This is a genomic window from Acidovorax sp. GW823-FHT01C06, assembly GCF_058798375.1.
Genome location: NZ_JBXAKN010000004.1, coordinates 111,050 through 226,392, shown reverse-complemented (window position 1 = coordinate 226,392; position 115,343 = coordinate 111,050). Strand labels below are relative to the sequence as shown.

The following is a 115,343-nucleotide window of genomic DNA, read 5'->3' as shown; positions in this document are numbered from 1 at the left end:
GCGCCAGCGCCACCAGACGCCGGCACACCGTTGACGGCGGCCCGCGGCAGCGCCCGCACGCGGCGGCGGCGGGCATGCGGCCGGCCCCACTGGCACCGCTTCGGGCATGCCTTTCACCCGCTGTTTCAGAAGCCTCTGGCGCAGGCGGGTCTTCACATTTGCGGGGTGTGCCGCAGTCGCACCTAAAATTGCGCACCTTCCCTTCAATGGGGGGAGGCACACTGCAACTCTGAAGCAAAGAAGAATCATCATCATGGCAACTGCAAAGAAAACCCCAGCGCCCGCAAAGAAGACCGTCAAGGCGGCAGCTCCAGCTGCTGCGAAGAAGGCAGCACCCGCCGCCAAGAAGGCAGCGGCACCCGCGAAGAAAGCCGCCGCTCCAGCAGCGAAGAAGGCCGCCGCCCCCGTGGCCAAGCCGGTCGCCGTGGGCATCAAGCCGATCAAGACGGCCTTCAACAAGACCACGCTGATCGCCCACCTGGCCGAGCAGGCTGGCGTGGAACCCAAGGCCACCAAGGCCGTGCTGGCCGCGCTGGAAGCGACCATCCTGGGCTCCGTGCACAAGAAGGGTTCCGGCGAATTCACGCTGCCCGGCCTCATGAAGATCGGCCTGCAGCAGATTCCCGCCAAGAAGAAGCGCTTCGGCAAGGACCCTTTCACCGGTGAAGAGCGCTGGTTCCCCGCCAAGCCCGCCGCGGTGAAGATCAAGACCCGCGCACTGAAGAAGCTCAAGGACGCAACGGCCTGATAAATCAGCCCGCGCTCCCCAGCGACAAGGACCAGATGCCTCCGGGCGTCTGGTCCTTTTTCTTTGGGCGGCTCAATTGCGCTCCGGTGGACTCAGTTGGGCTGGCAATGCCCCGTGGCGCCGTCGCAGCCCAGGCAGTCCACCTGCAGCACCAGGCCCGCCACCAGCGGCCGCAGGCCCACCTCGGCCGCGCGCAGCTCCAGCTCGTTGCGCAGCTGTGCGCCGGGCAGCGTGGCCGAGCGCTTGCACCGGCGGCAGGCAATGCGCACGTCGGCCGACGGCGGCGGTGCAAAGGGCCGCAGGCGATACACCGTGTGGCGCCGGTCGCTGCGGTCGTGCAGCAGCACGCCCAGGGCCTGCAGCTCGTGGATGATGCGGTACACCGTGCTGGTGCTCACGTGCGTGCCGCGCAGCAGCATCTGGTGAAAAGCCTCGTCCGCACCCATGCCCGCGCTGCCCGCGGAGTGGATCGCCTGCAGCACGCCGATGCGCGCCGTGGTGGGGCGCAGGCCCGCCGTGCGCAGGCGCTGCAGCATGGTCACGGGCTCATTGATGCTTGCGTTCATGGCTGCGCCATGACGGCCACGCGGCGCACGCCAGCGTCGGCATCGGGCTGCCAGCCCCCGCCCAGCGCGCGGTACAGCGCCACCTGCGCCTGCCATTCGGCCTGGTGCAGCTGGGCCGCCATGTCCTGCGCGGCATACAGGGTGCGCTGCGCATCCAGCAGCGTGAGCAGCGTCTCGGCCCCGGCGCGGTAGCGCGACTGCGCCAGGGTAGCCGCCTGCTGCGCCTGCTGCACCACCTGTGCCTGCGCCATGCGCTGGGCCTGCGTGCCCGCCACGGCCTGCAGGGCTTGCTCCACGTCGCTCACGGCCGCCACGATGCTGGCGCGGTACTGCGCCAGCAGCTCGGCCTGCCGTGCCTGGGCCGCATCGCGGTCGGCGGCCAGGCGCCCGCCGTTGAAGATGGGCGCCGCCAACGCGGCGGCCAGGCTGTAGAGCGGGTTGTCGAACACGCGCGGCAGGTTGCTACCCCCGGTGCCCAGGCTGGCGCTCAGGCTGATGCGCGGCAGCAGCGCCGCGCGGGCCGCGGCCACGTCGGCGTGGGCGGCCTGAAGCCGCGCCTCGGCCCGCGCGATGTCGGGCCGCCGCACCAGCAGGTCGGCGGGCGACCCGGCAGCGGGCACCAGCGCCTGCGTGGCGGGCAATGCGCTGGCCTGCACCACCGGCCACTGCGCCTGGCCCAGCAGCGCGGCCAGCGCCGTGTGCGCGCCCGACACCTGCTGGCGCCGTGCCTCCAGCACCTGCCGCTGCGTGGCCACCAGGCCGCGCTGCTGCGCCTGCTCGAGCTGCGTGGCGGCCCCGGCGCGCGCGCGCGACTCGACCACGGCCAGCACGCGCTCGGCGCTGTGCAGGTTCAGCTCGGCAATCGCCAGGCGCTCGCGCCCGCCCACCAGTTGCAGCCAGGCCTGTGCCACCGCCGCTGTCAGCGTGATCTGCACCGCGCCGCGATCGTGCACGCTGGCCGTGCGCAAGGCCTGGGCACTGGCGCGCTCAGCACCCAGACGGCCCCAGGCATCGAGCTCGTAGCTTGCGACCAGCGCGGCACCGATCTGGTTGCCGGCCACCTCGGCCTGCCCGCCGGCACGGGCTTGGCGGCGGGCGTCGAGCGTGCCGGTCACGGCGGGCAGCAGGCTGGCGCCGGCGGCCCGCGCCACGGCATCGGCCTGCTGCACCCGCGCGATGGCGGCGGCGAGGTCCGGGCTCTGCGCGTGGGCGGCGTGGATGAGCGCGTCGAGCTCTGCGACGCCGAGCACGGAGACACCCGTCGCCACCCCCTGCGCGGGCGGCACCGGGCTGGCCCAGTGCACGGGCAAGGCGGGTGCGGCTGCGGCGTCTTCGGGCAGCGGCTGCACCACGGCACAGCCGCCGAGCAGCAGCACACCAGCGGCAAGACAGGACACAGAGGCAATACAAGTGCGCATACCAACCATCACAATCATTCGGAAGCCAGGGCCACCACGGGGTCGAGCCCGGCGGCGCGGCGGGCGGGCATGTAGCCGAACACCAGGCCCGTGGCCACGGCGCAGGCAAAGGCACCGCCCATGGCGGTGAGCGAGAAGATCACGGGCACGCCCGACACGATGAGCACCGCGCCCACGGCCAGGCCGATGGCCAGGCCCGCCGCGCCGCCCACCAGCGTGACGAGCACGGCCTCGGTGAGGAACTGGCGCAGGATGTCGCCCTGCCGCGCGCCGGTGGCCATGCGGATGCCGATCTCGCGCGTGCGCTCGCGCACCGTCATCAGCATCACGTTCATCACGCCGATGCCGCCCACCACCAGCGACACGGCCGCGATCAGGCCCAGCATCATGGTCATGGCGTTGCGCGTCTGCGCCTCGGCCTGCAGCTTGGCCGCCGCGTTGCCGATGCGAAAGTCCTCGCGCCCGTGGCGCGACAGCAGCAGGGCGTGCATGGCCTTCTCGGCCGCCTGCACCTGCTCCACCGACGCGGCAGCGACCACGGTGTAGTCGGGCTGGGTCTGCACGCGGTACACGCGGGCGCGGCCCGACTGGTACGGAATGAACACCATGTCGTCGTAGTTCTGCGCGCCCGAGTCGGCGCCGCGCTCGGCCATCACGCCGATCACCTCGAACGGCGCGTTGCCGATCAGCAGGTGGCGGCCCAGCGGGTTCGGATGGTCCGGAAAGAACTGCGCGCTGGCCTTGTGCCCCAGCACCACCAGCGGCGCCAGGTCGCGGTCTTCGGCCGCGGTGTAGTAGCGGCCCTGCGCCACCTTCCAGTGGTGCACGCGGGGCATGTCCTCGCTGGCGGCGAACACGTAGATCTGCCGCTCGACATTGCCATGGCGCACGGGGATGGGGTCGCCGATGACGGGCATCACGTGGCCGATCTCGGGCAGGCGGGCGATGGCCTCCAGGTCCTCTGCGGTGATCTCGCCCTGCGGCCCGCCCTCGCGCGGGTGGCTGGCGCCCAGGTACATGATGGTGGTGCCCATGGAGCCCATCTGCTCCACCACGCGCTGCTTGGCGCCCTCGCCCACGCCCATCATCACGATGACCGACGCCACGCCGATCACGATGCCCAGCAGCGTGAGCCCGGTGCGCGCGCGGTTGATGCGCATGCCGCGCCAGGCCGAGCGGGCGGCCTCGGCCAATTCGGCCCAGAAAGCGCGGCCGGAACGCTTGCTACTATTTTTATAGCTTCTTGCGCTTGCTGGTTGCGCGGTAGAGGCATTTTTTGCTTCAAACGCCCCTGCCACGGCCGCACCGCTGTCCGCCACGATCTCGCCGTCGCGGATCTCGATCACGCGGCGCGCCTGGGCGGCCACTTCGCGGTCGTGGGTGATGAGCACGATGGTGTGGCCCGCGTCGGCCAGCTCGTGCAGCAGCGCCATCACCTCGGCGCCGCTGTGGGTGTCCAGCGCGCCGGTGGGCTCGTCGGCCAGGATGATGCGGCCGCCGTTCATCAGTGCCCGGGCAATCGACACGCGCTGCTGCTGCCCGCCCGACAGCTGCGTGGGCCGGTGGTGCAGCTTGTCGGCCAGGCCCAGGCGCGACAGCAGTGCGGCTGCGCGGCGGGTGCGCTCCTCGCGCGGGGTGCCGGCGTAGATGGCGGGCACCTCGACGTTCTCGCACGCCGACTCGGCGCGGATCAGGTGGTAGCCCTGAAAGACGAAGCCGAAGGCCTCGCGCCGCAGCCAGGCCAGCTGGTCGGCGTCGAACCCCGCCACGTCTTCGCCCTGGAAGCGGTAGCTGCCGCTGCTGGGCTTGTCCAGGCAGCCGAGCAGGTTCATGAGCGTGGACTTGCCCGAGCCCGACGCGCCCACGATGGCGACGAACTCGCCCGCATGGATCGACAGCGAGATGCCACGCAGCACCTCCACCTCGGGCTGCTCGCCACCGCCGTAGCGGCGGCGCACGCCGCGCAGCTCGATCAGCGGCACACCAGGGGCGTCATGCAAGACGCCGTGCAGGGTGTCGTGTTGGATGCCGGTGCCTGCGGTCACAGCTTGAACCTTTGCGGTCCGCTGCGCGCAGGGCGCTCGCCGGTCACCAGCTGCTCGCCCTCCTGCAGGCCCGAGCGCACCTCGGCCAGGTGGCGGCTTTTCACGGCCACGACGACGGCGCGCTGCTCCACCACGCCATCGGCGCGCAGCACGCGGGCGCTGTGGGTGGCTGCTGCGGCCTTCGCGCCAGCGCCGGCACCAGCGCTGTCACCGTCACCCTCCGCATCAGATGCCTTGCCACCAGCCGCCTTGGCGCCGGCCGGGCTGGCAGGGATTGCCAGGGCCGACAGCGGCACGGCGATCACGCCCTGCGCCTGCGCGGTGACGAAGCTGGTCTGCGCGGTCATCTGCGGCATCAGCTCGCCGTCGGCGTTGTCCACGTCGAACAGTACGGTGTACGACACGGCCTTGCTCGCGGCGGCCTGCGCGTTGGCGCCGCCCGCAGCCTTGGCCTCGGGCGTGGGCGGCGCGGGCAGCACCTGGCGCACGGTGCTGCGCCAGCGGCGCGCGGCGGCGTCGGCCTGCCCGCCCAGCGTGGTGAAGTACACCGGCAGGCCGGCCCGCACGCGGCGGATGTCGGCCTCGGAGACTTCGGTCCACACCGTCATGGTCGACAGGTCGGCCACGCGCAGGATATTGGGCGTCTGGTAGGTGGCGTTCAGGGTCTGGCCCTCGCGCGCTTCCAGCGCCACCACGGTGCCGGCCATGGGCGCGTAGATGCGGGTGTAACCCAGGCGCGCCTCATCGGCCTTCAGGCTCGCCTGGGTCTGGTCGATCTGCGCCTTGAGGTGGTCGATGCGCGCCGCCGCCGATGCCAGCGCGGCCTCGGCCGTCTGCAAATCTTCGAGGCGCGTGGCGCCTTCGCGCTCCATCTGCTGCTGGCGGGCCTGCTGCTGCTGGGCCAGGCGGTACTGGGCCTGCTGCTCGGCCAGCTGCGCCCGCAGGCCGGCGAGTGCGGCGCGGGCGCCGTCCACGGTGGCCTGCTGCACGCTGGGGTCTATCTCGACCAGCAGCTGGCCTTTCTTGACCTCGGTGCCGGGCTGCACATGCAGGCGCGTTATCTGCCCCGACACCTGCGCGCCCACGTCCACATAGCGGCGCGGCTGCAGCGTGCCGATGGCGCTGACCGTGGCCTCGATGTCGCCGCGCGCCACGGGCACGGTGTCGTAGACCATGGCGGGCTGCCGCGTCCACCACCAGGCGCCGGCGGCGATGGCACCCGCCAGCACCACCAGGGCGCCCACGCTCAGGGTTGTGCGTGCGGTGCGTGTATTGGGTGGGGTCGGGGCCATCAGCGGGGCACCTCGAAGCTGAGCGTGGCGGTGTGGCGCACGTCGTCGTATTTCTTGCCGTCCACGGTGACGGAGCCGTTGACCTTGGCGCTCACCTCCAGCACGTAGAGGCCGGGGAACGGCGTCTCCAGTTGCACCGTTCCATCGGCCGCCGGGGCCAGCGTGCGGCGCCAGCCGGCGCTGGTGTCCACGTTCACCTGCGACGCTGCCACGGTCTGCCCCTTCCACACCAGCTTGAAGGTGTTGCCGCCGGGCGTGGTGGGCACCAGCTCCAGGTCGTTGGTGGCGCGGGTCTCGCTGCGGCCGGCGCGGGCCTGGTAGTAGGTGACCGCGCCGTGGCCGGTGACGTGCAAGGTGCTCAGGCGCAGATCGTCCCCGCCCGGTGCGGTGATGTCGATGTGGCCGGCCTGCGGCGCCACGGGCAGGTCCTTGCCGTCGGCCAGGTAGGCGCGTGGGGCCTGGAGGGGCGGCAGCGCCGCGCTGCGGCGGGGCAGCTCGCCGGCGTAGGCGCGGGCCTGGGCCCCGTCGCGCTGCAGCCACACGTAGTCGGCATGGGCGTGGCCCGCCCAGGCGCAGGCGGCCAGCGCAAGGATGGCACCGGCGGCGGAAGGTGAGGCAAAGAGTGAAGACATGGCTGGGTCGAAAAACGAAGATGAAAAAAACGCAGGCCGCCAACGGCGCAGGCTGCTGGGCCGCGCACTGCACCTACTGCCTATGACCAACGAGACGGAAAAAAGGGCACGCTGTTCGGGACTTTTTTTGCCAACGCCCCCCAAAGCGGCGCCGCCGGTGCCTACAGCCCGCCAGCGGACCCCACAAGGCACACGCCCGCCACCAGCACCGTGGCCGCCGACACCCGCACCGCCAGGTGCGGCGCGTAGGTCAGCAGCACGCCCACCAGCAGGCCGCCCGCCGTGAGGAGGCCGCACCAGGCGGTCAGCCCCACGGTGGTGCCCCAGGCCCCGATGCAGGCGGCCAGGGACAGCGCCAGCAGCAGGCTGCCCGCCCAGCGCAGCACCCGGCGCCGCGTGCGCGGCACCTCGCTGCGGCCGGTGACCTGTTCGTGGTGGCGGTCCATGGCCAGCGCCAGGCCCGCCATGCCGCTGAACGACAGCGTGAGCGCGGCCAGCGGTGCGGCCCAGATCGCCGCCGTCATGCACCCACCTTCAGCGCCCAGAGCGCAGCGGCCAGCACGGCCGACGGCACGGCGATTCCGGCCCAGGCGCGCAGTGCACTGCGTGCGCTGAAGGCCCACACCACGGCCGCCGCGTACACCGCAAAGCTGAGCAGGGTGGCCGTGAGCAGCGCGCTGGCGCGGCTGGTGTCCGACACGCGGGGCAGCCCCACGGCCAGCACCGCGGTGAACAGCGACGCCAGCGCATAGCCGCCCAGGGCCGCCGCCAGGGCGCGGCTGGCCACCATGCAGCGGTAGCGCGCGGCAGAGCCTGCGTGTGCGGTGGCCATGGCGGCTTACTGCGCGACGAAGGTCAGCGTGGTGGTGTAGCCCAGCTTGGCCACCTTCTGGCCGGCAATGACCACATCGCCCACGGCAGGTGCCTCGTGGGTGCTGACGAGCACGTAGCGGCCCTTGCCGTTCACCGGCACGTCGACGCGGCCGGCCGCATCGGTCTTGAAGCCCTTGGTCCACTTGTCGGGCGTGATCACCGTGACGGTCTTGTTCGCCACGGGCTGCCCCTTGAACACCAGCGTGAAGGTGTTGCCACCCGCCGTGACGGGCACCAGCTCGTAGTCGAGCACGGCCTGCGTCTCGCTGCGGCCGGCGCGCGCGTTGAACACGGCGGCCTGGAAGCTGCCGTCCTTGGCCTTCCAGGGCTTCCAGACCTGGTCGTTGGACAGGCGCACGTCGCCGGCAGCGGCCACGTCGGCCTCCAGAAACTCTTCCTTGGCGTTGAGCTTGGCGGTTTGCTGGCGGTTGGTGGTGAAGACCTGGGTGGTGGCGGCCAGCTTGGCCACTTCGGCGCCCTTGTCGTGCTCGCTGTCGGCGTCGCCCACGTACACGCGCACCGGGCCGGTGGCGTCACGCTCCAGCCACAGTTGGTGGGCGGTGGCGGACAGGGCAATGCCAGACAGAGCGACGGCGAGCAGGGTTTTCTTGAACATGGAGACTCCTTTGAAAATCGAGAAGAAGAAAGAAAAAAACGGGAAAGAAGCACTGCGGCGCGCTAGAGGGCGGCACCGGCGACCACGGCACCACGGGCGCGCGCGGGCGCCACCGCAGCGCGCTGCCGGCGGTGCACGCGGCGGGCCGCGACCGCAAGGCAGGCGCCCAGCGCCAGCATGGTCAGGTCGAACCCGGCCAGCACCCAGTCGCCCGCAGGCAGGGTGACGCCCAGGTGGCGGTCGGTGGTCAGTGCGTTGAGCAGGGGCAGCAGCGCGAAGGCGGCGGCGGCCAGCCACAGCGATTCGAGCCACGCGCGCAGCGGCGTGCGCAAGGCCGGGTACAGCAGCAGCACGCCCCAGGTGATGAAGAGCACGTGTGCCTCCCACTCGCGGCGGGTGGCGAAGTCCGCCGGGATCAGGCGGTTGGCCCAGAAGTACGCGGCCACGGCCACGGGCAGGCCGGCCACGGTGCCGATGTTCAGGCACTCCATCAGCCGAAAGCCGAACTCGGGCTTGCCGCCCGCCTTGGCTCGCTTGTCCTGTTGGGCGCGGCGCTTGGCCGTCCAGAGCACGAGGCCGGTGGCGATCATCGCGCAGCCCAAGAGGCCACTCGCAAAGTACAGCCAGCGCAGCACGGGCCCTGCAAAGCGGCCTTCGTGCAGGGCCAGCAGGACGTCTTGCGTCTCGCGGGCCGCGCCGTCCTCGGCCTTGGGCGGCAGGGCCTCGCCCGTGCGGGCATGAAAGCGCAGCCGGTCGCTGCCGGCAATCTGCCCGCCCGCCACGCGCACCAGCTGCACGTCGGCATCGGCGCGCCCGGGCTGCTGCACGCCCACGCGCGCCACCTGGCCCGCGCCCCACTGCGCCTCGGCCTGGGCCACCAGCGGCGCCAAAGCGGTGAGCGGCTGCGCGGAAACAGTGGCATTCACGGTGGCCGGTCGCTGCAGCAGGTCGTCGTAGAACACCTGCGCATTGCCCGCATAGTGGCTGGCCGCCAGGCCCGCCGGCATGTACTGGAACAGGAAGAACACCAGCCCGCTGTACGTGATCATCAGAAAAAACGGCAGCGCCGTCACGCTGATGATGTTGTGCGCGTCCAGCCACGAGCGCTGCCCCTTGCCCGGCCGGAAGGTGAAGAAGTCCACGAAGATCTTCTTGTGGGTGATGACCCCGGTCACCACGGCCATGAGCATCAGCATGGTGCACACGCCCACCAGCCGGATCGCCACGTCGTACGGCACGTAGTGCAGCATGTAGTGCATGCGGTACAGCAGGTGGCCGCCGCCGGTTTTGCGCACCACGGGCTCGGCGGCTGCCTGGCCGGTGTCCGGGTCGAGCGTTCGGCGCACGAAGCGCCCGCGCGCGCCGGGCTTGCCATCGGCGGGCGGCTCGCGCCAGCTCACGCTCAGTGCGCTGCTGCCGCGCTGGCCGGGCAGCTGCACCGACCAGTCCTGCGACTGTGGCGGCGCGTTGGCCTGCAGGTATGCCTGCGCCAGCGCCACCGCCCGGTGCGGGTCCACCGTCGCGGCAGCGGTGTCCAAGGGCAGCTCGGGGCGCATCCACCGGTCGATCTCGTGCGCGAAGTAGCCGGCCGTGCCCGTCACGAACACGAAGAACAGCACCCAGCCCACCACCAGCCCGACCCAGGTGTGCAGCCAGGCCATGCACTGGCGAAAGCCTTCTTTCATGGCAGATCACTCCGGTTGCAGAGATGCGATGGCATGCGTCACTCCCTGCCGGTAAAACTGGCGCAACACAGGCCAGGGCTCCCGCGCAAGGGCCGCCCCGCCGCGCTGGGAGCGGCCCCCTTCCAGGGGGACGGCGCAAAGCGACTCAGGGGGCGCATCAGAACCGCACGTCCAGCGCCACCTGCAGGCTGCGCGGCGCACCGTAGTACGAGTTGCCGACCGAGGTGTAGTACACCTTGTCGAGGGCGTTGCGCAGGTTGGCCGTGACGGCCACCGTGTCGGTGATGGCGTAGCGCACCATGAGGTCGACCACCGCATACGCGGGCTGCGTGAACCGCACGCGCGCGGCGCCCTGGTTGTCGCGGTAGATCTGGTTTTGCCAGCGCAGGCCGCCCCCCACGGTCAGGCCTTTGCCGATGCCGGCGATGCGGTAGCTGGTGAACAGCTTGGCCGTGTTCTGCGGCACGTCGGTGAGCAGGCGGGTGCGCAGGCGGTCCTGCGTGAGGTTGCGCGAGAAGCCTGCCGCGACCTGCCAGCCCGGGCGCACCTCGCCCGTGGCCTCGACCTCGAAGCCGCGCGTGCTGGTGCCCGAGACGGCCTCGTAGGCCTGGCTGCCGTCCGGGGCGAACACGTTGGGAATGGCCACGCCCAGGTTGTCCTGCCGCGCCTTGTAGATGGCGCCCGAGACGTTGAGGCGGTCGTTCAGGAACGCGCCCTTCACGCCCAGCTCGAAGCTGTCGCCCGTCTGCGGGTCCATGTAGTCGCCGTTGGCCAGGCGCAGGCTCTGCGGCGTGAAGATGGTGGTGAAGCTGGTATAGGCCGACCAGTTGCGGTCGATGTCGTAGACCAGGCCCAGGTACGGGGTCACCTCGCCGCTTTCGTAGCGGTTGTTGGCGGTGCGGGCGCCGGTGGAAAAGCGGGTGCTGGTCTGCGCGCGGCTCCAGTCCACCACGCGCGCGCCGGCCAGCACGGCCAGCGCGTCCGTGGGCTTGAAGCGCACGGTGGCATAGGCGCTGTTCAGGCGTTCGTCCGAGGTGTTGCGGCCGATGCTGGGGTTGGGCGGCGCGGCGGGCGAAGTGCCGTCCCAGGTGAAGATGTTGCCGATGGCACTGCTCCAGCCCGCGTGCGTCCAGTTGGTGTACGACGGCGCGTCGTAGCTGGTGCGCGACATCTGCGCACCGAAGGCCACGTCGTGCTTGCGCCCCAGCAGGTCGAAGCGGCCCGTGGTCTGCACGTCCAGGCTGTCCTGGCGCGGCGTGGCGCTCCAGCGGCCCGCCCACAGCGTGACACCCGCGCCCGTCGCGCGCACCGGCGCGCCGCCGCTGGCGTAGCCGATCAGCTCGTCGTAGAAGTTGTTGGTGCGGGTGGCCGTGGCCCTGACCTTCCAGTCGTCGCTGAAGCGGTGCTCCAGCGCCGCGAACACCGAGGTGTAGTGGCGCTTGGAATACGCCCAGGGCGGTGCGGCCGAAGCCGAGCGGCTCCACTGCGTGCGCGTGCCGTCGGCGTAGTAGGCCGGCAGGCCGCCGCGCGCGTGGCCCGTGGCGTCGTGGTGCTGCACCGACGCGCCGGCGAACAGCTGCGTCTGCGCCGTGAGGTCGGCCTCGACCGCGCCGTAGAGCAGCTTCTTGCGCTCTTTGAGGCGGTCGATGTAGGAGTCGTTGTCCTGCGCGGCGGCCACCAGGCGGCCCCGCACGCTGCCCGACGCGTTGATGGGCCCGGCGATGTCCGCCTCGGTCCGCACATGGTTCCACGAGCCCGCCTCGGCCCGCACGGAGGCCTGGAAGTCGGCCGTGGGCCGCTTGCGGATCATGTTGATGGCCGCGCCCGGCGTGCCGATGCCGTTCATCAGGCCGGAGGCGCCGCGCACCACTTCCACGCGGTCGAACATCGCCATGTCGTTGGTCTGGAAGATGCTCGAGTAGTTGGAGTCCGTCTGGCGGACGCCGTCGATCATGTAGGTATTGACCGAGAAGCCGCGCGAGTAGATGGGCGAGCTGTCCGAGCCCTGGTTGCCGCTCTGGCTGAAGACCAGCCCGGGCGTCTGCGCGACCACGTCGGACAGCTGCGTCAGCCCCTGGTCTTCCATGCGCTGGCGCGTGATGACGCTGACCGACTGGGGCGTCTCGCGCAGCGACAGGCCCAGCGGCGTGGACGTGCCCGCCTGGCGCGTGGTGTAGGAGCCGCTGTGCTCGGTGAGCGCGCTGGGCTCGGCCTGGGCCTGCACCCGCACTTCGGCCAGGCTGGTCTCGCCCGCTGCACCCGCAGCACCCGATGACGCCGCCGCGGGCGGCCTGCGCACCACGATGCTGGTGCCTTCGATCACGCCCACCAGGCCCGAGCCCGCGAGCAGCCGGTCCAGCGCCTCGCGCACCGTGAGCGACCCGTTCACGGCCTGGGCCGAGCGCCCCGCCACCAACGCGGGCTGGACCATGAGCTCCATGCGTGACTGGCGCGCCAGGTCGTTGAGCGCCTGGGCCAGTGGCTGCGCGGCAATGCTGAGCGCCACGGCGGGCTGCCCGGCGGCGGGCGCCACCTGGGCGCTGGCGCCCATGGCCGCCAGGCTGAGTGCGGCGGCCAGGGCCAGCGGGGCGGGCCGGAATCGGGTGCGGGGCATGTGAGAGATCTCCCTGGAAACGGATGTTGGAATGAATATTTGAATAAGACGCCTTCTCATGTAGACGCAGGCCGAAGCCATCCCCCTAGGTCGGTGGGCCAAGTTTTTTGAAAAAAGATGCGGGGCCCTGTGCAGGGCAGGCGGGGCGCGCGGGGCCCACAGGCGCGCAGACCCATCCGCCGGCGGCGGACGGCCAGCAACGGCCTGCTGCCGGCCGCTACCGGGGGTGGCTACTGAGGCTGAGGGTGGGGAGCGGCCACGATCTCGGTGACCGCGCCGTGCGCGCGCAGTTGCACGGGCAGCACGCTGGGCAGGGACCGGGTGAAGTTATCGAGCCGCCGCGGGTCGAACGTGCCGGTCAGGCGCAGCGCGCCCACGCCGGGGTCGCGCACCACCAGCTGCGTGGAGCCGTACCGGGCGAACTCGGCCAGCGCCTGCGACAACGGCGTGTCGTCAAAGCTCACCCGCCCATCGCGCCAGGGTGCAATGCCCGCAGCGGGCACCGCGGCGACGGCGGTCAGGCGGCCATCCGCAGCGCTGCGCACCTGCTGGCCTGCGGTCAACTCCACCACCTCGGGCCCAGCGTCGGCAGCGCGGGCCACGCGCACGCGGCCCTCTTCCACCGCCACGCGCACACCGGCGTCGCCCGGCACGCCGGGCGTGTAGCGCACCGAAAACCGGGTGCCCACCACCGTGATGCGCAGGGACCCCGCCAGCACGTCGAACGGCCGCGCGGCATCGCCCTGCACCTTGAACACGGCCTGGCCTTCGGGCAGTACCACCTCGCGGCGCTGGCGGCGAAAGGTGACGTCCAGGCGGGTGTTCGTGTCCAGGCGCACGGTGCTGCCGTCGGGCAGGTGCACCTCGGACTGCTGGCCCAGGCCGGTCGCGAGGGCCTGCTCATACACGGGCTGCTGCTGCCAGTGGTGGTAGCCCATGGCAGTGGCGGCAGCCACCAGGCAGACCGATGCGACCGTGGCGGCGCCCTGCCCCCAACCCCAACCCCAACCCCAACCCCAGCTCCAACTCCAACTCCAACTCCAACTCCAACTCCAACCTCGCGCGCGTGGGCGGTCCGGTGCGCCGGCACGATCCTTGTCCTGCAGCAAGCCGGCCCGCAGGTGCTGGACCGCCGTTGCGGGCAGTGCATCGAGCGCACGCCACTCCTGCTGCCAGCGCGCCAGCGCCGCCGCATGCCGCGGGTCGGCGTCGCGCCACGAATGCAGGGCCTGCAGCGTGGCGGCGTCCGGTGCGCCCTGGCTGCGCACGAGCCAGTCCAAGGCCTCACCGTCGATGTGGTCGTTGGCTTCGTCCGGCATTGGCATGGGGGGCTGCGCATTCATGGCTGGTCCTCCCCCTGCGCGGTGGCGCGGCACGCGCGGCAGGCCACCATGGCGCGCTTTATGTGCTGCTCCACCATCTTGCGCGAGATGCCCATCTGCGCGGCCACCTCGGCCTGCGACAGCCCGTCGAATTTGTGCAGGATGAACGCCTCGCGGCAACGCAGCGGCAGCGATTCGATGGTGGCGATCATCGAAGCCACACCTTGCGCGGAGATGAAAGCAGCCTCGGGTTCGCACACGGCGGGCGCGGGCAATTCGGACACATCGGGCAGGCTGTCGTCGGCCTCCGAAGGCACCGTGCCCCGCACCACATGGCGGCGGTGCTGGTCAATGAGCAGGTTGCGCGCGGTGCGGTACAGCAGCGCGCGCGGCTGGGCGACGGCCTCGCCGCTGCGCTGCAGCGCCAGCACGCGCGCGTAGGCCTCGTGCACCAGGTCTGCCGCCGAGTCGCGACTGCGCACCATGCGGGCAAAGTAGTTCAGCAGTTCTTGGTAATAGTGGGCAACCACGGCGCACGCAGCCTGACAAAGGACGGCCCGAACGCGGCAGGTTCGGGACCGGGACGGCTGAGGGCGCAGTGTGGTCAGGCCCGTGGCTAATAAGAATGATTCTCATATTGTAAGGACTTGAACCTGCCCTGGTTCGTAAAGCCCTAGGCGGTGATGACCTGCTCGTCCATGGGGCTGGCCTGCAGCCGCGCCACATCGGCGGCCCGGCGCGTCAGCACCGCGCCCTGGTTGATGTAGCCCTTGTCGGTGATCTCGCCGCTGTCCGCATCGGGCGGCTGCGCCAGCACCAGGGCGCGTGTGGGGCACTGCGATGAGCCCGCGCCAGCGTCGCGCCGGGCCCGTATCACGCCCTGCAGGGCGGCGGTGAGCTTCGCGGGGTCGGCCGCGCCCGCTGCCGACGGGAACACCAGCATGCCCACTTCGTCGTGGTTGTGGCCGGTGAGCACGATGTCCTGCACCAGCGGCGCGAGCTGCGAGATCAGCTCCACGCGCAGCGTGCCCACCGACACCCAGCTGCCGCTGGAGAGCTTGAAGTCCTCGGCCACGCGCCCGTTGAAGACCACGCCCCGCTCGGGCCGCTCGGGGTCCACCAGGTAGCCGGCGTCGCCGATGCGGTAGAAGCCCTCGCTGTCGAACGCGGCCGCCGTCTCGGCCGGTGCGTTGCGGTAGCCCGGAAACACCGACACGCCCTTGACCCGCATCTCGAGCTTGCTGCCATTGGGCACGAGCTTGAGCGCCAGCCCGGGCAGCGGCGCGCCGATGCAGCCGGCCTTGTCCAGCCGCCAGTGCGCGCTGGTGACGGCGGGCGACGTCTCGGTGGAGCCCCAGGAGGTGGTCAGCCACAGCGGCTGCGCGGGCCGCACGCGCAGGGCCAGCGCTTCGAGCCGCTGCCAGGTGGACGGCGCGAGCGCCGCCGCCGCATAGAAGGCCAGCCGCATGCGCGACAGGACCTCGGCGGCCAGCTCTTCGTCCGCTTCGAGGAAGGGCAGCAGCATGTCGAAGCCGCGCGGCACGTTGAACAGCATCGTCGGCTTCACGTCGCGCAGGTTGCGCACCGTTTTCTCGATGAGCCCGGGCACGGGCCGCCCTTCGTCGATGTAGAGCGTGCCGCCGTGGCACAGCACCATGTTCAGGTTGTGGTTGCCGCCGAAAGTGTGGCTCCACGGCAGCCAGTCCACCAGCACGGGTTTTTCGTGGGTCAGAAAGGGCCAGGTCTGGGCCATCATCTGCTGGTTGGCGCAGAGCATGCGGTGGGTGTTGATGACCACCTTGGGCCGCCCGGTGGAGCCCGACGTCAGCAGGTACTTGGCGTGGCCATCGGGCGCGATGGCGTCGAACGCCTGGCGGACGGCCGGCGTCTCCACCCCCTGCAGCAGCCGCGCAAAGGGCAGCGCGCCCGACACCTCGTCGGCGTGGCGGCTGAACACCTGCAGCGCGTCCGATGCGTACCCCGCCAGGGCCGGCGCGTACGCCCGGGCGTCGGACGCGTAGACCAGCGACGGCCCGAGGGCCGCGAGCATGCTGTGCAGCCGCGCCGGGTCCCTGGAGCGCGCGTAGGCGCTGGACAGCGAGCACGAGGCTAGGCCCACATGCATGGCCGCGAGCATGAGCACCGCATGGTCCACCGCGTTGTCCGACAGGATCGCCACGGGGCGGTCGGCCGGCAGCTTCAGGTCCAGCAGCGACTGCGCCAAGGCGCCCACGGCACGGCGCAACTCGCCGTACGTCAGGCGGCGCCAGTGCTCGCCCTCGTCATCGCGCTCGGCCAGGGCCGGCGCGTCGGGCGTCTCGCGCGACCAGTGCTCCAGCCACTCGCCGATGCAGCGCGCATAGTCGCCCAGCGGCACGGGGGACTGCAGCGTGATCGAGCCGTCGTCCGCACGGGTCTGGGTGGTCAATGCCAGCGCGATCTGGGTGTCGTCGTCAAGGAATCCGGGGTGCATGGCGTGGTGTCTCTCTCTCGGTGTCGTGGTGAGGCTGGTGATGGGGAGCGCCGGGCCCATCAGGTCGGCGTGTCCAGCCCGGGGGATGCGCTCTTGGCACGCAGCAGGCCGATGAGCAGGGCATCGCGCACCTGCGCCAGCTCTGCCTGGGTGCGCCCGCCGAGCGCCTGGTCCACGCCCTCGACCACGCGGCGCTGCAGTTCGGGCGTCATGCGCGGCGCGCCCAGGTCGTCCCACCAGCCTTCGATGGGGCCGCCCAGGTGGGCCAGCAGATGGGCCATGCCGCCGTCGCCGCCGGACAGGTGCAGGTTCATGAAAGGCCCCATCAGCGCCCACCGCAGGCCGGGGCCCTGGGCGATGGCGGTGTCGATGTCGGCCACGCTGGCCACGCCCTCGTTCACCAGGTGGAAGGCTTCGCGCCACAGTGCGGCCTGCAGGCGGTTGGCGATGTGGCCCTTGACTTCGCGGCGCACATGGATGGGGCGCTTGCCGATGGCGGTGTAGAAGGCCATCGCGGCGGCGATGGCCTCGGGTGACGTCTTCTCGCCGCCGCCCACCTCGACCAGCGGGATCATGTGCGGCGGGTTGAACGGGTGCCCGAGCACGATGCGTTCCGGCCGGGCGCACCGGGCCTGCATGGCCGACACCGACAGGCCCGACGAGCTGGAGGCCACGATGGCGTGCGCCGGCGCGGCCGCGTCGATGCGGCGCATCAGGTCGGCCTTGAAGTCCACCCGCTCCGGCCCGTTCTCCTGCACGAAGTCCGCCTGCGCCAGCGCATCTTCCAGCCGCGGGTGAAAGCGCAGCCGCTCGAGGCTGGCATCGGGTGCCAGACCCTGCTGCTCCAGAGCGGGCCAGTGCCGGGCCACCGCATCGCGCAGCCGCTGCTCGGCGCCCTCCGCGGGGTCGGTCGCATCCACATCCAGCCCCTGCGCCAGAAAGTAGGCAGCCCAACTGGCGCCGATGACGCCGGTGGCCACCACCGCCACACGCTTCACAGTCGAATCCATCGAAGAATTTCCTTGTGGTTGTTGCAAAAATCATGCATCGCACGCGGCTGCCGATACCGGCGCGCCGCAGGGCCAGCGCCCCCGCGCAAGGGCCGTCAAGCTGCACCGGCAGCGCTTCGCTCGCGTGCGCCGGGGGCGCCCCCTCAGGGGGAAGACGCGCAGCGGCTCAGGGGGAGTCAAGACTCCGCGGTGAACCCGATCTTCTTGACCAGCGGGCCCCAACGCTCGAATTCCGCCTGCTGCGACGCCGCCATCTCGGCCTGCGTCGACCCCTTGGCGATCAGGCCCACGACGGCCAGGCTGTCGATCACGGCCTTTTCCTTGATGGCCTGGTTGATGGCCGCATTGGCGGCGGCCACCACGCTGGCGGGCGTGCGGGCGGGGGCGTAGAAGCCGAACCATTCCTCGGTCGTGAGCTCCGGGAAGCCCTGCTCCGCGAAGGTCGCCACTTCGGGCGAGAACGGCGAGCGCGCCTGGCCGGACGTGGCGATGAGCCGCAGCTTGCCCGCCTTGTGGTTGGGAATGAAGTCGCCGCTGGGGGTGACCATGGACGCGATCTGCCCACCCACCACATCGGTCACGCCGGGGATGGACCCACGGTACGGCACGTGTTTCAGGTCCACCCCGTGGTTCAGGCCCAGCAGCGCGCCGATGAAGTGCGGCGTGGAGCCCGCCGCCGGCGAGCCATAGTTGGCCTGGCCCGGGTTGGCCTTGGCCCAGGCCAGGAAGTCCTTCACGTTCTTCACGGACGCGGGCACCATCGGCCCCACGGCCAGCCCGTGGTGCATCACGGCGCCGATGGACACCGGCACGAAATCCTTGACGGGGTCGTAGCTGAGCTTGCTGTAGATGTGCGGATAGATCGACGTGCACGAGAACGGCGACAGCGTGAGCACGCTGCCATCCGCGGGCGCGCCCTTGAGCGACTCCAGCGCGATGCGGCCCCCCGCGCCGGGCTTGTTCTCCACCACGGCCGGATTGCGTGTGTAGGCCGAGCCCGCCAGCTTCTCGCCCACGCGCCGCGCGACGCTGTCGCCCGCGCTGCCAGCCGGAAAGCCATAGAAAATCTTGATCTGCTCCAGTGTCTGCGCCATGGCGCTCCAGGGCGCCAGGGCCCCGAGCGCGGTGGCAGCGCCCACATGGTGCATGAATTGGCGGCGTGTTGGCATCATCATTTCTTGTCTCCTTTTTCTTTCTGGTTGCATGAACAGGGCTGTGGCGGAACGTATGCAGTGGCTCAGTGCGGCGCGAACTCGGGGCGGGGGCCGCCCACGCGCGGCAGGCCCATCAGCGCGCGGGCCTCGGCGGGCGTGGCGGGCTCCATGTCCAGCTCGCGGATCACGCGCACGATGCGCTCGGTGAGCTGCACGTTGGTGGCCAGCTCGCCGTGGCGAAAGTACAGGTTGTCCTCCAGCCCCACGCGCGCATGGCCGCCCAGCAGCAGCGCCGCGACATTGGCTTCGAGCTGCGAGGGGCCGATGCCGCTCACGCAGAACAGGCTGTTTTTGGGCAGCGTGTCCACCATCATCTGCAGGTGGCGCGGCGAGTACGGCATGGCGTTCTGGAAGGCGCGGTGCACGTTCATCACCAGGTTGATGAAATGCGGGCCGTCGTCGTGCCCCTCTTCGATGAGGGTGGTGGTGTCCTGCAGGATGTGGGTGGGGCTGAAGACCTCCCACTCGGGCTTGATGCCGCGCGCCTTCATGCCGGCGGCCAGCTCGCGGCCGCGGCTGAGCGGTGTGTCCATCAGGATCTCGCGGCCGTCGAAGCTCAGGTTGAGCGTGGTGGCATCCAGCGTGCACATCTCGGCGCCTGCGTCCATGCCCTTGATGCGCTCTTCCCAGGCGATCTCCCAGCGGTTGCCGGGCAGCGGCTTGACCATGTCGCCGTGCACGCCGCCGCCGGTGGAGTTGTTGATGACGATGTCGCAGCCCTTGGCGCGGATGCGGGTGTTGATGTCGCGGTAGATGTCGGCGTTGCAGGTGGCGCCGTCATCGGGCCTGCGCGCGTGGATGGCCACCACGCTGGCCCCGGCGTTCCAGCAGCGCTGCACGTCGTCGGCGATCTCGGCCGGCTGGGTGGGCAGGTGCGGGTTCTGAGACTTGTGCGCCATGCCCCCCGTGGGGGCGATGGTGACGATGACTTTGCGCTTTGTCATGGCGTGGACTGGTGGAAAATGCTAGTGCACGCATTATTTTTTTGGGCGCTTGCATACTCAGTCATTGCGATGACATTTGGACTCAGGGTATACGAGGAACCGTGCGGCCCTGCCCGTTGGAGAACGCTTCACCATGCTGGTCAAAAAGGCGCCGCCCACGGTGGCCGACCTCCTCGCCGACTCGGCCTGGTTCCCGGTGCTGGACGCCCCGGCCCAGCAGCGCGTGCTCGATGAACTGCGCGAAGTGGATGTGCCGCAAGGCAGCGCGCTGTGCCGGCGCGGCGACGTGCCCCGGCACTGGTACGGCGCGATCGAAGGTCTGCTCAAGTGGACGGTCACGTCCGACAACGGCCGCTCCGTCACGCTGGGCGGGCTGTCGGCGGGCAGCTGGTTTGGCGAGGGCACGCTGCTGCGCGGCGTGGCGCGCACGGCAGACATCATTGCGCTGCGCCCCAGCCGGGTGGCGCTGCTGCCGGTGGAGACCTTCGAATGGCTGCACGCCACACAGCGCAGCTTCGACCACTTCCTGCTGCGCCAGATCAACGAGCGCATGCACTGGTTTCTGGGCAACTTCACGGCCCACCACCTCATGGACACCGACAGCCAGGTGGCACGCGCTCTGGCCGGGCTGTTCCACCCTTTTCTGCACCCCGGCAGCGACCCGCACCTGCAGGTCTCGCAGGAGGAGATCGCCAACCTGTCGGGCGTGTCGCGCCAGCGCTGCAACGCCGCCCTGAAGCGCCTGGAGGCCGAGGGCGTGCTGCAGATCGAATACGGCGGCATCACCGTGGTGGACCTCGGCAGCCTGCGCCGGCGGCTCGACTAGCCGTCCGCGCGCATCACACGCCCAGCAGCTGCTCCAGCGCCGCGGGCGCTGCCCGCAGGTCGGCCGACGGCGCGGCCAGCACGATGCGGCCCTTCTCCATCACCAGGGCCTGGTCGGTGTGCGAGAGCACCCGCCGCCAGTCGCGGTCCACGATCAGCGTGGCGATGCCGGTGGCCCGGATCTCGGAGATCACGCGCCAGATCTCGGTCACGATGAGCGGGGCCAGGCCCTCGGTGGCTTCGTCCAGGATCAACAGGCGCGGGTTGGTCATCAGCGCGCGGCCGATGGACAGCATCTGCTGCTCGCCGCCGGACAGTTGCTGCCCGCCGTGCGAGAGCCGCTCCGACAACCGAGGGAAGGTGGCCATCACGCGGTCGAAGGTCCAGGCGCGGCTGCCGTCCAGGCCCGCCCGCTGGCTCATGACCAGGTTCTCGCGCACCGACAGGTTGGGGAAGATGCCGCGCCCCTCGGGCACGTAGCCAATGCCCAGGCGCGCCATCTTTTCGGGGGGCCAGCCGGTGACGGTGCGGCCGTCCATCTGCACCTGGCCTTCGGGCGGGCGCAGGTAGCCCATCAGGGAGCGGATGAGCGTGGTCTTGCCCATGCCGTTGCGCCCCAGCAGGCCCACCGACGTGGCGGCGGGCACCTGCGCATCCACGCCGCGCAGCACATGGCTGTCGCCATAGCGGGCGTGCAGCCCGACCACATTCAGCATGGTGCGTTCCTTGTCATGGGGGTGGTCATCACATCAATGCCCTTCTCCGAGGTAGGCGGTGCGCACCTCGGGGTTGTTGCGGATCTCTGCCGGGCCGCCGCTGGCGATGACCGTGCCGTTGACCATGACGGTGATGCGGTCGGCGATACGGAACACGGCGTCCATGTCGTGCTCGACCAGCAGGATCGCGTGGTGCGGTTTCAGGTCGGCCAGCAGCGCCAGCATGCGCTCGGTCTCCTCCGCGCCCATGCCGGCCAGCGGCTCGTCCAGCAGCAGCACGCGCGGCCGGGTGGCGATGCACATGGCCACCTCGAGCTGGCGCTTGGCGCCGTGGCTCAGCGCACCGGCGGTGCGCCGTGCGTCTGCCGCAAGCCCGGCCGCCTGCAGCGCCGCCGCGGCGGTGGCATTGCTGTCGGCGCAGTGGCGCGCCGCCTGCCACAAGGCCCAGGGCCGGGGCGTGGCGGCCTGCGCGGCCAGGCGGCAGTTCTCGTGCACGGTGAACTCCGGGAAGATGGTGGTGCGCTGGTAGCTGCGCCCGACGCCCGCCAGCGCGCGGCGCACCTGCGACTGGCGGGTGATGTCCTGCCCGCCCAGGGTGATGCGCCCCCCGGACGCTTCGATCTCGCCCGACAGCATGTTGATCAGGGTGGACTTGCCCGCGCCGTTGGTGCCGATGACCGCGTGGACCTCGCCCTGGCGCAGGTCGAGCGTGACGGCATTCACCGCCACCAGGCCACCGAACCGGCGCGTGAGCCCTTGCACGGACAGCAGGGGTTGAGCGCTCATGCCTTTCCGCCCTTTCCGATGGGTTGTCCCAAACGCTGCGCCAGGCCCACCAGCCCCTGCGGCAGCACCGCGACGAACACGATGATGGTCAGGCCCAGGGTGAGCTGCCAGTGGTCTGCCAACGGCCCCATGAGGGCGTGGGTGGACAGCAGCTCCTTGAGCAGCGTGAACACCACCGCCCCGATCACCGCGCCGCGCAGATGCCCCATGCCCCCGAGGATGACCATGAGCAGCACGTCGCCCGAGGTGTGCCAGGACAGCAGCTCCGGGTTCACCACGCCATCGCGCACGGCCAGCAGGGAGCCCGCGAGCCCCGCCAGCGCCCCTGCCATCACGAAGGCCGCCAGCTTGTAGCCATAGGTGGCGAACCCCGCGGCGCGCATGCGCTGCTCGTTCACCCGGATGCCCGCCAGCGCCGCGCCAAAGCGCGATCTGCGCACCAGCGCTAGCAGGCCGTAGGTGCCCGCCAATGCCGCCAGCACCAGGTAGAAAAGAGCGTGGCGCGACTCCAGGCTGAGGCCGCCAAGCGTGGGCCGCACGTCCAGGTAGATGCCGTCGCTGCCGCCGCCCACCTTGGTGTCGTGGAACACGAAGAACGCCATCTGCGCAAAGGCCAGGGTGACCATGATGAAGTACACCCCGCGGGTGCGCAGGCTCAGGGCGCCCACGCACAGCGCGTACAGCGCAGCCGCCCCCATGGCGCCCAGCATCAGCACGATGAGGTTGCCGCCCTCCGCCCCCGAGCCCAGCACGGTGGCATAGGCGCCGATGCCGTAGAAGGCAGCATGCCCCAGGCTCACCAGCCCCGTCATGCCCACCAGCAGTTCCAGGCTGAGCGCGAAGATCGACAGGATCATGACCTTGACCAGCAGGTCGGCCCAGTAGGGGCCCAGCAGCGGCCCGGCGATGGCGGCGGCCATGGCCACGGTGGCGGGCAGCAGTGCGCGCATGCGCCAGCCGCCGCGCGGCGCAGTGGCGGTGTCCGCAGGCGCGGCGGCGGTGGTGGGGTGCACGGCGCTCATGCCTTGCGCCCCATCAGGCCTTCCGGCCGCCAGATCAGGATGCCGGCCATCAGCAGGTACACGCCGATGCCGCTGATTTCCGCGAAGAACACCTTGCCGAAGGTATCGACAAACCCCACCAGCAGCGACGCCACCAGCGCCCCGGTGATGGAGCCGATGCCCCCGATGACCACCACCACGAAGCAGATGATGAGCACGCTGGCGCCCATGTTGGGGTACACCGAGGACATGGGCGCGGCGATCATCCCGGCCAGCGCGGCCAGCGCCACGCCCGCCGCGAAGACGATGCGGTACAGCCGCCGGATGTCGATGCCCAGGCCGCGCACCATGTCGCGGTTGCTGGCGCCGGCGCGCACCATCATGCCCAGGCGGGTGCGGTTGACCACCCAGTACAGCCCCACGGCCAGCACGATGCAGGCCGCCGACGCGAAGAGGCGGTACCACGGGTAGCTCATGAGTTCGCCCAGCGCGAAGCTGCCATCGAGCCACGCAGGCGCCTTGACGCCGTGCACGTCGTTGCCCACCAGCAGCGAGCGCAGTTCCTCGAACACGAGGATGAGCCCGTAGGTCATCAGCACCTGCTGCAGGTGGTCGCGCTGGTACAGGTAGCTGAAGAACGCCCACTCCAGCAGGTAGCCCAGCACCGCCGCGAGCGCGATGCCCGCGAGCAGCATGACGAGGAACTGGTCGCCGAACAGCGGCGACAGCGCGAACGCCATGTAGGCGCCGATCATGTAGAAGCTGCCGTGCGCGAGGTTGATCACGCCCATGATGCCGAAGATCAGCGTCAGCCCGGATGCCACCAGAAACAGCAGCAGCCCGTACTGGACCGAGTTCAGGCACTGGACCAGGAAGGTACCGATGTCCATGGAAGGTGTGTCCTGTGTTGACGGAGACGGTCAGCCAGCCGTTTACAGCTTGCAGCCGCGCGCGGGGTCGGCCAGCGCCTTGGCGGCCACGCCGACGACCTTGTTCTCCTTGCCGTCCACCTTGCGCAGGTAGATGTCCTGCACGGGGTTGTGGGCGCGGCTCATGGTGAAGGGGCCGCGCGGGCTGTCGATGGTGGCTTTCTGCACCGCGGCGGCGAACTCGGCCTTCTTCGCGATGTCGCCCTTCACGGCCTTCAGGCCCGTGGCCAGGATCTGGGCGGCGTCGTAGCCCTGCACCGCGTACACGTCGGGCTGCAGTTTGAAGGACTTGGCGTAGGCGGTGCGGAACGCGTTGTCGCGCGGGGTGTTCAGGCCGTCGGCGTAGTGCAGCGTGGTGAGCAGGCCCTGCGCGGCATCGCCCTGCGCCTCCAGCGTGCCGTCGGTCAGAAAGCCCGAGCCGTACAGCGGCGTGACCTTGTTCAGCCCGGCGGCCGCGTAGTCCTTGACGAACTTGACCGCGCCGCCGCCCGCGAAGAATGCGAACACCACGTCGGGCTTGGTGGCCGCGATCTCGGTGAGCAGCGCCTGGAACTCCACGTTCGGGAACGGCACGGTGAGCTGCTTGACGACCTTGCCGCCTTCCTTTTCAAAGCCTTCCTTGAAGGCCTCGGTCATCTCGTCGCCGGCGGCGTACTTCCAGGTGATGGTGACGGCGGTCTTTTTCTTCTCCTGCTTCGCGGCCACGGTGCCCATGCCGTAGGACGACTGCCAGTTGGAGAACGACGAGCGGAAGATGTTCTGCGCGCACAGCGCGCCCGTGACCGCGTCCGCACCCGCGTTGGGCACGATGAGCAGGGTGCCACTTTGCTTGGCGGCGCGCGCCATCGCCGTGGCGACACCCGAATGCACGGTGCCGACGATCACATCCACGCCGTCGCGCTTGATGAGCTTGTTGACGTTGTCGGTGGCCTTGGCCGGGTCGGACTCGTCATCGACCTTGAAGAACTCGATCTCGCGGCCCGCGAGCTTGCCGCCCTGCTCGGCCACGTGCAGCCGAAAGCCGTTCTCGATGGCCACGCCCAGCGCGCTGAAGGTGCCGCTGAACGGCAGCATGAGCCCGACCTTGAGCTTGTCGGTGGTCTGGGCCGTGCCCGCGGTGGCGCCGCAGGCCAGTGCCAGCGCTGCGAATGCCGTGCGTGCGTAGCGAGATGTCATGGTTGTCTCCTGGATGTTGTCGTGATGAACGCCACCGTCTCGGCGATCACGTCGCCGGGCCGGTCACGGTGGGGGGAATGCGCGCAGGCGGGCAGCTCCAGCAGCCGGGTGCCCGGCACGCGCTCAGCAATGCCGCGGATCTGCGCCAGCGTTCCGTATTCGTCGTCAAGACCCTGCACGGCCAGCACGGGCGCGCGCACGGCGGCGATGTCGGCCACGATGCTCCAGCCGCGAAAGGCGGGGTCGAGCCAGATGCGGTTCCAGCCCCAGAAGGCCGAATCGGGGTCGTCGTGGTAGCGGGCCAGCTTGCCCGGCAGGTCGGTGGTCTCGTAGGCGGCACGCGCCTGTTCGATGTTGGCGATGGTCACGTCCTCGACGAAGATGTGCGGCGCCAGCAGCACCAGGCCCGCCACGCGCTCCGGAAAGCGGGCGGCGTACAGCAGCGCGATGGAGGCGCCGTCGCTGTGGCCGAACAGCCAGGGCGCTTCGCTCACGCCCAGCGCCTGCAGCAGCGCGGGCAACACCTCCTCGGCCTGCCGGTGCATGAAGTCCACGCCCCAGCGTTCATCGGCCGCGCGCGGCGTGGAACGGCCGTAGCCGGGGCGGGAGAACACCAGGCCCCGAAAGCCGCCGTCCGCGCACAGCCGCTGCGGGAAGTCCTTCCACATCGCCAGCGAGCCCAGCCCTTCGTGCAGAAAGACCACCAGCGGCGCCTGCGTGCGCTCGGGCGCTATCCACTGGTACTCGACCTGCACGGCCTGCCCCCGCCAGGAGATGCTGGCCAAAGACACCGGGCCGCCGGAGCTGGCCGTGGCGCTCATGCCCGGGCCTCCTGCTCGCGCAGGCGAAAGCGCTGGATCTTGCCGGTGGCGGTCTTGGGCAGCTCGGGCACGAACTCGATGAAGCGCGGGTACTTGTAGGGCGCCAGGCGGTCCTTGACGAAAGCCTTGAGCTCCTCTTCCGTCGCGCCCTGGCCGTCTTTGAGCACGACGAAGGCCTTGGTCTTGGTCAGGCCGTCGCCATCCTGCTTGCCGATCACGGCCACCTCCAGCACGGCGGCGTGCTGCATCAGCGTGGCCTCGACCTCGAAGGGCGACACGTAGATGCCGCTGACCTTGAGCATGTCGTCGCTGCGCCCGGCGTAGGTGTAGTAGCCGTCCGCATCGCGCACGTACTTGTCGCCGCTCTTGGTCCAGCCGCCCTGGAAGGTGTCGCGCGTCTTGTCGCGGTTGTTCCAGTACATCAGCGCGGCGCTGGGGCCCTGGATGTAGAGGTCGCCCACCTCGCCGTCCGCCACGGGGCTGCCGTCCTCGCCGCGCAGCTCGACCTCGTAGCCCGGCACGGGCTTGCCCGTGGTGCCGTAGCGGATGTCGCCCGGGCGGTTGGACAGGAAGATGTGCAGCATCTCGGTGGAGCCGATGCCGTCGATGATGTCGCAGCCGAAATGCGCCTTGAAGCGCTGGGCGATCTCGGCGGGCAGCGCCTCGCCGGCGGACGAGCACATGCGCAGCGCCACCTGGGCGCGCGCCGGCAGCTGGGGCGACGCGAGCATGCCCGCAAAGCCGGTGGGCGCACCGAAGAACACGGTGGGCCGGTGGTCCACCCAGCGCTGAAAGGTGGCATCGGGCGTGGGCCGCTCGGCCATCAGCACCACCGTGGCGCCCACCGACAGCGGGAACGTCAGCGCATTGCCCAGCCCGTAGGCGAAGTAGAGCTTGGCCGCCGAGAAACACACATCGTCGCGCGTGAGGCCCAGCACGGGCTTGCCGTACAGCTCGGCCGTCCACCAGAGGTTGCCGTGGGTATGCACCGTGCCCTTGGGCTTGCCGGTGGAGCCCGACGAATACAGCCAGAAGCCCGGGTCGTCGGGCCCGGTGGCTGCGGGCGCTGGCAGGCACTGGGCGCTGGCAATGGCCTCGTCCAGGCCCACGGCGCCGGCTGGGAGTGCCTGCGTGGGCTGCGACACCCACAGCGCCGACACCTCATGGCCACCGCGCGCCATCGCGTCTTGCAGGACGGGCAGCAGCGCGCCCGAGACCAGCACGGCCTGCGCGCGGCTGTGGCCCAGCATGTAGGCGTAGTCGTCCGCCGTGAGCAGCGTGTTCACCGCCACGGGCACCACGCCGGCGTACAGGCAGCCCAGAAAGCACACGGGCCAGTCACTGGTGTCGTGCATGAGCATCAGCACCCGCTCTTCGCGCCGCAGGCTGGCATCCACCAGCACACCGGCCAGGCGCCGGGCGCGGTCCTGCAGGTCGCCGTAGCTCAGCGTGCCGCGGTCGTCGATGTAGGCCGTGCGCTGCGCGTGGTCGCGGTTCAGGTCGAACAGGTGCTGTGCAAAGTTGAAACGCTCTGGCAGGGTGGTCATGGCGATGTCTCCGTGGTTCGCTGGCGTTTTTCTGGTGGTGCGTGCTGGCTGGCGGCTGCTGTGGTCTGCGCCTGGGCGGTCAGAGGCCGAGCGCGGCCAGCACACCGGGGCTGGCCTGCACGGCGCTGCGCTGGTGGTAGAAGCCCAGCGCCCGCAGGCCTCCCAGCTCCGCCCCGCCGCCCGCACGCCCCGGGCCGCCGTGCAGCGACATGGGCATCACGTTGCCGTGGCCGGTGTGGGCCTGGGCGACGTCGGGCGTCACCACGTGCACGCGGCCATGGCTGGCTGCGAGCTGCACGGCGGCATGCCCCAGCGCGGCCTCGTCGGCCCCGTACAGCGATGCCACCAGCGACCCCTGGCCGCGCTGTGCGAGCGCCACAGCGTGGTCCACATCGCGGTAGGGCACCAGCGTGGCCACGGGGCCGAACACCTCGACCTCGTGCACCACGGCCGCCGCATCGGCGTCGTGCACACCCAGCAGCACCGGGCCGATGCAGGCGGCCACGGCGGGGTCAGCATCCACCAGCGGCTGGTGGCGGCCGTCGTGCAGGATGTCGGCGTGGGCGCACAGCTGCGCAAGCCCTTCGCGCACGGCGTGCAGTTGGGCAGTGCTGACGAGCGAGCCCATGCGCACGCCGTCGTTGCGGGGGTTGCCCACCGTCACGCCCGCGAGCTTGGCGCCGATGGCCTCGGCCGCAGCGCCGTACACGCCTGCCGGCACCAGGATGCGGCGGATGGCGGTGCATTTCTGGCCCGACTTGACGGTCATCTCGCGCACCACTTCGCGCACCAGCAGGTTGAAGGCGTCGCTGCCGGGCGCCGCATCGGGCAGCAGCAGCGCACTGTTGAGGCTGTCGGCCTCGATGTTGGCGCGCACCGAGCGCCCGGCCACCGCAGGGTGCGCGCGGATGATGCCGGCCGTGTCCGCCGAGCCGGTGAACGAGACCACATCGAACGGCCCGAGCTGGTCCATGAGCCCGGCCGAGCTGCCTGCGATGACCGACAGCGCGCCCGCCGGCAGCACGCCCGCATCGACCACATCGCGCACCATGCGCTGCGTGAGCCAGGCCGTGGACGTGGCGGGCTTGACGATCACCGGCAGGCCGGAGAGCAGCGCGGGCGCCGCCTTCTCCCACAGGCCCCAGCCCGGGAAGTTGAAGGCATTGATGAACAACGCCACGCCGCGCGTGGGCACCTGCAGGTGCTGCGACAGGAACACGGGCTCCTTGCCGAGCCGGGCGGCATCGCCATCGCGCAGCACGCGCACGTCGCCCAGCGCGTCGCCCCATTTGGCGTACTGGCCCAGCGTGAAGATGCCGCCGTCGATGTCCACGGCGGAGTCGTTCTTCACCGTGCCGGCGTTGGCCGTGGCGATCTCGTAGTACGCATCGCGGTGGGTTTGCAGTACCTTGACCACGGCGCCCAGGAGAGCGGCGCGCTGCCGGTAGGTCAACGCACGCAAGGCCGAGCCGCCCTGCTCGCGGGCGAACCGGAAGGCCTCGGGCAGGTCGAGCCCGGTGGCATCCACGCGCACCAGGTCATGGCCCAGCACCGGGTCCTTGAGCACGGCGCCCGGGCCCTGGCCGGTTTGCCAGCGTCCGGCGGCGTAGTTGGGGAGCAGTTCGGTCATACAGATAGAGAGATAGGCAGAAAAAAAGCGGGTTATCGGTCATCAGCGCGCGGCGCACGAAATGGGCATGGTCCCGGCCAGCGTCGCCGTGCGAGGGCCGCCATGCCGCGCAGGCGGCATTCCGCTTGCGTGCACCGGGGGCGTCCCCCTACCAGATTGCGGAGCAATATGAGAGAGGGGGAAGGCGCGAAGCGACTCAGGGGGGTGTTTCACTTGCTGAACTGGATTTGCCCTTCGGGCAGCAGGTAGAGCACCAGCGAGCGGCCCTGCGCCACGGTGGGGCGGTGGGCACTGCCGGGCGGGTACACGCACCAGCCGGCGGGATGCCCGTCGAAGGTGGCGTCGCCCTCCAGCGGCATGATCAGGTCGATCTCGCCCAGCGGATGGGTATGGTGCGGGCCGGCGATGTCCTGCATGTCCACCACATCCACCGAGAAGCGGTGCAGCGCGTCGTCTGCCTTGAAGACGCGGCCGTAGCGGATGCCGCCGCCCTCGCGCTCGCAGAGCCAGCCCTGCGCCACGCCGGCCAGGCACCCCGCCTTGAGCTGCTGGTAGGCCGCGCTGGCGGGCCCGTGGGTCTGGTTGAGCCAGGCCTGCAGGTCGCCGTCCAGGGCACGGCCCGCGATCTGGCCCGTCAATGCGGACAGGGCTTCATGAAATGCTGCTTTATCGGACATGGCGACTCGTGGGTGGCTGGGACAATGGAGTGCAGCGTGCACAAGGCTTGATATGTGTTCTTGTGGGATGGAGCAATGTGCAGTATCTTGCCTGCACACGAACAATAGTTAATGCTTGATGCAGTGTCAAGCACTATAGTGCATGTATGGTGTTTTCCCCTAGCGGCGGCCGAACGCCTTCAAAAGCGTTTGAAGCCCGGGGCACGCACCGCAAAATGCCACGCCGCAGCCGACGTGAACGAGGATGGACATGAACGAACAAGAAGACACAGTCACCCTGCCACCTTTCGCTGGCGGCGGCACGGCTGCGCCCACCGAAGAGGCCCGCAACCCCCTGCTCGCCGCCCTCGGCGAACGCGTGCGCAACCTGCGGGCGCAGCGCGGGCTCACGCGCAAGGCGGTGGCCATGGCGGCCGATGTGTCGGAGCGGCACCTTGCCAACCTGGAGTACGGCACGGGCAACGCGTCCATCCTGGTGCTGCAGCAGGTGGCGGGCGCGCTGCATTGCTCGCTGGCCGAGCTGGTGGGCGACTTCACCACCCGTTCGCCCGAATGGCTGCTGATCCGCGAACTGCTGGAGCACCGCAGCGAACCCGAGCTGCGCCGCGCGCGGCTGGCGCTGCATGAGCTGCTGAGCAGCGGCGCGAGCGACACGGCGCGCCACCGGCGCATCGCGCTCGTGGGGCTGCGGGGCGCGGGCAAGTCCACGCTGGGGCCTTTGCTGGCACGCGACCTGGACGTGCCGTTCATCGAGCTGAGCCGCGAGATCGAAACCCTGGCGGGCTGCAGCGTGCGCGAGATCCACGACCTGTACGGCACCACCGCCTACCGCCGCTACGAGCGCCGCGCGCTCGAAGAGATCGTGCAGATCCACAGCGAGGTGGTGATCGCCACCCCCGGCGGCATCGTCTCGGACCCCGCCACCTTCAACGAACTGCTCGCGCACTGCACCACCGTGTGGCTGCGCGCCGCCCCCGAGGAGCACATGGGCCGCGTGCTGGCCCAGGGCGACATGCGCCCCATGGCCGCGAGCAAGGAAGCCATGGACGACCTGCGCCGCATCCTGGAAGGCCGGGCCGCCTTCTATTCCAAGGCCGATCTCACCATCGACACCTCGGGGCAGAACCTCGAGGAAAGCCTGCGGCAGCTGCGCGCCGGGGTGCGCAAGCTGATGACCCACCCGCCGCACTGACACCCCGGCGCCCCCGCGCGCCATAAATCCAGCAAAAAACCGCGGCATGCATTGACTCGCTCGCAAACATGCATCATGATGCACATCAGTTGATGGATTTATGCATTATTATTCCTGTTCGCAGTTTTTGACGGAGACGCCCCATGACCGCCCAGACCACCGCACCCTCCCGCGTTGACTACCGCACCGATCCCACGCAGTACCGCCATTGGAAACTGGCGGTCGAGGGTCCGTTGGCCCGCCTGTCGCTCGACATCGCCGAAGACGGCGGCATCCGCCCCGGCTACAAGCTCAAGCTCAACAGCTACGACCTGGGCGTGGACATCGAGCTCAACGACGCGCTCAACCGCGTGCGCTTCGAGCACCCGGGCGTGCGCACCGTCATCGTCACCAGCGGCAAGGACCGCATCTTCTGCTCCGGCGCCAACATCTTCATGCTGGGCGTCTCCAGCCACGCCTGGAAGGTGAACTTCTGCAAGTTCACCAACGAGACGCGCAACGGCATCGAGGATTCGTCGAAGCACTCCGGCCTGAAGTTCCTCGCCGCGGTCAACGGTGCCTGCGCGGGCGGCGGCTACGAACTGGCCCTGGCGTGCGACGAGATCCTGCTGGTGGACGACCGCTCCTCCTCGGTGTCGCTGCCCGAAGTGCCGTTGCTGGGCGTCCTGCCCGGCACCGGGGGCCTGACCCGCGTGACCGACAAGCGCCATGTGCGCCACGACCTGGCGGACATCTTCTGCACCAGCGTCGAAGGCGTGCGCGGCCAGCGCGCGGTGGACTGGCGCCTGGTGGATGCGGTGGCCAAACCTGCCCAGTTCGCCGCCGCCGTGCAGGCGCGCGCCACCGAGCTGGCCGCCGGCAGCGACCGCCCGGTCGGCGCCCAGGGCGTGGCCCTGACCCGCCTGGAGCGCGAGGACGGCGCGGACAGCCTGCGCTATTCGCATGTCGAGGTGCAGATCGACCGCGCCAGGCGCACGGCCACCCTCACGCTGAAGGCGCCCACCGGCGCACAGCCCGCCGACATCGCGGCCATCGAGGCCACTGGGGCCGCCTGGTGGCCGCTGGCCCTGGCGCGCGAGCTCGACGACGCCATCCTCAACCTGCGCACCAACGAGCTCGACATCGGCACCTGGCTGCTCAAGACCGAGGGCGACGCGCAGGCCGTGCTCGCCTCCGACGCGGTGATGCTGGCCCACAAGGACCACTGGCTGGTGCGCGAGACCATCGGTGCGCTGCGCCGCGCGCTGGCACGGCTGGACGTGTCCTCGCGCACCCTGTTCGCGGTGGTGCAGGAGGGCTCGTGCTTCGCCGGCACGCTGGCCGAGCTGGCCTTCGCGGCCGACCGCACCTACATGCTGGCCCTGCCCGACGACGCCGGGCGCGCGCCGAAGCTCGTGCTCAACGAATTCAACTTCGGCTTCTTCCCCATGGTGAACGACCAGAGCCGCCTGCAGCGCCGCTTCTATGAAGAGGCCGCGCCGCTCGACGCCGCGCGCGCCGCGGCTGGCAAGCCGCTCGACGCCGACGAGGCCCTGGCCCTGGGCCTGGTCACCGCCGCGCCCGACGACATCGACTGGGACGACGAACTGCGCATGGCCATCGAGGAGCGCGCCGCCATGTCGCCCGACGCGCTGACCGGGCTGGAGGCCAACCTGCGCTTTGCCAGCAAGGAGAACATGGCCACGCGCATCTTCGGCCGGCTCACGGCCTGGCAGAACTGGATCTTCAACCGCCCCAACGCCGTCGGCGAAAAGGGCGCGCTGAAGGTCTACGGCACCGGCGAAAAGGCCGGCTTCGACTTGAACCGCGTTTGAATCCGCAGCCCTCCGCACAACCCAAGGAACAACGATGAGCACGATCAACTACAGCGAGAAGATCCCCAACAACGTCAACCTCGGCGAAGACCGCACGCTGCAGCGCGCGCTCGAAGGCTGGCAGCCCAACTTCATCAACTGGTGGGACGACGTGGGCCCCGAAGGCTCGACCAACCACGAGGTCTACCTGCGCACCGCCGTGAGCGTGGACCCGCAGGGCTGGGCCCAGTTCGGCCACGTGAAGATGCGCGACTACCGCTGGGGCATCTTCCTGAACCCCGGCGACGCCAACCGCGAGATCCACTTCGGCGACCACAAGGGCGAGAAGGCCTGGCAGGACGTGCCCGGCGAGCACCGCGCCAACCTGCGCCGCATCATCGTCACGCAGGGCGATACCGAGCCAGCGAGCGTGGAGCAGCAGCGCCACCTGGGCCTGACGGCGCCTTCGATGTACGACCTGCGCAACCTGTTCCAGATCAATGTGGAAGAGGGCCGCCACCTCTGGGCCATGGTCTACCTGCTGCACAAGCACTTCGGCCGCGACGGCCGCGAGGAGGCCGAGGCACTGCTGCAGCGCACCTCGGGCGACGTGGACAACCCGCGCATCCTGGGCGCCTTCAACGAGAAGACGCCCGACTGGCTGGCGTTCTTCATGTTCACCTACTTCACCGACCGCGACGGCAAGTTCCAGCTCTCGGCCCTGGCCGAAAGCGCCTTCGACCCGCTGGCACGCACCACCAAGTTCATGCTGACCGAAGAGGCCCACCACATGTTCGTGGGCGAATCCGGCGTCTCGCGCGTGCTGGCGCGCACCGCGCAGGTGATGAACGAACTGAAAACCGACGACCCGGCCAAGGTGCGCGCCGCCGGTGCCATCGACCTGGGCACGGTGCAGCGCTACCTGAACTTCCACTACAGCGTGACCATCGACCTGTTCGGCGCCGACCAGTCGAGCAACGCGGCCATCTTCTACAGCTCGGGCCTCAAGGGCCGCTACGAAGAAGGCAAGCGCACGGACGACCACATCCTCAAGGGCCAGACCTACAAGGTGCTGGAGGTCAAGGACGGCCAGCTGCTGGAGAAGGACGTGCCCATGCTCAACGCCTTGAACGAGGTGCTGCGCGACGACTTCATCAAGGACTCGATGGCGGGCGTGGGCCGCTGGAACAAGGTGCTGGAAAAGGCCGGGATTCCCACGCGCCTGTCGGTGCCGCACAAGGCGTTCAACCGCCAGATCGGTGCGCTGGCCGGCATCAAGATGTCGCCCGACGGCCGCGTGGTGAACGAGGTCGAATGGGCCGCGAAGCGCGATGAATGGCTGCCGAGCGCCGAAGACTTCGCTTTCGTGGCATCGTTGATGGGCCGCGTGGTCGAGCCGGGCAAGTTCGCCGGCTGGATCGCGCCCCCGGTGATGGGCATCAACCGCCAGCCCATCGATTTCGAGTACGTCCGGTTCAATTGAGTCCCTGAGCCGCTGCCGGGAGACTTGCTGGAAGAAAAATATGGACACCACCACGCTGATCGACAACGGCATCTTGAAGCAGCACCTGATCGACCCCGAGATCTGCATCCGCTGCAACACCTGCGAGGCGACCTGCCCGGTGGGCGCCATCACGCACGACGACAACAATTACGTCGTGCGGGCCGACGTGTGCAACGGCTGCATGGCCTGCATCTCGCCCTGCCCCACGGGTTCCATCGACAACTGGCGCACCATGCCGGTGGCGCGCGCGTACACGATCGAAGAACAGCTCACCTGGGAGGCGCTGCCGCCAGAACTGGCGCCCGATGTGCTGGCCGCCGAAGGCGCAGCGCCCTCGGCCATGGACACCGCACTGGCGCCTGCACCGGCCGCGCCCGTGGAGCCCGGCACGCAGGCCTTCCGTTCCGCCCAGTACGGCGCCACCGTGCCGCCCTGGTCGGCCGCGCACCCCTACACCAACCTGTTCCCGCCCAAGAGCCCCACCACGGCAACGGTGGTGGGCAACTTCAACTGCACCGAAGCAGGCTTTGAAAGCGAGACGCACCACGTCGTGCTCGACTTCGGCAGCATGCCGTTCCCGGTGCTGGAGGGGCAGTCCATCGGCATCGTCCCGCCGGGCACCGACGTGCTGGGCAAGGCGCACCATGCGCGCCAATACTCCATCGCCAGCCCGCGCAACGGCGAGCGGCCCGGCTACAACAACCTGGCGCTCACCGTGAAGCGCGTGACCACCGACCACGACGGCAACGCCGTGCGCGGCGTGGCCTCCAACTACGTGTGCGACCTGAAGGTGGGCGACACGGTGCAGGTGGTGGGGCCGTTCGGCAGCTCGTTCCTGATGCCCAACCACCCCCATTCGCACATCGTGATGATCTGCACCGGCACGGGCAGCGCGCCCATGCGCGCGATGACCGAATGGCGCCGCCGCCTGCGCAGCAGCGGCAAGTTCGAGGGCGGCAAGCTGCTGCTGTTCTTCGGCGCGCGCACCCAGCAGGAGCTGCCCTACTTCGGCCCTCTGCAAAGCCTGCCCAAGGACTTCATCGACATCAACCTCGCGTTCTCGCGCACGGCCGGGCAGCCCCGGCGCTACGTACAGGACCTGATGCGCGAGCGCGCCGCCGACCTGGCCGCGCTGCTGCGCGACGGGAACACCCACTTCTACGTCTGCGGCCTCAAGAGCATGGAAGAAGGCGTGGTGATGGCGCTGCGCGACATCGCCCGCGACAGCGGCCTGGAGTGGGAACAGGTGGGCGCAGTGCTCCAGCGCGAAGGGCGGCTGCACCTGGAAACCTATTGACGGCAGGCCTGGCGCAGTCCCCTGCGGAGCGGGGGCCGCCGCCGAGTTTTCATTGAAAACGGGCTTCAGCGCTTGATAAACAAGCGCCATAAGCTATATATTTAATAGCAATCCATCTATTGTCGGCGCTCCGCACGCCCCTAGGCCCGCTGGCCGCACTCGCCCCCTGCGGCCGTGCAGCGGCCGCTCGGCCCCGCGCCAGCCGCGTCCCCGCCACCCGCTCGCCTGCGCGCTGCCAGATGCGCGGGGCCTGACGCCGCCGCATGGAAAAAAACCGACCCGCCTATAGGACGGAACCTACAGAAATCGCTGCCGCAGATTTTCAAAATGAATTCACACACGGCCTTCGTGTGCATTTTTTTTGATCATCAGGAGATATTCCATGCCCAACAACAACCCCCAAGGCCACAACCAATACACCGACGACAGCGACTCCCAGCGCAAGAGTTCGGGCAACCGCCAGGCGGAGCAGAGCACCGGCGCTTCCGGCAGCCGCCAGCAGGGGCAGAACGAGCGCCCGGGCTCCGGCGGCAACCAGGGAAGCCGCGAGCAGCAAGGCGATTCTTCCCGCCGCTCTTCCCAGAACCAGCGCTGAGCCGGCCTTGTAGGCACCGGCAGGCATTTCCTCGCAACCCTGGCTGACCAGCCAGCAACCATGAACGGACCAACACACCAGGAGAATTGAAAATGGGTTATCGAGACAGTGATGACAGCGGCTTTTCCCGCCATGGCATGGGTCGGGACCACGACGAAGGGCGGTATGCCGAACGCGCCCACCGCGGCAGCATGGACCGCGATGACCAGCGCCCGGGCTACGCCCCCGAGCTGGATGACCGGTACGGCCAGTACGGCATGGTGCGCAACGACTACCGTGGCAACGCTGGCCTGGGCCTGCCGCCGCGCGAGGGCCGTGACCGTTTTTCCTCGCCGGACCGGTTCCAGGGAGGCGGCGGCTACCGCAACGATGGCCGGGAGATGTACCACCCGCCGAACAGCCGCTTCGACAGCGACTACCGGGACTACCAGGACCAGGACCGCGCGGGCTATGCCCGAGGGGGTGGGCGCTGGGGCAGCGACGATGAGCTGCGCGGGCCCTCCCAGGGCCGCCAGGGTCACCACGACCCCGACTACCAGCAATGGCGGCAGGAACAGCTGCGCCTGCTGGACGAGGACTACCAGTCGTGGCGCAAGGAGCGCTACGAGAAGTTTTCCGACGACTTCAATACCTGGCGCACTTCGCGCAACCAGCAGTCCCCCTCCAAGAGCCAGGCCGGTGCCACGGGCAGCAGCACCAGCAATCCCGGCGCCACATCCGGCAAATCCAAGGACGCAGGCTGACGGCGGCGCCGCTCCTTGAGGAAGGCCGGCGGGCGCACGTTCGCCGGTGACCCGGCCCGTGGCGCGGCGCCCCTGCCTCCCTGGCCGCCCCTCCCCCGCGCGGGAGTGGGCGGCTTATTCCTGCCCGCGTGGAACGGGTCGGGCTTCCCCTGGCGTTCCCGGCTGGCGCGCTCCGCGCCGCAGTTGCTCATTCGTCCTACAAAAGGCCCGGCGGTCCAAAAATACGATGGCGGCATCCCCCTGGCGATGGCGCCGCCGGCCCCTCTCGCCGTTTCCGAGAGCAAAGGAATCCGCATGACCGCCTTGTCCGCATACGGTGACGCTCTCCGCCCCTCGCCCTCCAGATCATCCGCCCAGACAGAAATCGTCATGCCGTTCACGCAGGGCATCAAGGGGCACTCGAGCGTGCACGAACACGTGACGCGCGAGCAGATCGCCCGCCATGTCGCCGCGCTCAAGGGCTGCCCCTTCATGGAAGAGGTGCCCCAGCCCTTGTGGACCCGCCGCACCTACCTCGTGCCCAGCGACACCCTCGTGGCGTCCACGGCGCAGCGCCTGGGCCTGTTGGGAGAAGACGACCTGTTCGGCGGCGTGGTGCCCCATGCCTTCGTCGCCACGAAGGCCATCACCCATCCCCTGGTGTCGGCCACGGCCGCGGCCCCGCAAGGCTGGAGCGAGGCGTTTTCCCGCCGGGTCGGTGCCGCCGTGCTGCCGGGCTACACCGCGTTCTCCAGCCGGGATGCGCAGGAGGCCGGTGAACAACTGCTGGCGCTGGGTCCCGTGCGGGTCAAGCCCGTGGGCGAGACCGGAGGGCGTGGCCAGACGGTGGTGCCCGACGCCCGCGCGCTCTCCGCCTGCCTGGCGGCATTGGGCAAGGCGGCCCTGGTCGAGCAGGGCATCGTGCTGGAGCACAACCTCTCCCAGGTGGACACGCTGAGCGTGGGCCAGGTGCGCGTGGCGGGCATCCTGGCCTCGTACCACGGCAGGCAGCGCCTCACGCAGAACAACACCGGCGCGATGGCCTACGGCGGCTCCGACCTGACCGTGGTGCGGGGCGATTTCCACGCGCTCCTGTCCACGCTCCCGCCCGGCCCCGTCCGCAAGGCGGTCGATCAGGCCCTGGCGTACGACGCCGCGGTGCGGGAATGCTTTCCGGGGTTTTTCGCCTCGCGCATCAATTACGACGTCGCGCAGGGCATCGCGGCCGACGGCCGGTGGTGCTCGGGGGTGCTGGAGCAATCCTGGAGGATCGGCGGCGCCACCGGCGCCGAAGTGGCCGCGCTCGAAGCCTTTCACGCCGACCGCTCCCTGCGCTCGGTGCAGGCCAGCTGCGTGGAGACGTATGGCCGCTTCGAGCCCCTTCCGGCAGCGGCGACCGAGTACTTCCGGGGAGAGGATCCCGAAGTGGGCCTGCTGACCAAATACGCCCTGGTGCATCGCGATGGCCACGCGGCATAGGGCGATCCAGATTCCCTCGGGGGACCGCACGATCGCGGGCACGCTGGTCGCGCCCGACACCGTGGTGCCCGGCGTCATGCTGGTGCACGGCTGGGACGGCAGCCAGGAGCAGTACCTTGCGCGCGCCCATGCCATCGCCGCCCTGGGGTGCATCTGCCTGACCTTCGACCTGCGGGGCCATGCCAGCGACAAGGCCCACCGCGACACGGTCACCCGGGAAGACAACCTCAACGACATGCTCGCCGCCTACGACCTTCTCACGGGCCACCCCGCGGTGGACGCCAACTCCGTGGCGGTGGTGGGCAGCAGCTACGGCGGCTACCTGGCCACCGTGCTCAGCGCGCTGCGGCCCCTGCGGTGGATGGCGCTGCGCGCTCCCGCGCTCTACAAGGACGAGGACTGGCTGGTGTCCAAGCAGAACCTCGACCGCCAGGAGATATCCCGCTACCGCGCCATGAAACTCGCCTCCGACAGCAACCGCGCCCTGGCGGCCAGCGCGGTCTTCGAAGGGGATGTGCTGCTGGTCGAATCCGAACTCGACCACATCGTCCCGCACCCGGTCATCGAGAACTACCGCGCCGCGTTCCTGCGCACCCACTCCATGACCTACCGGGTGATCAAGCAGGCAGACCACAGCCTGTCCAAACCCGAATGGAGCGAGGCCTACACCGCGATGCTGGTGACCTGGATGTCGGAAATGCTGGGGCTGGCCAAGAACGGACAGCCCTCCGGCAAGAAGTGACGTAGGCCGGCGGGCGCCGGAGGCGCCACGCCACCCACCGGGCCTTCGCCGCATCCATCCGATGGGCACAGTCAAAACTGTCCGACACGGCCGCCGCGCGCGCGGAGGGCTAATGGAGCTTCTTCCCTGCCGCCCTGGAGAACACCATGTCCAAGACACACCGCTCCGGTTCCGATCCCCACCTCAAGCCCCGCGAACTCAAGCGCATGCGCCAGTGGGAAGCCATGGCCCGGCCCCGCCAGGTGCCGCTGCGGTTTCCCGAGCCCGAGCCCCCGCTATGGAAGCCGCTGGGCTGACCGCGATTGCACACCACGCGCCGGCCCGACGCCGCCCGTTTCCCATCCACCGCATGTGAAGAAGCCTTGCCATGAAGCCATCATCCAAGACAGCCCCGTCCACCCCGGCCGCACGGGCCACGGCCACGGCCGCTAAGCAAAAGAAGATCCAGGCAGCGCAGGACCGCCGCGACGAGCGCGCCCGCCCGGCCAAGGCAGCGCCCGCTTCGGCCCGGGGCAAGGCCCCCGCGCCCGGCCCCGGGCGCTCGGAACCCGCCCCCCCGCTGCCGGCCCAGCACCTTGCCAAACCCGGCAGCGAGGCCGAGATGCAGCTCAAGCCGAGGTTCGAGGCACCCCACTACCGGGGCAGCGGCAAGCTCACGGGGTTCTCCACCCTCATTACCGGGGGCGACTCCGGGATAGGCCGTGCGGTGGCGGTGCTGTTTGCCCGCGAGGGCGCGGATGTCGCCATCGCCTACCTGGCCGAACACGAGGATGCCCAGCGGACGCGCGAGCTGGTGGAGGCCGAGGGTGGCCGGTGCATCCTGATACCCGGCGACGTCAAGGACGCGGCATTCTGCGCCGGCGCCGTGCGGCAGGTGGTCAAGGCGTTTGGCAAACTTAACGTGCTGGTCAACAACGCCGCGTTCCAGGAGCACGCGGACTCCCTCGAAGCGCTGACGGCGGAGCGTTTCGACGAGACGTTCCAGACCAACATCTATGGCTACTTCCACATGGCCAAGGCAGCCCTGCCCCACTTGCACCGGGGCGATTCGATCATCAACACCGGCTCGGTCACCGGCCTGCGCGGCAGCAAGGAACTGCTGGACTATTCCGCCACCAAAGGCGCCATCCATGCCTTCACCAAGGCCCTGGCCCACAACCTGGCCGAGCGGGGCATCCGCGTGAACGCGGTGGCCCCGGGGCCCGTGTGGACGCCCCTCAACCCCGCGGACAAGGCGCCCGGGGACATTGCCAGGTTTGGCGAAAAGACGCACATGGGCCGCCCTGCACAGCCCGAGGAGATTTCTCCCGCCTATGTGTTCCTGGCGGCCCCCTGCTGCTCCAGCTACATCACCGGCACCGTGCTGCCCATCACGGGCAACGCGGGAGACGGCGCGTGAAGAAAGCGGCGTGCGGCATCACGCCAGATCCTGGCTGACCCGTGGTTCGATCTCGGCCCACTCCCCGTCGGTGAACAGGCGCGAGCGGGTGTGGAACGCCTTGCCCGTGCTGCCTTCCAGCGAAAACGTGCCGCCGTGCCCGTCGATCACATCCAGGATGAGCTGCGTGTGTTTCCAGTACTCGTACTGGGATTTGCCGATGTAGAACGGCGCGCCGCCCACATCGCCCAGCAGCACATCGCTGGCTCCAATCGTGAGATCGGTGGGCAGATAGCAGTTGGCCGCACTGTTGTCGCAGCAGCCACCCGACTGGTGGAACAACACGCTGCCATGCTGCGCCTGCAGCTGCGCGATCAGCGCCAGGGCTGCCTCGGTGGCAATGACTCTCTCGACCATGGTGATCTCCTGATGTGCCGACAAAAACCGCTGCTGTGCTGAAAGTAATTTCGCAGCAGCGTCACGGTGGTTCACAGAGCGTCGATGGCCAGGCGCGTCGTCGCAGGCAGCGGCAGCGCCAGGGCAAGACGGCGCAACGACGCCAGCGGCGCCCTGTGGGCCACAACCCACCAAATCAGAAGAAGCCGAGTTTGTTTTCTGAGTAGCTCACCAGCAGGTTCTTGGTCTGCTGGTAGTGGTCGAGCATCATCTTGTGCGTCTCGCGCCCGATGCCCGACTCCTTGTAGCCGCCGAACGCCGCGTGCGCGGGATAGGCGTGGTAGCAGTTGGTCCATACGCGGCCGGCCTTGATGGCGCGCCCCATGCGATAGGCCACGTTGCCGTTGCGGCTCCACACGCCGGCGCCCAGGCCGTACAGCGTGTCGTTGGCGATGGCCAGCGCCTCGGCCTCGTCCTTGAAGGTGGTCACGGCCAGCACGGGGCCGAAGATTTCTTCCTGGAAGATGCGCATCTTGTTGTGGCCCTTGAACAGCGTGGGCTGCACGTAGTAGCCGCCTTCCAGGTCGCCGCCCAGGTGGGCCTGGCCGCCCCCGGCCAGCACTTCGGCGCCTTCCTGCTTGCCCAGGTCCAGGTACGACAGGATCTTGGTGAGCTGCTCCTTGCTGGCCTGCGCGCCCATCATGCTGTCGGTATCGAGCGGGTTGGCGTGCTGGATGGCGGCCACGCGCTTCAAGACGCGTTCCATGAACTTGTCGTAGATCGACTCCTGGATCAGCGCCCGGCTGGGGCAGGTGCAGACCTCGCCCTGGTTGAAGGCAAACAGCACCAGGCCTTCGACTGCCTTGTCCAGGAAGGCGTCGTCCTTGTCCATGATGTCGGCAAAGAACACATTGGGGCTCTTGCCACCCAGCTCCAGCGTGGCGGGGATGAGGTTGTTGGCGGCGGCCTGCGCGATCACGCGGCCGGTGCTGGTCGATCCTGTGAAGGCGATCTTGGCAATGCGCTTGCTGGTGGCCAGAGGCATACCCGCCTCGCGGCCGAAGCCGTTGACGATGTTGAGCACGCCGGGCGGCAGCAGGTCGGCGATCAACTCGGCCAGGATCAGGATGGAGATAGGCGTGGACTCTGCAGGCTTGAGCACCACGCAGTTGCCCGCACCAATCGCAGGCGCCAGCTTCCAGGCGGCCATCAGGATCGGGAAGTTCCACGGAATGATCTGGCCCACCACACCGAGCGGCTCCTGGATGTGGTACGCCACGGTGTTCTCGTCGATGTTGGACAGCGCGCCTTCCTGCGCCCGCACGCAGCCCGCGAAGTAGCGGAAATGGTCCACGGTGAGCGGGATGTCGGCGTTCAGCGTTTCGCGGATGGCCTTGCCGTTGTCCACGGTTTCGGCATAGGCCAGCAGCTCCAGGTTCTGCTCGATGCGGTCGGCAATCTTGAGCAGGATGTTGCCGCGCGTGGCGGCGTCGGTCTTGCCCCAGGCGTCGGCGGCGGCGTGGGCGGCGTCCAGCGCCAGTTCGATGTCTTCGGCGGTGGAGCGGGCGGCCTGGGTGTAGACCTTGCCGTTCACGGGCGAGATGACGTCGAAATACTGGCCCTTGGCCGGGGCCACGAACCGGCCGCCGATGAAGTTGTTGTACTGGGGCTTGTAGGCGATCTTGGCGCCAGGGGCGCCGGGGGCTGCGTAAACGGTCATGTTGTCTTGTCTCCGGTGGATTTGTGGACATCTGCTCGGCACCTCGCGCCGCCAGATAGAGGACATGACTCAAAACCCGTGCCAACCTGCTCCATCTGCCAAGTGCTTGATTTTTATGGCTTTGTTTGCGCGTCCGCAAGAAGGTGCGGCCCATCGGGCGTCAAGGTGTCCGCTCCAGAACGCGACACCTGTCACGAAATGGAACAGTTGAAGCCGCCCACCGGCCATCGCTATTGCCCTGGCCCCCGGCGGCCGCCATACTGGCTCGTACACAGGGCGCGTTGATGACGCCCAGGCAGGAGACACACACCATGCGATCCACATCCACATCCACCTCGGTGGCACTGCGGCAGGCCCGCCAGCACCTGCTGGAATCAGGCCAATGCCCCAGCGGGCTTGTGGACGAGCGCCTGGCACGGTCGTGGCAGCGCAGCATGGACAGCGGCCTGCGGCCGACCGGGCGGGTGGGCAGCCCCGACAACCTGGAACAGCAAGCCCTGCGGCAGCTGCGCGGCCACCACCAGGAGTTGCTGGCGCATTCGCGCCCCGTCATGGAGTACCTGTTCGAGCAGGTGCGCGACAGCCAGAGCGTGGTGGTGCTGGCCAGCCCCTGCGGAACGCTGGTGGACACCTGTGGCGACGCCTACTTCCTGGGCAAGGCCGAACGGGTGGCTCTCACCAGCGGCGCCTCGTGGCACGAAAAGCAGCGCGGCACCAACGCCATCGGCACCGCGCTGGCCGAAATGGCGCCCGTGGAAGTGCATGGCGCGGAGCATTTCCTGGAGCGCAACGGTTTCCTGACCTGCGCGGCGGCCCCCATCCTGTCTGCCACGGGGCAGCTGCTGGGCATTCTGGACATCTCCAGCGAGCACAGCCGGGGCAACCCGCACACGCTGGGGCTGGTGAGCACCGCCGCCCACATGATCGAAAACCGGCTGCTCGTGTCCGCAAGCCAGCGCCACATCCGCCTGCACCTGCACCCCCACCCGGAGGGCATTGGCACCGTGGCCGAAGGCATCGCGCTGGTGTCGGAAGACGGCTGGGTGGTCGGCGGCAACCGCAGCGCGCTGGCGCTGCTACGCCTTTCCATCGCGCAGCTGGGCTGCGTCTCGCTGGACCAGATCCTCCATCCAGGCCTAGAGGATCTGTTGTCCCGCCACCAGCGCCGCCCCGACGCGCCGCTTTCCCTGCGCAGGCACGATGGCTCCCAGCTCTTCGGGCAACTGGTGCCCGACAAGCGCACCGTGCGCCCCCTCGCCCCCGCCGCGCCCTCCAGCGCTCCCCCGGATGCCCTGGCGCGCCTGGACACCGGCGATGCGCGCTGGCGCATGGCGGCAGCCAAGACACGGCGCATCCTCGACAAGCCCATCCCCCTGCTGCTGCAGGGCGAATCGGGCGTGGGCAAGGAATGGTTCGCGCGGGGCGCGCACCAGAGCGGACCGCGCCGCGACGGCCCCTTCATCGCCATCAACTGCGCGGCCATGCCGGAGGCGCTGATCGAGTCGGAGCTGTTCGGCTACGCACCCGGCACGTTCACCGGCGGGCGCCGCGAAGGACGCCTGGGCCTGCTGCGCGAGGCCCAGGGCGGCACGCTGTTCCTCGACGAGATCGGCGACATGCCGGCGGCCCTGCAGACGCGGTTGCTCCGGGTGCTGCAGGAGCGGCAGGTGGTCCCCCTGGGCAGCGGCCACCCGGTGGCCGTGGACTTCGCCCTCATCTGCGCCTCCAACCGCAAGCTGCGCGAGGAGGCGGAGCAGGGGCGCTTTCGCGCCGACCTGTACTACCGGATCAATGGCCTCGCGGTCGAGCTTCCACCCTTGCGTGAACGCACCGATTTCGAAGCGCTGAGCGCGAGGATGCTGGAGGACATCGAGCCCTCCCGCGCCCTGCGGCTGGCGCCGTCGCTGATGGCGATGCTGGAACAGTACCCCTGGCCCGGCAATCTGCGGCAATGCGCCAGCGTGCTGCGGACCACCTGCGCGATGCTGGAGCCGCACGAGGAGGTGCTCGAATGGCACCACCTGCCGGACGACTTCCAGGACGAACTCCGGCGGGCCGACCGGTTCTGCGCGCCAAAGGAAGCCCCGCACCCGCCGCAGAACCTGGACGAACTGTCTCAATCCGCCATTCAGCAGGCCCTGGAGAGCTGCCGTGGCAACGTGAGCCACGCGGCACGCACCCTGGGCATCAGTCGCCAGACGCTTTACCGCAAGCTGGCAACGCGCAGGGAGAGGCTCGCCCACCCGCCCGGGTGACCAGGCCCCTGCCGCGCCACGGCGCTGGCGCTGCCGCCGCCCGCGCGCGGGGATCGCGGGGCCTTACGGTTGCCGGTCTCCCTTGGCGTATTCCTTGAGCGCATCGATGGCCTCTTCGCGCGTGGCCCAGGAGGCATCGCGGACCGGCACATTGTGTCCGTCTATCAGAAGGCTCTGCACCGTGTAGCGCCCCTGCGGCGTCCTGCAGAGCACCGCGGAGTAGGAGCTTGCATCCGCCGTGCCAAAAACGTTCTCTTCCTCGAGTTCACCGGGCATGGAAACCTCCTCATCCGTTCGCCACGTTGGACCTTTGATTGTCGGCAGCGGAGTCCGCCAACGGTGTAGGCCAATGGCCCCTTGCGCCTTCTTCGGAGGCCGCGGCGCGCCGCTTTCCTACAGACATCGCAGGGCCGCCGCGAAACGATCGAATCCAACGGCCCCGCGGCGCATCCCGCGCTGCGCGATGCCCCGTTAGAAAGTGCGTACATGGCTACCAGCAACCGGGTGCTCTGGAAGGGCGCCATCTCCTTCGGCCTTGTCCATATTCCCGTGGGCCTGCACACCGCCACCACGGAGCAAGGCATTGACTTCGATTGGCTGGACAAGCGGTCGATGGACCCCGTGGGCTACAAGCGGATCAACAAGCGCACCGGCAAGGAAATCGACAAGGCCCACATCGTCAAGGGCGTCGAGTACGAGAACGGGCAGTACGTTGTTCTTTCCCCGGAGGAAATCGAAGGCGCCTTCCCGCGCACCACCCAGACCATCGAGATCGAGCGCTTTGTGAACGCCCAGGAAATCCCGTTCGTCTACTTGGAGCGCCCGTACTACGTGAGCCCCATCAACAAGGGGCACAAGGTGTATGCCCTGCTGCGCGAAGCCCTCGCCAGGACCGGGAAGATCGCGCTGGCAAAGGTCGTGATCCAGACCAAGCAGCACCTGGCGCTGCTGGCGCCCTCGGGACCCGCGCTCGTCCTCAACCTACTCAGATGGGGCGACGAGGTCAAGGGCTTCGAGGGACTGGATCTCCCCGCCCTGAGCGCCACCGCCATCAAGCCCAGCGAGATGAAGATGGCGACGCAGCTCATCGCCGAAATGACCGGCCACTGGAAGCCGGAAGATTTCAAGGACGAATTCCGCCAGCAGGTCATGGACCTGGTGGCCGCCAAGGTCCAGCAGGGCGATACCCGCACGGTCACGCAGCCCGCGCAGGCCGCCACGGGCAGCGCGGAAATCATCGACCTCACAGAGCTGCTGCAGCGCAGCCTCAAGCCCGGAAACCGCCGCCCTGCCGCCAGGCCGGCGGCCAAGGAGGGCGGCACGGCGCCGCGCAAAACCGCGCGCAAGCGTGCCGCCGCCAAGGCGCCTTCCGCGCAGCGCAAGAAGGCGGCCTGATGAAGCGCGCGGACGCGGCACACGCACCACAGGCCCCGGCGACGCGATCGCCCCGCGCCAGGAAACGCGCCAGATCGCCACAGCCCGGACCGCGCATCTCCCACGGCGAGCGCGTGATCGATCCGTCCACGGGGTTCACCAAGATGGACATGGTGCGGTACTACGCCAAGGTCGGCCCCTTGATGCTGCAGCACCTGAAAGCACGGCCCGTGGCCCTGGTGAGGGCCCCCGGGGGCGTGCCGGGAGAACTCTTCTTTCAGAAGCACCAGGAGGCCGAGGCGCTGCCCGGCATGCGGAGCCTGGGCCCGGCGCTGGACGAGGGGCATGCGCCCTTGCTGGAAGTGGTCTCCCCACAGGGCTTGCGCAGCGGGTCGCAGATGAACGTCATTGAATACCACACCTGGAACGCGCTGAAAGACAGGATGGAGCGCCCCGACCGGATGACCTTCGACCTGGACCCGGGCGAAGGCGTGGCATGGGCGGATGTGCGTGAAGGCACGCGGCTGCTGCGCGTGCTGCTGCAGGAACTGGGGCTTCCCGCCTTTTTGAAAACCAGTGGGGGCAAGGGCCTTCACGTGGTGGTTCCGCTCAAGCGCCTGCGCGACTGGGACACGGTCAAGGATTTTTCCAGGGCCATCGTGCTGCACCTGGCCGAGACGATCCCGCAGCGCTTCGTGGCCAAGAGCGGTCCGCGCAACCGGGTGGGCAGGATCTTTGTGGACTACCTGCGCAACGGCCGCGGTGCGACGACCGTGAGCGCATGGTCGGCACGCGCACGGCCGGGAATGGGCGTTTCCGTGCCCGTCGGTTGGGAAGAACTGGATGCGCTGACCAGCGCCGCGCACTGGAACGTCCGGAACATCGACGCGAGGCTTGGCGTGGGCAATGGCCCCTGGCAGGCCTACGAAGGGGCCGCGGTGAGTTTGACACCCGCGATGAAAGCGCTCGGATTCCGGCCCGGCTGACGCGTGCCCGCGCTCCCGGCGCCGGCACGGGGCCGCACAGGATCAATCGGGCACGGCGGCCGGGCTCAGGCCAGCATCAAGGCCGGGCCGGGCTGGCCCGAGGCTTCCAGCTGCAGCGCGGAACTGGACAGCTTGAACGTCGCGACCGTTTCGACCAGCCTTCGGGACTGGATGCTCAGGCTGGAGGCGGCCGCGGACATTTCCTCCACGAGCGCCGCATTTTGCTGGGTGGCCTGGTCCATCTGATTGACGGCCACGTTGACCTGGCTCACGCCCTGGCTCTGCTCGGTTCCGGCCGCGCTGATCTGCGCCACCGTCTCGGTCACCCGCTCGATGGACGAAACCACTTCCTTCATCGTCTGCCCCGCGGCGCCCACCAGCACGGTCCCGGCCTCCACGCGCTCCACGCTGGTGGCGATGAGGGCCTTGATCTCCTTGGCCGCCGCCGCGGAGCGTGCCGCCAGGCTGCGCACTTCCGAGGCCACGACCGCGAATCCACGCCCCTGCTCGCCAGCCCGGGCGGCCTCCACGGCGGCATTGAGGGCGAGGATATTGGTCTGGAAGGCGATGCCGTCGATGACGCCGATGATTTCGGAGATCTTCTTGGAGCTTTCGTTGATGCCGCTCATGGTGTCCACCACCTTGGACACGACGTCGCCCCCCTGCTTCGCGACCGTGGAGGCGCTCTGCGCGAGCACGTTCGCCTGCAGCGCATTCTGCGCATTCGTCTGCACGGTGGAATTGAGTTCCTCCATGGCCGCCGCCGTCTCCTCCAGGGCGCTCGCCTGGTGCTCCGTCCTGGTGGACAGGTCGCCATTGCCCGTGGATATCTGCGCACTGGCCGCCGCCACGGTCTCCGAGCCGCTGCGGACCTGGCTGACGATCCGGGTCAGCGAGTCCTGCATCACGGCCAGCGCCGCGAGCAGGGGACTGAATTCATCACGCGAGCCGTCCGTGACCGGGGTGGTCAGGTCGCCGTCCCTCACGCGATTGGCCACGGCCTGCGACGCGGCCACCCTGCGCCGCAAGGTGGCGCCGATGTGCCAGGAGAACAGCAGCAGCCCGATCGCCACCGCCGCCACGGCACTGACCAGCGCGCGAAGGGTCAGCTTCACGTCCCGTTCGATCTCGGCGAGGCTGGCTTTCAGCAGCCCGGCCTGGTGCTCCTTTTCCTTGGCGAGGACGGCAAGCACCGCATTGCGCGTGGGGATCGTGGAGGCCACCAGATAGTCAAACGCCGGCTCCTTCTTTCCATCCTTGATCAACTGAAGGTTCTGCTCGGCCACGTTCCAGAACGCCTGCAGCCCTTTGGACAGCTCGGCGTTCAAACCCCTCTCGGCGGCGGTGTCCGCGGCCTGCACGAAGCTGGCGAGGTCCGTGTCGATCAAGCGCTTCTTGTCGGCGATGTCCGCCAGCGTGGCCGCCAGCTCTTGCGGCGTGCGCACCAGCATCGCATGGCGCATCTGGAGCGAAGACCGCGTGACGTTCAGCTCCATCGCGCTGGCCTGGAGCTGGCGCGGCACCTCTTTGCCGGCCACGAGTTCTGTCTGGCGCGTGACCTCCCCCAGGTAGAGCCAGGCCAGGAGCACGATCCCCGCGAGCCCCGCGATCAAGAGGAAGGAAATGGCATGAAGGCGTCTGGCGATGCTCATGGTCTTATCTCTTTGAATGGCCCCGGCCTGACCGGCGCACTGAAATGACTGAAAGCAACTGCAGCAATGGCGACAATTTGCAACCGGACTGCGGTACGGCGGATTGAACGCGCTTATGGGACAAGGGTCAAGAGGATCCGCCCGCGGGCGCCAGCGATGGACCGGGCGGTTGTCGGGCTATGCTGGAGACATGGACAAGCGCAAGACCTTGGTGATCGTCTATCACTCCATGACGGATGGCTCGCGCCAGATGGCCGAGGCTGCGCGCGAGGGCGCAGCCTCCGATGCGGCGGTCGCGGTGCGGCTGCTGCACGCCGCGCAAGCGGGGCCCGCGGACGTGCTGGCCGCGGACGGGCTGATTTTCGCCACGCCCGAGAACCTGGCAGCCATCAGCGGTCAGCTCAAGGATTTCTTCGACCGCAGCTATTACGCCGTGCTCGACCACGTCAACGGCCGGCCCTATGCCAGCCTGGTCTGCGCGGGCAGCGACGGACACAGCGCGGCAAGGCAAATAGAGCGCATCGCCACCGGCTGGCGCCTGCGGCCCATCGGGGATCCCCTCATCGTTTGCACCCATGCCCAGACCCCCGAGGCCATCCTCGCCGTCAAGCACATCGGCGATGAAGATCTGCTGCGCTGCCGCACCCTGGGCGAAGCGATGGCTGCGGGGCTGGCGCTGGGTGTGTTCTAGAAGAACGAACGGAGCCCACCTTCCCGGAACAATCGGGTTTAATGACGCTTTGCACGAGACCGCAAATGACCCCCCTCCTGATCGTGGCTGTGTTGGCATCCTCGGCGGCCGCGGCCGAGGCGCCCTCATGGCTCACCGTGGTGGGAGACCCCGCCAATGCCTTCGTGGACACGCTGGAGGTGGATGCCACCAGCGCCATCGCATTTGAATCCATGCGCCTCGTCAAGCTCAGGGTGAACCGCGCCAGGCCACGCACGGGCTTTGATGACCAGCCCTACCACTCCTACTACTCCACGGCCGTGGTGGACTGTACCGGGCTGAAGGCGTGGCACCGCTCCATCGCCCTGTTCAGCAAGCCGCTGTGGCACGGAAAGATGCGCGTGGTGGAGTATGCCGAGAGCGACGGCCGCAACCTGGCCTTCGCGGAGATGGCGCCCAACCCCAGGGACCGACTGATCAAGGCCGCCTGCGCCATCGCGCTGCAGAGCCCCTGAAACCCTGGAGTTTTCTGCCGCGCCACTCTCCGCCCGGCCGTGCCAATTTGCTCGCCTCCCCATTGGCTGGCGGCTGGCAGCCCCGCCGAATTCTGCCGGCGTGGCCCGGGCGCATCAGCGCCGCATGCACAAGGCCGTCTGGCCCGGCATGCCGAAATCCGCCGGGCGCTTTCCGGTCTCTGACCCGGTCCTTTGGCGGGCTCCTACACCGGCCGCTGCCGCAGGATTCGACGATGGGGGTGTTTTCACTCCGGCGGCGGCAGGAACACTCTTCAGCTCCTCCCGCCTGCGCAACCAGGATGCGTGCACAGTGCGTGACCCCATTGCTACCACCACGGCCCCGATCGCCGCAATGCCGCCGACCGGCATCAAAGGCACTTCCCACCGGGTTGCCCCCCTGGGAAACCCGCCGGTTGTAGGCGGGACCGTGATGGCGGCCACCCCTGCATTCGGCAAGGCCGAAATCCAGGCGGCCGCGTTGAAGCCGAGCGCCACCGCGCTGGTGCTTGTCGATTTCATCAATCCGATGCGGTTTCCCGGCGCGAACGCCTTGCTGCGCGGCGCCCTGGAGGCGGCGCATGCCACGGCGCGGCTCAAGCGCCGGCTCTCGGCCCAGGGGGCGGTGGCCATCTATGCCAACGACAACTATGGGATCTGGAGGTCTGACTTCAAGGATCTGGTGAAGGCGTGCCAGGCCTTGCCTGGTGCGCGGGGCGAGATCGCCACCCTTCTGGCGCCGGGCGATGGCGACCTGACGGTCCTGAAACCCCTGCATTCCGCTTTTCACTCGACGCCGCTGGACCATCTGCTCAGGCAGATGCAAACGCAGCAATTGATCGTTGTCGGCCTGGCGGCGGACATGTGCGTGCACCTGACGGCGATGGATGCCTACATGCGGGGGTTCAAGGTATGGGTGCCCGCCAATTGCACGGCGGCCGAGCACGAACCGCACAAGCAGGCCGCGCTGCACCAGATGTCGCGGGTTCTCAAATGCTCCATCCGCAAGGCATGACGTTCTTCGCGGCCGTGCTCGCCCTGAGCGGCCATGAGGGCCACCAGAACGCCACCTGTAGGACGCGCCCAGCCGGCAAGCCGGCATTCCTCTGACGCCCGCTTCGCGGGCCGCTCGGATAGTCTAGCGATCACCGGCGCACCGGAAGGATGTCGATGCCGGTCGGTTTCACGGGTGCAGATCAAGACGGGTAAGCCTATGGACGTTTTTCAGCTGGGCGGTGCGTGGTGGGAGATGCCATTGCGGGCCGCCATCATCTATGCGGTGCTTCTCCTGCTGGTACGGATTTCAGGCAAGCGGACGGTGGGCCAGTTCACCCCCTTCGATCTTCTGGTGGTGATGCTGCTGAGCGAGTCGGTGTCCGCAGGTCTGAACGGTGACGAGAAGTCCGTCACGGCAGGACTGCTTTCCGCAACGACGCTGATTGCGCTGAATGTCGCCGTCGCGGTCATCACCTCCCGCAGCGAACGGGTTCAGCAGTGGGTGGAAGGCCGTCCGGTCCTGATCGGCAGCAACGGGGAAATCTTCACGGATGTGTTGCGCAAGCACCATGTACCGCTGTGCGACGCGCAGCGTGCGCTGCGTGAAGCGGACTGCGACCCGAAAGACATGCAATTTGCGTTTCTTGAAGCAGACGGGCACATCAGCATCCTGCAGAAATCCGGGAAGAATGCGTGAGGCAACCGCACCGGCGGGAGCTACCCACGCACCTTGCATGCCGCAGAGATCATTCCCTTGTAAGGCTCTCCCGGCACATCCTTGAACAGCACGGGGGCCTTGCCTTCGGCGTACTCCTCGCGGCCCACGGCGTCGCCCTTCCAGGCCGGCAGCCCATAGTAGGTGAGCCACACATACCACGCCGTTCGGGAAGGGCAATGGACCACCACCCTGGCATAGTACGAGCGGTACTTCTGCCCCTTGAAGGAAGTCCGGGTCCTGTCTCTTGAAACGCGCAGATCGAGTACCACGCGGTGGTCCAGGCCCACGGGCTCGGGGCGCACCTCGATCAGGTTCTTTTCACCCTCCTGGCGGTCGCCATGCAACGTGAACCAGACGTCCTCGGCCTGCGCCGGAGACGACATGGCGGCTATGCACAGGAAAGTGGCGCAGATCATTGGGAGAACCCCGCTCTGGGACAAGGCCGTGTGGGAGGGTGGCAGGCAAGAGGCCCCCGCGCGCCCTCAATGGCGCCAATGCGGCCTCGGCAGCAGTTTATCGGTGCTTGCCGCCACGTGGAGACCACCCACAAAAAAAGGCCCCGATGGGGCCCGTTGTACTGCCTTGCGCTGCGGTGAAAACACTTCCCATGGCAGCGGCACCCGCGAAGTGCCGCCACCATGGAAAGGCCCGCAACTGCGTCAATTCAATTACATGGCGCTGAATTCGCCGTGAGGGATCTGGCCGGTGCGCACGGCTTCGGCTGCCTGGGCGCGCACGGCGCTGCGGTCGGCCGTGGATTGGTAGGTCACCACGCGGGAGCCTGCTGGCTCCATGTTGTGGGTGCGAGCTTCGACAACGGCTTCCGCCTTCACTTCGGCACGGGTGCGGTTCGTATCGAACTGCAGGGCGAACTGCGAGGAGTCGGCTTCGTCGGCGTGGGCGCCAAAAGAGGCGAAAGCGGCAACAGCGGCGATGGAGAGGAAACGGGCGGTGGTGTTCATGATAGAAATCCTTAAAGAAAAGCGTCTCAAAAAAAGCCGGAACAAAGCGCGAAGAGCCATGCTCACGACTGCTTCAAACCGGGTTCGGTGAGTCGCCTTGCGGGTTCGGCTCATCGATGGGTTGAACTGTACGCCGGTGGCGTGCACAGAAAAACCATCTGGTCGCGAACTAACCGTTCCAGTATCGGAAACAATCTCCGGGAACCAAATCCAAGGCCGGGTTTCCGGCCGCACTGGTGAAGGCTACCCAGCCTCGGCGTCCTTCGGACGGCCCTCCTTCGCCGCGTGCGCCACCAGGTCAAGCGGCCCGCAGCTGGCTCTTGCGCTCGATGATCCGCGACACCAGTCCGTACTCGACCGCTTCCTCGGCCGACAGCCACCGGTCCCGCTCGATGTCCGCCAGCACCACGTCCAGCGGCTTGCCGGTTTCCCGCGCGATCGTGCGCGCGATGCGCTCCCGGGCCTTGACGATCTCGCGGGCCTGGATGGCGATGTCGCTGGCCGGCCCGCCGGAGCCGCCGCTGGGCTGGTGGATCAGAAAGCGTGTGTTGGGCAGGCAGTAGCGCCGCTCGCGTGGGGCCGCCAGGTACAGATGAGTGGCCGCGCTGCCGACCCAGCCAGTGCCGATCATGTTCACCGGTGCTGCGATGAAGCGCACCATGTCGTGGATGGCGTCGCCCGATTCCAGGTGTCCGCCGGGCGAGCTCACCAGCACGTCGATGGGTTCGGCGCTGTCGGCGTCCAATGCGATAAGCCGGCGCGCCACGTCGGCGGCCACCAGGTCGGTGACGGTGCCGAAGATCAGCAGGGTGCGCGACTTGAACGCCTTTTCCTCCAGATAGGAAGTGCGCGGCTCGGTGGCGCTGGGCGTCGTGGCGGTGTCTGGGGTGTTCATGGGCGGGATTCCTCGGGATGGTGGAACTGCCTTGACGAACGAAGCGCGGATTTCGTGACACGCGGGCCCCGGCACGGCTGTGGCAAGATTTGCAGATGCATGACGAACGCCAGCCGGCCCTGATCGACGCTGACCGCCGCCGCCTGGTGCGCGCGGCCTCCCGCCTGCTGGGCCCCTCGGATGCCGAGGATGCCGTGCAGGACGCCTATGTCCGCGCGCTGGAGGCCGACGCGCTGGAACTCAACGCGGCCCAGGCCTGGCTGCTCACCGTGGTGCGCAATCTGGCCGTCGACCGCCTGCGCCGGCGCCACTGGATGCAGCAATGGCTGGCGCAAGCTGTCGCCAGCCACCCCGTGCATGCGTCGCCATCGGCCGAGATGGATGCGGCGCTGGCGGAGGATGCCTCCCGCGCGCTGCGCCTGCTCGCCGCCCACCTGGCGCCAGCGGACGGGGCCGTGGTGCTGCTGCACGAAGTGTTCGAGCTCGGCCATGCCGAGATCGCCCAGGCCAGTGGCCGGTCCGAAACCGCCAGCCGGCAACAGCTGCGGCGGGCACTGTTGCGGCTCCGGCGCGCGGGCAGCGGGTTGGAGCCTCGGCCATCGCCCGAACGCGAATCGAGCGAAGAGGTGGTTTTCCGCATGTTCCTGCAATCGCTCCGGCTGCGTGATCCGCAAATACTGTGGGCGATGCTCGGCCAGCCGCCAGTCAGTGCGTCTGCGCGGGCATGCTTGGCCGCCGCCGAAGCCATCTCCGCGCCGGCCGCGACCTCCTGTGGCGTGGTGCAGATGGGCGGGCAGCTTGGCCTGGTGCTCACGCTGGACGGCGTCAGGCTGTGTGTGCTGCCGCTGGGCGTGCGGACTGAGCACGAGCCGGAAACCGTGGCGCTCTAGCGGCCGCCGCCAGGCCCGCCCCGCGCACGATGGCCAGGTTCAGGGCCATAGGCGGCACCTGGCCCGGGTAGCCCGTGACATCCGCGCTATCTGGCAAGAAGCATGGGGCCTTTGGCCGCCAAAGGGGTGCACCTTGCGTACACTGGGCCCATGACCGCCACCTTCCCTCGAACCGCCGCCGCCCTGACCGCACCGCTTCGCGCGGCGGCATGCGCCTGCGCGGCGGCAAGGAAGGCGCACCGTCAGCCAGCGCCAGCACATTCCTGAGCCCGGCGGCACCTTTTCCCCCTTTCAGCGCAGACATCCACCGCCGGGCACCCGCCTTGCGCGGTAGCGGCCGCCTTTTGCCCACAGGGCAACGGCCGGACTCGATGGAGTGCTTTTCATGCATACAGCGGATCACGGCGGGCGCACGCTCACCGAACCTGATTTCCCTCGCCGGTCGCGGCTGAGAGTCGCGCAGCTTCCCGCATTCCTTGCGGACCTGCCCCACACCGCAGAGATCTTCCGCTCCCGCGCCCTGCATGCCGAGGTGGCCGCCACACATGGCGAAACGCGCGCAGCCACGGCCGCGAGCGTCCGCCACCCGCCCGAGGCCTGGGGCGACTACGCCAGGTAGCCCCGCGGCAAGCAGCCACCGCGGCCCGCGGCGCGCCAGATGCACGTCCCCTCGCCGATCTCCATGCCCGCCCTGGTCTCGCCGCGCATTGGCGCCGCCGGCCGGCGCCGCTCTTTCAGAAAGCAGTTTTCCCCATGATCCCTCGCTCCATCCTTGCCGTCACCGATTTCTCCCAGCAGGGAGGCCACGCACTGGCCCGGGCTGCGCTGTGCTGCGCCGAGCACGGTGCGACGCTGAAAATCTCCTACCTTGCCGACCCCGGCGAGGAGCCGCCTCCGGACACGGACGTGCGGCTGGCACATCACGCGGTGCAGCTGGGGCAGCGCCACGACATCGCGGTGCAGGCGGCAACGCAGGCCGCAGGCGATGCCGAACAGGTCGCACGCTGGGCGGCTGGCGCCGATCTGGTCGTGTGGGGCACGGCACCCGTGCGAGGCCTGCGCGCCTGGTTCACCACCCATCCGGCCCTCAGGATGCTGCGCGCTTGCCCACGCCCCGTCATCGTCGTGCGCAATCCGGCCCACCAGCCGTACCAGGGTCTGATGGTGGCCGTGGACTTCTCGCGGATGTCTCACGGCCTGGTCGACCTGGGCCTTGCGCTCCATCCCTCGGCACGGGTCGAGCTCTTTCACGCCATCAGCACCGCCGACGAAGGAAAGCTGCGGTATGCCGAAGTGTCGGAGCGCGCCATCCAGCTCTACCGCGAACAGTGCCGGCGCTCCGCGCAGGACAGGATGGTCACATTGACGGATTCGCATGATGCACGGCGCAATCGGCTGTCGTCCTCCATCGGGCGGGGAGACCCCGTTCGCCAGATTCTGGTGCAGCAGCAACACAGCGCGGCGGACCTTGTCGTCGTCGGCAAACACCCGGCGTCGATGGTGTCCGACCTCCTGTTCGAGAGCGTTGCACAACGCCTGCTCAGGGAGGCACGCGTGGACGTGCTGGTGGTGCCACACGGCTTTCGACCCGCGTCCCGCACCTCTGCCGTGGAGCGGCTCGCGCCCGACCTTCCCGTGCGCCGCGTCAGGGCGGGCGCCCCACTGCGGCCGCACGCACCCGGCGCGTCGCCTCGACGCCAGAGCCCCTGACACGCCCGCCCAGAGGCGGGTCTCCACCAGGCAAGAATGCTGTGGCCGGTCACCAGAGACGGCGGGAACGCAAGGGGCGCGCCCCGCCCCCGACGATGCACGGTGGATGAACACCCACAGTTCGCTCCAGGGCGAACCGTGCTCTCGCGCCAGCGGGCAGCATCGGTGGTCCTGCGGTCTTCACCGCGCCTGCCACTCTTGTCCGCATGTCTTCCACCCGCCGCCCCGTCTTCTATGGCGACACCGTAGTCCGCGCAGCCTTCGTCATTGCACTGCTGGGATGGGGCGCAGGCTTCTACGGCCCGCCAGTCTTCCTGCACGCGGTCATGGCGCGCACCGGCTGGTCCCTGTCCCTGGTGTCTGCTGCGGTCACCTTTCACTTCCTGGTGGGTGCAGGGGTCGTGATCTGCCTGCCAGGATGGCATCGCCGTTTCGGCATTCCCGCGGCGACACAGGGGGGCGCCGTCGTGCTCGCGCTCGGAGTCGCTGGATGGGCCGCCGCGGCACAGCCCTGGCAGCTTTTTGTCGCGGCGGCATTGACCGGCGGTGGCTGGGTTCCCCTGGGGGCAGCAGGCATCAACGCGATCATCTCGCCCTGGTTCGTGGCGCGGCGGCCTCTCGCGCTGGGCAGGGCATACAACGGCGCGAGCGTGGGGGGCATGGTGTTCTCCCCCCTGTGGGCGGCCATGATCGAACGCTACGGATTCCCCGTGGCAGCGCTTTGCGTGGGCACCGTGCTGGTGGGGATGGTCGCACTCATCGCGCACACGGTGCTGCCGAAGTCACCCTCCACACAATCGCAGGTGGCGGATGGAGCCGACGGCAGCCATACGGAAGCAGGCGCGCCCCCTCCAGCACGGGACGGTACTCTTCGATGGTCGGACCGGGGCTTCCTGACCCTGGCGGCGGCCATGTCGCTGGGATTGTTTGCCCAGATCGGACTGATTGCCCAGCTCTTCTCGCTCATGGTGCCGGGGTTGGGAAGGCAGCAGGCCGGCGCCATCATGGCGTTGGCCACGGGGTGCGGAATGGGCGGGCGCCTGGTGATGGCCCGCGTGGTGGGGCCACGGGCCAACCGCAGGCTTGCCGCGGCATGCAGCTACGGCGTGCAGGCCGTGGGGACTGCACTGATGCTGCTTGCGGGCGCGCACCATGCAGGCATCCTGGTTCTGGGCATCATTCTGTTCGGCCTGGGCATCGGGAATGCGACCTCGATGCCACCGCTCATCGCGCAATCAGAATTCGCCCCCCCGGAGGTACCACGGGTCGTTGCGCGCTGCGTGGCGGTGGCCCAGGCCCTCTACGCGTTCGCCCCCATGGTTTTTGCGGCGGTACTCAGCCACGGGGCAGCGGGTGCCCCACTGCTGGGCACCAACACCGGGCCTTTTTTTGCCATGGTGCTCTTGCTCCAGGTTCTTGCCGCCGCCTGTGTCCTGGCGGGTGGGACGGCCGCGGCGCGCCGCAGGTGAAAGCGTGGCGTCGGACTCCGGTTCATTGCGGCTTGCGGCATACCGGCCCTGGCGCGGCGGCCATCATGCAAGCTTGCCCATCCGGCGTTCCGTGCGCAGGCGGAAGGACTCGGAAAACTCGTAGGAGGACACAGGGCGGCTGAACAGGTAGCCCTGCCCTTCCTGGCAGCCGCAATCCTTCAGGTAGTCGCGCTGCATTTCGGTCTCCACGCCTTCCGCCACGGTTTCAAGATCGAAGCTCCGGGCCATGTCCAGAATGGCGCGGACCACCGCGGTATCCCGCTCTGACTCGGGCGTGCTCTGGACGAAGGAACGGTCGATTTTCAAACGCGTCACCGGGTACTTCTTGAGGAGGCTGAGCGACGCATAACCGGTGCCAAAGTCGTCAAAGGCGATGCCGACGCCCATGCCCTTGATTTTCTCCAGCACGCCCAGCACCAGATCGTCGTCATCGAGAACGATGTTCTCGGTCACTTCCAGCTCCAGGGCATGCGGGGGCAAGCCATGCCTCTGCAAGGTGGCAGCCACCTCCGCCGCCATGTCGTTCACCCGGAACTGGGCGCCAAACAGGTTCACGCCGATGCGGAAATCGGTGGCGCCGCAGCGGCGCCAATGCGCTGCCTGCGCACAGGCTTCGTCGAGCACCCAGAAGCCCACCACCGATGCCAGGGGCCCGTTTTCCAGTGCGGGCAGGAATGCAGCGGGCGAGAGCAACCCGCGTTGTGGGTGCTGCCAGCGAATCAGGGCCTCCGCACCGCGCAGGGAGCCATCGCTGAGCCTGATCTGGGGCTGATAGAACAGCACGAACTCGCCCTCGCTGACGGCGCGGTGCAGCTCGATGCTGTACAGCCTCCGGGCCGTCGCCTCCATGCGCAGAGTCGCGGCATACGCGAAGACCTGCCCTCGCCCATAGCTCTTGGCCTTGAACAGGGCGAGGTCCGCGTTGCTGAAAAGCTCCAGTGCTTCCTGCGCATCGCCCGGCGCCGCGGCCAGTCCGCAGCTCGCGGTGATGCGGATTTCGTGCACGTTCACGCTGATGGGCTCGGCAAGGCTGTCGACGATGCTCCGGGCCGCCGCCATCGATTCCCGATGGCTGGTGCAGCCGGGGATGAGAACCGCGAATTCATCGCCGCCGGTGCGCGCCACGGTGGCCAGCAAAGGCACGCACTCGACCAGGCGCTGGGCCGCTTCGCGCAAGACACCGTCGCCCACGCCATGTCCCAGGGTGTCGTTCACGTCCTTGAAGCCGTCGATGTCGACAAGCAGCAGGCATGCCCCGGCGGATCCCGCCAGTGCTTCTTCCATGCGCCGGTACAAGCTCGCGCGGTTGGCCAATCCCGTGAGGAGGTCGGTCGTGGACAGCCGCCGGAGCTCCGCGGACTGCCCTGGGTGGCTCGACAGGTCCTGCAGATGGGCGTGGAAGGTCAGCTTGCCTTTGTCGCGCCAGCAAAAAAGCGCCACGCCCAGCGGGAATTCCGAGCCGTCCTTGCGCACCCCGGCCAGGCCGTCGGGAACCACCAGCCCGTCCGCCGTGCCGGCGGCGGCGGCCTGCGCAATGAGGCATCCCACCGCGGCGCGGTGGCGCTCCGCCAGGAAATCCACGACCAGGCGGCCCGGACCGTCCGCCGGAACATGGCCGAAGATGGACGCGGCGGCCTTGTTCCATGCCATGACACGCAAGCTCTCATCGAACCAGACCACCGCCGTGGGCGAGGTTTGCGCATCGTCCTCGAAGGGCCGCCGGGCGCGTTCGGTGGAGTGTTCCAGCCTGCGCAATTCCAGACGGTCGCAGGCCATCTGCGCGAGATCCGCGAGCCGCGCACGGTCGTCGTCCGAGAAGTCGAAATGGGGAACACTGTCGATCACGCACAGCGCGCCCAGCGCCAGCCCGCCAGGGGAGTACAGCGGCACTCCCGCATAGAACCGCACGCCGGCGAATCCGGTGACCAGCGGGTTGTCATAGAAACGCGCATCCCGGCTCGCGTCCGGCACCACCATGACCTCATTCCTGGCGATGGCGTGCGCACAGAACGATACGTCCCGCCGCATGTCCACGCGCTGGCCTTCGAACCCTGTGCTGGCCGCGAAGAACACATGGTCGTCGCCAATGAGGTTCACGGCCGCAACGGGCATGCCGAAGATCCTGGCCGCGATCTGGACAACCGAATCAAGGCTTGGCAAAGGGCGATCACCATCAAGTCCGTAGTCGGAAAGCGCCTGAAGGCGGGCTGCTTCCGACTCGAGAATGGGGGGACACTTCAATGCAACATCCTCCAAAAAGACGCCGCCCGCCGCTACGCGCAACGGTGCTTGCCAGTGGCTTGCCGGCGGGAACGGCACCTCAATATCGTCAAATCTCCACCTGGCCGCAAGTTTTTTTGGCACCCCGGGTCCGGCGGGCCAAGGGTTGCGAGCACCGCGCAGGGATGGGGCTTTCGCCGCGGCCTGCGGGCGGGCCTAGGACACGAACCGCTTGAGCGCCTCTTCAAACGCGGGCACGTCCGCCCCCACATGCGTGGTGTTGTACTCGGCCTTGTGCATCACCAGGCCCGGCAGGCTCTGCGAGGCCATCTGATTGAAGAGGGGGATGCTGACCAGCGGGTGATTGCCGCCGCTCGCACCCGCCAGGAACAGCGTTGTGGGCAGGGGCTTGCCGTCGATCTGCTTTTCAAACGCCAGCACGCCGGCGGGGCTGGTGTGCTCGCCCACGCTGCATTCGGTCGAAAGGTAGTGTGAAAAGCTGGGCGCCACGCCTGCGCGGGCCTCCAGTATGAGTGCCGCCACCACAAAGTAGCCCCCATGGGACAAGCCTGAGAGGGCCCTGCGCCTGGGGTCGGCGCGGTACTGGCGCTCCACGGCGGGCACCAGTTCCTTCACGATGAAGTCGAGGTACCTGGCCGCACCGGGCATGAGGAAGTCGATGCCCCGCCATGCAGTGCCCCCAATGCCCACCAGGATGGCCTGCGTACCCAGCCGCTGCATCACCGCCTTGAACGTGTCAAAGCGCGAGATATTGGGCCCTCCGTACTGCGCATCGCCCTCGGTCGCATAGATGACGGGCAGCGTGGCTGTGCCCGTGGCATAGGCCTGCGGCAAAAAGACCTGGATGGGGTACGTGCTGCCATTGAAGGCCGACTTCATGGTCGAGTTGATCACCTGCCCCACCTCTGGCGGCGCCTCGCCGTCGCCCGAGCCTCCACCGCATGCCGCCAACGTGGCCGCGACCGCAATGAGCGCCGCGCGGCGCGTCTGCTGGAATTCTGTGTGCACGTTCTGTCTCCTCCTGTCGAGGCATTGTGACATCCGGGTTCGCGGCGCGCAGGGGCTGTACCGGAGGCGGAATGATTGTTCTCAATACTGGAACAGTTAGTTCGCGACCAGGTGGTTTTTCTTTGGATACCCCAGGCGTACAGTTCAACCCATCGATGAGCCGAACCCGCAAGGCGACTCACCGAACCCGGTTCAGAAATGGTTTTTGTCCCGGCTTTTTTGAGACGCTTTCTTAACTTCAAGGATTTTCATCATGAACACGACCGCACGTTTCCTCTCCATCGCCGCTGTGGCTGCTTTCGCTTCTTTCGGTGCCCAGGCCGATGAAGCCGATGCTTCGCAGTTCGCCACCAAGTTCGAGACGAACCGCACGCGCGCCGAAGTGCAAGCCGAAGCCGCCACCGTGGCACAGACCCGCTCCATCGAGCCCGCAGGTTCGCGTGTGGTGACCTACAAGTCCACGGCCGACCGTGCCGCCGTGCGTGCCCAAGCTGCCGAAGCCGTGCGCACCGGCCAGATCCCTTCGGGCGAATTCAGCGCCATGTAATGGGCAGACCAACTGCTTGAGTTGGATTGAAGCAGTTGCGGGACTTCCCATGGTGGTGGCACTTTGCATTTGCGGTTGCTGCTGCCATGGGGAGTGTTAACTGAACCGCAGGGGCGGGCAGGCAGATCGGGCTCCCTTTGGGAGCCCTTTTTGTTGGCACCAGGAGAAAGCGCGAGATAACGAAGGCCACGCGTTTTTCCCGGCATGGGGGAGACCCTGGAGATCCAGCGCTGGGGCGGCGGCCTTGCAAGCCACCACCGCCGGCTTAAACTGCCAGCCTCGCACAGCCGCCATCCGTTGCCGTCAATCCCATGCAGCAAACGCCCGACCTTCCCCAGCGCCTGCGAATTTCCTCTCGCGACTACACGGGGCGCGACAAGGCCGAGGCGCTGCGCGAGCTGTTTGGCCGCGCGCTGATGCGCGTGGACCTGTGGCCCTGCGAAGGTGCCGCCCCGCTGGACTTCACCGTCACCCTGATGCCCCTCGGGGCAGGGGCCGCCTATGCGCACAGCGCGCACACGCCTGCGCATTTCGAACACAAGCCCGCGCACCTGGGGGCCGGGGCGGACGACCTCTTGCTCACCACCACCCAGGACGGCTGCGCCATCCGCACCACAGGCGGCGACCTGGAGATACCGGCGGGTGGCTTCGTCCTGCACTCGAAGGCCCGCGCGCACGAGTTCATCCATCTCTGGGGCGGGCAGACCGCCAGCCTCCAGCTGCCCCGGGCCGCCCTGGCGCAGCAGGTGGCGCGGCTCGAAGAAGCACCGCTGCGGCTGCTGCGTTCCGACATGCCCGAGCCAGCCCTGGTCATGGGCTATGCGCAACTGCTGGCCGGCAGCCCCGCGCTCTCCGAACCGCTGCTGCAATCGGCCCGCTCGCACTTGCAGGAGCTGATGGCCAGCATGCTCACGCCTGCAGGGCAAGGCACGCAGCCTCCCGGGAGCGACGCGGTGGACGTGCCGCGCCTGGCGCTCATCCAGCGCGACATCCTGGCGCGCATCGCCCAGCCCGAACTGAGCCTGGCGCAGATCGCCCGCCTGCACCACCTCACGCCACGCCAGGTGCAGCGCCTGTTCGCGCGCGAGGGCACCTGCTTTTCGGACTTCGTGCGCGGCGCCCGGCTGGAGCGCGTGCGCGCCGCGCTGGCCGACCCCGGCCAGCGCCACCGCCGCGTGCTGCAGATCGTGCTGGACAACGGCTTCGACGACTTCTCCGCCTTCAGCCGGGCCTTCCGGCGGCGCTTCGGCATGACGCCCACCGACGTGCGCGCAACGGCCTGACACGGCGTGCGCCACGGGCGCGCACATGTCGTTTTGAACAAGGCGATTGTCGTTGCCGGCAACGACGCGGCGCGGCGCATTCCCAAGAATCGCCGGCATGACCGCTTTCATACCTGCCCGGCTCCTCGCCACCCTCGCCCTGCTCGCCGCCACCAGCGCGCAGGCCGCCATTCCTCCATCGCAGCGCCAGTACCTGATGGACTTCTACTTCGCCACCAATGGCCCCAATTGGCTCAACAACAGTGGCTGGGGCGGTGTGCCGGGCACCGAGTGCAACTGGGCGGGCATCGCCTGCGACGCGGGCGAGACCACGGTCACCGGCATGACATTCGTCTCCAACGCCATGTCCAGCACCCCACCCGGCACGCCGCTGCCTGACTGGGCGGCGCTGCCGGACCTCACGTCCATCAGCCTCACCGGCGGCGGCCTGACCGGCCCCGTGCCGCCCATCGCGGGGCTGACCCAGCTGGCGTTCTTCAACGTGGGAAACAACCAGTTCACGGGCCCGCTGCCCGACCCCTCGGGCCTGCAGCACCTCACGCGCTACATCACCGTGATGAATGCCTTCACCGGCCCGCTGCCACCGCTCACCGGCCTGCCCGCCCTGGAATGGTTCCTCGTGCGCGACAACCAGCTCACCGGCGCCATCCCGCCGCTCGCCGGCATGCCTGCGCTGCAAATCCTGTCCGTGCAGAAGAACCAGCTCACCGGGCCCATCCCCGCACTGCCTCCCGGCCTGCAGGTCCTGGTGGTGGACCAGAACCAGCTCACCGGCCCCCTGCCCACGGCGCCCAACTCGCTGCTCACGGGCCAGTCCATCCTGTGCCCCAATCCACTCCCCCCGTCGGCCAGCACCGACTGGGACGCCGCCACCGGAGAGACACCCTGGCACGCGCAGTGCAACGGCGCGCCCCCGGGGCCGGCCACCCCCGTGCCCACGCTGGGCCAATGGGCGCTGGCGCTGCTGTCGCTGGCCGCCGCCACGCTGGGTCTGCGGGCATTGCGGCGCAGGCAGGTTTGAGGCTTTTTGGCCTCCAGCGCTTTCCACACAAGCGCAAGCAGCTATAAAAATTGAAGCATCACCGCTGGCGCCGCGGGCCATCACACCCGCCCGCCATCCAGCCCGAGGAACCTCCATGCGCCATCTCCGCAACCACCGCAGCAGGCTCGCCACCGCCTTCCTGGCCTGCGCCATCGGCCTCCCGGGCGCCGCCCAGGCCGCGCCCTTCGCCACGACCTACACCGGGACCATCTCGACCACCGACTTCCCCGAGATCATCAGCGGCCAGAGCTACAGCGTCACCTTCGTGTTCGACAACGGCGGCAACTCCGCCTCCAACCAGGCATGGACCGGGGCGCACCTGAGGTGCACCTTCTGGCGCATGAACGACGCGCGCAACGTGGGCTTCGTGCAGGACCTTGCCATCTCCGCGCCCACGCTGGCCTTGGGCAGCGCCACCACCGATGGCGCCGGCGTGCTGACCGGCATGTTCACCGAGATCAATGGCGACCCGGCGGGCGCATCGTTCAGCAGCACGGGCATCACGCACACCGTGCCGGCGCACTGGTTCGCCAACGGCATCAACAACGTGTTCTCCGATGCCGCCCAGAACCGCAGCGTGCACGACGCTTCGGGGGGCGTGCAGACGCAGCAGCTTTCACGCTGGAGCCCGCCACAGCCCTTCAGCAGCCCCTGCACGCCGGCCCTTCTGGCGCCCAGCGCCACGCCGGTGCCCGCGCTGGGCAGCACGGGGTGGGTGCTGCTGTCCGCGTTGCTGGCGGGCCTGGGTGGTGGGGTGCGCCAGCGTGGGCGCATGAATGCTCGCGTGATCGATCGACGCATGCGACCGGCATTTCTGGGAGAGACAGAGATTTGGCCCCTGGGTACGCCAGGAACACTGCGCGGCACACCACCGGGCCGAGGAAAGTAAGCAATTGAAAAACTCTCCGGCACGTTAGTTCGGTTTCATCTTCCTCTGATAGAACACCTGAGCAGTCAGACGACTGCTCACAACCTAAAGGAAGAACACCATGTGCTTGAGGAGAAATTTGGCGATGGCATCAGCCATCTTGGTGGCATTTGCCGGTATGTCATCCGCCGCCTATGCAGACGACATGACCATTACCTTCCAGGGCACGATAGACCCGATGTTTGGCATCGCAGGGAACTATCACTATGGGCTGATGACTGTGTGCGGATACAAGCACATCAGCGAGCAGTGCAATGGTGCTCCAGCCTCGGGGCCGTCCTATGGCGCATGGCTTGACGGCCCCATCAATCCCTACAAATTCGGTTCCGAGACTTACTTCCAGATTCCGCACTCACAGAACTACCGAATCAAGGTGACGGGAAACAATTGGGGGGCACGCCATCTCTGGCAAATGGAGCCGAACAACACGGTTCATGGTGCGACCATCACTCCAGGGGATTCGGACCTAGAACAATCCCACTATCAAATGCGGAATTGGATTTTTTCACCTTATGTCCAGTATCCGAACATCTACGGTCTCACACACCACGAGTGGTACTCGTTGCCGGTGAATTACGTGAATGGCATTCCATTCTTGGCCCCGGGTGGCACCACCGTCTGGGGACTGGGCTGGATCAGCTCTGCCGATGGCGGCAACACCTGGGCGATGAATCCCATCAACTACAGCGCACCCAGCAATTCCAACAGAATGGTGTTGATTCCTGAACCATGGAGCGCGACTCTTCCGCCGTTCTACGGTTTCGCACACCCCTCCAACATCGTCAAAGAAGGTATTTACTACTACGCGTTCCTGACGAACTCCAGCCAGAAGGCCAATGGACAAAATGCTGTGGGTGTCAGCTTGATCCGGACATCCAACCTGGCTTCTTCCATCGGCTGGCAGTACTGGAATGGCTCTGGATGGACCACCGTGAATCACGGTACGTACCAGGGTAATAGCGGGCTCCAACAACCCTATATTTTTTGGGAGTCCGGGGGCTGCTCGGGTCTATACGCCCACAATGTCAGACAGCATGCCAGCAGCGGAAAATGGATCGTATTGGGTGCGGACTACTGCGCGGGCTTTGACGAACAAGGCAACATTGCCGGCAAAGCTGTCTACACCTGGATCGATTCGCTGGCCAATCCAATCTATCTGGATAAAACCCCCGCCAATCAGCCCCGGCCACCCAAGGTCATTCCGCGGGTCGGCAATTACATCCCTTTCAATGCGTACTACAGCTTCTTCGACATCAGCGGGAGCCAGAACGTAGGGGATAACTTCGAGGTGGTGAACAACACGCCTTTGTTCACCGCCATCAATCCTGAGAAGAACACGATTCTTCATCAGTTCTTGAACATTTCGTACACGCCGTAACGGGGATCGCCCGTAGCATTGCCCGGCGCGGCTCCACACACCAGACGCGTGGGGCATGCTGGGCTAAGGCCGCATTTAAATTGCTCGCGGGGTAAAACTCTTGCGCATCGAACTGCCATTGCGCTGGCTACTGACCCAACGCGCAATGGGGTATAGGGCGATCTGATATGCACCTCCGGGTGCGCCATTGAAGCAATGCTGTTTGCCACCCGACCGAGCGCATCACCTTATTTGGGCTCGTCGCCCCGCTGTCTCCTCATCCCTGATGAGTTGGCCGGCCTCAACCTCGGGAAAACTGCGGAGTGCAACGCTTGGTCATCGCGCGGTGGATTGCAGCGCACGGGGTAGCTCTAGAGCGCAAGAAACTCGCTCGTGGCCCGACTTCCTGCCTTGGCAGAAGCGTCACGCCCTTCATCATTCGAAACCCTTGAAAACGTTAGAGAATCTGCCGCTCTGCCACCACGAAGGCCGCGATTTCAGACAGAAAGGTTCTTGCATGGGCCATGGTCTCCTTGCCAACCGTTGCCCTAACGACCGCGTCGCCTTCCACGATAAGTTTCTTGACAGGAGCGTTCAGCCAGACGGGAATGTTGAGGTGCATGCCTGCCTTGATAGCCTGGGCATCCAGACCGTCCTGGTCACCGGGGACAACAAGGGAAGCGCAGGCGCGGTGGCCCGCGCCTTGGGCATCGATCAGGTTCGCGCCGATGTGCTGCCGGAAGGCAAGGCGGATATCGTGGCCCAACTCAAGGCCGGTGGCAGACAGGTGGCGATGGTGGGTGACGGGATCAACGACGCGCCCGCTCTGGCGGCTGCAAACGTGGGAATTGCCATGTCCACGGGCACGGACGTGGCCATGCATGCGGCGGGGATCACGCTCATGCGCGGAGACCCTGCGCTGATCGCGGATGCCATCGATATCTCCCGGCGTACCTACGCAAAGATCCGTCAGAACCTGTTCTGGGCATTCGCGTACAACGTGGTCGGGATTCCCCTGGCGGCATTGGGACTGCTGAATCCCATGGTGGCCGGAGCTGCCATGGCCCTGAGCAGCGTGAGTGTGGTGACCAACGCTCTCATGCTACGGTCCTGGAAGAAGTGAGGAACGACCACGGCAGAAAAAGAACCGCAGGCGCTGAGCCACCCCACCCTCGGTGCCTGTCCATCAAATATCGATCTGCTTCGCCAACGGTAGCTCGACCCGGTAGCTGCTCCCCATCGCGTTACCACAGGGACTCCGTGCAGTGAAGACGAAGAAGGAGACAGATGATGCATTGCTCATTCTCCTGTGCGCCGCCACACCAGCCCCAGCGCCTTGACTTTCTGCCAGGCACTGGCGCGTTCGTCCGAAAGCACGTCCAGAAAGTCCGACAGGCGTTTGGACTTGACCATGGTGTAAACCGTCAGCAAGGTGGTCAAGGCAAACACGACGGCAAAAATCCCCAGCTTGCGGCCCGGGGGAGCATCGGCCTCGGCCAGCAAATTCATGCCCAGGAAGCCCGTGGTCACGGTGCCGATCAGGCCAAAGATGGTCACGACCGTCAGCCTGACGACGGTGTTGGCCTGGCGGCGCAGGCTGTCCGCGTCCAGGTACTGGTTCATTTCGCCAATGCGCTCCTTGACCTCCGTGTACAGCGGGTCCAGCCCGAGGTGGTTGGCGCACATGCGGAACAGGGCACGCACCTGGGCCTGTTCGGACACTTCGTGGAACCAGTAGCGGTGCGTGAAGCGCAGAAAGCCGGCAAAGCTGTCACGGATCGTGCGCTTGAAGCGGCGCACGCTGGCGGCGTCGGCAATGTCCAGGTTTTTCAGTGCCTCGGCCAGCCGGTCCGAGAACATCAGCAGCGCCGCTTTCTGGAAATGCGCGATCAGGAACAACAAGAAATGCTGGTGCCGGAACTGCGCCAGCACCCCCCGGTCGCGGCAGACAAAAAACGGGCTGTGGGCATCGCCCAGCACCAGCAGCGAATGGCCGCTGCAAAGATACCGCGTGTTGGGAGCCGCGCCACTGTGGCTCCAGAATCGGTCGTAACAAAACCGCTTTTCGAAGTCGGCCAGATGCTCTTCGGCATAGGGCAGGCTGGCGTCGTCGCTGGAGGTGGCCGCCCCGGTCACCAGGCCGAGGCGAACGAAGTCGCTGCGGCTCAGTGCGCGCGGGTCGTCCAACGCCAGAAAGGCCAGTTGCGGCATGCGGTAGTACTCGATCTGGCGGTAGCGCAGAGGCCCACTGCGCTCGGAATGGTCGCTCACCAGGGGCTCCAGCAGCCAGGCCCAGTGGGCCGCGATGCGCGGAGCACGGTGGCTGCTGACGTGGGCCATGAAGAGGTCACGCTGGTTGGCATCGGACTGGGCCAGCACCTGCCCCGCGGCGTCCAGCCACTCGGCGCTGTACAGGCAGTGCTGCGCATGGCCCTTCGCATCCCAGCTGGCGGGGTAGCCGCGGCCAAAGCGGTACAGCAGTTCCTGCGCCTGGGCCAGCGCCAGGTCGCTGGCGCTGACCTCGACATTGAGCAGCACCAGATCCAGGTCGAGGAAAAAGTACAGGTCCACATGGACGATGTCGAGCGTGATCGGCGGCGCACCGGGGCGCAGCACCGCCCGCACGGCGCTGACGTCGCTGCGCCGGAACACCCGCATCGGTGAACCTGCGGCGCTGCTGCCTTTCTGGCTGCGCCCCTCGCCGTACAGGAAGCGCTGCACGTAGGGCAAGAAGGTCACGAACTCGTTGTAGTGGCGCTCGTGAAAACGATCGCTGTCGCCCGTGAATTCATCCACCACCTCGCGCCAGGGCGAGGCCTCGCCCATGTCCGCCAGCACCTGCCAGGGCTTGGCGTGCCGCCCCTCGGAACCCCGCACCGGCATCAGGCGCAGGGGCCACAACAGGACCTGGCGCAACTCCCGCACGCAGGCGGGATGGGACTCGGTTGACATGCAGTGGCCTTTCGTCTGGTTCGTGATGCCGAGCAACACACTTGCGGCGTGGGCACCGTGCGCCGACTGGCGGTTCATTCAGCCGTCATGGCGTGGGCGCCAGCGCCCATTTCACGTGGTGCAGCCAGGAAATCAATCCCGGATTTCCTCGCGACCTACCGAAAACCGGGCTTCGGAAACCATGCTAACCAAAACAGCGGAGGATGGGTCCACCGCATCGGCGATCGGCCCATTTCCGAGCAGGCCCGTCGTCCGTAAAAAAACCGCCAAATGTTCCCGCGTCGAACTACCCAGGCGCCACCGCGTCAGGTTGCAAACGAGACGCGCTGCCACGCTGCGCAGTGGATGTGAATCGGCGTTCCACCTGCAGCAGGAAGTGCGAGAGCAAAGTGGAATACAGCTTGTCGCCCAATGCCGCATCTTCCATGCCAACATCGAGATTGGGGTTGTCGTTGATCTCGATGACATAGACACCAGAGGCCGTGGCCTTGATGTCCACCCCATAAAATCCATTGCCAACCAGGCGCGCGGAATTGACGGCTGCCGCCAGCACCTCTGTGGGCACGTCTTGCAGCGGTACGCCCTGCACCCGCCCCTCCGTGTACTTGCCATTTGCTGTGTGCTGCAGTATCTGCCAGTGCCCATTGCACATGAAGTACTTCGCCGCGAAGACCGCTTGCCCCGCCAGAACCCCGACGCGCCAGTCAAAGTCTGTGTACATGTACTCCTGCAGCAGGATGATTTCCGATTCCCTGAGCATGCCTTTCGCAATGTCCTGGAGATGCTCAAAGCTCTCCGCCTTCTTGACACTGCGGCTGAAAGCACCATCCGGTACTTTCACCACCACGGGGTAGTCCAGCGTGTGCTCCAAGCCGGCCAGCGTGCGCCGGCTGGCCATGCGCGTCACCGGTGTGGCAATGGCATGCTCGCGCAGAAGCTCCGCCAAAAAGGCTTTGTTCGTGCAGCGCAGGATGGACACGGGGTCGTCTATGACCGGCATGCCCTCGGCGACAGCCTTTCTCGCAAACTGAAAGGTATGGTGCGTCACCGCGGTGGTTTCCCGAATGAACAGCGCATCGAACTGGGTCAGGCGGGAGAAGTCCTTCTTCTCGATAAGCTCCACCGCAATTCCCATGTCCTGCCCCACATCAACCAACTTCTTGAGCGTCCTGAGACTGGACGGAGGAAGCGGGTCATCCGGATCGTGCAGGACCGCGAGGTCCATCCGGGGCAGTGGCATGGCGACCATGGGGCGCCAGCTGCGCCGCGTGTACTGGCGGAGCGCTCGAACAAAGACCTCATCGCGCGCAGGCTCGACATCGCGAAGGTCCAACGCCTGTATTCCGCCGAGTTGCCAGTTTGCGGACTGCTCCTGCCGTTCGAGGGTGATCTCCATCAATGGACAACGGAACAGTTCAAAGCTCTTTCGAGCCAGCGGCGCCAGCACGGGGTCCTCCATGACCCCGAAGAACACATGCAAGGTCAGCGTATTCACGGAGCCGGGGATTTCCTTCAGCGGACCGACCAGCCTATTGAGCTGCACGAACGCTTCATCAGGCTGCATTCGCTTGCGCTGAAGGCTGAGTATGGTGTCCACGCTGGGGGTGACCCGGTCGCCACGCGCCTCCGCCAGCAGGGAGCAGTAGTAGCCCATGCTGAGGTAGCCATAAGTCCGGCAAAGGTTCGTGACCTTGCGAAAACGCCCCCGGGCATCCGGCTCCTCCGCGACGAATTGATCGGCGGTGATGACTCTGATCTCGGGCTCGCTCCATCGAAAGTCTGCGAGCTTCTCCACCACGATCACATGTTCTGAAGACAATTTATTTCTTTCCGGAGATGACGACCGCAGCAGTGCGCCTGCGGCGCCCGTATTTGGCGATCTTCTTGAATTCACCAAAGCTGATGGACACTCCGCCGTCCGGGTCACTGGAACGCGCCATAGGGTCCAGAAGGCGAAAAACCGCGCCGTCAAAGCCGGTGATTACCACCCAATGTGGCGTTTTCTCCCGGTGAAGCCGCCACAGACTGATGAGGACAATGGGCAGGCTTCCCATGCGCAATTGCTCAATCACGCTTTCGGGAGAGACGGGCCGGGCATGGACAGGAACACGGTGAGCCTCCAGTTCCAACCGGAAGTCGTTTTCCACCAGCTGGATGACGTCTTTCTTGAGAGGGTCGCGCACACTGTCCATGAAGAGTGATGCGCCAGCCGCTGCATAGACCGACACGTCAAAGCCGCGGCGCAATGCCGCATGCGCAAGTCCGAAAGGACCACACCCACCATGGCCCGCCGCCATAAAGACCGTTGTGGCCTCACGCCATAGGCGGATTTCGGCGGCTTGATTGACAGGGATGGACGGGTCCACGGCAGACATGGCCATCAGCAATGCGCAGGGCCCACAGGTGAAATCCAGCGTCTGGGCGTAGTGCCGCACCCGAGAGGCGTTCCCTTCTCGCGCCCGCGCGTCGTCGAAGAGATCCTTCTGAAAGCACAAAGCGGCTTCGCCATCGCCGTAGTAGGCAAGCTTGCGGCCCATCCCCACGAATCCATGGCGAAGGAACAGGCGGTGTGCGCAGACATTGGAAGTCCTGCTCTCCAGCCTCAAAACCGCGCACCCGGCTTCTCGCGCGTCCCTGATCGCCGCGGTCAAAAGTTCAGCGGCCATGCCGGAACCCCTTGCGGCAGACGCCACAGCGATCGAGTACAGGCGAGCTACAGAGGATCCCTTGCGGCGCAATACCACGCAGGCCCCCTCCAAGACTTCGCTCGATCTGCACACGAGAACGCGGGCCGACGGGCTGGCCAGCATGCGTTGCCAACTTCTGAACGAGATTCTGTCGTTCTCGAAAGCCGCGCGCTCCAGCCGATCCAGCGCGACCAGATCGCCACGGTTCGCCGGCTCCACCTTGCTCCGATGGGAAGACGGCTTCATCGAAGACCGCGCCCGGATTTGCGCGCGCCCCGGTCAGATAGCTTCAATGCCATCCACGCGACGCCGATCGGAACCAGCAGTACCAGCAGCGCCAGCGACACATGCACCCAGTCATCCATGGATCGACCTTCCGGGATCGCAACGCCTGCGATCCGACAGCCACGCTCCCATGGATGGGGTCCACTGGATGCGGAGCGATGTCAATGGCACGGGAATTCCTCAGCACCAGCGACTTTCACCACGCGGCCAAACTCGGCGTGCGGCAACACGCGCATCACGCAGCACACGGTGTGCAATACATCCTTGCGTTGCACAAGCAAGCTGAGACTTGCCCGCTCGCGGGGCCTGTCCATACACATTCGGTACCCCCGCAACCGGGCGCCCAGAGCCAAATGAAGTGTCTTTCGCAAATCCTGTGCGTCGGTGCATGAAGCGACCAGGGGCAGCGCCACCAGAGAGGCCGGGCCGTCGCACTCCCCGGGGAAGGGCAGCATGGCCACCCGGTGCAGGCTGATCCCTGCATATGTTTGCAGCATGTCTTTCACCACGGGGGCCACCTTCAAAAAAAGGGGCAGTGGCATCTGTTGAACATGCACCCAGTCTAGAAAGACTGGTGTAAATCGTTCGTAAAAACTGGGGGGCCAGCCGTCAATTCGTTGTCAAATTCCGCGGCCACATCACGCAATGGGGGAAACGCGCCAGGCGCACCGCTGCAGCCCTGGAGTTCATCGCTTGTGGAGTCACACCGCGAGTCGGTACCCCACTCCCGATTCAGTCAGCAGGTGACGAGGCTGCGCCGGATCTGCCTCGAGCTTCTGCCTGAGATGCCCCATGTAGATGCGCAGGTAGTGGCTCTGGTCCGACCGCATCGGCCCCCACACTTCGCGGAGCAGCTGTTTCTGGGTGATGACCCTTCCCGAATTGGCGACCAGCACCGACAGCATGCGGTACTCGGTCGGCGTCAGGTGGACTTCAACCCCGCCCTTGCGTACCAGCCGAGCGCTGCGGTCCACCTCCACGTCGCCAAAATGAAACGCTGGCTCCACCCCATCCACGGTGAGCCCATTTCCTGTCGCCGCACGCGGACGGCGAAGATTGGCACGCACGCGCGCCAGAAGCTCCCCCGTACCAAAAGGCTTGGTGAGATAGTCATCCGCTCCAGCGTCGAGTGCGGAGACCTTGTCGGCCTCATCGGTGCGCGCAGACAGGACGATGATCGGCACGGCGGACCAGCCCCGCACGTCGCGGATCAGGTCAATGCCATCGCCGTCAGGCAATCCCAGGTCCAGCACCAGCAGATCGGGCTGGCGGGTACCCGCCGCAGACAGTCCTTCGCGCACCGTCGCGGCTTCATGAACCTGCCATCCTTCTGCTTCGAGCGCACTGCGAACGAAGCGCCGGATCTGCGGCTCATCCTCAACCACCAGCACGGTACGTATTTGCATCGTATCCCGGGGCGGCAACGCCCCGCTCCATATCTTCCAAATCGGGATCGGGGGGAGGCTCTCGGCGCGGGAGCGTGATGGTGAATTCCGCCCCGCCCCCGGTTGCGCTGGCAGCGGAGATCGTTCCGCCGTGCGCGTGCACCACCGCCTTGCAGATCGCCAACCCCAGGCCCACGCCCGGTGTCGCCGATTCAGCCTGTCCCCGGGTGAATTTCTCGAACAGCAGGTGTTCCTTGCCACGCACAGAGGGTGGCAGGCCAGGCCCGTGGTCCGTCACGGTCAACACCAGACTCCCTTCTGTCGCAAACGCCTTGATGACAACGGGCGGTGCGCCGTACTTGGCGGCATTCTCAAGCAAATTCACCAGCACGCGCTCAATGAGGACGGGATCGAACTCCACCAGCGGCAAATGGGCGGGGATTTCCGTGCGAACGGTCAACTCCTTCAGCGCGGGCTTGGCGGCGCGTATCGAGGCGCCCACGACTTCCTCGACCGACTGCCAATCACGCCGCAAGTGGACACTTTGTCCCGAAACATCACTTTCCAGCCTGGCCATGTCCAGCAGGTTGCTGACCAGCGCGTTGAGCTGGTGCGCCTGATGCACGATGGCTTGTGCCACGGCATCGTGCTCCTCCGTCGGCAACCCCTTGAGCGATTCGGCCAGCGTGATCAGCGCCGTCAGCGGTGTTCTCACATCATGGGAGACAGCGCCCAGCAAGGCATTGCGCAGCCGCTCGGACTCCATGTCCACCACCGCCTTTTGCGCGATGTGGACGTAGTGCACACGTTCGAGCGCGATGGCGATCTGCCGGGCCAGGGTATCGAGTTGCTGAGCCTGCTCCGGAATCAGCAGCCACCTTGGGTGCGCGGGCTCCAGCGCCAGCACACCGCGCACCCTCATGGGCGCCTTGAGGGGGACATAGCGCCATGCCTGCGCCGCCAGGGTGGTCGTGGCCAGCCCCGCGCTCTGTCCTTGCCGCAAGGTCCAGTCGGCCACACTTTTGTCAAATTCCTGGGGCAGATCATCGGGGTAGTGAAGGCGGTCCGACGCGTCCAATGCAACCACCACCGCCCTGCCGCCAAAATGCCCCTGCACAGCCGCCGCGCCGATCTCGATGACCTGGCTCGTCTCCAGGGCCGCCGACAGCTCGCGCGCAAGCTCGAACAGCGATTGGGCCCGGCGCTCCCGGCTGTTGGACACTCCGGCCGCGAACCTGAGGCCGGCTGTGAGCTGTCCCACCAGAAGTCCCACCCCGAGCATCACGGCAAAAGTGACCACGTACTGCACGTCGCTGACCGCGAAAGACAGCCGCGGTGATACGAAGAAGAAATCGAAGGCCAGCACATTGAGCAGTGCGGCCATCGCCGCAGGCACGCGCCCGAATCGCATGGCGACCCCGACAACGCCGACCAGGTACAGCATCACGATGTTGGTCAACTCCAGGACGCCGTGCAACAGAGTCGCCATCAACGTGACCGCAATGCTGGCACCGAGCGCCCAGAGGAAGCCCTGCCAGCGCGGGTGTGCGGCCTCGTCGGTTTCCCTGGCCTCAACGCCGACTTTGTGGCTCCAGAGTGCCTGCGGCAACCGCCTCGAACTACCCGCGCGCGCCGTTTCCACGATATCAAGCGAGGGGGCAAGTCCCGCGATTTCCCGGCCCACCTCCCTGGTCGAAGGCCACTTCTGCCACCAGCGCCGCGGCGCAGGACGACCCAGGACCAGGGTGGCGCAATTGAGGTGAAGCGCCTGTGCAGCCAGGGCCGGCGCAACGTGGTCGCCCGTCAGCACCGCCGTCTCGGCGCCCAGCTCCTGCGCCAGTTGCAGCACGGCCAGAATCCTGTCGCGCTGCGGTGCGTCCAGCCTCTGCAGGCGCGGTGTCTCCACGTATGCGGCATGCCACTTCACATTGAGCTGCCCTGCCAGGCGCGCGGCCGCGCGCACGGTCTGCGCGGCATCTTCGTTCGGCCCGACACACGCCAGTATGCTGCCCGAGGTGTTCCAGGCGGCAGACACGCGCTCGCCGGGAGTGCCTGACTGTTCGATCCGCCATCCCAGGACGTCGTCCTCCACATGCTCAGCGGTGCGGCGCAGTGCGATTTCGCGCAGGGCAATCAGGTTGCCCTTGCGGAAGAAGCTCTGGGCCGCACGCTCAGCCTGCTGGGGGACATACACCTTCCCTGCACTCAGGCGGGATATCAGTTCATCGGGGGTGGCGTCGACAAGCACCACTTCGTCCGCGTCGTCCAGCACGGTGTCGGGCACCGTCTCATGGACCCTGATCCCCGTGATCGCACCCACGGTCCCATTGAGGCTCTCCAGATGCTGGACATTGAGCGCAGTCCACACATCGATGCCCGCGGCGAGCAGTTCCTGGACATCCTGCCAGCGCTTGGCATGGCGGGATCCCTGCACGTTGGAGTGGGCAAGCTCATCCACCAGGAGGATGGCCGGCTTGCGTGCAAGGGCCGCGTCCAGGTCAAATTCAAGGAGCAGCCGGCCACGGTACTCCACCTCCTTGAGGGGCAATGCATCCAATCCCGCGAGCAAGGCCGCCGTCTCGGCTCTGCCATGGGTTTCCACGACCCCGATCAGAACGTCGCGGCCAGCGCCACGCTCCCGCTGCGCCGCACTGAGCATGGCCCAGGTCTTGCCCACCCCTGCATTGGCGCCGAAGTAGATGCGCAGCTTGCCGCGCGTGGTCTGCTCCTCCTGCGCGCGCAGCTGCGCGATCAACGCATCGGGGTCTGGGCGCTGCATGTCAGCCATGGCGTGCCTGGCTCCAAGCGGGCCCCATGGGCAAGAATGGCAAAAGGCGGGATGCGCTGCTACCGTGCATCATTCAAGGCAAGATTCAGTGCCAGTACGTTCACCCTGGGTTCGCCAAGCAGGCCCAGGAGCGGTTTTTCGGTGAGCTTGTCGACAAGGGCATTCACACTCGCCACGGGGACGTGGCGGGCCCGCGCCACGCGGGCGGCTTGGTACTGTGCCGCCGCGACGCTGATATGCGGATCCAGACCGCTGGCGGACGCCGTCACCAGGTCCACGGGCACTGGCGCCAGATTGCCGGGGTCGGCCGCGCGCAACGCCTCCACGCGGGCCTTGACCGCATCGTTCAACGCCGGATTGAGGGGCCCCTGGTTGGAGCCTCCCGACGCCGTCGCGTTGTAGGGCATGGGCGCCGTGGCCGACGGACGCCCCCAGAAATGCGCGGGTTCCGTGAAATTCTGGCCGATCGACGAAGAGCCAACGGCCTGGCCATTGCGCTGCACAAGGCTTCCCGCAGCCTCGTGGGGGAAAACGGCCTGCGCCGCTCCGGTAACGGCCAAGGGGTACAGCAAGCCCGTCAGCGCGCTGAGGGCTACAAACACGACAAGTGCTGGGCGAAGAATGTTTTTCATGGAAGGTTCCTCAAATCAGCCCTACGGCCACCAGTATCCAGTCAATCAGCTTGATGCCGACAAACGGCACGATCAAACCTCCGAGGCCATAGATCGCGAGGTTGCGGCGCAGCAGGGCCGCCGCCCCCACAGGGCGATACCGCACCCCTCGCAATGCCAGGGGGATCAGGAAGACGATCACCAGCGCATTGAAGATCACGGCCGACAAGATGGCAGACGACGGGCTCGCCAGCTGCATGACGTTGAGCGCGGAAAGCTGCGGATAGGTCGACACGAAAATGGCCGGAATGATGGCGAAATACTTCGCCACGTCGTTCGCTATCGAGAACGTCGTGAGAGAGCCTCGCGTCATCAAGAGCGCCTTGCCAGTCTCAACGACCTCCAGGAGTTTTGTCGGGTTGGAGTCCAGGTCGACCATGTTGCCAGCTTCCTTGGCGGCTTGCGTTCCGCTCCCCATCGCCACGGCGACATCGGCCTGCGCCAATGCCGGCGCATCGTTGGTGCCGTCACCGGTCATCGCCACCAGTCGTCCTTCCGACTGGTACTTGCGGATCAGCGCCAGTTTGTCCTCCGGGGTCGCCTCCGCCAGGAAGTCATCGACCCCGGCCTCCGCGGCGATGAAGGCTGCCGTGAGTTTGTTGTCACCCGTGATCATGACGGTGCGGATGCCCATGCGGCGCAACTCGGCGAAGCGCTCCTTGATGCCGACCTTCACGACATCCTTGAGTTCCACAACACCGAGCACCTGACGCCCTTCCGTCACCACCAGGGGGGTGCTTCCCCGGTACGCCACCTGGTCGGCGGCGGCCGCCACTTCGTGTGGCATGGCGCCCCCCTGCGCTTCCACATGCCGCGCAATGGCTTGCACGGCTCCCTTGCGCAGCATGGTTGCGGGCTGCCCGGACGCTTCGACGGCAGGGAGGTCGACACCGCTCATCCGCGTCTGCGCAGTGAAAGGCACAAGCAGCACGCCCTGCGGATTCTCGTCGGGGGTGCCCGAACGGCGGGCCAGCTCGACGATGCTGCGCCCTTCAGGCGTCTCGTCCGCAAGCGATGCCAGCAAGGCTGCGCGGGCCAGGCGGCCAGGTGAAACCCCTGGAGCGGGCAGGAACGCACTGGCTTGGCGATTCCCGTGGGTAATGGTCCCGGTCTTGTCCAGCAGGAGCACATCGACATCTCCTGCGGCCTCCACGGCCCGCCCCGAGGTCGCAATCACGTTGGCCTGCATCATCCGGCTCATGCCAGCCACGCCAACGGCCGACAGCAGTCCACCGATGGTGGTCGGGATGAGGCACACCAGCAGGGCCACCAGGGCCGTCAGAGAGACGACAGTCCCAGCCGCTGACGCCTGCACGCTGAAGATCGAAAAAGGCAGCAGGGTGACGGTGACCACCAGGAACACAATCGTCAATGCCACCAACAAGATCGTCAAGGCGACCTCATTGGGCGTCTTTTGCCGCTTGGCGGCCTCCACCATTCCAATCATCCGGTCCAGGAAAGACTCGCCTGGATTCACGGACACGCGCACCACGAGCCAATCGGAAAGCACGCGGGTGCCGCCCGTCACGGCGGAGAAGTCCCCACCGGACTCGCGAACCACCGGCGCAGATTCGCCGGTGATGGCACTTTCGTCGACAGAGGCTACGCCCTCGATCACTTCACCATCCAGCGGAATCACATCGCCCGCCTCCACCAGCACCACGTCGCCGCGGCGCAAGTTGGTGGCCTGCTCCGGCAGGAACGCGGAACCATGGACCGGCTCCTTGAGTTTCTTGGCCCAGGTTTCCTTGCGCAATCCACGCAAGGAGGCTGCCTGGGCCTTGCTGCGGCCTTCGGCCAACGCTTCGGCGAAGTTGGCGAACAGCACCGTAAACCAGAGCCAGACGGTGATGGCCAGCACGAAGCCCGGGCGCATGCTCGCATCCGCCGGTGCGTTGAGGGCATGCAGCCACAGCAGCGTGGTGAAGATGCTGCCGATGTACACGATGAACATCACCGGGTTGCGCCATTGAACCAGCGGGCTGAGCTTGGCCAGCGCCCCCCAGAACGCTGTCCGGATCAGGACAGGATCCAGCAGAGAAGTAGAAGTATTCTTTTTAGTCATCGGCAAACCTCACTTGGCCCAGAGCATCAGGTGCTCGACCATCGGACCCAAAGCCAGGGCAGGCACGTAGTTGAGAAGCCCCACCAGAAGCACGGTCCCCACGAGAAGAACCACGAACAGCGGCCCATGGGTGGGCATGGTGCCCGCCGTCACCGGCAGGCGCTTCTTCGCGGCCAGCGAACCAGCGATGGCCAGGACGGGCACGATCACTCCAAAGCGGCCAAACCACATTGCCAGCCCCAGCAGTACGTTATAGAACGGCGTATTGGCAGACAGCCCCGCAAACGCGCTGCCGTTGTTGTTGGCGGCGGATGTCAATGCATAGAGGATTTCGGAGAACCCATGGGCGCCAGGGTTGGCAACGCCGGCCTGTCCTGCGCCCGCACTCACGGCAACCGCGGTACCCACGAGCACCAGGATCGGCGTGACCAGAATGGCGACCGATGTGAGCTTCATTTCGCGCACCTCGATCTTCTTGCCCAAATACTCGGGCGTCCGGCCGATCATGAGACCCGCCATGAACACGGCAAGGATGGCGAATACCAGCATGCCATAGAGGCCGGTGCCCACGCCGCCAAACACGACCTCGCCCAGTTGCATGAGAACCAGAGGCACCATGCCTCCCAGAGGCGTGAACGAATCATGCATCGCGTTCACGGCGCCACATGAGGCAGCGGTGGTCACGGCCGCGAAAAGCGCTGACGCGGTGATTCCGAACCGCACTTCCTTGCCCTCCATGTTCCCGCCCGATTGCAGGGTGCTGACGGATTGGTCCACCCCCAGCGCACTCCATTGCGGATTGCCGGCCTGTTCCGCCGCGACAACGGCCACGACGGCCACGACGAACATCACCGTCATCGCCGCCAGGATCGCGACGCCCTGGCGCTGGTCGCCAACAACACGGCCAAATGAGAAGCACAAGGCCGCGGGAATCAGAAAGATCGCCAGCATTTGCACGAAGTTCGTCAAGGCGGTGGGGTTCTCATAGGGATGGGCGGAGTTGGCGTTGAAGAACCCGCCGCCGTTCGTGCCGAGCATCTTGATCGCCTCCTGCGAGGCCACCGGTCCCATGGCCAGCGTCTGGGTCTTGCTGGTCTTGCCCTCCATGACCGGTGCTCCGTCGGCACCTGTCACGGGCTGGCCTGCACCATCCAGCTTGGGCACTTCATAGGCCGTCTGCTCCAGGGTTGCGACCTCCTTGTAGGCGTCAAAATTCTGGATGACGCCCTGCCCGACCAGAACGAGCGCGATCACAAAGGAGGCAGGCACAAGCACCCAAGCCGTGATCCGGGTGACGTCGGTCCAGAAGTTTCCGACATATCCCTGTCCGTCGGTGCGCCGGGCCGCAAAGCCGCGGGCCAACGCGAACGCCACGGCGATACCGGTGGCAGCTGACAAGAAGTTCTGAACGGAAAGGCCAAGCATCTGCGTGAGATAGCTCATCGTGGATTCACCCGCGTAGCCCTGCCAGTTGGTATTGGCAACAAAACTGATGGCAGTGTTGAACGACGAGTCGCCGGATACCGCCCCCATTCCCTGGGGATTGAGCGGCAGCAGGTGCTGCAGGCGCTGCAGGCCATACACCGCCAATGCACCGATGGCATTGAACGCCAACAGTGCCAGCGCATAGCCGTGCCAGTGCATCGACTGATCGGGAGCCACCCCGGCCATCTTGTAGAGCGGTTTTTCGACCACATGCATCCACCGAGGCAACCGGCCCTCACACAGGGCGGCCAGCCATTTGCCCAACGGCCATGCCAGGACGCCAAGCGCAATCAGAAAGAGCCCGAGCAGGCTCCAGGCAGAGGTTTCCATGTCAGAACTCCTCCGCGCAGATCAGCGCGAACACGAGATAGGCCAGCAAGGCAATGGCCACAAGCGCGCCAAAGCCATAAAGCACTTCGAGGCCGATCATGCGCGCTCACCCTTGGCCGGGCCGAATTTGCCCAGCAAAACCACGGCCTCGGCCATGGTCACCCACAGAGCCGCCAATGCGGCTATCCAGATCATGTCCATCGACAACTCCTGCATCAAAACGTGTGTTTGATTCTCAGGATGTCGCTGTAAAAAGTGTGCACAGACTGGGGAGGTCGCCGTAAAAACGGCGTAAAAATGCGACCCTTGCGAGGGCCACCGATCTACCGGCGCCTGGCTGCTGGAACCCGCGCGCCGGACGGCTCCGCACCTGCTATCTAGAGCCAGCCCGCCTTGCGAAAGCGATAGTAGAGATAGCAACAGGTGGTGGCGATGAGGGCGATCGCAGCCGCGTATCCGTAGCGCCACTTGAGCTCCGGCATGTGCTCGAAATTCATGCCCCAGATTCCCGCGAACGCCGTGCACACGGCAAACAGACTGGCCCACGCAGCCAGGCGCTTGACGACCTCGCCATCCTCGATGGTGACCATGGACAGATTGACATGGATTGCCGTCCCGATCGTGTCGCGAATGGAGTCGATGGAGGTGTTGATCCGGCCAAGGTGGTCCACCACATCGCGGAAATACTCCTGAGAGCCAGCACAGATTTGCGGCACCCGGCCACCGTGCAGCTTGGCCGCACCTTCCAGCAACGGGGCAACGGCGTGCTTGAGCAGGGTAAGGCGCTGCTTGAGTTCATAGAGCCGCCGGATACTGGTCCGCGCGACACCCTTGGTGAATATCTGTTGCTCGATCGTTTCAAGCTCCACCTCGAGGGCATCGATGATCGGGAAGTAGCGATCGACCACCGCGTCCATCAGCGCATACAGCACAAATCCCGGCCCGCTGCGCAAGAGTTCAGGCTCTCTCTCACAACGCTCCCGCACATCCCAGAATCCTCGCTCACTGCGGTTGCGCACCGACACCACATAGTTACTGCCCACGAACACATTGAGTTCGCCCAGCCTCGTGACGGTCTCATGGTCCCCACCCGACTCCAGGAGATGAAGAACCACAAAAAGAGAAGGCCCGTATTCCTCGACTTTGGGCCGCTGATGGCCATGGCGGGCATCTTCCACCGCCAAGGGATGCAGGCCGAACTCCTTTTGCAACTCGTCAAGTTCTTCCGGGGTGGCGTCATGCAATGCCACCCACACGAAGCACCCGGGGAGCGAGATGTGCTCACGGATCTCACGGACAGGAATGTCGGCGAGCTTGGTGCCATCCTCATACACGACGCAGTTGATCAACATCACAGCACCTCACGCAACACTGGATGCCGGCGATGTTGCCAGCGCGTCACGGTGTGTGGTTGGCGATTCGTGGCGTCCGTCGGCGCTCGGCAACATTTACGGCTTTGCCCGCATTCTTTACGAACTTTATATGCACGTTTTCCTACGCTTGCACCTTCGTTTGTTTCCGCAGGATTTCCTTCATGGCCTTCTCATGCTCCAAAGTGCTCGCCACTGCGCTCTTCGCCACCCTTCCCGTGCTGGCCAGCGCCCAGCTCACCGGCAACGTCAGCCTGACCACCAACTACAAGTTCCGCGGCCAGGACCAGGACACCTCCAAGGCCAGGGCCGTCAAGCCGGCGCTGCAAGGCGGCTTTGACTATGCCTTTGGTGAATCCGGCTTCTATGTGGGCAACTGGAACTCCAGCGTGGACTGGCTGTCGGGCAACTCGCTCGAATCCGACGTGTACGGGGGCTACAAGTTCAAGGCCGGCGACGCGGACCTGGACCTGGGCGTGCTGACCTACATCTACCCCGGCAACAGCAACGGCAACACCACCGAAGTCTATGGCGCGGCCACGTTCGGCCCCCTGACCGCCCGGTACTCGCACACACTGTCCAAGGACTACTTCGCCTACGCCGGCCCCGGCTTCAAGGGCCGCAACACCGGCTACCTGAACCTGGCGTTCGCGCACGAAGTGGCCCCCAAGATCACGCTGAAGGCATCCGTGGGTTTCACCCGCTTTGGTGGCGACATCATGGCCCCCAACTTCATGGACTACAGCGTGGGCGGTGCCTACGATTTCGGCTCGGGTGTGTCGCTGGGCGCTGCGGTGGCGGGCGCCAGCAAGAAAGAATTCTTCGGCCCCGTCAACAAGTCGCGCGTGATCGTCACGCTCACCAAAGTGCTTTGACTTCCTGAGCGGCATCGCGGCCCAGCGCCTGCCGTTGCCGCGGACGGACAGTACCGGCGAGGACCCACCGCCGCGCCACAAGCGGTCCTCGCCGGTGCTTTCGAAAGTCAGGCCACGCTGAAAAGCGCCATTCCTGCAGCGGTCCTGTCCCCCGTATCAGAACGACACGGTCGCAGACACTTTGAAGGTGCGCGGTGCGCCTGGCATCACGAAGCCGTCGCCGAAGATGCCGATCCAGTACTTCTTGTCGGCCACGTTTTCCACGCTGGCGTTGAAGCGCACGGGCATGCTGCCGAACCTGGTGGCGTAGCTGGCATTCAGGTCCAGGCGGTTCCAGGAGGGCACGCGCAGCTTGTTGCCCGAATCCGCCCACTGCGAGCTGGTATGGACCACGCGGCCGCCCACCTTCAGACCTTGCACGGGCGTTTGCCAATCCAGGCCGATGCGCGCGCGCAGCTCAGGCGTGCCGTAGGTATCGCGGCCGGTGTTGCGCTGCTCGGATTCGATGTGGGTAACGCCGCCCAGCAGCGACAGGTCTTTGGTCAACATGCCGTACATGCTCCACTCCAGGCCGCGCAGCCGCTGCTCGCCGTCATCGACCATGCGGTTGGCACTGTTGGTGACGAAGGAGGGGCGCTTGATCTCATAGGCGCTGACGGTGTGCGTGAGCGCACCCGTCTGCAGCTTCACGCCCAGTTCGAACTGCTTGGTCTGCTTCGGTGGCAGGGCCTCACCCGTGTTGGCGTAGCCCACTCCAACAATCTGGCCGGGCTCCAGGCCTTCGGTGTAATTGCCAAAGAGCGAGAGGGAATCCCCCCAGGGCCGTACCACGGCGGCGAGCATGGGGGAGAAACGGCTTTCGCTGTATTTTTGCAGCGGCATCTTCACGGTCTGGTGGCGCCCGCCCACTGTCAGCAGCACGGTTTCATGGGCAAAGGCCATGGTGTCGGCGACGGCCAGCGAGCGATAGTCGTTCACGGTGGTGTAGCCGGTCCACTTGGGCGCTGCGGGAAAGGTGGGCGCCACGGGGTTGTACATGTTGGTGGTGTAGCAGTAGTTGCAGGCGGTGTTGACCGTGCCTTCCTTGTGCTTGAGGACATTGGCCGAAAGCTGCAGGCGGTGCTTGACGCTGCCGGTGTCGAACTTGCCGATCACGCCCGTCTCGGCCGTGCGGCGCTCGGATTCGGTGTGGACGTTGTAGATCGCGCCGCGCGTGGTGCCGTCCGCGCCGGTGACGAAGGCGCGCGTGCCGAACAGCAGGCCGTTGCCCTCGGCCTCGGAGCCACCTATCGCGAAGTACCCTTGCCAGTCGGGCGTGAAGTCGACCTCGGCGCGGGCCAGCGCGCCGCTGTTGTCGTACTGCCCGTGCGTGCCGCGGAACATGTTGGTGTCGCCCTCGGGCGGCGCCAGCAGGCGGCCTACGCCGGGGATCTGGGCGTTGCCCAGAAAGTTGAACATGCCCGGGCTGCCGCCCTCGATCTTGGTGACGCTGCTGTACACGTCCAGCGAGAAGCGCGCGCGGTCGCCCAGGTAGTCCAGCGCCAGAGCCCCCACGCGGCGGGTCTGGTCCTCTTCCTTGGCGCCCATCTCGCCGCTGCCATAGACGCCGTTGAAGCGGATACCCAGGCGCTTTTCATCGCCGAAGCGCTTGCCCACGTCGGCATGGCCCTGCAGGTATGAATGCGTGGCGTACGTCATCGTCAGGTCGGCGATGGGCTGCGCCAGTGCGCGCTTGGTGACCATGTTGACGGTGCCGGCCACGCTGTTGTTGGGCGGCATGCCCGAGAGCAGCACGTTCGGGCCGCGCAGCACCTCGATGCGTTCGAACATCTCCACCGGCACCGCATTGGCCGGGGCGATGCCGTACAGGCCGTTGGTGGCGATGTCCATCGCGCTCATGTCCAGGCCGCGCAGGTTGAAGTTCTGCAGCAGGTGGTTCTTGTTGGTGATGAAGACGACCGACGAGTCGTTCTCCAGCACGTCCTGCAGCGTGAGGGCCGACCAGTCCTCGACCAGCTCGCGCGTGTAGGCGTTGACATGCACGGGCGCCTCCAGGATGGACGTGGCGCCCAGGATGCCCAGGCGCGCGCCCGATGCGGCCTTGTGGCCGGGCGCGCGGGTCGGCAGGTCTTCACGTTCGTACTTGCTGCGCACATTGACTTGCTCCAGCGTGGCGGTGGCCGTGCCGCCGTCCGCGGTCTGCCCTGCGACGGAGGCGCTGAAAGCCAGCAGCGCCAGAGCGATGGGAGTAAGCCGGCCGGTGCGGCCAAAGGATGCTTTGTTGGACATTGCTTCTTGCCGTTATTTGATACGAATGAAAATAATTCTCATTATATTTCATGTTGTAACCGACACCCCGCTGGCGACTGAGTACGGTAGGCCTGTTTATGGAAGTCAAATTGGCCTCCAGCGCTTATGTAGCAAGCGCAGGCAGCTATGAAAATGAAGTGTTGCGCATGCACATCAGGCAGCCACGCCGACCGGATGCACCTTGGCGCGCTGGCGCCAACCCAGCCATCCGAAGAACAGTGCCAGCAGCAGGCAGGTCAGGCCCAGCAGTACCCCGTCCGGACTGGGGTTCAGCACGGCGGCCACGGGTACCAGCGCATTGCAGATCGCCGTGAACCACAACAGGCCGGGCGCAGCGCGTTCCGTGCCGCGCCAGATCGCCCAGGCGATGCAGGCGAGAAACAGCGTGTAGTACACACCCTGGTGGAGCGCGTCGATGTCGCCCACCCTCGGCGCGAACCAGTGCGCCAGGGCAAGCGTCGCGGGTAGCGCCGCAGCGCAGCCCAGGCACACACCCTGCGTGAGCGCGGACACGACACGCACATGGCGCGGCCGCCTCATGGACTGCCCGTCTTGCGGTTTGCGCGCGCGCTGGGTCCGCGTCTCTATCCACAGCAAATTCCCGGTGTAGAACAGCAGCGCACCCGACAGCCCCAGCAGCAGGTACAGGATGCGCACCGTGTCGCCACCATAGCTGCCGAAGTGCAGCGCGAACAGGCTGCTGAGGAGCGCCGTCGACGCATAGCCGCTGGCACCCGGCAGATAGTTGCGATCGTAGATTTCGCCGCTGCCCAGGTTCACGAAAGCCAGGCCGTAGCGCGAGGCGCGCTGGAAGTGCCGTTCATCCACGCCCCCCACCAGCCCCACGGGGCCGCTGGGGAGCATCACGTAGTCCAGGCCCAGGGGCGCAAATCCCGGCGCCTGCTCCTGTACGCGGCGCATGATTTCGCTCGGAGGCAGCCAGTCTGCGCGCGCCACCTGCGGCGGCTTGACACTGTCGCGCGCGACGGTGGCGCGCAGGCCTTCCTGATAGACGAACTTGTCCTGCGCCAGGTAGACCATGTCGTGTAGCCCGAACACGGCGGCGCTCAGTGCGATGACAAGGTGAAACGGCAGGCTGGCCACGCCCAGCAGGTTGTGCACATCCAGCCACATGCGCTTGAGGTTGGATCCCAGGCGCAGATAAAACAAGTCCTTCACCAGCGAAGGCAGCAGCACCACGATGCCTGACACCAGGGCCAGCGCATAGGCCAGAGACACGAGGCCGATCAGCGGCTCGGCCAATTCCAGCGGAATGGGCAGGCCACCCTTGCGATGCAGGTAGTCCACAAAATTGCCGCTGGTGTCGTCCTCGCGCGGCATGGAGTGCATGCGGTGCAATTGACCATCGTTGCCCAGTTGCCACCACACCGCGTCCTGGCCGCGCACCATGTGCGCAAGCGCGGGCTGGGTGTGGTCCGCACTGGGCCAGCGCAAACGCACGCGGCCCTTAAAGTCCGGGTTCGCGTCGAGGAAGACTTTGGCCAGCGCGTCGCCGTCATTGCTGATCGCACGGGATACGGCGGCCGGTGGCTGGGTCCAGCGGGTGATCTCGGCTTCCAGCATCGAGAACGCGCCAGCGTAGAAGGCGACGTACAACACCAGCCCGCAGAGGATGCCAACCCAGGTGTGAACCGCCAGGTAGTCGCGAACGGTCTGCGCCTTCATTGCAATACCTTCCAGGCGGTGAAAGCAGCTGCATTGGCCAGCAGGAAAACTGCCAGGCATTGCCGGCGGCTTCGGGCCAGGAATGCCGCGCACGGCACGGCCGCCCACAGCAGGACCGCCAGCCACATGGCAATTTGGTCGCGTACCGGCACATGGCTTGGCAAGAGCCCGCCGTACATCAGCAGCCAACTGAGCCACAGTGCCAATGGAAAGCCAAGAAGAAAACCCGTCAATCCCTTGAAGAGCAGATGACGGGGCGCTGCGTCGGGATCTTTGCGACGACTCATCGCACAGCTCTTTTGGAAGCGCCACGGCGCCTGGCCTGGCAGTAGCTCAGGCAGGGTATCGCCAGCATGGCCACCCCCAACACGAAGGCGATGGACACGGCCAGCCCCATGCCACTGGCGTGGATGCCACCTACAGCGACCAGCGCCGCCGCCACTCCCAACGCTGCGTACGGCCACCTCTGGTGCGACCCGTCCGCACGGGGAGTGGCGCGCAGAACCAGCCAGCCACACGCAAAGGTCAGAAGAATACCGATCAACATGTATGCAATTGAGAATAAGAATTGCTACCAATGTTAATCGGTCCCCGTGAACGCCCTGAACAGGTGCCACCACAGGGCGCTTTTCGACCCGAAAACCCGTGCCCATGCCGTGTTCATCGCCCCCGCACACAGCTCTGCGAGAGGCCCAGCCACAAGGCTTGATCACCTTCCGCGTGAATGAACCTGGCAGCACACGCCACGCCACCGAATGGAAGGCCGCATGGGGAAGGGGGCCGGTATCGAGCACATCCGGCGGTTGCCCCCGTTTGCTTCAGTGCAAAGGACTTCATCTGCGGCATGGGGGGCGCCGCACTGCCGGGGGCACCGAAGTGCAATACGTCCGTTCACAGGTGGGGCTCGCCGCACGTAGCGCAGGCATGGCCCCCATCGATCAGGCCGTGATCGAGATTGCAAACAATAGTCAATTCTCGGATTTTTGATTTATGGCGAGTTACCGTATGTGACATGAGTATTGGGCAGCTGGAGCAATTTGCCCCAACGTCCTATTTCGCCATGTCACAAAAATCGCTCGCCCCACTGATTGCACGGTTGCCTTTGCATGGGCACCTATGCGGTGCCTTGCTTGACAGCACATGACGGCTTGAAATCGCCGTGCGTGGCGGCCTGAAGAGCTGCGTCGCAGGAAGGCGCACCTGCAGTCCCCGCATCAAACCGCTGATGAGCGAAATGCCGGCGGAAATTTACTCGAGACCGTGCCGAGGGGGGTGGCTCGGCAGTGAGGTCCGCGTCCTGGCGTTCGGATGCTGTCGCACCTGCGCTGCACAGCGTCCAATCGGCGCGCTGTAGCACTTGTCGGCCACGGGTTGGGCCTGGAGGGCTGACCGGGAAACCCCGGAGGCGCCGGTTAGTTATCTGCAGATTGGCTAGTCCATTGGCGTTGGCAAGACCCTGCATCGTTTTCGGCGTATCGAATCTCGACGTGATTTCCGCACTGCCGTAACGCGCTGATTGTCCTTTGTGTGATGCCGCAGGCACTGCGCCCACTTTGGACAGTGGGCTGGATTTTTTCGCTGGGCCCCTCGTTTCATGACGCGGACCCACGATCCGAAAGTTGTTTGTTGTATGTCTGCTCACTGCTTCACCGTTCTGAGCAGCGTTTAAATCCAAAGAGGGAATCGTGTTGAAAAGAACAAATGGTTGGAGAACCATGCATGCCTTGGTTCACAAGTTCCTGCGCGGCGTGGCCGCGATAGGTGTTGGGGGGCTGCTTCTGGCAGCGCATCCGGCGCACGCCGAATTCGTCAATGGCGGGTTTGAGGGCGGCACGTTTGGCAGCGAATGGATCAAAACGACTCTGCAGAACAACGGCGTGCCCACAGTTAGTACGCACACCATCAACCCCAAATCCATCAAGGATCTGAATCTTCGGGCCAATGCTGGTGACGCAGGATATGACCCCAATCTCTATACCACCACGGGGACGGCACCCGACGCCACGGACCTGTCCGTGGTGCTAGATGCAGGTGGCGCGGGCGCTCGCAGCCAACAGGATCATCTGCTCACTGGCGCCATCCCCGCTGCCTCCTTGCGCTGGCCCTTTGCTGGCAACAACAGTGCTTTGGTGAATCTGAATCCACTTGGATCCACCCAGGCAACGCGTCATATTGCCAGAAGTGGCAGCCCGACCCTGGGGAACCCGCCCGTGCAGTACACGAGCCATGCTTCCCGTGCCAGCTCCATTCGGCAACGCGCCCAAGTGACGGCTGCCGATGTGGACGCAGACGGCAAGGTACACGTTCGCTTCGCCATGACGCCCGTGCTTGACAACCCAGGATTGATCAAAGTGCTGGGCGGCACCGTGAGTGCTGCTTCCGGCTCCGCCATCGTCACAGGCACGGGGACCAATTTCACGGCCACGGTGAGCCCTGGAAACTATGTGCGTCTTGGCACAAACAATACGGATCGTCAGGTACTTTCCGTTGACAGTGACACGCAAATTACGCTGACCAGCAACGCCATCAACGTGACAAATGGTGCGGTATATGTTTCCAGCGTTTCCGGTGGGCATTTCTCCGAAGAACAGCCCTACTTTGCGGTCGAAGTGCGCAAGATCACGTCGGCCGTGGATTCCACCCCTGTTCCTGTGCCCGGTGCCCCCGCGAGCTCCCCTGGCCAGTTGTTCTTCACCTTCAACTTCTCCAACCAGCCAGGGACCGTGTGGCATGACACCACGAACAACACCCGGAACTACGCCTATTCGGAATTCATCACTTTTGACATAGCCCCCGGCAATGCCAAACTGCAGGTGGGCGACTGGATCGAGCTTGAACTGGTGGCGGCGGGTTGCTCTCCTGGCGGGCACGAAGGCCATGTGCATGTGGACAGCTTTAGCTTCAGGCTCCCCGACGTGTTGTGGGTGAGCGTCTCTGGCCCCGTGTCTGTCAGCAGCGCCAATGGCACTCAGATCACCTACACCTATACCTACACCAACAAGACCAGCGACCCAGTGAGCAACGCCACTGTGACGCCGGTGATGCCGCAAGACAATTCGGCCGTCCCTCAGAACGTGACCTACGTGTCTTCCAGCGGAGGAAACTGCACGCCGGCTTCTGGTGGCGCCACTGCCACACCGCCAACGCCAGGCGGCTCCCTGAGTTGCAACGTGGGTACGTTGGCGCCGGGGCAGTCAGGGTCTTTTACTGTCACCGTAGTTGTTCCCGATGGGGCAATGGGGCCCATCAACAACGGGAACTACACCATCGCGGGTGACGCGGTCGATCCGCTTCCCGGCCCCATGTGGAAAACGGATCTGGTAAGCCCTTCGACGCTCAGCGACATGGACGTGGATGCGGTGACTCTGAACCTGCCACCGACTGCCAATGTAGGCACGCTTTACACCGGCTCGTATACCTGCACCAACAAGGGGGCTGCTGCCGCGGATGTTGCAACATGCGATGCCGCAAACCTGCCCGCAGGCGTGGGCGTCTCCGCATGTACCGTCAGCCCGGCCAATACGCCCTGGACCCAGCCAGGTACTGTGCCTTCCGGAGAGACTGTGACATGTCAAGTTTCTGGAACACCCACCACAACGGGTAGCGTGACCGTGCATGTGACCACCGGGGCCGACAACGATCCGAATACGCTGAACAATGAACGTACCGCCATCATCGCCATCGCTGGTGTTCTACCTACGCCTGACATGGCGATCGACTTGGCAGGTATTCCGCCCTCAGGGACAGTTGGTGTGCCCTACAGCGGTAGCTTCACGTGCCAGAACATCGGTGCCGCCACGGCGCTCACCGGCACCACCTGCGCCGTGGGAGGGCTCCCGGCAGGGGTGAACCAGGGGGCCTGCAGCATCAGCACAGGCGGCGCCTGGACCGCTGGAAACGCCGTACCTGCGGGGGCCTTCGTCACCTGTGCGGTGAGCGGCACGCCAACCAGCTCTGGTGGGTTGACCGTGAACGGCTCCACCGGCGCCACGGGCGACATCAATGTCGGCAACAACACAGCATCGAAGCCTGTGTCTATGACGACGGCCCCGGATGTACTGGTGGATGTGAGCGGGTTGCCTGCCACCGCAAGAGTGGGTGTCTCTTACACAGGGAGCTACACCTGCACCAACGCTGGTTCTGCCGATGCGGTGGCCAGCACGAGTTGCTCTGTCGCCGGTCTGCCTCCGGGCCTGTCCACGAGCTCCTGCACGGTCAGCCCTGGGGCCTCGGCATGGGTCGCAGGGAACGCCATTCCCCAAGGCCAGACGGTGACATGCCAGGTGAGCGGCACCCCCACGACCTTGGGGACGGCTACCGCCAACGGCACAACAGGTGCAGCAGGCGACGGTGATACATCCAACAATACGCAGTCGCGCGTCATCGCCGTAGAAGCGGCCAATGCGCCGGCATCGATTCCCACGCTCTCGGAATGGGGACTTGTCATGCTGTCCAGCTTGATGGTCATGATGGGCCTGATCCGTCGCAAGCGCGCGCTCGTCCCGTAGTAAATGGATTGCGTTAGGCGGTCGTCATGGTGTCCACCAATCGATAACGGTGGACACCATGGACGCGTTCAAGCTGCAATTCCTTTTCAATTGCGAAATATGTCGCCCAACTGCGCGTCCTCACTTCGGTCGGCTGCGCGGACGTCCGCTGTTGCCACGGCAGGCACGGTGCGAAGCCGACAAGCAATGTGCGCAGACCGCATAGGGCCGCGCCAAGCAGTCACACGGGCGCGCTGCCGGTGGATGCCCGTCAGCTGAGGCATATGCGCGTGAACGCAACGCGCGGGCACGCCATCCGGTTGCGTCCATTGCAGCGGCTTTTCATGGTGGCGCTGCCAGGGCCAGATCAAGGCGCAGCGGACAGCAGTTCGCGAGGAGGCTGCCAGCCCGGCAGTTGCTGGATTCGACGCAGCCAGGCACGCACGTGTGGCGGAACATCGAGCCCCACGTCATCCGCCCAGAACAGGTAGCCGCAGAGCGCGCAATCAGCGACCGATAGTTGCTCGTCGAGGATGAATGCGCGTCCGTCGCTCAGCTCGGCCTCAAGCCGCGCTATGTCGCGCAGATAGCGCGCCAGCAGCCATTCCGGTGTGCCGCCGGGATACTCCTGCGGGGCAAACTGGCGGGCAAACCGAACATGTGGCAGCGACAGGCCGAGACGATTGGCTTCCCAGAACAGCCATTCACGCACACGCGCCATGCGCTGCGGGCTCTCGCCACCCAGGCGCTGCAGGCGCTCTGCCAGCAGGCACAGAATGGCGTTGGACTGCACAAAGCTCTCCGCTCCCCACACCAGGAGCGGTACCTCATTGAAACGCGCCAGGCTGCGAAATGGCTCCGGTCGTTGTTCAGGCGACACAAAGATGTCGATATGGACATAGTCATGCTCAACCTGCCCAAACACCAATGCCAGGCGCACCTTGTTGCTATGGCCAGATTCACGGTTGCCGTAGAGGGTGATGCCGGTTGGTGTGAGCGGGGGCGTCATATCGGGTTCCTGGGAGGTATCCATCTGGGAGTCATTCTCTGCAGAGAGCATACGAGACGAGCCCGTCATGCCGGATGCGGCATGTGGGCGCCGTCAGGACCACATGATTGGCCGTTCACCGCTCACCACTCATCGCAATTGGCATTGAATGCGAGTCGGCAAAAAGCCGCGCAAGCGCATCGATCAACTCGGGCCCATGGCCCACCGAGCCCCCCGGAGCGGCACCGCAGACGGCTTCCATCACCGTCGTGGTGCCCGCCAGACCGAAGCCGTCGGAAACGGGCCTGCGAGCACCGTGCATGCTGACAGGATGCCGGTTTCCTTGCTGTCTTGCGGAAATGCCGGCCAGGGACCTCACCCAGATCAACTCGGTGCCTGCGGGTCCATCTCAGCCCTTGCGAAGCCGCAGGGCGTTGGTGATCACCGAGGCAGAACTCAGGCTCATCGCCAGGGCCGCGATCATCGGCGACAGCAGCCAGCCGGTGAAGGGATACAGCAGTCCTGCCGCAATCGGTATGCCCAGCGCGTTGTAGAGGAAGGCGAACATGAGGTTCTGCTTCATGTTGCCCACCGTCGCCTCGGACAGTTCCCGCGCTGTGGAAATACCCCGCAGATCGCCCTTGACCAAGGTGACCTGTGCGCTGTTCATCGCCACGTCGGTGCCGGTGCCCATCGCGATCCCCACATCCGCCTTGGCAAGGGCGGGCGCGTCGTTGATCCCGTCCCCCGCCATGGCGACAACACGGCCTTCGGCCTGCAGCCGCGACACCAGGGCCAGCTTGTCCGCAGGCTTGACCTCGCCATGGACCTCATCAATCCCCAGCTTGACCCCCACCGCCTTGGCGGTGGTCATGCCGTCGCCCGTGGCCATGACAATGCGCAGTCCCGCCGCATGCAAGGTCGCCAGCGCTTCCGGCGTGCTGGCCTTGATGGCATCCGAGACCGCCAGCAGGCCTTGAAGCTGGCCATCGGCCGCCAGGTACATCACGCTGGCGCCTGTGGCGCGCAAGGCCTCTGCCTGCGCAAGCAGCGGATCCGCAGAAACCCCCACCTGCTCCATGAGGACCGTGTTTCCCAGGGCGATCTGGCGCCCGCCGACCCGTCCGCGTACGCCGATGCCCGACCCGGACTCGAAGTCCTCGGGCTTGTCCAGGGCCAGCCCCTTGGCGCGGGCCGCCTGGACAATGGCGTCGGCCAGCGGGTGCTCGCTGCCTTGGTCCAGGCTGGCAGCCAGGCGCAACACTTCGTCGTTGGATATGCCGGGCATGGCCACCACACGCTCGAAGGAGGGTTTGCCCTCTGTGAGCGTGCCAGTCTTGTCCACGATCAGCGTGTCCACCTTGCGCAGGTTCTCGATGGCTGCCGCGTCCCTGAACAGCACCCCACGGGTCGCCCCCCGGCCCGTGGCCACCATGATGGACATGGGTGTTGCCAGGCCCAACGCGCAGGGACACGCGATGATCAGCACGGCCACGGCATTGACCAGGCCATAGACCCACCGTGGCTCAGGACCGAACAGGCCCCACGCGAAGAGCGTGAGCAACGCGATACCGACCACGGCCACCACGAAGTACCCCGCCACCTGGTCCGCCATGCGCTGCATGGGGGCCCGTGAGCGCTGTGCCTGGGCCACCATCTGAACGATCTGGGACAGCATGGTGGCGGAGCCGACCCGCTCCGACCGGATCACGAGCGCTCCGTTGGTATTGAGCGTGGCACCGATGACCGCATCCCCGGGCCCTTTGACGATGGGCACCGGCTCGCCAGTGAGCATGGCTTCGTCCACGGCGCTGCTCCCCTCGACGACCACGCCATCCACCGGCACCTTCTCCCCGGGGCGCACGCGCAGCAGGTCACCCACATGGACGTGGGACAGCGGCACGTCGCTCTCCTGGCCGTTGGCGTCGATGCGCCGCGCCGTCTTGGGTGCCAGGCCCAACAGCGATTTGATGGCGGCCGAGGTCTGGGAGCGCGCTTTCAGCTCCAGCATCTGGCCGAGGAGCGTGAGCGAGATGATGACGGCCGCAGCTTCGAAATACACCGCCACGCGCCCCATGGCCTGGAACGAGGCGGGAAACACCCCCGGCGCAACGGTCGCGACCACGCTGTAGACGAAAGCGGCACCGGTGCCCAGGCTGATCAGCGTCCACATATTGGGGCTGCGGTTCACGACCGACTGCGCACCGCGCACGAAGAAGGGCCAGCCCGCCCACAGGACGATGGGTACCGTGAGGACCAGCTCAATCCAGCTCTGAGTCGCCATCTCGAACCACTGCAACCGGTGCCCAAGCATCGCCAGGACAGCGACCACTACTGTGAGAGGCAGCGTCCACCAGAAGCGATGCCGGAAATCCACGAGTTCCGCGTTTTCTCCCTCATCGAGCGTAGGCAGCATGGGCTCCAGTGTCATGCCGCACTTGGGGCAGTTCCCCGGGTGGTCCTGCTGCACCTCCGGGTGCATGGGACAGGTGTAGATCGTGCCGGGTTGCGCCGCTGCGGGCTTGGGCTGAGGGGCACGGTCGCTCCGCGGCGTAGACAGGAATTTTTGCGGCGCTTCCACAAAGCGTGTTTTGCACTTGACGCTGCAAAAGTAGTAGCGATGTCCTTCGTGCTCTGCCGAGTGATGCGACTGGTCCGTCACCTCCATGCCGCAGACTGGATCTTTCAACCCTGTTGATGGCGCAGGTGAATGCCCGTTATGGTCTTCGCGGTGTTGGTGTCCGTGGACCACATGATCGTGCGGTGCTGCAGCTGGCATGGATGGCCTCCCTATCGATGTGTTGAAAGTCTGCCGAGGTTATTTTTTGTCCGATTCCTCTCCAGGCGCTGTGTGGCGGGGTCGTTGTTCATGGCGTTCTCCAAGAAGTCCTCAAGATGGTGCGAGACCTTGTTGGAACGTTAAGGCTTGACACGGTGGGAATGTCAAGCGCCCACAGCGGCCGCCCTTGAGATCCAGTTCATGGTGATCGATGAGGGCTGCAAGACGGTCGTCAGCGCCATGGAGCCTGCCAGGCAAGCCGGTGCGTGAGGCCGCGCCGCACAAGAAGGCCCTGCCACGGTCGGCCACCATCGCGGCACAAGGCGATGGTTCCATGGTCCCACCCGCGGCCCGGTTCAGTGCCCCCCTCGATGTACGTGGACACCTCGCATCCACGTCATGAGATCCAGATGACTGTTCGTCGGCGCGTGGGTCGCTTCAAGGTGTGTTCTGGACGCCTTGGCTCCGCGCCGAGTGGGCTTGACGAAACTGGCGTTGTGGTTGGGCTTCGACGGACTGTCCGCCGCCAAGTTGTCCAGGATTGCGCAATGCGCATGGTCGTCGCCAGCGCACACAGAAACCAACTGCTCCAACGCCGATTTCATCTCGACAATCTCCCGCAGCTTCTCCTCCAGATCCGCCAGATGGCGCTCGGCAATCGCTTTCACCTGCCGACTGGTGCGGTGCGTGTCGCCCCATTGGCCGATCAACTCCGCAATCTGTGGCATGGAGAATCCGAGGCGGCGCGACTGCCGGATGAAACGCAGTACCGAAACTTCGCGCTCACCGTACTTTCGATAGCCAGACTCGCTGCGCTCGGCTTCTGGCAACAATCCTGTTTGCTCGTAGTGGCGGATCATCTTGGCCGATACGCCTGCCGCCTTGGCTGCATCGCCGATGTTCATGAGTGTGGTCATGGATGCTCCTGTGCAATGGAATAACCCGGTAGCCAGGACTTTCCTCCTTGCCACCGTGTCAATGTCAAGTTCCCCGGACGTTCCTTTTTTTGTCCGGACCGAATCAGGCGGGTGGGTATCCGGCCTCGGTCAGTGCCTCGGCCAGTGTCTTGCGGTCTTCCGCGCTTTGCACCGTGACCATCCGCCTGGACATGTCCACCCGCACCTTGCAGTCAGGGTCTGCCATCTGCAGCGTCTGGTTCACCATCCCCGCACAGTGTCCGCAGGTCATGTCGGGAAGTTGGAATTCGTGCATTTTTCACCTCTGGGGGAAAGTTAAGAGGTGCCCAGTCTCCGGTTTGCCACAGGGGCAAGGTCAAGTGGCCGGATGGTGGCCTGTCCAAGACATGCTGACTCGTTTGCGTCTCCCACCGTGTCAACCCTGAAAGTCCGGGCTGTGCCGGATACCGCCGGAGTTGAACACCACTTGGAGATTGTCATGAATACCCCCGTGAATGAAGCGGCCTCGTCCGCCGCCCTGTCGAGCGCACACCTGAATCTCCCGATTCTGGGCATGACCTGCGGCTCCTGCGTTGGGCGGGTTGAAAAGGCACTGAAAGCCGTACCCGGTGTCCGCGAGGTGACCGTGAACATTGCCACGGAGCGCGCCACCGTGGTGGCCGCCGCCACAGTGGCAGTCACTGCTCTGGCTGCGGCCGTGCAAAAGGCGGGATACGCAGTGGCGGAGGAATCCATGGAGTTGTTGATCGGCGGGATGACGTGCGCTTCGTGCGTTGGACGTGTCGAAAAGGCGCTGAAGGCCGTGCCTGGCGTGAAGCATGCCGAAGTCAATCTGGCCACCGAGCGTGCGCAGATTCGTTTCGATGCAGGCTTGCCACCCGAACGTCTGGTAGCCGCCGTTGCAAAGGCGGGCTATGAGGCCCAGATGGTGGATGCGAGCACTCCGGCTGAACCCGCGAATCAGTCTGCGCCTTGGTGGCCGGTCGCGCTGGCGGGGGGCCTGTCCGTTCCTCTGGTGTTGCCCATGGTGGGCATGCTGTTCGGCCAAGACTGGACACTCAACGGCTGGATTCAACTCGCCTTGGCCACGCCAGTGCAGTTCTGGCTGGGAGCGCGGTTTTACCGTGCCGGCTGGAAGGCGCTGCGTGCAGGGGCAGGAAACATGGATCTGCTGGTGGCGCTGGGTACGTCGGCCGGGTACGGCTTGAGCCTGTATCTGTTGTTCAAGCACGCCGAGCACGGCACCCCCCACCTGTATTTTGAAGCCTCCGCAGTCATCGTCACGCTTGTCCTTCTGGGGAAGTGGCTGGAGGCCCGGGCCAAGCGGCAAACCACTGAGGCCATCCGGGCGCTGCATGCGCTGCGCCCGGAGATTGCGCGCGTGCGCACTGATGCCGGTGACATCGATCTGCCACTCTCACGTGTGAAAGTAGGTGATACGGTGGTTGTTCGTCCAGGGGAAAGAGTCCCGGTGGATGGTGCTGTGATCGAAGGCGCCAGCCAGGTGGATGAGTCATTGATCACCGGGGAGAGCCTGCCCGTGGCGAAGCACGTCGGTGACAAGGTGACAGGGGGCGCAGTGAACGCGGAAGGCTTGCTGCTGGTGCGCACCACCGCCATCGGCGCTGAGTCAACCCTGTCGCGCATCGTGCGCATGGTCGAGTCGGCACAGGCCAAGAAGGCTCCCATCCAGCGGATAGTGGATGAAGTGAGTGCGGTCTTTGTGCCCGTGGTGCTCGGCCTTGCTGCCATCACACTGATGGGCTGGGGCTTCGCCACTGGCCACTGGGAGCAGGCGATCCTCAATGCCGTCGCGGTACTTGTCATTGCGTGCCCTTGTGCGCTCGGCTTGGCGACTCCCACCGCGATCATGGCGGGCACCGGTGTAGCAGCACGCCACGGTATTCTGATCAAGGATGCCGAAGCACTTGAAGTTGCCCACCGCATCGACACGGTGGCGTTCGACAAGACCGGCACCCTGACCGAGGGCAAGCCCACCTTGACGGCAGCAATACCCGCCGAAGGCCACCAGGATCAGCTGCTGCCGTTTGCGGCCGCCATTCAGAACGGCAGCGAGCATCCGCTGGCGAAGGCGGTGATGGATGCAGCGCGCATCCAGGGCGTGATCGTGCCTCGGGCCACCGAGGTCACTGCCGTGTCTGGCAGAGGTATGTCTGCTGTCGTCAAAGGACGCCAGATCCGCCTGGGAAGCACGCGTTACATGGATGAGCTAGGCGTCAACACGGCCAGCCTGACGGTGACCGCCGCACAGATGCAGCACGAAGGCCGCACTGTGTCCTGGTTGGCCGACGTGACCGATGCGCCAGAAGTGGTGGGACTCTTGGCGTTTGGAGACACCGTCAAGCCCAGCTCCCAACAGGCCATTGCCCAACTGCACCGCCTGGGCATCCAGACCGTCCTGGTCACCGGGGACAACAAGGGAAGCGCAGGCGCGGTGGCCCGCGCCTTGGGCATCGATCAGGTTCGCGCCGATGTGCTGCCAGAAGGCAAGGCGGATATCGTGGCCCAGCTCAAGGCCGGTGGCAGACAGGTGGCGATGGTGGGTGACGGGATCAACGACGCGCCCGCTCTGGCGGCTGCAAACGTGGGAATTGCCATGTCCACGGGCACGGACGTGGCCATGCATGCGGCGGGGATCACGCTCATGCGCGGAGACCCTGCGCTGATCGCGGATGCCATCGATATCTCCCGGCGTACCTACGCAAAGATCCGTCAGAACCTTTTCTGGGCATTCGCGTACAACGTGGTCGGGATTCCCCTGGCGGCATTGGGACTGCTGAATCCCATGGTGGCCGGAGCTGCCATGGCCCTGAGCAGCGTGAGTGTGGTGACCAACGCTCTCATGCTACGGTCCTGGAAGAAGTGAGGAACGACCACGGCAGAAAAAGAACCGCAGGCGCTGAGCCACCCCACCCTCGGTGTCTGTCGATCAGAGATCGATCTGCCCGGAGTTCTCCCAGGCATCGCCCCCTCATGCCGAGGTAGCGCATGGTCGATTCCAGCCTGGAGTGCCCTGCACCGACAAGTGACTACCGATCTCTCGCTCAGTTTAGATATGCGTCGTTTGAGAGCCCCGAACGACGAAAGCACAACGATTGAAAACCTGCAGCAAGGCTCTTGAGCATCGTGGGACGCTAGGAGGAGCCCAATTGCACCAGCGCGTTTTGGAGGGCTGTTCTGAACCTCGGGTCCATCACCGCCCCCACGTTATAGCGTGACCATGGCGAGGTCGCGGAGGTGTCAACGCTGAAAATCCTGCCCGGAGCCAACCGGATGTTGTGTGGGCGCAGCGAATCTGCAAGGGCCATCGAATCATCCACCCCGGGCATGGATACCCACAGGTAGAGGGACTGGGCGTTCTTTGCGAAGATGTTCGCTCCTACAGATTCGAACAGCGCGCGCGCACCCTCCGTCGCTTCGCCCAGCCGACTGCGCAACCGGGTCAGGTGTCGTTGATAGTGGCCTTCGCTCAACATGACATCGACGGTCCGTTCGCAATACTCAGAACTGCTCACGTGGATCAGCGCTTTCAGATCGGCAAGGTCACTGGCCAAATCCGCGCCGCAAGCAATGAAGCCCACGCGCAGTGCGGCCGAGAATGATTTTGAGAAGCTGCCGATGTAGATCGTGCGCTCGAGTTGGTCCAGAGAAGCCAGGCGTGGCGACGAGGTCGGCTTGAAGTCCGCAAGCGGATCGTTCTCAACGATCAGCAGGTCGTATTTCTGTGCCAGCTGCAGAACGCGAAATGCCTTTGCCGCGGACAGGTCCGAGCCTGTCGGGTTGTGTGCAAGCGACTGCGTGAAGAAGAGCCTGGGCCGCTGGGTGATCAGCAACTGCTCCAGGGCTTCCAGGTCCGGCCCATCGTGCAGGCGTGGCACGCCCAGCACCTCGGCACTGGCCATCTTCAACTTGCCGAACAAAGGGTAGTAGCCGGGGTCGTCCACCAACACCTTGCCACCGGGCGGCACGAAGTAGCGGATGACGATGTCCATCGCCTCGTTGGCACCGTGCGTCAGGACGATTTGCCGGGGTTCGGCACCAATCCCGAAGTCAGCGAGCTTGCGCACCAGATGCTCTCGCACAGGGGTGTACCCAAAGCGGCTGCCGTAGCGGAACAGGGAGCCCAGCCCAGTCCGCACGACTTTCTGGTGGTACTTGTCCAGCCTCACGTCCGAGAGCCACTCCACTGGAGGGAAGCCATCGGCGATGGCCAGGGCGCCCGGTTCCGTTTTGAGCTGTTCACGCATCAGCCAAACGATGTCTTTTGCCCGCCCCAAGCTTCCCGCCTCATCGTCGGCCGCCTTGGACGGAGGCTTTTCGACCACGAAGTACCCGGCACCTCGACGAGGCTCGATCAGCCCGCGCGAGACGAGCAGTTCAAAAGCCGTGACCACCGTGTTCTTGGCGTACTTGTGGAGTTCGGCCATCTCGCGCAGCGAGGGCAATTTGTCGCCGACCTTGTAGGCACCGTCGCGTATCTGCCTTTCGATGTCATCGGCGACCGAAACGGGCAACGTGGCTGCTCTGGCTCGACGTGTCTGGGAGCGTCCTTCAACTGTCATTGGTCAACTCTGGCATGGCCAGAAAAGAAACTGTTTGGCCAAACTGTACCTTTTCTATTTGGTACGGTGATTTTAAAGTTTACCCATACCGTATCCACTACTCATAAGACACTCCATGGTCGATTCACGACTCCCAAACTTCCGATCCCTCAGCCCTGCACAGCGCTTGGAGCATGTCGCACGAATCGCCAACCTGTCCGAGGGCGATGTCGCACTCATCGCCCAGCCCGGCGCGCTCAACGTCGAGCGTGCCAACGGCATGGTGGAGAACGTCATCGGAACATTCGAACTTCCGTTCGGCATCGGCGGCAACTTCCAGATCAACGGTCGCGATGTCCTGGTACCGATGGTGGTCGAAGAGCCGTCCGTCGTGGCGGCGGCCTCGTTCATGGCCAAGCTGGCCCGCGACTGTGGCGGCTTCGAAACCTCCAGCACGGGGCCGCTGATGCGTGCCCAGGTGCAGGTCATTGGCATCACCGACCCCTATGGCGCCCGCCTGGCGCTCCTGAAGCATCGTGACGAGATCCTGGAGGTCGCCAACAGCCGCGACAAGGTCCTCATCGGCCTGGGCGGCGGCTGCCGCGACATCGAGATCCACGTGTTCCCCGACACGGCCCGCGGTCCCATGGTCGTCATGCACCTGATCGTCGACGTGCGCGACGCGATGGGTGCCAACACCGTCAACACCATGGCCGAATCGGTTTCGCCCCTGGTCGAGAAGCTCACGGGCGGCACCGTGCGGCTGCGCATCCTGTCCAACCTGGCCGACCTGCGTCTGTCACGCGCCCGCGTGCGGCTCACGCCCGAAACGCTCAGAACCAAAGAGCGCAGCGGCGAAGAGATCATCGAAGGCGTGCTCGATGCCTACACCTTCGCAGCCATCGACCCGTACCGCGCGGCCACGCACAACAAAGGCATCATGAACGGCATAGATCCCGTCATCGTTGCCACCGGCAACGACTGGCGCGCGGTCGAGGCCGGCGCCCATGCCTACGCCTGCCGAAACGGACGCTACACCTCGCTGACGACCTGGGAGAAAGACACCCAGGGCGCGCTGGTCGGCACCATCGAAATGCCCATGCCCGTGGGCCTGGTGGGCGGCGCGACCAAGACACACCCGCTGGCCCGGTTGTCGCTCAAGATCATGGGCGTCAGGTCGGCGCAGGAGCTGGGCGAGGTGGCCGTCGCGGTGGGCCTGGCCCAGAACCTCGGAGCGCTGCGCGCCCTGGCCACCGAAGGGATCCAGCGCGGCCATATGGCCCTGCACGCACGCAACATCGCGCTGGTCGCAGGGGCAACGGGTGACGAGATCGAAGTCGTTGCCAGGCGCATGGCCGCGGAGCACGACGTACGCACCGACCGGGCGGTCGTCTTGCTTGAAGAGCTGCGCCAAAACTAAGACAGCCGCCATTGCCGGCGGGGCGGCTGATTCCGCCGGCCTCGAAGCCAGCCAGACCGTTCACCCATCTCATAACTTGGAGACTATCGACATGACACAACCTCAGGTCAAGCGCCGCACCGTGCTCGGTTCCCTCGGCGCCACGATGTTGTCAACGTGGGCGTGCCCCACGCTCGCACAGGGTGCTGTGTTCCCCCACCGTCCGATCAAGATCATCGTCCCCTGGGCTGCGGGGGGCGGCGGCGATGTGATCGTGCGCCTCATGGGCACGAGTCTTCAGAAGCGGCTCGGCCAGGCCGTCGTGGTTGACAACCGCCCCGGCGCCGTCGGAACCATCGGTAGCGTCGCGGCAGCGCGCAGCCCGGCCGACGGCTACACGCTCGTCTACGGCGGCATGGAGTCGCACACCATCGCGCCCCATGCGATGAAGAAGGCACCTTACGACCCCAAGAAGGAATTTGTTGCCATTGCGCCGCTGGGCTTCTTCCCTGCGGCCCTGGTGGTGAGCGCTTCACACCCAGCCAAGAACCTGAACCAGTTCCTGCAGATGGCCAAGGATGCCAAGACCCCGATGAGCTTCGGCTCGTGGAGCACCGCCACGTCCGGACACCTCATGATGGAGGCCCTGAAGGTGGCCAAGAGCGTCGATCTCCTGCATGTGCCCTACAACGGCACCGCGCCCCTGCTCAATGCCCAGCTGTCTCAACAGGTCGATTGTTCCATCAACGTCCTGTCGACCGTGGAACCCCACATCCGCAGCGGTACGCTGCGCCTGCTGGCGGTTTCAATGCCCCAACGCCTGCCGGAGTTTCCGGACGTCCCGACCCTGAAAGAAATCGGTCTCAATGTCGAACGGGGACCATGGGTGGGAATTTTCGGCCCGGCCGGAATGCCGGAAGACGTCATCTCGCGCGTGCACGAGGCAGTCGACGCCACCCTCAGGGAGCCAGCCATCGTCGAGCAGACCAAGAAGATGTTCTTCGTCGTCGAGCACATGGATCAGCGCGCGTACCAGAACTTCTATTTCAGCGAGATCGATCGCTGGGGCCAGTACGTCAAGACGGCCAAGGTGGCCATCGAGTGACCGTGTTGGCGTCGCTTGACGGCACGACGCTGACCGGACGGGCGACCTGCACCGCCTGGGCTTCGACCGGGTTGTTGCCCGGTCAGGAGAAAGGGTGTGCGCTCCAGGCCGGCCATGCCCGAAAAACGGGGCGCCCGTCGCTGCAGGCTGCGGCTTGCTGAAGCGCCCCGAGGCCGGTCATTCTCGCGTCTATCGGCGTGCGCCTGGCTTACCACCGGCGCACCAAAAAAAGCCACGGGACGCGAGGCTTGCCCGCGTCAAATCAACCTCGTCTCTCGCTCCCAGAAAGGCGCTCGCAGCTTCTTCTTGTCGATTTTTCCAAAGGGGGTCGTTGGCAGCGCATCTGCGAAGATGATTTGCTTCGGTGCAATCAGCGGCCCCTTGCGTTCCCGCACGTAGGCGATCAGGTCAGCTGCCTCGGCTTCAGCCCCGTCCCGCAACACGACGAACGCCGCGACGGCTTCACCCCACGTGGCATGGGGCACGCCGATCACGGCGGCGGATGCGACAGCGGCATGCGCGGCCAGAACATCCTCGACCTCCCGCGGATAGACGTTCGAGCCCCCTGACACGATCATGTCTTTCTTGCGGTCCACAATCGACAGGCGGCCATGCGGATCGGAGAAACCGATGTCCCCGGTGTGCAACCACTCGCCAGCCAGTGCTTGCCGGGTGGCTTCCGGCTGCTCGAGATAGCCTTGCATCACCGACGGGCTTCGCACGCAGATCTCACCGATTTCGCCCGCCGCCAGCGGCTGATTGCTGTCGTCGAGAATCGCGATTTCGGCCGTCGCCATGGAGTAGCCACACGCTGCCAGGGATGCAGGATCGTCCAGATCATGATCCTTGCGGCGCAAGATCGCGATGGGGGTGCATTCTGTCTGCGCATAGACCTGGGAAAAGACCGGGCCGATGCGTTGAATCGCTTCCCTCAGGCGGTCCGGCGAAATGACGGACCCCGCATAGACCACGAGCTCGAGGCTGTCCAGGTCGAACTCCTCGAGTGGCGCATCCAGAAGCTTGTAGATCATCGTGGGCACCATCAGGGTTGCACTGATGCGCTCGCGCTGGATGATCTCCAGTACCTGGCCTGCGTCGAACTTCTTTATCAAATGGACAGTGCCGCCACGCATCAGCGTCGGTGCAATCAACTGTCCTGTGACATGGCTGATCAACGCGATCGCCAAATATTGCACGCCATCGGGCAGCTCCAGTTCACTGTTCATGGCGATGGACATCAGCGCGACCTGACCTGCCTCGCGCACGATGGCCTTCTGGCGGCCGGTCGTGCCCCCGGTGAAATTCAACGTGCCGATGTCGGTCGCGATCGCCCGCTCGACCGGTTCGACCTGTTCATGCCGGGCGACAAGCGCCAGAAGATCGGCACCGGGTCCAGCCTCTCCCACGTGGAACACGGAAACGCCCGGGAGCGCCTCGGCGAGTTCATGGGCCCGCGTTGTGAATCCATCCGTGTCGATGATCAGGACGGTAGCACCCACATCGCGGATCTGGGACACCTGGGAGTCCAGCGAACTGAGCGGGTGCAGCCAGCTGGTGGCAGCGCCGAGCCCCTGTGCTGCGACGGACGCGCACCAAGTCTCGTACCTGTTTTCCGTCAGCAATGCGACGCGCGCGCCCCGGCGCATGCCGTGCGAACTCAGCACCGCCTGAACTTTCCCCATGAAATCGATGGCGTCTTGATAGAGAACTGCCAATTCGCCCTGGCGGAAGGCTGTGCGGCCCGGGTACTTGCGCAAGGCACGCAGCACCAACGAGAAGAAGGTGGGGGGGTGATGCAGTTTCATATGGCTAAAAATCCCGATTGGTTCTCAGTCCAGCTTGATCTTGCTGTGCGAGATCAACTCGGCCCAAAGTGCCTGCTCGCGCCCGAGATACTGCGCAAACGCGTCCCTCGATCCACCCACGGGCTCCAGCCCCAGGGCCTCGAGACTGCGCTTGCGGAATCCCGGGTCGGCGAGAACCTTGTTGACTGCGAGATTGACGCGCTCCAAGACCGCCGGGGGCGTGCCGGCAGGAGCGGTCAGCCCGATCCAGTTCTCGCCGGAGAAAGCGAATTTCTGTTCGCTGATCGTCTGCACGCCAGGGAAGAAGTCGGACCGCTTTTCACCCATCACGGCGATCGCGCGCAGCCTTCCGGTTTCGATGTACGGGGCCACTGCGACGTGCGCCAACATCGCGGACTGCACGTCACCCGCCAACAAGGCCTGCATCAACGGCGCCGAGCCGTTGTACGGCACGTGGGTCAGCTGGGTTCCAAACACACGGTTGTACTCGGTCAAGAACACGTGCGAGGTGCTGCCCGTTCCGAAAGTCCCCCAGTTGACCTTCCCGGGATTCGCCTTGTCCAGTGCAGCCAGTTCGCTGAGGTTCTTCGCGCCGACGCCGGAGGAGACCACGATCGCCGCCACCATGTTCGCCATGCGGACCACGGGAACCAGGTCAGTCTTCGGGCTATAGGGCAGCTTCGAGTACAGCTGTGGATTGAGCGACATGATGTCGCCGTTGCTGATGCAAAGCGTGTAGCCGTCGGCGGAGGCCTTCGCACACCGCGTCGTCCCGATGATCCCATTCGCGCCGGCCCGGTTATCGATCACCACAGGCTGCCCAAGCTCCTTGCTGAGCGCCTCCGCCATCGGCCGAGCGAAGTTGTCCAGCACGCCTCCCGGCGGGTACGGCACGACCAGTTGCACCGGCTTCGATGGCCACGCCTGGGAAAATCCACTCTGAAGCGTCAAAGCCAGTACAGCAGCTATCGCGACCTTCACGCCATTTTTGATACACATATTCGTCTCCAATTTTGAAGTTGTCAGCAGGCGCACGTGTCCGCCAGACCCGCATATTCGCGAGGCGACGGCCTCCTGGCAATTCACTATTGGAAAACAGCAGTTTCGCCCTGCTTAACCCCCGTAAGGTATCAATTCACGGGCTCTGGCTATCGCGTGCATCCGCGCGCAACATCTCGACGAATTCACGTGCGAACAGTGGCAGTTCCTCCAATCCTCTGATGCAGATGTACTGGGGTCGAATCGACCACTCGTCCTCCAGGCTCACGATGCGGATGTTCATCGACTTCGCATGGCGTGCGGCTGGCAGATGGGTGAGCACGCCGACGCCGATCCGTGCCTGAACCATCCGGCACAGTGCTTCGAAATTGCCGACTTGGGCACGCAGATTGATGTGTCGCCTGAGCATTTCAGCCTGCTGCAGCAAGAAGTTGTGAAGCGTGCTCGATTGGGAAAGTCCTACGTGGTCAAAATCCAGCGTCTCGGCAAAAGAAACAGAACGCCGCTCGGCCAGAGGATGTCCTGCCGGCACCGCGAGCACCATGTGATCGGTGCGATAGGGAAGAATCTCCAGGCCAGTTGTGCCAACGTCTTCGAGGATCACGCCGACATCAACCACCCCTTCTGCAACCGCTCGAACGATGTCGCTTGAAAGGCGTTCCCGCAAGTCGATGCTGGTTCCGGGCCGACTTGCGAGGAACCGCTCGATCACAGGCGGCAGAAATTCACTGATGGCAGTGGTGCTGGCCATGATCCGCAAGCGCCCATCGATGCCGTCGGAGATATCAAGCATCTCGGCACGCAACAGCTCGACCTGCTCCATGATCAGCCGCGCGTGCTTGATCATCGCCTGGCCCGCGGCCGTGAGCGTCAGCCCCTTGCTGGTCCGGTTGATCAGGCGCGTAGCCACCGATTGTTCAAGTTGCTTGATCCGATTGCTCGCAGCAGGCAGCGAGATGTGGACCTGTTCGGCAGCGCGCGTGAGGCTGTTGGTGTCGGCGATGCGCACCATCAGGCGAAGGTCGGCGAGATCGAAGTGGACAGAGCGCCTGGGCATGCCCTGTGGCCGCTCCTGGGGGCGGTCTAGCATGTGGATGACCAAATGCCGTCTTCGACATCCGGCCGCCTGCACTTTTCCATGCTGAAAGTCACCTTTCGTATTGTTGAATAGACGAGCGCCTGTGCAGCGGCGATGCTCGGGGACCGACAAATGATTGGTCCCGACATCATGCATTCCACCCCCGGCATCAACAAGACTCCCCTGCCCGTTTCACCCCTGGGCCGACTGAAGATCGCGATCACGATCGACGACATGCTGCTGCTTCGAGGGGTGCCAATGGCTCCCAGGCACAGTGTGCCATCAAACATTCGCGCAATCATCTCCGCCTTGAAATCGCATGGCGTGGCCGGGGTTTACCAGTTCTCCAACACCGCCCCGATCGAAGACGACGCGAACTTGCTGGAGGTTTTCGACACGTGGGTCGAGAGTGGCCATCATGTGGCCAACCACACGCACAACCACCCACCGCTCAACTGGTTGGACGCAGACACTTACGCCCGCGATATCGAAGAGGCAGAAAAGTACCTTGGCCGCTACATCAACCAGGCGCCAAGGCGCTGCTTCCGGTTCTGCATGGATCTGTGGGGCGACACCGCGTGCAAGTGCGGAGCCATCCTGGACAGGCTCGAGGACATGGGCTACACGCCGGTCCCGGTCAGCATCGGATTCCACGACATACGTTGGAATGCGGCGTACTGCCGGGTATTGAAACGCGGTTCGCCCGAGGAGGCGGCGCAGATACGTCGTGCCTATGTGGCCAGCGCGCTGCACGAGTTGCGTGTTCACGCGGCAAACGCGAGAGCGGTGTTCGGCCGCGACCCGATCCACATCTGGCTGATCCATGGCACGTCCATTGCCGCGGACTGCCTGGAGGAAATCCTGGACTGCTTTCGGGCCGCAGCAGTCGATTTTGTTTCGCTGGATGACGCCATGGGCGACTCCATGAACGCCGAGGTTCCTCCACGGATCAGTCCGGAATTCATCTTCCAGGTCGAGAAATGGGCACTTTCGCTGGGCGTCCCCGTCAGCGATCCCATCCCGTCAATCCTCGACGACATCGAAAAACTGCATCCCGCACCGGGCGAAATGCAGGCTGAGATCACCTTGCGGATGCGTGAGCACATCGCATACGCCACGGGAGCCAAGATCCAGCCGATTCCTCTTTACCCCAACCAGCAGCACTAACACAGCAGCCACTTCCATGCAGCCCACATTCTTCGACCCCCACACATACGACGGCGTGCGCTACGAGCATTTCACGCAGGATATCGTGAACATCGCGATGTCGCGACCGGCCGTGCGCAACGCGCAGAACATGGAGATGACGTACGCGCTGAATGCAGCGTTCGACCGCGCTGCGCAGGATGACGCAGTGAAGGTCATCATCCTCTCAGGGGACGGCGATCACTTTTCGGCCGGCCATGACATGGGCGGCGACCACAACAGAACCTGGCGTGACTTCCGCACGGTGGGCACCTGGGCTGCATTCGACGGCCCGGGTGTCGAAGGCCTCTATGGACGGGAAAAGGAGATCTACCTGGAGATGTGTGAACGCTGGCGCAACCTCGCCAAGCCGACGATCGCGGTGGTGCAAGGGTCTTGCGTGGCCGGCGGTCTCATGCTTGCCTGGTGCTGCGACATGATCGTCGCGGCTGACGATGCCCGGTTTCGCGATCCAACGCTCGAGTTTGGCGTCGCAGGCGTCGAGTTCTTCATGCATCCGTGGGAACTGGGTTCCCGCAAGGCAAAGGAATGGTTGATGACCGGTGACTGGCTGACCGCTCAAGATGCAAAGCAGTGCGGGATGGTCAATCAGGTTTTCCCGGCGGGTGCGTTGATGGAAAGCGCGCTGAACCTCGCCAAGAAGATCGCCAACAAGGGGAGTTTCGTCCTCAAGGCAGTCAAGGAATCCGTGAACCATGCACAGGACGTCGGAGCGCGTCGCAATGCCATGATGCACGCATTCGGGCTGCACCAACTTTCGCACCACCACAACAAGCAGCAGTGGGGATTGCTGGTGGACCCCCAAGGAATCCATCCGGCTCTTCGCGAGAAAATCCGCGTCCGGTTCAATCTGCAGGCACTGCCTGGCACCGGCGACAACCGGAAATCCTGACCATTGAACGTGCCTTGAACTTGATCCCGACGTCCTGCCGCCGACGCAGGCGCTGGACCATCTGTTGCGAACGCAGCAATGGCCTCAAGGGCGAGGCGGTGGTGCTTTTCGTCCTTGGTGCCGTTCAGTTGCTGCATGCGCGCACCAAGCCAGTGGCCGCCATCTACTCCTGCAACGCTTGACTGGCTGGACGGCAGGACGGCAGGACGGCACTGCGGCATGCCGTCTTCCTCGAGCCACCGGGGTAACTACCGGACGGGATCAATTGCGATTCACCGGGCGTGGCGGCTTTGTGTGGTGAGCACCTCCTCTAGCCCACTGTGGCGTAGGCGAGGTCCTTGGGGGTCTTCACCAATACCTCCGGTTCATCACCGACCACTACCGTGTCATCGAGCCTGAAACCGCCCAGGCCATACACATAGAGACCGGGCTCTGATGAGTACACCTCGCCGGCCAGCAGCGCACGGGTATTGAAAGCCATGTCCTCGGGGTACTCATGCAGCATCAGGCCCACGGCATGTCCCGTGCGATGGAACACGTGGTCGGCCAGTCCGGCCATCTCGATCACCGCCAGCGCCGCAGCGTCCATGTCGCACACGCGCCTGCCCGGGCGCGCGGCGGCGACGGCGGCATCGGTCGCGGCGCGCGCGGTCTCGAAGCATTGCACCTGCTGCGCGCTCGGCGCGCCGCAGAACCAAGTGCGTTCGTTCTCCACGTAGTAGCCATTCAAGCGCGGCAGCACGAAGTTGACGATGGTGTCGCCCGGTGCAATGCGGGCGCCGCATGAAGCGCCATCGCCGTGCGGCGAGGCCGAGGCGGGGCCGGTCAACGTCCAGCACTTCATGACTTCGAAATCCTCGCCGGGGAACCGCCTCGCAGCTTCCTCTGCCATCAACGCGGCCACGGTGTGATCCACTACCTGGACCAGGGCGCCGGGCTTGTAGAGCTCGCGGTAGCGGTCCTGCGCCCAGTCCGTCAAACTGCCGAGTTCTCGCATGATCTGCAGTTCCTCGGCATGCTTGACCCATCGCAGCGCACGCATCTCGCCGTGGGAGGGGCGCACCACCAGCTCAGGCAAATGGCGCTGCGCCAGCGCCAGCACCGGGTGCGGGAGATCCACCGCTAGCCGCGCACCGGCCAAGCCGTTCGAGTGCAGCAGGCCGGCCACCACCTCGGGCAATTGCGCTGGCAAGGGCAGCCTGTTCGTGATGCGGGGGTGCTCGCTGTAGTAGTGAATGCGGTCAGCGTCCAGCCACAGGCTCTGCTTTTCCAGGCAAAAGCGCAGGTGGTGGGTGGAGAGTTCGTTCATCACAGCGAACGGTGCGCCGTGGCGCGGCACAAAAAGGAACACCGGGCGCTCCCAGGGCCAGACGTCAAGCTGGAAGTTGCTCGCATACTGAAAGAAATCCGCAGTGGTGAAAACCAACGCATCAACGCGCAAGCGGTCCATCAGGGCCTGCATGGCTTGCGTACGGGCGTCGCGCACGGTGGTGGTGATGCGGGGCATGGCGTTCTTTTCCTTCTTCGGGTTGCTTGCTTACTGCGCGATGTCGAGTTTCTTGATGAATGGCCCCCAGGCCGCAGCGTCACGCTGCACCAGCCGCTCGACCTCGGAGGCAGGCGCCGAGATCGGCTCCAGCGTCTGCGCGGCCAGGCGCTCGCGCACCTCAGGGGTCTGGATCGCTTTGTTTATCTCAGTGTTGAGCCTCTGCACGATCGCCGGTGGCGTGCCTGCCTTGGCAACGATCGAGTACCAGCCCGGCACAGCTACGTCATAGCCAAGCTCCTTGAAGGTAGGCACATTTGGAAATGCATCCATGCGCTTGTCACCTGTCACGGCCAGCGCCACCAGCTTGCCGGTGCGCACCAGCTCCGTAATGCCGCCGGGCACGGTCGTCATGACCGGCGTGTCGCCGGCCATCAGGCTGGTGGTGGCGCCCGCGCCGTTGAACGGCACATGCTGTAGCTTCATGCCGCTGCGCTCGGCCACGAGTTCCATCGACAGATGAGTCGAGTTGCCGATGCCTGCCGATGCATAGCTGATCTGACCCGGTGCTTCCTTGGCCTTTTTCACCAGCTCGGCAAAGCTGCGCACCTGCAGCGTGGGCGAAGCCAGCGTGACGAACTGCGTGTTGGCAAACACGGCCACCCCGGCAAAGTCGCGCGCAGGGTTGTAGCTCAGACGCTGATAGAGATAGGGATTCCAGGCCAGGTTGGACACCCCAGCGAGAAAAAGCGTGTAGCCGTCGGCCGGCTGTCCCACGGTGTAGCTCGCAGCGACACTGCCGTTTGCGCCGGGCCGGTTCTCCACCACCACGCTCTGGCCCAGGCCCTTGCCGAGCTGCTCTGCCAGGGTGCGCGCCAGCACGTCATTGCCCGATCCGGCGGCCTGGGGAACGATGAGCTTGATTGGCCGCGCGGGCCAGGTCTGCGACCACGCTGGCAGCGCCAGCAAAACGCCCAAGGCGACGAGCACTTTCAACCCCGGACGACGGTTCAACGGCTTCATCATCAGCCCCTTTCAAATATTGTGTACCGCGTGGTACAGATTGCAATGAACCGCATGGTACAGAAATCAAGGGAAAGCGCAAGTGCAAAAAAAAGCGCCCGAGCCAGAAGGCGCGGGCGCTAAGCAGAAGGCGGTCCGGGTGGCAGTCAGTCAGGATGAGGCGGCTGCGCGATGAGTTGGGCGAAGTACTTGAGGGCAGCAGTGGTCTCCTTGCGGTCCCCTGTCGCCAGCAGGTCCAGCATCAGGCCACGAAATGTCGCAAGCTGCAGCCTCGCACGCAGCCGGGCCTCTTTCGGGCGCAGACCCAGTTGGTGGATCATCTGGCGCTCCAGGGGTTCCAGCCAACTTGCCACTACGTCCTGAAGGAAATCCGCATGGCGCTCAGGGTTTCGTACTGCTCGGCCATAGAGCTCGAACAGCAGTTGCATCACGGGCAAGTAGCTCTCGGTCGAGAAGCGGTCCCATGCGCGCTCGATGTTGCCTGCCATGCCGAGGTCGTTGCCCAGGATCTCACGGCGCTTGGCCACCTCGTCGCGGCGGATTTCGTGTAGCACACGCTCCCAGAAATGATCGGCCGAACCGAAGTAGTAGATGAGCATGCGGTGGCTGGTACCAAGGTGCGGTGCGATGGCCCGCAATGACCAGTCCCCGAAGCCATGCGTCAGCACATGCTGACCCGCCGCAGCCAGCAACTGACGGGCTTGTTCGCCATCGCGCCTGGAAGGCGGTGTCGCGTTATTCCCGGAATCTTTGGGAGCTTTTCCGGGCTGTGCATTGGCAGTGTGCGAAGGGGGCGTCGTCATGCAGCGCATTTTCGCAGCACGATGGCCACTCTCCTCGTCCGAGTGTTCGCGTTCGCATGCGATCAACCTTGAACGGTGGACCTCCGCTATTGCAGGGAGGCCCAAGGCGCTGCCTGGTAGATTGCCCGTTGAGCGCATAAAGCTGTCGTATGTCAGATGGGGCACAAGCGGCTGCAACCAGCCTGAAGCAGCCCATCCGACTCCCCGCAGACCTTTGCGATCTTGACCCCAAAAGCGCCTCAACCGAGGCGCTTGGCATTTCGCGACACGGAATTCTTCCGACGGACTTTATGGTTGGAATCAACCCGTATGCGGGCCAATGAAAGTCGATAACAGGACCCCATCATCCATGCGGCTTTTTCCATGGTTGATCAAATGGGTTGTTGTCCTAGAGTCGGAAACACCGCCGAGTTCACCTTCGCACTTGTGCGGCACGCAATCACAGCGGTCAGAGCTCCACCGGGAATGCGGCAAGGAAGCAAGGATTCGCGCACCGGCACGGACAGGTGGCGCCTTACCTGATGTGGAGCCGGTCGACGAGATAGGCAACGCCATCTGTGGTGTACGTCTCGACCACCCGGCGGAGCCTGGACTCGGGCTCGAACGCTTCATGAGCCTTCGCGACACTGGCGAGCCAAGCGGAAATGACCCCTGTGGGAGGGACAGGCTCCGCCCAGAGTTTCTCGCGCCGTGCTGTCGACACCGTCCAGTTCAGCACCGAACGCATCCCTGAAGCCTTATCCAGGTCTTGCAGTTCAGACCACAACGCATTGCGCGTCTCTGGCTGCGCATGGAACGGAATGAGCACCTTGGTGCATTGCTCTTGAGGTTCGTCGCCCTGCTCCTCCACAACGCACAACGTCCAACCCCTGAGGAATTGCGGCTCGTCGGCCGGAATGAACTTGGCCCCTACAACTGACGCTTGGGCCTGCCGCATGGCCTCGGCGTCGGAGAAAGACAGTTCGACGACACCATCCACGGTGAAGGCCGGCTCACCATCGCTCGCCCACAAAACCTTGTCCACCCGGTTGTGCGTGTATTTGACAATTCCATTCATCCCGAGTGCAAGCTGCGCATGAGGCCCCGCCCAATATGCACGGAAGTCACTCGTGGCCATCCCTTCCCTCTTGGCCAGAAGCGTCATACGTTTCATCATCTGAAGCCCTTACCGTCAGAGAATTTGCCGCTCGGCCACCACAAACGCCGTGATTTCAGACAAAAAAGTCTTGGCATGAGCCATTGTTTCCTTGCCAGCGTCTGAACCGAACGCTGCACCAAGCGTCTCCGCGTCCTTGAACCAAAGCTCGACGATCCCGTCGATAGGAAGATCGCTGTAGGCACAGGGGCGCCCTTTCAATCTTTCCCGTCCAGTGATCACATTCTGGCGGTAGGCGCTGACGCCAGACATCTTGCGAACCAAGTCGCCGTGAGTCTTCCATTCTCGACGGAACTCTTCTTCGCTCAGGGTCGGCAGACGCTTGATGACCGACATGCGCTTTAGGAGTTGGGAGCGCTCTTTCTGTGGAGGCACCGGAATGACCACGGACTGCTCGGCGGTCACGATGTGCAAGTCACCAAGGAAATACTGCTCGTCCTGGATGAGGTCGTTCGCCAAATCTCTATCGCTGAAAGCTCGGTCAGACTGCTTTGCGTCGTCAAAAGACAGTTGCGAAAATCCATCGAAATCCCATGGCCCCCTCGCGAAGTCAATACCTCGCTGCAGTCGATCAACGACGGGGTTTTGCCAATACTCGCGCAAATTGGGCAACTGACTGGCGAGCGCTCCATGGCTATCGCGCCAATATGAATTGAAATCCTCAAAAGTCCAGTCGACTTTTTTTCGGATGAGTCCCATGCGTACCGTCATATGCGTGTCCTTCCCTTTTATGTCAGCTCTGCTGCTCGGCAGCCTCCGCACGTGCTCGCGCCAAGCCGGGTGCACGTTTTGCCAGCCATATGCCATGGCGAATGGGCCAGCGCTGGTAGTTCGAATCCATACCCAATGCACCCGCCGCGTGGTGAGCCCAATACGGATCGAACAAGGCCTCTCGACCCAAAGCGATCAGATCAGCCCTGCCTTCTTGAAGTACGGCCTCTGCCTGAACCGCATCGACGATCATTCCAACCGCCTGCGTGGGCACATTGGCGCCATGCCGAATGCGTTCAGAGAACGGCACCTGAAAGCCCAGTCCACGTGGCACCGGAAGTGCGCGCGTTTCCTCAGTCAACCCGCCCGATGAGCAGTCGATGACGTCCACGCCGACTTTGACCAACTCGCGTGCGAGGACAACCGAATCCTCCAAGCTCCACCCGTCAACGCTGCCATCCACTGCGGACAACCTGCAGAAGAGAGGCTTGCTGGCAGGCCAGACAGCCCGCACTCGGGTTGCCAGTTCGACCGCAAGTCTCATGCGGCCATCGAGGCTGCGGCCCCACTCATCGTCTCGGTGGTTTGAGTTCGGAGACAGAAAGCTGGCGACTAGATAGCCGTGACCGAAGTGCAACTCCACGACGTCAAAGCCCACCTTTTCCGCCCGCACTGTTGCATCGACGAAGCGTTGAATCGCGTCCTCAATCTCCTGAGCATCCATAGCTCGGGGCGGGGACCAACCTGGACCTGCAGCGAGCGCGCTGGGGCCGAGCCGCTGCCAAGGCTCTGTGTCGGCTTGCATTTCCGTGTCACTCAATGCCGCACCTCCCTCCCACAGCGGCTGGCTACCCGACTTTCTGCCCGCGTGAGCCAGCTGGACGCCAATTGCACAGTCGTTTGCGTGCACGAAATCGACCACTGCCTTCAGCGGCTCGATTTGGCTGTCATCCCACAAACCCAAATCCGCGGTTCCAATACGGCCACGCGGGTCGACAGCAGTACTTTCCGTCAAGATGAGACCTGCGCCACCAAGTGCGAACTTCCCGAGGTGAACCATATGCCAGGAAGTGGCCCGCCCCGCTTCGGCGGCATGCTGGCACATCGGAGATATGACAACGCGATTCTTCAGCTGCAGCTCTCGAAGCCTCAAAGGCTGAAACA

General features: G+C 66.0%; 99 protein-coding genes and 1 pseudogene (2 of these 100 running past the window's edge). 37 read left to right on the top strand and 63 right to left on the bottom strand.

Translation table 11 applies throughout. The features are described 5' to 3' along the window. On the top strand, positions 1–34 hold the final stretch of the coding sequence (locus AC1RCS_RS11510; RefSeq protein ID WP_218296109.1) for a hypothetical protein. It extends 131 nt beyond the left edge of the window; 34 of the gene's 165 nt are visible here — the last part of the coding sequence; the start codon falls outside the window, past its left edge; its stop codon occupies positions 32–34. A 219-nt stretch (positions 35–253) separates the two neighbouring features. Continuing rightward, positions 254–748, top strand: a complete 495-nt coding sequence (locus tag AC1RCS_RS11505) for an HU family DNA-binding protein (RefSeq protein ID WP_218296110.1) — start codon at positions 254–256, stop codon at positions 746–748. A 92-nt stretch (positions 749–840) separates the two neighbouring features. Here the strand turns inward: AC1RCS_RS11505 and AC1RCS_RS11500 are convergent, their stop codons facing one another. The 16 genes from AC1RCS_RS11500 to AC1RCS_RS11425 all read right to left on the bottom strand — a co-directional run bounded on the left by AC1RCS_RS11500 (position 841) and on the right by AC1RCS_RS11425 (position 19,452). Further along, positions 841–1,314, bottom strand: a complete 474-nt coding sequence (locus AC1RCS_RS11500) for a transcriptional repressor (RefSeq protein ID WP_492244582.1) — start codon at positions 1,312–1,314, stop codon at positions 841–843. Next, positions 1,311–2,711, bottom strand: a complete 1,401-nt coding sequence (locus AC1RCS_RS11495; RefSeq protein WP_492244583.1) for an efflux transporter outer membrane subunit — start codon at positions 2,709–2,711, stop codon at positions 1,311–1,313. Before AC1RCS_RS11495 ends, AC1RCS_RS11500 begins: the two co-directional genes overlap by 4 nt. Positions 2,712–2,746: 35 nt before the next feature. Continuing rightward, positions 2,747–4,714, bottom strand: coding sequence for a MacB family efflux pump subunit (locus tag AC1RCS_RS11490; protein ID WP_492244694.1), 1,968 nt, complete (start codon positions 4,712–4,714; stop codon positions 2,747–2,749). A 59-nt stretch (positions 4,715–4,773) separates the two neighbouring features. Then, a complete protein-coding gene (locus AC1RCS_RS11485; protein WP_492244584.1) occupies positions 4,774–6,069 on the bottom strand; it encodes an efflux RND transporter periplasmic adaptor subunit in 1,296 nt (431 codons plus the stop codon). Further along, entirely contained in the window at positions 6,069–6,701 is a 633-nt protein-coding gene (locus AC1RCS_RS11480) for a hypothetical protein (protein WP_255593409.1), read from the bottom strand. The genes AC1RCS_RS11485 and AC1RCS_RS11480 overlap by 1 nt, the downstream gene beginning before the upstream one ends. 161 nt (positions 6,702–6,862) lie before the next feature. Then, on the bottom strand, positions 6,863–7,225 hold the full coding sequence (locus tag AC1RCS_RS11475) for a DUF3325 domain-containing protein (RefSeq protein WP_492244585.1): 363 nt from the start codon (positions 7,223–7,225) through the stop codon (positions 6,863–6,865). Next, on the bottom strand, positions 7,222–7,533 hold the full coding sequence (locus AC1RCS_RS11470) for a DUF3649 domain-containing protein (RefSeq protein WP_492244586.1): 312 nt from the start codon (positions 7,531–7,533) through the stop codon (positions 7,222–7,224). The genes AC1RCS_RS11475 and AC1RCS_RS11470 overlap by 4 nt, the downstream gene beginning before the upstream one ends. A gap of 6 nt (positions 7,534–7,539) precedes the next feature. Then, the gene (locus tag AC1RCS_RS11465) at positions 7,540–8,190 is read right to left on the bottom strand and encodes a nickel uptake transporter family protein (protein ID WP_492244587.1); all 651 of its coding nucleotides are present in this window, start codon (positions 8,188–8,190) and stop codon (positions 7,540–7,542) included. Positions 8,191–8,252: 62 nt separating this feature from the next. Beyond that, positions 8,253–9,875, bottom strand: a complete 1,623-nt coding sequence (locus AC1RCS_RS11460; RefSeq protein ID WP_492244588.1) for a PepSY-associated TM helix domain-containing protein — start codon at positions 9,873–9,875, stop codon at positions 8,253–8,255. Positions 9,876–10,032: 157 nt separating this feature from the next. After that, positions 10,033–12,489: a TonB-dependent siderophore receptor gene (locus AC1RCS_RS11455; protein WP_492244589.1), complete on the bottom strand. Its 2,457-nt coding sequence runs from the start codon at positions 12,487–12,489 to the stop codon at positions 10,033–10,035. A gap of 230 nt (positions 12,490–12,719) precedes the next feature. Next, entirely contained in the window at positions 12,720–13,832 is a 1,113-nt protein-coding gene (locus AC1RCS_RS11450) for a FecR family protein (protein ID WP_492244590.1), read from the bottom strand. Next, a complete protein-coding gene (locus AC1RCS_RS11445) occupies positions 13,829–14,341 on the bottom strand; it encodes a sigma-70 family RNA polymerase sigma factor (RefSeq protein WP_492244591.1) in 513 nt (170 codons plus the stop codon). Before AC1RCS_RS11445 ends, AC1RCS_RS11450 begins: the two co-directional genes overlap by 4 nt. 143 nt (positions 14,342–14,484) lie before the next feature. Beyond that, a complete protein-coding gene (locus AC1RCS_RS11440; protein ID WP_492244592.1) occupies positions 14,485–16,284 on the bottom strand; it encodes a feruloyl-CoA synthase in 1,800 nt (599 codons plus the stop codon). Positions 16,285–16,343: 59 nt separating this feature from the next. Beyond that, positions 16,344–17,294 carry a 3-hydroxyacyl-CoA dehydrogenase NAD-binding domain-containing protein gene (locus tag AC1RCS_RS11435; protein WP_492244593.1) on the bottom strand — a complete coding sequence of 317 codons (951 nt, stop codon included), beginning with the start codon at positions 17,292–17,294 and terminating at the stop codon, positions 16,344–16,346. Between the two features lie 176 nt (positions 17,295–17,470). After that, on the bottom strand, positions 17,471–18,463 hold the full coding sequence (locus AC1RCS_RS11430) for a Bug family tripartite tricarboxylate transporter substrate binding protein (RefSeq protein ID WP_492244695.1): 993 nt from the start codon (positions 18,461–18,463) through the stop codon (positions 17,471–17,473). A 68-nt stretch (positions 18,464–18,531) separates the two neighbouring features. Further along, positions 18,532–19,452 carry a beta-keto acid cleavage family enzyme gene (locus AC1RCS_RS11425; protein WP_369643362.1) on the bottom strand — a complete coding sequence of 307 codons (921 nt, stop codon included), beginning with the start codon at positions 19,450–19,452 and terminating at the stop codon, positions 18,532–18,534. 133 nt (positions 19,453–19,585) lie between these two features. Here AC1RCS_RS11425 and AC1RCS_RS11420 point away from each other — a divergent pair, with 133 nt between their 5' ends. Beyond that, a complete protein-coding gene (locus AC1RCS_RS11420) occupies positions 19,586–20,278 on the top strand; it encodes a Crp/Fnr family transcriptional regulator (RefSeq protein WP_218296124.1) in 693 nt (230 codons plus the stop codon). 13 nt (positions 20,279–20,291) lie between these two features. Here the strand turns inward: AC1RCS_RS11420 and AC1RCS_RS11415 are convergent, their stop codons facing one another. From AC1RCS_RS11415 to AC1RCS_RS11375, 9 genes are all read right to left on the bottom strand, one after another. Beyond that, a complete protein-coding gene (locus tag AC1RCS_RS11415; protein ID WP_369643363.1) occupies positions 20,292–20,993 on the bottom strand; it encodes an ABC transporter ATP-binding protein in 702 nt (233 codons plus the stop codon). 33 nt (positions 20,994–21,026) lie between these two features. Then, complete coding sequence (locus tag AC1RCS_RS11410) at positions 21,027–21,779, bottom strand: ABC transporter ATP-binding protein (RefSeq protein ID WP_492244594.1); 753 nt, start codon at positions 21,777–21,779, stop codon at positions 21,027–21,029. After that, positions 21,776–22,801 carry a branched-chain amino acid ABC transporter permease gene (locus AC1RCS_RS11405; protein WP_492244595.1) on the bottom strand — a complete coding sequence of 342 codons (1,026 nt, stop codon included), beginning with the start codon at positions 22,799–22,801 and terminating at the stop codon, positions 21,776–21,778. Before AC1RCS_RS11405 ends, AC1RCS_RS11410 begins: the two co-directional genes overlap by 4 nt. Beyond that, a complete protein-coding gene (locus tag AC1RCS_RS11400) occupies positions 22,798–23,670 on the bottom strand; it encodes a branched-chain amino acid ABC transporter permease (protein ID WP_218296127.1) in 873 nt (290 codons plus the stop codon). The genes AC1RCS_RS11405 and AC1RCS_RS11400 overlap by 4 nt, the downstream gene beginning before the upstream one ends. Before the next feature lie 42 nt (positions 23,671–23,712). Then, on the bottom strand, positions 23,713–24,885 hold the full coding sequence (locus AC1RCS_RS11395; RefSeq protein ID WP_056417441.1) for an ABC transporter substrate-binding protein: 1,173 nt from the start codon (positions 24,883–24,885) through the stop codon (positions 23,713–23,715). Then, positions 24,882–25,706, bottom strand: coding sequence for an alpha/beta fold hydrolase (locus tag AC1RCS_RS11390; protein WP_492244596.1), 825 nt, complete (start codon positions 25,704–25,706; stop codon positions 24,882–24,884). The genes AC1RCS_RS11395 and AC1RCS_RS11390 overlap by 4 nt, the downstream gene beginning before the upstream one ends. Next, positions 25,703–27,253, bottom strand: a complete 1,551-nt coding sequence (locus AC1RCS_RS11385) for a benzoate-CoA ligase family protein (RefSeq protein ID WP_492244597.1) — start codon at positions 27,251–27,253, stop codon at positions 25,703–25,705. Before AC1RCS_RS11385 ends, AC1RCS_RS11390 begins: the two co-directional genes overlap by 4 nt. A gap of 79 nt (positions 27,254–27,332) precedes the next feature. After that, positions 27,333–28,883 carry a 3,4-dehydroadipyl-CoA semialdehyde dehydrogenase gene (locus AC1RCS_RS11380; RefSeq protein WP_492244598.1) on the bottom strand — a complete coding sequence of 517 codons (1,551 nt, stop codon included), beginning with the start codon at positions 28,881–28,883 and terminating at the stop codon, positions 27,333–27,335. Between the two features lie 209 nt (positions 28,884–29,092). Beyond that, complete coding sequence (locus tag AC1RCS_RS11375) at positions 29,093–29,560, bottom strand: 4-hydroxylaminobenzoate lyase (RefSeq protein ID WP_218296132.1); 468 nt, start codon at positions 29,558–29,560, stop codon at positions 29,093–29,095. 250 nt (positions 29,561–29,810) lie between these two features. Between AC1RCS_RS11375 and AC1RCS_RS11370 the strand changes: the two genes are divergently transcribed. The 10 genes from AC1RCS_RS11370 (at position 29,811) to AC1RCS_RS11325 (ending at position 40,283) form a co-directional block, all read left to right on the top strand. Further along, positions 29,811–30,752, top strand: a complete 942-nt coding sequence (locus tag AC1RCS_RS11370) for a helix-turn-helix transcriptional regulator (RefSeq protein WP_369643368.1) — start codon at positions 29,811–29,813, stop codon at positions 30,750–30,752. Between the two features lie 143 nt (positions 30,753–30,895). Further along, the gene (gene boxC / locus AC1RCS_RS11365) at positions 30,896–32,566 is read left to right on the top strand and encodes a 2,3-epoxybenzoyl-CoA dihydrolase (RefSeq protein ID WP_218339744.1); all 1,671 of its coding nucleotides are present in this window, start codon (positions 30,896–30,898) and stop codon (positions 32,564–32,566) included. Positions 32,567–32,600: 34 nt separating this feature from the next. Further along, a complete protein-coding gene (gene boxB, locus AC1RCS_RS11360) occupies positions 32,601–34,028 on the top strand; it encodes a benzoyl-CoA 2,3-epoxidase subunit BoxB (RefSeq protein ID WP_492244599.1) in 1,428 nt (475 codons plus the stop codon). A 40-nt stretch (positions 34,029–34,068) separates the two neighbouring features. Next, positions 34,069–35,346: a benzoyl-CoA 2,3-epoxidase subunit BoxA gene (gene boxA, locus AC1RCS_RS11355; protein ID WP_492244600.1), complete on the top strand. Its 1,278-nt coding sequence runs from the start codon at positions 34,069–34,071 to the stop codon at positions 35,344–35,346. Positions 35,347–35,728: 382 nt separating this feature from the next. After that, positions 35,729–35,941, top strand: a complete 213-nt coding sequence (locus AC1RCS_RS11350) for a hypothetical protein (protein WP_218296137.1) — start codon at positions 35,729–35,731, stop codon at positions 35,939–35,941. A gap of 92 nt (positions 35,942–36,033) precedes the next feature. After that, positions 36,034–36,684, top strand: a complete 651-nt coding sequence (locus AC1RCS_RS11345) for a hypothetical protein (RefSeq protein WP_492244601.1) — start codon at positions 36,034–36,036, stop codon at positions 36,682–36,684. 369 nt (positions 36,685–37,053) lie between these two features. Continuing rightward, positions 37,054–38,142, top strand: coding sequence for a DUF3182 family protein (locus tag AC1RCS_RS11340; protein ID WP_255591042.1), 1,089 nt, complete (start codon positions 37,054–37,056; stop codon positions 38,140–38,142). After that, positions 38,126–38,884 carry an alpha/beta hydrolase family protein gene (locus AC1RCS_RS11335; RefSeq protein WP_218296140.1) on the top strand — a complete coding sequence of 253 codons (759 nt, stop codon included), beginning with the start codon at positions 38,126–38,128 and terminating at the stop codon, positions 38,882–38,884. Before AC1RCS_RS11340 ends, AC1RCS_RS11335 begins: the two co-directional genes overlap by 17 nt. A 146-nt stretch (positions 38,885–39,030) precedes the next feature. Next, entirely contained in the window at positions 39,031–39,180 is a 150-nt protein-coding gene (locus AC1RCS_RS11330) for a hypothetical protein (protein WP_218296141.1), read from the top strand. A gap of 71 nt (positions 39,181–39,251) precedes the next feature. Next, positions 39,252–40,283: an SDR family oxidoreductase gene (locus AC1RCS_RS11325; protein WP_492244602.1), complete on the top strand. Its 1,032-nt coding sequence runs from the start codon at positions 39,252–39,254 to the stop codon at positions 40,281–40,283. Between the two features lie 18 nt (positions 40,284–40,301). Here the strand turns inward: AC1RCS_RS11325 and AC1RCS_RS11320 are convergent, their stop codons facing one another. Then, positions 40,302–40,679: a DUF779 domain-containing protein gene (locus AC1RCS_RS11320; protein ID WP_218296143.1), complete on the bottom strand. Its 378-nt coding sequence runs from the start codon at positions 40,677–40,679 to the stop codon at positions 40,302–40,304. A 175-nt stretch (positions 40,680–40,854) separates the two neighbouring features. Next, complete coding sequence (exaC, locus tag AC1RCS_RS11315) at positions 40,855–42,378, bottom strand: acetaldehyde dehydrogenase ExaC (RefSeq protein ID WP_492244603.1); 1,524 nt, start codon at positions 42,376–42,378, stop codon at positions 40,855–40,857. Positions 42,379–42,689: 311 nt separating this feature from the next. On the opposite strand from exaC, the gene AC1RCS_RS11310 reads away from it, so the two are divergent. After that, the gene (locus AC1RCS_RS11310) at positions 42,690–44,633 is read left to right on the top strand and encodes a sigma-54-dependent Fis family transcriptional regulator (RefSeq protein WP_492244604.1); all 1,944 of its coding nucleotides are present in this window, start codon (positions 42,690–42,692) and stop codon (positions 44,631–44,633) included. Positions 44,634–44,696: 63 nt separating this feature from the next. Here AC1RCS_RS11310 and AC1RCS_RS11305 read toward each other — a convergent pair whose 3' ends face one another. Then, a complete protein-coding gene (locus AC1RCS_RS11305; protein WP_369643377.1) occupies positions 44,697–44,909 on the bottom strand; it encodes a hypothetical protein in 213 nt (70 codons plus the stop codon). A gap of 210 nt (positions 44,910–45,119) precedes the next feature. On the opposite strand from AC1RCS_RS11305, the gene ku reads away from it, so the two are divergent. Further along, the gene (ku, locus tag AC1RCS_RS11300; RefSeq protein ID WP_492244605.1) at positions 45,120–46,028 is read left to right on the top strand and encodes a non-homologous end joining protein Ku; all 909 of its coding nucleotides are present in this window, start codon (positions 45,120–45,122) and stop codon (positions 46,026–46,028) included. Between the two features lie 113 nt (positions 46,029–46,141). Beyond that, a complete protein-coding gene (gene ligD / locus AC1RCS_RS11295) occupies positions 46,142–46,993 on the top strand; it encodes a non-homologous end-joining DNA ligase (protein ID WP_492244606.1) in 852 nt (283 codons plus the stop codon). Between the two features lie 65 nt (positions 46,994–47,058). On the opposite strand, the gene AC1RCS_RS11290 is transcribed toward ligD, so the two are convergent. After that, positions 47,059–48,645 carry a methyl-accepting chemotaxis protein gene (locus tag AC1RCS_RS11290; RefSeq protein WP_492244607.1) on the bottom strand — a complete coding sequence of 529 codons (1,587 nt, stop codon included), beginning with the start codon at positions 48,643–48,645 and terminating at the stop codon, positions 47,059–47,061. A gap of 190 nt (positions 48,646–48,835) precedes the next feature. Here AC1RCS_RS11290 and AC1RCS_RS11285 point away from each other — a divergent pair, with 190 nt between their 5' ends. The 4 genes from AC1RCS_RS11285 to AC1RCS_RS11270 all read left to right on the top strand — a co-directional run bounded on the left by AC1RCS_RS11285 (position 48,836) and on the right by AC1RCS_RS11270 (position 51,520). Then, positions 48,836–49,336 (top strand): flavodoxin family protein, encoded by a 501-nt coding sequence (locus tag AC1RCS_RS11285; protein WP_492244608.1) that lies wholly within the window; start codon positions 48,836–48,838, stop codon positions 49,334–49,336. Between the two features lie 65 nt (positions 49,337–49,401). After that, positions 49,402–49,830 (top strand): surface-adhesin E family protein, encoded by a 429-nt coding sequence (locus tag AC1RCS_RS11280; RefSeq protein WP_492244609.1) that lies wholly within the window; start codon positions 49,402–49,404, stop codon positions 49,828–49,830. A gap of 124 nt (positions 49,831–49,954) precedes the next feature. After that, entirely contained in the window at positions 49,955–50,842 is an 888-nt protein-coding gene (locus AC1RCS_RS11275) for a cysteine hydrolase family protein (RefSeq protein WP_492244610.1), read from the top strand. A 198-nt stretch (positions 50,843–51,040) separates the two neighbouring features. Further along, positions 51,041–51,520: a DUF421 domain-containing protein gene (locus tag AC1RCS_RS11270; protein ID WP_218339758.1), complete on the top strand. Its 480-nt coding sequence runs from the start codon at positions 51,041–51,043 to the stop codon at positions 51,518–51,520. Between the two features lie 20 nt (positions 51,521–51,540). Here the strand turns inward: AC1RCS_RS11270 and AC1RCS_RS11265 are convergent, their stop codons facing one another. The 3 genes from AC1RCS_RS11265 to AC1RCS_RS11255 all read right to left on the bottom strand — a co-directional run bounded on the left by AC1RCS_RS11265 (position 51,541) and on the right by AC1RCS_RS11255 (position 53,398). Continuing rightward, on the bottom strand, positions 51,541–51,924 hold the full coding sequence (locus AC1RCS_RS11265; RefSeq protein WP_255591045.1) for a surface-adhesin E family protein: 384 nt from the start codon (positions 51,922–51,924) through the stop codon (positions 51,541–51,543). 285 nt (positions 51,925–52,209) lie between these two features. After that, the gene (locus AC1RCS_RS11260) at positions 52,210–52,503 is read right to left on the bottom strand and encodes a DUF4148 domain-containing protein (RefSeq protein ID WP_218296153.1); all 294 of its coding nucleotides are present in this window, start codon (positions 52,501–52,503) and stop codon (positions 52,210–52,212) included. Positions 52,504–52,801: 298 nt separating this feature from the next. Further along, positions 52,802–53,398 (bottom strand): ATP-dependent Clp protease proteolytic subunit, encoded by a 597-nt coding sequence (locus AC1RCS_RS11255; protein WP_218296154.1) that lies wholly within the window; start codon positions 53,396–53,398, stop codon positions 52,802–52,804. Between the two features lie 95 nt (positions 53,399–53,493). Here AC1RCS_RS11255 and AC1RCS_RS11250 point away from each other — a divergent pair, with 95 nt between their 5' ends. The 4 genes from AC1RCS_RS11250 (at position 53,494) to AC1RCS_RS11235 (ending at position 57,467) form a co-directional block, all read left to right on the top strand. Beyond that, positions 53,494–54,288 (top strand): sigma-70 family RNA polymerase sigma factor, encoded by a 795-nt coding sequence (locus AC1RCS_RS11250; protein WP_492244611.1) that lies wholly within the window; start codon positions 53,494–53,496, stop codon positions 54,286–54,288. Positions 54,289–54,673: 385 nt separating this feature from the next. Then, positions 54,674–54,907, top strand: a complete 234-nt coding sequence (locus tag AC1RCS_RS11245; RefSeq protein WP_492244612.1) for a hypothetical protein — start codon at positions 54,674–54,676, stop codon at positions 54,905–54,907. 134 nt (positions 54,908–55,041) lie between these two features. Next, positions 55,042–55,998, top strand: coding sequence for a universal stress protein (locus AC1RCS_RS11240; protein WP_492244613.1), 957 nt, complete (start codon positions 55,042–55,044; stop codon positions 55,996–55,998). Positions 55,999–56,204: 206 nt separating this feature from the next. Continuing rightward, positions 56,205–57,467, top strand: a complete 1,263-nt coding sequence (locus AC1RCS_RS11235; RefSeq protein WP_492244614.1) for an MFS transporter — start codon at positions 56,205–56,207, stop codon at positions 57,465–57,467. Between the two features lie 63 nt (positions 57,468–57,530). Here the strand turns inward: AC1RCS_RS11235 and AC1RCS_RS11230 are convergent, their stop codons facing one another. Beyond that, the gene (locus tag AC1RCS_RS11230; protein ID WP_492261991.1) at positions 57,531–59,648 is read right to left on the bottom strand and encodes a putative bifunctional diguanylate cyclase/phosphodiesterase; all 2,118 of its coding nucleotides are present in this window, start codon (positions 59,646–59,648) and stop codon (positions 57,531–57,533) included. Positions 59,649–59,924: 276 nt separating this feature from the next. Then, on the bottom strand, positions 59,925–60,737 hold the full coding sequence (locus tag AC1RCS_RS11225; protein ID WP_492244616.1) for an alpha/beta hydrolase: 813 nt from the start codon (positions 60,735–60,737) through the stop codon (positions 59,925–59,927). Positions 60,738–60,990: 253 nt separating this feature from the next. Between AC1RCS_RS11225 and AC1RCS_RS11220 the strand changes: the two genes are divergently transcribed. From AC1RCS_RS11220 to AC1RCS_RS11195, 6 genes and pseudogenes are all read left to right on the top strand, one after another. Continuing rightward, positions 60,991–61,284, top strand: a complete 294-nt coding sequence (locus tag AC1RCS_RS11220; RefSeq protein ID WP_369641186.1) for a DUF4148 domain-containing protein — start codon at positions 60,991–60,993, stop codon at positions 61,282–61,284. A gap of 311 nt (positions 61,285–61,595) precedes the next feature. Then, entirely contained in the window at positions 61,596–62,567 is a 972-nt protein-coding gene (locus tag AC1RCS_RS11215; RefSeq protein ID WP_492244617.1) for an AraC family transcriptional regulator, read from the top strand. Between the two features lie 97 nt (positions 62,568–62,664). Continuing rightward, positions 62,665–63,588, top strand: coding sequence for a leucine-rich repeat domain-containing protein (locus AC1RCS_RS11210; RefSeq protein WP_492244618.1), 924 nt, complete (start codon positions 62,665–62,667; stop codon positions 63,586–63,588). A 115-nt stretch (positions 63,589–63,703) separates the two neighbouring features. Then, entirely contained in the window at positions 63,704–64,498 is a 795-nt protein-coding gene (locus tag AC1RCS_RS11205; protein WP_492244619.1) for a hypothetical protein, read from the top strand. Between the two features lie 124 nt (positions 64,499–64,622). After that, positions 64,623–65,915 (top strand): hypothetical protein, encoded by a 1,293-nt coding sequence (locus tag AC1RCS_RS11200; protein WP_492244620.1) that lies wholly within the window; start codon positions 64,623–64,625, stop codon positions 65,913–65,915. A gap of 538 nt (positions 65,916–66,453) precedes the next feature. After that, positions 66,454–67,017: pseudogene (locus tag AC1RCS_RS11195) on the top strand (HAD-IC family P-type ATPase); the annotation flags it as partial. 176 nt (positions 67,018–67,193) lie between these two features. Here the strand turns inward: AC1RCS_RS11195 and AC1RCS_RS11190 are convergent. The 12 genes from AC1RCS_RS11190 to AC1RCS_RS11135 all read right to left on the bottom strand — a co-directional run bounded on the left by AC1RCS_RS11190 (position 67,194) and on the right by AC1RCS_RS11135 (position 81,894). Next, positions 67,194–68,846, bottom strand: a complete 1,653-nt coding sequence (locus AC1RCS_RS11190; RefSeq protein WP_492244621.1) for a hypothetical protein — start codon at positions 68,844–68,846, stop codon at positions 67,194–67,196. Positions 68,847–69,132: 286 nt separating this feature from the next. Further along, a complete protein-coding gene (locus AC1RCS_RS11185) occupies positions 69,133–70,665 on the bottom strand; it encodes a RimK family ATP-grasp domain-containing protein (RefSeq protein WP_492244622.1) in 1,533 nt (510 codons plus the stop codon). Between the two features lies 1 nt (position 70,666). Further along, a complete protein-coding gene (locus AC1RCS_RS11180; RefSeq protein WP_492244623.1) occupies positions 70,667–71,779 on the bottom strand; it encodes a GNAT family N-acetyltransferase/peptidase C39 family protein in 1,113 nt (370 codons plus the stop codon). After that, a complete protein-coding gene (locus AC1RCS_RS11175) occupies positions 71,776–71,898 on the bottom strand; it encodes a hypothetical protein (RefSeq protein ID WP_255591048.1) in 123 nt (40 codons plus the stop codon). The genes AC1RCS_RS11180 and AC1RCS_RS11175 overlap by 4 nt, the downstream gene beginning before the upstream one ends. Before the next feature lie 81 nt (positions 71,899–71,979). Then, positions 71,980–72,324: a hypothetical protein gene (locus tag AC1RCS_RS11170; protein ID WP_492244624.1), complete on the bottom strand. Its 345-nt coding sequence runs from the start codon at positions 72,322–72,324 to the stop codon at positions 71,980–71,982. Positions 72,325–72,519: 195 nt separating this feature from the next. Next, complete coding sequence (gene kdpE / locus AC1RCS_RS11165; RefSeq protein WP_255591049.1) at positions 72,520–73,224, bottom strand: two-component system response regulator KdpE; 705 nt, start codon at positions 73,222–73,224, stop codon at positions 72,520–72,522. Continuing rightward, positions 73,196–75,991 carry a DUF4118 domain-containing protein gene (locus AC1RCS_RS11160; RefSeq protein WP_492244625.1) on the bottom strand — a complete coding sequence of 932 codons (2,796 nt, stop codon included), beginning with the start codon at positions 75,989–75,991 and terminating at the stop codon, positions 73,196–73,198. Before AC1RCS_RS11160 ends, kdpE begins: the two co-directional genes overlap by 29 nt. 59 nt (positions 75,992–76,050) lie before the next feature. Next, entirely contained in the window at positions 76,051–76,623 is a 573-nt protein-coding gene (gene kdpC, locus AC1RCS_RS11155; RefSeq protein ID WP_492244626.1) for a potassium-transporting ATPase subunit KdpC, read from the bottom strand. A 10-nt stretch (positions 76,624–76,633) separates the two neighbouring features. Further along, on the bottom strand, positions 76,634–78,727 hold the full coding sequence (kdpB, locus tag AC1RCS_RS11150) for a potassium-transporting ATPase subunit KdpB (RefSeq protein WP_492244627.1): 2,094 nt from the start codon (positions 78,725–78,727) through the stop codon (positions 76,634–76,636). Positions 78,728–78,736: 9 nt separating this feature from the next. Next, entirely contained in the window at positions 78,737–80,542 is a 1,806-nt protein-coding gene (kdpA, locus tag AC1RCS_RS11145) for a potassium-transporting ATPase subunit KdpA (protein ID WP_492244628.1), read from the bottom strand. Between the two features lies 1 nt (position 80,543). Further along, positions 80,544–80,642, bottom strand: a complete 99-nt coding sequence (gene kdpF, locus AC1RCS_RS11140; protein WP_218296189.1) for a K(+)-transporting ATPase subunit F — start codon at positions 80,640–80,642, stop codon at positions 80,544–80,546. 277 nt (positions 80,643–80,919) lie between these two features. After that, on the bottom strand, positions 80,920–81,894 hold the full coding sequence (locus tag AC1RCS_RS11135; protein WP_218296190.1) for a magnesium and cobalt transport protein CorA: 975 nt from the start codon (positions 81,892–81,894) through the stop codon (positions 80,920–80,922). A 182-nt stretch (positions 81,895–82,076) separates the two neighbouring features. Between AC1RCS_RS11135 and AC1RCS_RS11130 the strand changes: the two genes are divergently transcribed. Further along, on the top strand, positions 82,077–82,787 hold the full coding sequence (locus tag AC1RCS_RS11130) for a TorF family putative porin (RefSeq protein WP_492244629.1): 711 nt from the start codon (positions 82,077–82,079) through the stop codon (positions 82,785–82,787). A 156-nt stretch (positions 82,788–82,943) separates the two neighbouring features. Here AC1RCS_RS11130 and AC1RCS_RS11125 read toward each other — a convergent pair whose 3' ends face one another. From AC1RCS_RS11125 to AC1RCS_RS11115, 3 genes are all read right to left on the bottom strand, one after another. Continuing rightward, the gene (locus AC1RCS_RS11125; protein ID WP_492244630.1) at positions 82,944–85,076 is read right to left on the bottom strand and encodes a TonB-dependent receptor; all 2,133 of its coding nucleotides are present in this window, start codon (positions 85,074–85,076) and stop codon (positions 82,944–82,946) included. Positions 85,077–85,250: 174 nt separating this feature from the next. Continuing rightward, positions 85,251–86,783 (bottom strand): PepSY-associated TM helix domain-containing protein, encoded by a 1,533-nt coding sequence (locus tag AC1RCS_RS11120; RefSeq protein WP_218339788.1) that lies wholly within the window; start codon positions 86,781–86,783, stop codon positions 85,251–85,253. Then, a complete protein-coding gene (locus AC1RCS_RS11115; RefSeq protein WP_218296194.1) occupies positions 86,780–87,070 on the bottom strand; it encodes a hypothetical protein in 291 nt (96 codons plus the stop codon). The genes AC1RCS_RS11120 and AC1RCS_RS11115 overlap by 4 nt, the downstream gene beginning before the upstream one ends. 1,398 nt (positions 87,071–88,468) lie before the next feature. Here AC1RCS_RS11115 and AC1RCS_RS11110 point away from each other — a divergent pair. Further along, entirely contained in the window at positions 88,469–91,291 is a 2,823-nt protein-coding gene (locus AC1RCS_RS11110; protein WP_492244631.1) for an IPTL-CTERM sorting domain-containing protein, read from the top strand. 346 nt (positions 91,292–91,637) lie between these two features. Here AC1RCS_RS11110 and AC1RCS_RS11105 read toward each other — a convergent pair whose 3' ends face one another. The 4 genes from AC1RCS_RS11105 to AC1RCS_RS11090 all read right to left on the bottom strand — a co-directional run bounded on the left by AC1RCS_RS11105 (position 91,638) and on the right by AC1RCS_RS11090 (position 96,249). Next, positions 91,638–92,279 (bottom strand): glutathione S-transferase family protein, encoded by a 642-nt coding sequence (locus tag AC1RCS_RS11105; RefSeq protein ID WP_218296196.1) that lies wholly within the window; start codon positions 92,277–92,279, stop codon positions 91,638–91,640. A 388-nt stretch (positions 92,280–92,667) separates the two neighbouring features. Beyond that, positions 92,668–94,926 (bottom strand): heavy metal translocating P-type ATPase, encoded by a 2,259-nt coding sequence (locus AC1RCS_RS11100; RefSeq protein ID WP_492244696.1) that lies wholly within the window; start codon positions 94,924–94,926, stop codon positions 92,668–92,670. Between the two features lie 467 nt (positions 94,927–95,393). After that, the gene (gene cueR, locus AC1RCS_RS11095; protein ID WP_369643419.1) at positions 95,394–95,954 is read right to left on the bottom strand and encodes a Cu(I)-responsive transcriptional regulator; all 561 of its coding nucleotides are present in this window, start codon (positions 95,952–95,954) and stop codon (positions 95,394–95,396) included. A 103-nt stretch (positions 95,955–96,057) separates the two neighbouring features. Beyond that, on the bottom strand, positions 96,058–96,249 hold the full coding sequence (locus AC1RCS_RS11090; protein ID WP_218296197.1) for a heavy-metal-associated domain-containing protein: 192 nt from the start codon (positions 96,247–96,249) through the stop codon (positions 96,058–96,060). A gap of 183 nt (positions 96,250–96,432) precedes the next feature. On the opposite strand from AC1RCS_RS11090, the gene AC1RCS_RS11085 reads away from it, so the two are divergent. Further along, positions 96,433–98,841 carry a heavy metal translocating P-type ATPase gene (locus tag AC1RCS_RS11085; RefSeq protein WP_255594776.1) on the top strand — a complete coding sequence of 803 codons (2,409 nt, stop codon included), beginning with the start codon at positions 96,433–96,435 and terminating at the stop codon, positions 98,839–98,841. 268 nt (positions 98,842–99,109) lie between these two features. On the opposite strand, the gene AC1RCS_RS11080 is transcribed toward AC1RCS_RS11085, so the two are convergent. Then, on the bottom strand, positions 99,110–100,537 hold the full coding sequence (locus AC1RCS_RS11080) for an aminotransferase-like domain-containing protein (protein WP_492244632.1): 1,428 nt from the start codon (positions 100,535–100,537) through the stop codon (positions 99,110–99,112). A gap of 115 nt (positions 100,538–100,652) precedes the next feature. Between AC1RCS_RS11080 and AC1RCS_RS11075 the strand changes: the two genes are divergently transcribed. After that, complete coding sequence (locus AC1RCS_RS11075; protein ID WP_492244633.1) at positions 100,653–101,936, top strand: hydroxymethylglutaryl-CoA reductase, degradative; 1,284 nt, start codon at positions 100,653–100,655, stop codon at positions 101,934–101,936. A 91-nt stretch (positions 101,937–102,027) separates the two neighbouring features. Next, positions 102,028–103,020: a Bug family tripartite tricarboxylate transporter substrate binding protein gene (locus tag AC1RCS_RS11070; RefSeq protein WP_218296201.1), complete on the top strand. Its 993-nt coding sequence runs from the start codon at positions 102,028–102,030 to the stop codon at positions 103,018–103,020. Between the two features lie 257 nt (positions 103,021–103,277). On the opposite strand, the gene AC1RCS_RS11065 is transcribed toward AC1RCS_RS11070, so the two are convergent. From AC1RCS_RS11065 to AC1RCS_RS11055, 3 genes are all read right to left on the bottom strand, one after another. After that, positions 103,278–104,825, bottom strand: coding sequence for an AMP-binding protein (locus tag AC1RCS_RS11065; protein ID WP_492244634.1), 1,548 nt, complete (start codon positions 104,823–104,825; stop codon positions 103,278–103,280). Between the two features lie 24 nt (positions 104,826–104,849). Then, positions 104,850–105,860, bottom strand: coding sequence for a Bug family tripartite tricarboxylate transporter substrate binding protein (locus AC1RCS_RS11060; protein ID WP_218339797.1), 1,011 nt, complete (start codon positions 105,858–105,860; stop codon positions 104,850–104,852). A gap of 100 nt (positions 105,861–105,960) precedes the next feature. Continuing rightward, positions 105,961–106,881, bottom strand: coding sequence for a LysR family transcriptional regulator (locus AC1RCS_RS11055; RefSeq protein ID WP_492244635.1), 921 nt, complete (start codon positions 106,879–106,881; stop codon positions 105,961–105,963). Positions 106,882–107,034: 153 nt separating this feature from the next. Here AC1RCS_RS11055 and AC1RCS_RS11050 point away from each other — a divergent pair, with 153 nt between their 5' ends. Next, positions 107,035–108,069 (top strand): polysaccharide deacetylase family protein, encoded by a 1,035-nt coding sequence (locus AC1RCS_RS11050; RefSeq protein WP_492266991.1) that lies wholly within the window; start codon positions 107,035–107,037, stop codon positions 108,067–108,069. 16 nt (positions 108,070–108,085) lie between these two features. After that, a complete protein-coding gene (locus AC1RCS_RS11045; protein WP_218339799.1) occupies positions 108,086–109,000 on the top strand; it encodes an enoyl-CoA hydratase in 915 nt (304 codons plus the stop codon). Positions 109,001–109,310: 310 nt separating this feature from the next. Here AC1RCS_RS11045 and AC1RCS_RS11040 read toward each other — a convergent pair whose 3' ends face one another. From AC1RCS_RS11040 to AC1RCS_RS11015, 6 genes are all read right to left on the bottom strand, one after another. Continuing rightward, complete coding sequence (locus AC1RCS_RS11040; protein WP_492244637.1) at positions 109,311–110,507, bottom strand: M24 family metallopeptidase; 1,197 nt, start codon at positions 110,505–110,507, stop codon at positions 109,311–109,313. 30 nt (positions 110,508–110,537) lie between these two features. After that, positions 110,538–111,512 (bottom strand): Bug family tripartite tricarboxylate transporter substrate binding protein, encoded by a 975-nt coding sequence (locus tag AC1RCS_RS11035; protein WP_492244638.1) that lies wholly within the window; start codon positions 111,510–111,512, stop codon positions 110,538–110,540. Between the two features lie 143 nt (positions 111,513–111,655). Then, positions 111,656–112,312 (bottom strand): TetR/AcrR family transcriptional regulator, encoded by a 657-nt coding sequence (locus tag AC1RCS_RS11030; protein WP_492244639.1) that lies wholly within the window; start codon positions 112,310–112,312, stop codon positions 111,656–111,658. 514 nt (positions 112,313–112,826) lie between these two features. Next, positions 112,827–113,468, bottom strand: a complete 642-nt coding sequence (locus AC1RCS_RS11025) for an EthD domain-containing protein (RefSeq protein WP_492255582.1) — start codon at positions 113,466–113,468, stop codon at positions 112,827–112,829. A gap of 15 nt (positions 113,469–113,483) precedes the next feature. Then, positions 113,484–114,179 carry an EthD domain-containing protein gene (locus AC1RCS_RS11020; protein WP_492244640.1) on the bottom strand — a complete coding sequence of 232 codons (696 nt, stop codon included), beginning with the start codon at positions 114,177–114,179 and terminating at the stop codon, positions 113,484–113,486. Between the two features lie 22 nt (positions 114,180–114,201). Continuing rightward, a protein-coding gene (locus tag AC1RCS_RS11015) for an NADH:flavin oxidoreductase/NADH oxidase (RefSeq protein WP_492244641.1) crosses the window boundary here: on the bottom strand, positions 114,202–115,343 show its 3' portion. 22 nt of this gene lie beyond the right edge of the window; 1,142 of the gene's 1,164 nt are visible here — the last part of the coding sequence; its start codon lies off the right edge, out of view — the gene reads right to left on this strand; its stop codon occupies positions 114,202–114,204.

Bases quoted from the DNA above. Each gene is read 5' to 3' on its own strand.
- AC1RCS_RS11275 (WP_492244610.1), top strand. From the start codon at position 49,955: ATGCACAAGGCCGTCTGGCCCGGCATGCCGAAATCCGCCGGGCGCTTT.
- boxB (WP_492244599.1), top strand. From the start codon at position 32,601: ATGAGCACGATCAACTACAGCGAGAAGATCCCCAACAACGTCAACCTC.
- AC1RCS_RS11430 (WP_492244695.1), bottom strand. From the start codon at position 18,463: ATGCCAACACGCCGCCAATTCATGCACCATGTGGGCGCTGCCACCGCG.
- AC1RCS_RS11415 (WP_369643363.1), bottom strand. From the start codon at position 20,993: ATGCTGAATGTGGTCGGGCTGCACGCCCGCTATGGCGACAGCCATGTG.
- AC1RCS_RS11055 (WP_492244635.1), bottom strand. From the start codon at position 106,881: ATGCCCAGGCGCTCTGTCCACTTCGATCTCGCCGACCTTCGCCTGATG.
- AC1RCS_RS11435 (WP_492244593.1), bottom strand. From the start codon at position 17,294: ATGGATTCGACTGTGAAGCGTGTGGCGGTGGTGGCCACCGGCGTCATC.
- kdpF (WP_218296189.1), bottom strand. From the start codon at position 80,642: ATGATCGGCCTCGAAGTGCTTTATGGCTTTGGCGCGCTTGTGGCCATT.
- AC1RCS_RS11130 (WP_492244629.1), top strand. From the start codon at position 82,077: ATGGCCTTCTCATGCTCCAAAGTGCTCGCCACTGCGCTCTTCGCCACC.
- AC1RCS_RS11305 (WP_369643377.1), bottom strand. From the start codon at position 44,909: ATGCCCGGTGAACTCGAGGAAGAGAACGTTTTTGGCACGGCGGATGCA.
- AC1RCS_RS11205 (WP_492244619.1), top strand. From the start codon at position 63,704: ATGCGCCATCTCCGCAACCACCGCAGCAGGCTCGCCACCGCCTTCCTG.
- AC1RCS_RS11180 (WP_492244623.1), bottom strand. From the start codon at position 71,779: ATGAAGCCGTCTTCCCATCGGAGCAAGGTGGAGCCGGCGAACCGTGGC.
- AC1RCS_RS11405 (WP_492244595.1), bottom strand. From the start codon at position 22,801: ATGAGCGCCGTGCACCCCACCACCGCCGCCGCGCCTGCGGACACCGCC.
- AC1RCS_RS11290 (WP_492244607.1), bottom strand. From the start codon at position 48,645: ATGAGCATCGCCAGACGCCTTCATGCCATTTCCTTCCTCTTGATCGCG.
- AC1RCS_RS11265 (WP_255591045.1), bottom strand. From the start codon at position 51,924: ATGTCGTCTCCGGCGCAGGCCGAGGACGTCTGGTTCACGTTGCATGGC.
- AC1RCS_RS11280 (WP_492244609.1), top strand. From the start codon at position 49,402: ATGACCCCCCTCCTGATCGTGGCTGTGTTGGCATCCTCGGCGGCCGCG.
- AC1RCS_RS11070 (WP_218296201.1), top strand. From the start codon at position 102,028: ATGACACAACCTCAGGTCAAGCGCCGCACCGTGCTCGGTTCCCTCGGC.
- AC1RCS_RS11370 (WP_369643368.1), top strand. From the start codon at position 29,811: ATGAACGAACAAGAAGACACAGTCACCCTGCCACCTTTCGCTGGCGGC.
- AC1RCS_RS11135 (WP_218296190.1), bottom strand. From the start codon at position 81,894: ATGTTGATCAACTGCGTCGTGTATGAGGATGGCACCAAGCTCGCCGAC.
- AC1RCS_RS11215 (WP_492244617.1), top strand. From the start codon at position 61,596: ATGCAGCAAACGCCCGACCTTCCCCAGCGCCTGCGAATTTCCTCTCGC.
- AC1RCS_RS11500 (WP_492244582.1), bottom strand. From the start codon at position 1,314: ATGAACGCAAGCATCAATGAGCCCGTGACCATGCTGCAGCGCCTGCGC.
- AC1RCS_RS11260 (WP_218296153.1), bottom strand. From the start codon at position 52,503: ATGAACACCACCGCCCGTTTCCTCTCCATCGCCGCTGTTGCCGCTTTC.
- AC1RCS_RS11385 (WP_492244597.1), bottom strand. From the start codon at position 27,253: ATGACCACCCTGCCAGAGCGTTTCAACTTTGCACAGCACCTGTTCGAC.
- AC1RCS_RS11240 (WP_492244613.1), top strand. From the start codon at position 55,042: ATGATCCCTCGCTCCATCCTTGCCGTCACCGATTTCTCCCAGCAGGGA.
- AC1RCS_RS11175 (WP_255591048.1), bottom strand. From the start codon at position 71,898: ATGGATGACTGGGTGCATGTGTCGCTGGCGCTGCTGGTACTGCTGGTT.
- AC1RCS_RS11045 (WP_218339799.1), top strand. From the start codon at position 108,086: ATGCAGCCCACATTCTTCGACCCCCACACATACGACGGCGTGCGCTAC.
- AC1RCS_RS11455 (WP_492244589.1), bottom strand. From the start codon at position 12,489: ATGCCCCGCACCCGATTCCGGCCCGCCCCGCTGGCCCTGGCCGCCGCA.
- AC1RCS_RS11425 (WP_369643362.1), bottom strand. From the start codon at position 19,452: ATGACAAAGCGCAAAGTCATCGTCACCATCGCCCCCACGGGGGGCATG.
- AC1RCS_RS11325 (WP_492244602.1), top strand. From the start codon at position 39,252: ATGAAGCCATCATCCAAGACAGCCCCGTCCACCCCGGCCGCACGGGCC.
- AC1RCS_RS11200 (WP_492244620.1), top strand. From the start codon at position 64,623: ATGGCATCAGCCATCTTGGTGGCATTTGCCGGTATGTCATCCGCCGCC.
- AC1RCS_RS11210 (WP_492244618.1), top strand. From the start codon at position 62,665: ATGACCGCTTTCATACCTGCCCGGCTCCTCGCCACCCTCGCCCTGCTC.
- AC1RCS_RS11285 (WP_492244608.1), top strand. From the start codon at position 48,836: ATGGACAAGCGCAAGACCTTGGTGATCGTCTATCACTCCATGACGGAT.
- boxA (WP_492244600.1), top strand. From the start codon at position 34,069: ATGGACACCACCACGCTGATCGACAACGGCATCTTGAAGCAGCACCTG.
- AC1RCS_RS11375 (WP_218296132.1), bottom strand. From the start codon at position 29,560: ATGTCCGATAAAGCAGCATTTCATGAAGCCCTGTCCGCATTGACGGGC.
- exaC (WP_492244603.1), bottom strand. From the start codon at position 42,378: ATGACCGTTTACGCAGCCCCCGGCGCCCCTGGCGCCAAGATCGCCTAC.
- AC1RCS_RS11120 (WP_218339788.1), bottom strand. From the start codon at position 86,783: ATGAAGGCGCAGACCGTTCGCGACTACCTGGCGGTTCACACCTGGGTT.
- AC1RCS_RS11040 (WP_492244637.1), bottom strand. From the start codon at position 110,507: ATGCCCCGCATCACCACCACCGTGCGCGACGCCCGTACGCAAGCCATG.
- AC1RCS_RS11100 (WP_492244696.1), bottom strand. From the start codon at position 94,926: ATGGAGGTGACGGACCAGTCGCATCACTCGGCAGAGCACGAAGGACAT.
- AC1RCS_RS11115 (WP_218296194.1), bottom strand. From the start codon at position 87,070: ATGAGTCGTCGCAAAGATCCCGACGCAGCGCCCCGTCATCTGCTCTTC.
- boxC (WP_218339744.1), top strand. From the start codon at position 30,896: ATGACCGCCCAGACCACCGCACCCTCCCGCGTTGACTACCGCACCGAT.
- AC1RCS_RS11505 (WP_218296110.1), top strand. From the start codon at position 254: ATGGCAACTGCAAAGAAAACCCCAGCGCCCGCAAAGAAGACCGTCAAG.
- AC1RCS_RS11255 (WP_218296154.1), bottom strand. From the start codon at position 53,398: ATGAACACCCCAGACACCGCCACGACGCCCAGCGCCACCGAGCCGCGC.
- AC1RCS_RS11390 (WP_492244596.1), bottom strand. From the start codon at position 25,706: ATGAGCGCCACGGCCAGCTCCGGCGGCCCGGTGTCTTTGGCCAGCATC.
- AC1RCS_RS11125 (WP_492244630.1), bottom strand. From the start codon at position 85,076: ATGTCCAACAAAGCATCCTTTGGCCGCACCGGCCGGCTTACTCCCATC.
- AC1RCS_RS11380 (WP_492244598.1), bottom strand. From the start codon at position 28,883: ATGACCGAACTGCTCCCCAACTACGCCGCCGGACGCTGGCAAACCGGC.
- AC1RCS_RS11235 (WP_492244614.1), top strand. From the start codon at position 56,205: ATGTCTTCCACCCGCCGCCCCGTCTTCTATGGCGACACCGTAGTCCGC.
- AC1RCS_RS11420 (WP_218296124.1), top strand. From the start codon at position 19,586: ATGCTGGTCAAAAAGGCGCCGCCCACGGTGGCCGACCTCCTCGCCGAC.
- AC1RCS_RS11160 (WP_492244625.1), bottom strand. From the start codon at position 75,991: ATGGCTGACATGCAGCGCCCAGACCCCGATGCGTTGATCGCGCAGCTG.
- AC1RCS_RS11480 (WP_255593409.1), bottom strand. From the start codon at position 6,701: ATGTCTTCACTCTTTGCCTCACCTTCCGCCGCCGGTGCCATCCTTGCG.
- AC1RCS_RS11310 (WP_492244604.1), top strand. From the start codon at position 42,690: ATGCGATCCACATCCACATCCACCTCGGTGGCACTGCGGCAGGCCCGC.
- AC1RCS_RS11335 (WP_218296140.1), top strand. From the start codon at position 38,126: ATGGCCACGCGGCATAGGGCGATCCAGATTCCCTCGGGGGACCGCACG.
- AC1RCS_RS11030 (WP_492244639.1), bottom strand. From the start codon at position 112,312: ATGACGACGCCCCCTTCGCACACTGCCAATGCACAGCCCGGAAAAGCT.
- AC1RCS_RS11400 (WP_218296127.1), bottom strand. From the start codon at position 23,670: ATGGACATCGGTACCTTCCTGGTCCAGTGCCTGAACTCGGTCCAGTAC.
- AC1RCS_RS11250 (WP_492244611.1), top strand. From the start codon at position 53,494: ATGCATGACGAACGCCAGCCGGCCCTGATCGACGCTGACCGCCGCCGC.
- AC1RCS_RS11190 (WP_492244621.1), bottom strand. From the start codon at position 68,846: ATGTCAACCGAGTCCCATCCCGCCTGCGTGCGGGAGTTGCGCCAGGTC.
- AC1RCS_RS11475 (WP_492244585.1), bottom strand. From the start codon at position 7,225: ATGACGGCGGCGATCTGGGCCGCACCGCTGGCCGCGCTCACGCTGTCG.
- AC1RCS_RS11085 (WP_255594776.1), top strand. From the start codon at position 96,433: ATGAATACCCCCGTGAATGAAGCGGCCTCGTCCGCCGCCCTGTCGAGC.
- kdpB (WP_492244627.1), bottom strand. From the start codon at position 78,727: ATGACTAAAAAGAATACTTCTACTTCTCTGCTGGATCCTGTCCTGATC.
- AC1RCS_RS11320 (WP_218296143.1), bottom strand. From the start codon at position 40,679: ATGGTCGAGAGAGTCATTGCCACCGAGGCAGCCCTGGCGCTGATCGCG.
- AC1RCS_RS11025 (WP_492255582.1), bottom strand. From the start codon at position 113,468: ATGATGAAACGTATGACGCTTCTGGCCAAGAGGGAAGGGATGGCCACG.
- AC1RCS_RS11105 (WP_218296196.1), bottom strand. From the start codon at position 92,279: ATGACGCCCCCGCTCACACCAACCGGCATCACCCTCTACGGCAACCGT.
- AC1RCS_RS11080 (WP_492244632.1), bottom strand. From the start codon at position 100,537: ATGACAGTTGAAGGACGCTCCCAGACACGTCGAGCCAGAGCAGCCACG.
- AC1RCS_RS11330 (WP_218296141.1), top strand. From the start codon at position 39,031: ATGTCCAAGACACACCGCTCCGGTTCCGATCCCCACCTCAAGCCCCGC.
- AC1RCS_RS11090 (WP_218296197.1), bottom strand. From the start codon at position 96,249: ATGCACGAATTCCAACTTCCCGACATGACCTGCGGACACTGTGCGGGG.
- AC1RCS_RS11440 (WP_492244592.1), bottom strand. From the start codon at position 16,284: ATGCACCCCGGATTCCTTGACGACGACACCCAGATCGCGCTGGCATTG.
- AC1RCS_RS11245 (WP_492244612.1), top strand. From the start codon at position 54,674: ATGCATACAGCGGATCACGGCGGGCGCACGCTCACCGAACCTGATTTC.
- AC1RCS_RS11345 (WP_492244601.1), top strand. From the start codon at position 36,034: ATGGGTTATCGAGACAGTGATGACAGCGGCTTTTCCCGCCATGGCATG.
- AC1RCS_RS11075 (WP_492244633.1), top strand. From the start codon at position 100,653: ATGGTCGATTCACGACTCCCAAACTTCCGATCCCTCAGCCCTGCACAG.
- kdpA (WP_492244628.1), bottom strand. From the start codon at position 80,542: ATGGAAACCTCTGCCTGGAGCCTGCTCGGGCTCTTTCTGATTGCGCTT.
- AC1RCS_RS11450 (WP_492244590.1), bottom strand. From the start codon at position 13,832: ATGAATGCGCAGCCCCCCATGCCAATGCCGGACGAAGCCAACGACCAC.
- AC1RCS_RS11460 (WP_492244588.1), bottom strand. From the start codon at position 9,875: ATGAAAGAAGGCTTTCGCCAGTGCATGGCCTGGCTGCACACCTGGGTC.
- AC1RCS_RS11020 (WP_492244640.1), bottom strand. From the start codon at position 114,179: ATGACGGTACGCATGGGACTCATCCGAAAAAAAGTCGACTGGACTTTT.
- kdpE (WP_255591049.1), bottom strand. From the start codon at position 73,224: ATGCAAATACGTACCGTGCTGGTGGTTGAGGATGAGCCGCAGATCCGG.
- AC1RCS_RS11470 (WP_492244586.1), bottom strand. From the start codon at position 7,533: ATGGCCACCGCACACGCAGGCTCTGCCGCGCGCTACCGCTGCATGGTG.
- AC1RCS_RS11410 (WP_492244594.1), bottom strand. From the start codon at position 21,779: ATGAGCGCTCAACCCCTGCTGTCCGTGCAAGGGCTCACGCGCCGGTTC.
- AC1RCS_RS11465 (WP_492244587.1), bottom strand. From the start codon at position 8,190: ATGTTCAAGAAAACCCTGCTCGCCGTCGCTCTGTCTGGCATTGCCCTG.
- cueR (WP_369643419.1), bottom strand. From the start codon at position 95,954: ATGACCACACTCATGAACATCGGCGATGCAGCCAAGGCGGCAGGCGTA.
- AC1RCS_RS11395 (WP_056417441.1), bottom strand. From the start codon at position 24,885: ATGACATCTCGCTACGCACGCACGGCATTCGCAGCGCTGGCACTGGCC.
- AC1RCS_RS11050 (WP_492266991.1), top strand. From the start codon at position 107,035: ATGATTGGTCCCGACATCATGCATTCCACCCCCGGCATCAACAAGACT.
- ku (WP_492244605.1), top strand. From the start codon at position 45,120: ATGGCTACCAGCAACCGGGTGCTCTGGAAGGGCGCCATCTCCTTCGGC.
- AC1RCS_RS11485 (WP_492244584.1), bottom strand. From the start codon at position 6,069: ATGGCCCCGACCCCACCCAATACACGCACCGCACGCACAACCCTGAGC.
- AC1RCS_RS11350 (WP_218296137.1), top strand. From the start codon at position 35,729: ATGCCCAACAACAACCCCCAAGGCCACAACCAATACACCGACGACAGC.
- AC1RCS_RS11340 (WP_255591042.1), top strand. From the start codon at position 37,054: ATGCCGTTCACGCAGGGCATCAAGGGGCACTCGAGCGTGCACGAACAC.
- AC1RCS_RS11035 (WP_492244638.1), bottom strand. From the start codon at position 111,512: ATGATGAAGCCGTTGAACCGTCGTCCGGGGTTGAAAGTGCTCGTCGCC.
- kdpC (WP_492244626.1), bottom strand. From the start codon at position 76,623: ATGAAAAACATTCTTCGCCCAGCACTTGTCGTGTTTGTAGCCCTCAGC.
- AC1RCS_RS11065 (WP_492244634.1), bottom strand. From the start codon at position 104,825: ATGAAACTGCATCACCCCCCCACCTTCTTCTCGTTGGTGCTGCGTGCC.
- AC1RCS_RS11270 (WP_218339758.1), top strand. From the start codon at position 51,041: ATGGACGTTTTTCAGCTGGGCGGTGCGTGGTGGGAGATGCCATTGCGG.
- AC1RCS_RS11220 (WP_369641186.1), top strand. From the start codon at position 60,991: ATGAACACGACCGCACGTTTCCTCTCCATCGCCGCTGTGGCTGCTTTC.